Source organism: Sediminibacillus massiliensis (genome assembly GCF_900156915.1).
GTDB lineage: Bacteria > Bacillota > Bacilli > Bacillales > Amphibacillaceae > Sediminibacillus_A > Sediminibacillus_A massiliensis.
This window is the reverse complement of record NZ_LT732535.1, coordinates 1,931,750-2,016,390: the sequence shown is the minus strand read 5'-3', so window position 1 is coordinate 2,016,390 and position 84,641 is coordinate 1,931,750. Positions and strand designations below refer to the sequence as shown.

Here is an 84,641-nt window from a genome sequence, read left to right as displayed (position 1 = left end):
AGCGCCCGTAGCTCAATTGGATAGAGCGTTTGACTACGGATCAAGAGGTTAGGGGTTCGACTCCTCTCGGGCGCGCCATTTACGGGAAGTAGCTCAGCTTGGTAGAGCACTTGGTTTGGGACCAAGGGGTCGCAGGTTCAAATCCTGTCTTCCCGACCATTTCGTACAACAAATTGAATATGCGGGTGTAGTTTAGTGGTAAAACCTCAGCCTTCCAAGCTGATGTCGAGGGTTCAATTCCCTTCACCCGCTCCATTTAGATAATGGGCCTGTAGCTCAGCTGGTTAGAGCGCACGCCTGATAAGCGTGAGGTCGGTGGTTCAAGTCCACTCAGGCCCACCATTATTTGATCTTTGAAAACTGAACAAAACAATCATTATGTCAAGCAAGAAATGCTAGTCAAGTTTTCGAGCAAGCAAGCTCACATTTTATGGAGAGTTTGATCTTGGCTCAGGACGAACGCTGGCGGCGTGCCTAATACATGCAAGTCGAGCGCGGGAAGCAAGCAATCACCCTTCGGGGTGTTGAGCTTGTGGAACGAGCGGCGGACGGGTGAGTAACACGTGGGCAACCTGCCTGTAAGACTGGGATAACCCCGGGAAACCGGGGCTAATACCGGATAACACTTTTCTCTGCATGGAGAAGAGTTGAAAGGCGGCCTTTTGGCTGTCACTTACAGATGGGCCCGCGGCGCATTAGCTAGTTGGTGGGGTAACGGCCTACCAAGGCGACGATGCGTAGCCGACCTGAGAGGGTGATCGGCCACACTGGGACTGAGACACGGCCCAGACTCCTACGGGAGGCAGCAGTAGGGAATCTTCCGCAATGGACGAAAGTCTGACGGAGCAACGCCGCGTGAACGATGAAGGTCTTCGGATCGTAAAGTTCTGTTGTTAGGGAAGAACAAGTACCGTTCGAACNGTCAAGTTTTCGAGCAAGCAAGCTCACATTTTATGGAGAGTTTGATCTTGGCTCAGGACGAACGCTGGCGGCGTGCCTAATACATGCAAGTCGAGCGCGGGAAGCAAGCAATCACCCTTCGGGGTGTGAGCTTGCGGAACGAGCGGCGGACGGGTGAGTAACACGTGGGCAACCTGCCTGTAAGACTGGGATAACCCCGGGAAACCGGGGCTAATACCGGATAACACTTTTCTCTGCATGGAGAAGAGTTGAAAGGCGGCCTTTTGGCTGTCACTTACAGATGGGCCCGCGGCGCATTAGCTAGTTGGTGGGGTAACGGCCTACCAAGGCGACGATGCGTAGCCGACCTGAGAGGGTGATCGGCCACACTGGGACTGAGACACGGCCCAGACTCCTACGGGAGGCAGCAGTAGGGAATCTTCCGCAATGGACGAAAGTCTGACGGAGCAACGCCGCGTGAACGATGAAGGTCTTCGGATCGTAAAGTTCTGTTGTTAGGGAAGAACAAGTACCGTTCAAATAGGGCGGTACCTTGACGGTACCTAACGAGGAAGCCCCGGCTAACTACGTGCCAGCAGCCGCGGTAATACGTAGGGGGCAAGCGTTGTCCGGAATTATTGGGCGTAAAGCGCGCGCAGGCGGTTCCTTAAGTCTGATGTGAAAGCCCACGGCTTAACCGTGGAGGGTCATTGGAAACTGGGGAACTTGAGTACAGAAGAGGAGAGCGGAATTCCACGTGTAGCGGTGAAATGCGTAGATATGTGGAGGAACACCAGTGGCGAAGGCGGCTCTCTGGTCTGTAACTGACGCTGAGGCGCGAAAGCGTGGGGAGCGAACAGGATTAGATACCCTGGTAGTCCACGCCGTAAACGATGAGTGCTAGGTGTTAGGGGGTTTCCGCCCCTTAGTGCTGAAGTTAACGCATTAAGCACTCCGCCTGGGGAGTACGGCCGCAAGGCTGAAACTCAAAAGAATTGACGGGGGCCCGCACAAGCGGTGGAGCATGTGGTTTAATTCGAAGCAACGCGAAGAACCTTACCAGGTCTTGACATCCTCTGCCACTCTTGGAGACAAGAGGTTCCCTTCGGGGACAGAGTGACAGGTGGTGCATGGTTGTCGTCAGCTCGTGTCGTGAGATGTTGGGTTAAGTCCCGCAACGAGCGCAACCCTTGACCTTAGTTGCCAGCATTCAGTTGGGCACTCTAGGGTGACTGCCGGTGACAAACCGGAGGAAGGTGGGGATGACGTCAAATCATCATGCCCCTTATGACCTGGGCTACACACGTGCTACAATGGATGGTACAAAGGGAAGCGAAGCCGCGAGGTGTAGCAAATCCCATAAAACCATTCTCAGTTCGGATTGCAGGCTGCAACTCGCCTGCATGAAGCCGGAATCGCTAGTAATCGCGGATCAGCATGCCGCGGTGAATACGTTCCCGGGCCTTGTACACACCGCCCGTCACACCACGAGAGTTGGCAACACCCGAAGTCGGTGAGGTAACCTTTTGGAGCCAGCCGCCGAAGGTGGGGCCAATGATTGGGGTGAAGTCGTAACAAGGTAGCCGTATCGGAAGGTGCGGCTGGATCACCTCCTTTCTAAGGATAATTGCTCTTCGGAGCAAAAACGAATGGCATAATTGATTGTTTGGTTCAGTTTTGAGGGATTAAATCCTTCATTTTTGTACCTTGAAAACTAGATAAGAGTAAAATTAGGAAGTGAAAGCGACTGATCAATAGCGTACGGATAGATCAGCCAGCATGGCGTGCCTGATCTTGGCACAGAATGATGGATGAACTATACGCTAGCTATTNGGAACTCGGCAAAATGACCCCGTAACTTCGGGAGAAGGGGTGCTTCTTTTGCGAGAAGCCGCAGTGAAAAGGCCCAAGCGACTGTTTAGCAAAAACACAGGTCTCTGCGAAGCCGTAAGGCGAAGTATAGGGGCTGACACCTGCCCGGTGCTGGAAGGTTAAGGGGACGCGTTAGCCGCAAGGCGAAGCGTTGAACCGAAGCCCCAGTAAACGGCGGCCGTAACTATAACGGTCCTAAGGTAGCGAAATTCCTTGTCGGGTAAGTTCCGACCCGCACGAAAGGTGCAACGACTTGGGCACTGTCTCAACGAGAGACCCGGTGAAATTATACTATGCGTGAAGATGCGCATTACCCGCGACAGGACGGAAAGACCCCGTGGAGCTTTACTGTAGCCTGATATTGCATGTTGGTACAGCTTGTACAGGATAGGTGGGAGCCTTAGAAGCCGGAGCGCTAGCTTCGGTGGAGGCGTCGGTGGGATACCACCCTGGCTGTACGGACATTCTAACCCAGGACCGTGATCCGGTCCGGAGACAGTGTCAGGTGGGCAGTTTGACTGGGGCGGTCGCCTCCTAAAGAGTAACGGAGGCGCCCAAAGGTTCCCTCAGAATGGTTGGAAATCATTCGCAGAGTGTAAAGGCAGAAGGGAGCTTGACTGCGAGACCTACAAGTCGAGCAGGGACGAAAGTCGGGCTTAGTGATCCGGCGGTGCCGTATGGAAGGGCCGTCGCTCAACGGATAAAAGCTACCCCGGGGATAACAGGCTTATCTCCCCCAAGAGTCCACATCGACGGGGAGGTTTGGCACCTCGATGTCGGCTCATCGCATCCTGGGGCTGTAGTCGGTCCCAAGGGTTGGGCTGTTCGCCCATTAAAGCGGTACGCGAGCTGGGTTCAGAACGTCGTGAGACAGTTCGGTCCCTATCCGTCGTGGGCGTTGGAAGTTTGAGAGGAGCTGTCCTTAGTACGAGAGGACCGGGATGGACACACCGCTGGTGTACCAGTTGTTCCGCCAGGAGCATAGCTGGGTAGCTACGTGTGGAAGGGATAAGTGCTGAAAGCATCTAAGCATGAAGCCCCCCTCTAGATGAGACTTCCCATCATTTTAAATGAGTAAGATCCCTCAGAGACGATGAGGTTGATAGGTCCGAGGTGGAAGCGTGGTGACACGTGCAGCTGACGGATACTAATCGATCGAGGACTTAACTATAAACGAGAAAGCGCAGCGGGCTTGCCCAGATGCGACACGCATAAGACAATCTCCGTAAAGCCCCGAACTTTGGGCTTGTAGGGGAGTGACTTATGACGCGAGCATCTAGCCCGCGGAGCTGGACTGCACAAACATGAAAATNAAAGAGGTGCCCGTACCGCAAACCGACACAGGTAGGCGAGGAGAGAATCCTAAGGTGAGCGGGAGAACTCTCGTTAAGGAACTCGGCAAAATGACCCCGTAACTTCGGGAGAAGGGGTGCTTCTTTTGCGAGAAGCCGCAGTGAAAAGGCCCAAGCGACTGTTTAGCAAAAACACAGGTCTCTGCGAAGCCGTAAGGCGAAGTATAGGGGCTGACACCTGCCCGGTGCTGGAAGGTTAAGGGGACGCGTTAGCCGCAAGGCGAAGCGTTGAACCGAAGCCCCAGTAAACGGCGGCCGTAACTATAACGGTCCTAAGGTAGCGAAATTCCTTGTCGGGTAAGTTCCGACCCGCACGAAAGGTGCAACGACTTGGGCACTGTCTCAACGAGAGACCCGGTGAAATTATACTATGCGTGAAGATGCGCATTACCCGCGACAGGACGGAAAGACCCCGTGGAGCTTTACTGTAGCCTGATATTGCATGTTGGTACAGCTTGTACAGGATAGGTGGGAGCCTTAGAAGCCGGAGCGCTAGCTTCGGTGGAGGCGTCGGTGGGATACCACCCTGGCTGTACGGACATTCTAACCCAGGACCGTGATCCGGTCCGGAGACAGTGTCAGGTGGGCAGTTTGACTGGGGCGGTCGCCTCCTAAAGAGTAACGGAGGCGCCCAAAGGTTCCCTCAGAATGGTTGGAAATCATTCGCAGAGTGTAAAGGCAGAAGGGAGCTTGACTGCGAGACCTACAAGTCGAGCAGGGACGAAAGTCGGGCTTAGTGATCCGGCGGTGCCGTATGGAAGGGCCGTCGCTCAACGGATAAAAGCTACCCCGGGGATAACAGGCTTATCTCCCCCAAGAGTCCACATCGACGGGGAGGTTTGGCACCTCGATGTCGGCTCATCGCATCCTGGGGCTGTAGTCGGTCCCAAGGGTTGGGCTGTTCGCCCATTAAAGCGGTACGCGAGCTGGGTTCAGAACGTCGTGAGACAGTTCGGTCCCTATCCGTCGTGGGCGTTGGAAGTTTGAGAGGAGCTGTCCTTAGTACGAGAGGACCGGGATGGACACACCGCTGGTGTACCAGTTGTTCCGCCAGGAGCATAGCTGGGTAGCTACGTGTGGAAGGGATAAGTGCTGAAAGCATCTAAGCATGAAGCCCCCCTCTAGATGAGACTTCCCATCATTTTAAATGAGTAAGATCCCTCAGAGACGATGAGGTTGATAGGTCCGAGGTGGAAGCGTGGTGACACGTGCAGCTGACGGATACTAATCGATCGAGGACTTAACTATAAAAAGAAAGTGAAGGCGACTGTCCAACAGCGTATGGATAGATCAGCCAGCACAAAGGACTCTGCTTTTGGAGTCCTGGTGATGGATGAACTATACACTAGCTGTTAGGAGCCGTAACTGGACTGCACAAACATGAAAACACCTTTAGATGTCTCCACCCTCTTATCTAGTTTTGAAGGTACATCCTTTAAAATTAAGGTCTGGTGGCAATAGCGGAAAGGTCACACCTGTTCCCATGCCGAACACAGCAGTTAAGCTTTCCAGCGCCCATGGTAGTTGGGGCATTGCCCCTGCGAGAGTAGGACGCCGCCAGGCAAAGAGAGAACCCCTGAGAAGAAACATTATCTCAGGGGTTTTTTTAAGAGAAAATAGTTGCTTAGAGGATAGATGAAAGAGAAGAAAAAACATGAAGAAGGGCAAGGAAGTTCGACTAAGAACGCTACGTCCTGTGGCAACGCCGAACTGACCTACATCGTGTAGGCCCCAGCGCCCATGGTAGTTGGGGCATTGCCCCTGCGAGAGTAGGACGCCGCCGGGCATAGAGAAAACTCCTGAGAAGAAACATTTTCTCAGGGTTTTTTTTTATGGGGAAATTGGTTTTATCAAGAATGATATGAAAATAAAGCGATAAACCAAGACTCCCACTCTATGTTAGTATTTGTGTTATTTTGAACAGCTTTAGTTAGTTCAAGTGTTAGGCGTAATTCTTTTCATTTGATAGGTTTAAACCTACTTACTTTATGGTGAACTACATAGTAATTAGCTCCTTCCGTAATGTAGCTCTGATTTGATCGTTGTTTCCAACAACATCCTTGCCAAATCAACCAACGAAGTTACGAGTGAAGAGCTAGTTTCGTCTATGATAATTTATGAAAAATTACACTAACTGAGGGCGCATCGAAAGCTGTTCTTACCATTGGACTTTGAAAAGACATTCAATATTACACCGTACGCAAAATAGCAACCTTTATTACACAATAGTTCACAATTTCTCTCAATAAAATTAGTTCTAACAAAGAAACAACACTTAACCAACATACAGAAAAAGTCAATAGTAAATTTATCCTAATATATTCTGAGAAGGTTTAGAACCACTAAAATAATGGTAAAACAACTACAAATACAAAAAAGGAGGTATTTTCATGGAACACGGAAAGGCACTGGGAGTTAAAGCGATAATGGTTTTACCTATAATGTGGATTGTCCTAACGTTAGGCTTTAATGTATCGTTCTGGAGCACGACTGTTCTTGGAATCATCCTGATCGCCGGAGCATATGTTTTAGGAGATATGATGATATTTCCGAAAACAAGCAACATGATGGCCACCATTTCCGATTTCGGTCTATCGCTAATTGTACTGTGGATCGGACTTGCGGTTATCGGTGCAGAAAATACCTTTCTTCCTGCATTGATTACAGCCGTCGTTATTGCAGCTGGAGAATGGTTCTATCATAAGTGGCTGGCTAAAAATAATATGGCTCCCGTACGTGAAAAAAGAAGACTCTCTGAAAATTATTAATAAAGTTCGTTTGAAAAACCTTAGCTTTTACTTGGCTAAGGTTTTTTTTGCTTCTAAACAGCATTATTAATGTATCCCCAAATATTTAGATGAAAATCCCCTTAAAGAGCACAACTGCTTTTCCCGCTTTGTAGAGTCGCCTTTATTTTTGCTTAAATAAATGAAAATTCCTTGTTACTCCTCCGGCACTACTTACCAGACTTAACAACATCCTTTCAAACCAAGATGAGATATTTTGGATCAATTAATAAGTATAAGCTGTTATGAAGATAGCCACCATAGAATTAAGCTATTTGAAGAGGAGGAAAATAATGAAAGCTGTTACTTATCAAGGGAAGTATTCGGTAGCTGTCAAAGAAGTGGCAGATGCCAAGTTAGAGGATAAAGAAGATATTATCATTAAAGTTACTTCGACTGCAATCTGTGGTTCTGATCTCCATTTATACCAAGGGAATTTCCCGTTGCCGATCGGTTATACAATCGGGCATGAGCCGATGGGCATAGTGGAAGAAGTTGGGCCGGATGTCACCAAGGTGAAAAAAGGTGATCGAGTCGTCATCCCATTCACTGTTGCCTGCGGCCATTGTCAATATTGCGATAACCACTTGGAGAGCCAATGTGATAATGCGAATCCACACTATGATTCTGGCGGATACTTTGGTTATACAGAAAAATTTGGGAACCATCCTGGCGGGCAGGCTGAGTATTTAAAGGTTCCATTTGGGAATTATACCCCATTTGTCATTCCAGAGGACTGTGAACTGGAAGATAATTCACTATTATTTTTGTCAGATGTATTGCCCACTGCCTATTGGAGTGTTGAGAACGCCGGGGTGAAAGAAGGGGATACAGTAATTGTGTTGGGATGCGGTCCGATTGGCTTGATGGCCCAGCAGTTTGCATGGCAGAAAGGCGCAAAGCGGGTGATCGCAGTGGACTATATCGCCGAAAGGTTACAACATTCTAAAAAGAACAATCTGACTGAGATATTCGATTTCACCGAACATGAGGATATGGGTGAAGTCCTGAAAGAAGCAACCAGAGGTGGTGCGGATGTGGTCATCGACTGTGTTGGAATGGACGGAAAGAAATCTCCTCTGGAGTTTGTCGAGCAGAAACTCAAATTGCAAGGTGGTACACTTGGTGCAATCCAGATAGCAACCAAGGCTGTGAAAAAATGCGGAACTGTGCAATTAACTGGAGTATATGGAGGATTGTACAACATGTTTCCGCTTGGCCCGTTTTTTCAACGAAATATCAACTTGAAAATGGGGCAGGCGCCTGCCAGAGCGTTCATGGAGCCGCTATATAAACAAATCATCAACAAAGAGATAGATCCTACAAAAATTATCACCCATGAAATGCCTCTGGGAGACGCGGAACATGGATATAAAATTTTTAATGGCAAGGAAGACAATTGTATAAAAGTTGTATTAAAACCATAGTGAAAAAGCAGGCTTTTGTCCTGCTTTTTGGTTTAATCACTTTTCTTTTTTAATAAAAAGCGTAGTGTTACACTATGAGGAAGAGAATAGAAGGAGAGAATACCGACAATGAGCAATTCTGTAACAAATCATAATGCCAGTTATCAGTGGCAACCAGAGGATGGAAGGATGACATTTGAAGGAGAAGATGTCATTATTTTCTGGATTGAGACCGCTATGAAATCATTTGTAAATACAATAGAGGAAGTTTCCGGAAGCGCTGCGGCCAATATTGTAATGGAAACTGCCGGTTTCCGCATGGGACAGTTGGTCAGTGACTTTTTCAGAGGGGATGATATTACACAAGTCATTCATTCTTTAACCGGGATATATGCATCAGCAGGCTGGTTTGCGATGGAGGTAGTCGAGATTAATCCGGAAGAAAAAAAAGTGACCATCCGGATGCGGGACAGCTGGGAGTATAAAATTAACCGGCTGCAAGGAAAAGAGAAAATAGGAAACTTCCTACCCGGTCACCTTGCCGGGACGCTGACAGGCCTGTTTGAACAAAACATCGGCTTCGAAGTGTCCAAGAGCCAGATAGAAGGAAATGAATATGATGAAGTGCATTATTTCCCATCAGAAGGACATCCTGTCCAGGATATTCATCATTACATAAGACAGCAGGAACAAGAGGATCTTCTCAAACTGGAACAAAAAGTAGAAGAAAGAACCAAGGTGTTAACAGATTTGGTCAAAGAAATTTCCTCTCCGATCATCCCTGTTCTGGAAGGAATAGTCGTTATCCCTTTACTGGGAAAATACGACGAAGCCAGAGCGGAAGATATGCTTAGCAACACATTGCAGCACTTGCCGGATTATTCGGCCAATTATCTGATTTTGGATGTGACCGGTTTAAACAAAGAAATCGACGACTATACGATTTCCCTACTGCAGAGTCTTACCAATGCCACCAAGTTGCTTGGCACCAAAAGTCTGATTGTAGGCATTTCGCCGAAGCTGGGGATAAAACTAACGGAAACCAACTTTAATTTGGAAGGGTTGGACTGTTTTTCTACCCTTAAACATGCCATTCACTTTGCCTTAGCACAGGAAGGAAAACAAATCATCGGTTAAAAAGGGGGATATCATGGGGAAAGTAAATCTAGAACTGACAGAGAGCCAATATAAGAAACTGATTGAACTGGTGTATTTAGGAAACTGGATGGTCAATGCGCACCGGAACGTTGAAATTGATTCGTACAGACAAGTGGAAAATGCCGTTTTTTCTAAATATGAGCAGGCCGGTTTGAAAGAAGATATAAACTATTATGAAGTACCTGAAGAAGTATATGAATTTAATGAGAATTACCAAGAGAAGGTTCATAAGTTCATCAAGGAATACGAGGACTTCAATTTTTGGCAGGAACTTACCTATCGGTTGGCGAACCGGGATTTATTGAGAGAATTGGGGCCTGTCAATAAGCTTGATCAAGATGCATTGGAAAAAAGGGGCAAGTTTGCCGAGCAATATGAGGATGAATTCATCAAAAATGGATTGAAAAATATCAAGCTTGATAACTGACGGCAGGACAAGAGCACCAGACTAATGGTGCTCTTTTGACCCTATTCGCTACCCTCAGTGATATTAAAGAACATCTTGTCATCTTTGGAGTGGTCTTTTTTATCCTGCTTTTGTTTCCGTTCTTTTCCCATAACGCCGTCGGATTCATAGCTCAGTTTGTAATCTTTTTTTCCGGCTTTCTTCATGGAAGCACCCCCTTTGCTGTTATACTTGCTCATTCGGCGGGCTCTTATCCATAATCGGCATATGCATAGAACAAGTCCAAGCAACGGAGGATTAGTATGTTAGAACCAATTCCAGATCATTTAGAAAAAGGCTTGAAAATCCTGTTCATAGGTTTTAACCCGAGCGTTAAATCATCGGAAACAGGTCACCATTACGCAAATCCCAATAATCGTTTCTGGAAAATTTTACATCAGTCCGGTTTAACACCGAGAAAATATTCACCAGAAGAGGATTCCAAACTGTTGGAGATGGGGTATGGATTTACCAATATTGTGGCACGGCCAACCAAAGAAGCAGCAGAAATCACAAAAGAAGAGTATGAGCATGGTAGAAGGTTGTTGATCGAACGGATTTCCCATTATCAACCACAAGCTGCCTGTTTTGTCGGAAAAGGAGTCTATCAGGAATACAGCAAAAAAAGGCAGGTTCCCTGGGGACTGCAGGAGTCATCGATTGTACCGGGGGTGAAGGAATTCGTTGCGCCCTCATCAAGCGGTCTTGTCAGAATGAGGATAGAAGAAATTGTTTCTATTTATAAACAGTTATATTTACTTTTGCAAGAATAACAAGGAGGTACTCAATTATGGAAATAGCAGTGGTGACAGGTGCTTCAAGGGGGTTAGGCACGTCGATTGCGAAATTACTTATGGAGAAAGGAATCTCTGTTATCGGCGTATCACGGCAGAATAATGAAGATCTGCAAGCTCTTTCTGATCGAAAATCTGTTACATATCAACATGAAACATGTGATTTAAGTAATCCGGAAGAAGTCGGGGAAGTATTCAAAAGACTTGCCGATCTATCATTCGGCAGGGACTACAAAAAGGTTTACCTCATCAACAATGCTGGCATGGTAGAACCTGTCGATACGGCCGGCGGCTACGATACGGACAGTTTAACACAACATGTAAACGTCAATTTGATTGCCCCGATGGCATCCACAAATATCTTCCTTCAAAAAGCTGCTTCATCTTCAGCCGTACTGACAGCTGTCAATGTCACCTCTGGTGCAGCTGACAGGTCTGTTTACGGATGGAGTGCTTATTGCAGCACAAAAGCGGCTTTGAATAGGTACACGGCTACTGTTGCTTTGGAACAGGAAGAAAACAAAACCGGCAATATGACAATTTTGTATAACCCCGGGATTATGGATACGGACATGCAGGGACAGATAAGGGCTGCATCAGAGCAGGAATTCAAAGATGTAGAGAACTTCCGGCAGTATAAAGAAACAAACAGTCTGCGCAATCCTGATACTGTCGCCGGAGGGCTCATGAAGGTATTGGAATTAGGAGATAGAATGACCAACGGAGAAAATTACAGAGTGACAGATTTTATTTAACAAGCAGAAAGACCGGCTAAACATGGCCGGTCTTTTTCTGTTCTTTTCTTAGACAGGTTTGAAGAGGGGTGAGTAAGGTAAAGGATTACTATAACAGACACCTTAGAGCGTGTGGATTACTTCACCTAAAAGCTAAAAAGGAAAGGAGATTATTTTCTTCATGGCTCTTAATGTGGCGCAAAAATTGATCAAAGAGCACTTGATCGAAGGTGAAATGCGGACAGGGGAAGAAATCGGTCTTAAAATAGACCAGACACTAACGCAGGATGCGACAGGAACTCTGGTCATGTTGGAATTGGAAGCAATGGGGATCGACAGAGTCAAAACAGAGGCATCTGCCCAGTACGTAGACCACAATTTGATTCAGGTGGACCATAAGAATCCCGATGATCATCTTTTTTTGGAAAGCGCTACCAGGAGGTTCGGGGTATATTTCAGTAAACCTGGAAACGGTGTCAGCCATCCTGTGCATATGCAGCGAATCGGCAAACCGGGTAAAACAATGGTAGGTTCTGATAGTCATACATGTGCTGCTGGATCAATAGGCATGTTGGCGATGGGAGCAGGGGGGATGGAAGTTGCTCTTGCAATGGCTGGAAAACCTTTTTATGTCAAAATGCCTGAAATTTGGGGTGTGAAATTGACGGGAGAACTGCCGGAATGGGTTAGTGCCAAGGATGTCATCCTGGAACTGCTCCGCCGGCACGGAGTGAAAGGTGGCGTCGGCAGGATAATTGAGTTTTATGGGCCTGGCTTGAAGTGCTTAGGCGCGATGGACAGGCATGTGATTGCAAACATGGGGGCCGAGTTGGGGGCTACAACTACTGTCTTTCCATCTGATGAAGAAGTCCGCAAATTTTTTGAGCTGGAAGAAAGAGCAGGTGATTGGAAAGAATTGAAAGCAGATAAAGGTGCTACTTACGATATAACCGAAGAAATGGACCTTTCCTCTTTGGAACCGTTAATCGCCAAGCCAACAAGCCCGGGCAATGTCGTGCCAGTAAGGGAAGTGGCTGGTGAACCTATTTATCAAGCGTATATAGGATCTTCGGCGAATCCGGGTTATCGGGACTTTGCCATAGTTGCTGAAATGGTAAAGGGCAGGCAAGTTTCCAGTAATGTTTCCTTGGACATCAATCCGGCATCGAGACAGCTACTCTCAGATTTAACTAAAACAGGCCTTTTGTTTGAATTGATTCAAGCCGGAGGGCGCCTGCATCAAGCTGGGTGTAATGGTTGTATTGGCATGGGACAGGCACCAGCGACCGGGAAAAACAGCCTTCGCACAACGCCGCGTAATTTCCCCGGACGGTCCGGGACGAAAGAAGATTCGGTGTTCTTGTGCAGTCCGGAAACGGCGGCTGCTTCGGCATTGACTGGTAAAATTACTGATCCGCGTGATCTTGGCATGGATTATCCACAAGTGGAACTTCCGGAACATCCTACAATTAACAATGAATTGTTGGAGAAACCACTGCCATTGGAACAATCAAGGAAAACGGAATTGGTCAAGGGACCTAATATCTCCACGATACCGGAGTTTGAGCCATTACCCGATTCCATGGAGCTTCCTGTCATTTTTAAAGTGGGCGACGATATATCCACAGATGAAATCCTGGCAGGCGGTGGACGAGTACTTCCATTTCGTAGCAACCTGGAGGAAATTAGTAAGTTCACCTTTGAGATACTGGATGATACCTACTATAAGCGGGCCATGGGGATCAGGGAACAAGGCGGGCATGTTATAATCGGCGGGAATAATTATGGACAGGGTTCCAGCCGGGAACACGCCGCTTTAGCTCCCCGCTATTTAGGGCTGCGATGTGTGATTGCAAAAGACTTTGCGAGAATTCATTGGCAGAACCTAGTTAATTTTGGAGTCCTTCCAATCGAATTCATCCATGAGGAAGATTATGAAGCGATTGATGATGAAGATACACTCCTAGTAAAAAACTTGCATACAACATTACCGAAAGCAAATGAGATACAAGTAGAAGTTAAAGGAAAGGGTACAATCAACGCGCGCCATTCTCTTTCTAAAAGACAAGTAGAGGTTATGCTTGCAGGTGGTTTGATCAACTGGGTTAAGCAAGGGGAAGCTGCAGTTCAATAGGAATGTTTATATAGTCAAACACCCATTTTTGCAATATGCCCTTCCGTCTGGTGGAAGTCAACATATTCTATAGTACATCGGAAAAAGGAGGGATTGTTTAAATGAGTGCAGGAGCAGGTTATGGTTATGGTTCTGGTTTTGCGTTGATTGTAGTATTGTTCATCTTGTTGATTATTGTTGGATCTTCATGGTTCGGCGGGGGCTATGGCTACTAAGTCGAACAAATAAAATAAAATTCAAAAAGCAGGGGATTTCCCCTGCTTTTTTGCTTTTTAGTGTTTCAGCGTTGTTCATCAGCATTCACAAAATGTACCATATGATGTTCGTCTTGATACTCTCCATTTACTTTTATGGCGTTTTTCTCTACGCCGAAAGCAGTAAAGCCTGTTTTTTTATATAAAGCAATAGCTGGTGTATTCGAAGAAACAACACAAAGGTTAAGCTGTTCAATGCCTAGTGATCCAGCATTGGTTATCGCATGTCTCAATAACCGGAACCCGACCCCTTTTCCCCTGTGGTTATCTGATACATACATTGCCAGGATGTCTGCTTTGTGTGCAGTTTTCCCGTGTGTTTCCCTTAACATCGTTACCACCCCAATTAGCTCACCGTTCTGGAAGGCACCGTACGTATAGTTGTTTTCTGCTTTAAATCTGCTTGCAGTCATCTTTACGGGTTGTTCTTTCTGGAGAGCATCTTCGTATGTAGTTAGGAAGGCATCCGGGCTTTTACGCAATGCCTCCAACCTAAGATCCCAGTATGCTTGTGCATCCGACTCAACTAGTTCCCTGATTTCCAAAGTGATCGACTCCTTAACAAATGGACTGTGAATATGGATGAACTCATTTTAACATGATAAAAAGGAAAAATATGATACAATTTATAAAGAAGTAAGAAATCAAACTTACATTCAACGTAAGATAAAATATATGTTAAGTGAAAGGGAGTTATCGATGATTACAAGAAAGAGCAGTCGGGAGATCAGTATGATGGAAGAAGCCGGAAAGCTGTTGGCTTCTTGTCATAAGGAAATCGCCAAACTGATCCAACCGGGAATCACCACAAAGGAAATCGATGAATTTGTCGAAGGTTATCTGGCAAAACATGGAGCAACAGCCGAACAGAAAGGCTATAATGGATATCCTTATGCGACTTGTGCCTCTGTCAACGATGAAATCTGCCATGGCTTCCCGCGTGAGGAACAGCTTGTTGAAGGTGATATAGTTACAATCGACATGGTTGTCAATTTGAACGGCGGTCTGGCAGATTCCGCCTGGACGTATGCTGTCGGGAACGTTGATGAAAAGACGAAGCGTCTCCTTGAAGTGACTAAAGAATCCTTATATAAAGGAATAGAGCAAGCAAAAGCAGGCAGCCGGATCGGCGATATCGGGCATGCTATTCAAACTTACGCTGAGGGCGAAGGTTTTTCGGTAGTGAAAGATTTTACCGGCCATGGTATCGGGCCGACTATCCATGAAGATCCACATATTCCCCATTTCGGTGAAGCTGGAAAAGGCATCCGGTTAAAAGAAGGTATGGTAGTCACCATCGAGCCGATGATCAACGAGGGTGCATGGCAGAGTAAAATGGATAGCAATAACTGGACCGCACGAACTACCGACGGCGGACGCTCTGCACAATATGAGCACACGATTGTCATCACAAAAGAAGGACCAAAAATCCTGACAGATCAAGAGAACGTATAAGAGGGCTAAGCACCCTCTTTTTTTATTTTCTTTGGCATCAAACGGAGTTTTTTATTTTACAGTAGAGGTGAAATGCGAACTAGTGACAATTCCTTCTAGGGAGACCTCCTCTGATTAAAATGAGTGGTATGACTTCTCTGCGGCAGAACACTTCGCTTTCCATGGGCACGGCCTCAGCCAGGGGACTACTTGAATTAACATCCTTGCTGCCTTTGGGACTGCGATTACTCGCCCCATCGAAGACCTTTCGCTGTTCCCATAGGACAAGGAAAGCTCCGACAGCATCGCTTCGCACGAAGAAAATTGGTTTGTATTTTCGCGGGGTCTTCGCGTTCTGCCTCCGCTGGTAGGAGTTTTCTGAATCTTTGCTAGGAATATTCCATGGTAGTTCGATTTTCTGCCGTGTGAATTCATAGATGACTTTTTAATTTCTAGGAGAAGGGCAGTCCGGGAGACACGCAGTTAGTGCTGTGAAATGACCAAAAGAGTCTAGGTGATTTGTCTCTCTAGTAAAGGTTTTCTCCATTTTTGGTAAGGAGAACCATGTTAGCCCATTTAAAGATTACTTCTCAACTAATCAGAAAACTATACCAAGCTGCGGAAAAATGCGAGACTCCAGTGGGAAAGGAACAGTCTGAAGACCCCGCAGTGATGCGTCTGCGTCTTCTAGTATCGCTTCGTAGTAAGCTTCCTCGACGCAAAGGTTTTCGGTGGGACGAGTAACCGCAGTCCCAAAAGGTCTTCGGTGGGACGAGTAATCGCAGTCCCAAAAGGTCTTCGGTGGGACGAGTAACCGCAGTCCCAAAAGGTCTTCGGTGGGACGAGTAATCGCAGTCCCAAGGGAGCAAAGGAGCCCACCCAAGTAGTACCCTGGCTGAAGCGTTCCCCACGGCAAGCGAGTATTTTTCCGCAGCGCTGGATTACCACTCAATACGAAAAAGGATGGGAGGAAGTCCCGTTAAGTGAAGTTAGTTATGTCGTAGTTTATATATTTTGTACACAAAAAAATTATAAAAAAAAGAGCGGGCATTATTTGCTCGCTCCTTTAATAAATATGGTCAGTATCGGGCTTAAGAGGCAGAAGAAGGCAAAAGGCAAGTAAGAAAGGACTGCTACTCCTAAAACATCAGCCAGAAAGACACCGCAGACACTCCATGGTACCAGAGGATTGATTACCGTACCGGCATCTTCCAAGGTTCTCGCTAATTTCTTCCGCGGGATTCCAGCCCGATCATATACATTCTTATAAGCTTCACCTGTCAACAGGATGGATAGGTATTGTTCTCCTATCGCGATATTTGCACCGATTGCAGTGGTAACTGTCGCAACTGTAATGGAAGCCATGTTTCTCAATTTATGCTCTATCGCATATAAAAGAGAAGGAATAATCCCCGTTACAAATAAAAGACCGCCCAACCCAAGGGCAAGGATTACAAGAGATATAGTGAACAGCATACTATTCATCCCGCCTCTGGTTAGAAGTTCATCGACATTTCCGAAACCAGTATTTGACTGATATCCTTCAAACCAGACAGCCGTAATATCAGCCCAGGCTATATTTCCTATAATCCCTGCAATAACCGAGGCAGTTAAACTGCTTACCGCCAGGGTGATGAGGGCAGGAACTTTTAATATCGTGAACAGGGCAAGGATAATTAATGGTAGCCAGGCACTCCAGTGGAGTAAGCCCGACTCGGCCAGGCCGTTCTGGTAATCACCAAGCCTGTCTGTATTGATCTGCTCGTTCGGCGACAAGACCACGAAAAGTACAAAAGATAAAATAAATGCGGGAATGGTGGTCCAAGCCATATTCTTGATATGAGCGAACAAATCCACATCAACTACAGTCGAAGCCAGATTTGTCGTATCGGATAAGGGTGACATTTTATCACCGAAAAAAGCTCCTGAAACAATTGCGCCAGCCGTTATTGCGAGCGATAAATCCATCGCTTCGGCCATGCCGATAAAAGCGACACCGATTGTCGCGCTAGTTGTCAGGGAACTTCCTAGTGAGGTTCCAGCGATTGCTGTCACCGCGAAAATGATGGCGAAAAACCAGGTTCCGCCTATAAGGCTAATTCCAGTATCCATTAAGACTGGAATAGTCCCGCTTATTATCCAGCTGCCGATAAGGACACCGATCAGAAGAAAGAGAAAAACGGCTCCTATCCCGGACTTAGCACCTTGAACAAGCCCGGATTCCAATTCTTTGAATGGTAACTTCTTCAGACTTCCGTAAGCAATCAACACCAAAATCCCTAACAGTATCGGTACATGCGGTACTGTCTCTAGAAAAATGATAAAATAGCTGATGATAAAAATAAGTAATAGTAAAATGGCTGCTGATTCTTTCCATGAAGGGTTCAGCTTTGGAGGTATTTGAAACATATTATTGTGCTCCTTTCTTGTTGTAGAGGATGAAGGAAATGCCAAATTTGCCAATTAAACACAAAAAACCTTCATCCCCTGGTAAGGGACGAAGGTTTCTCCGCGGTACCACCCTTGTTGATGAATAAACATCCGGCTCTAGTTTTGGCTGTCGCTGATTTGGAACTTGTAATTCACATTGGCTCTGCCTGGATTTCCAGCTGACATCCAGTCTCTGATTGCTGCCCGAACCAATCCTACTTTGTGCTCCACGACTTCCTAATTATGATGCTGACTATCTTACTTTTCGTTTTTGTGTGATAAAGTGTTTACGTGAATATACAACATGACAATCATTCTGTCAAATTGGTTGAAGAATAAGGTATTCTCTATCTTTTTATTTGAATGAATATTCGGTATAATGAATGAACAATTCTGGAAAATGAGGTAGAGATCATGACATCAAAAGTATTAGATAAAACACAGGATTCCAGTAGTATCTATATGATTCAAAGAGGTGTGGCAAAAGGTTTTCCCATTATGCTGGGATACTTGCCGATAGCACTTACATATGGGGTATTGGCCAAGCAGGCCGGCATGTCGGTTACGGAAATAACCCTGATGAGCATCCTGGTTTATGCTGGTGCAAGCCAATTCATGGGTGCCAACATGATAGCGATAGGGACAGGGGCTGTTGAAATCATCATTGCCACTTTCGTTTTGAATTTCCGCCATTTTGTGATGAGTTTTTCTTTTATGAACAGGTTAAGAGGAGTAGGACTTCGGTGGAAAGCCCCCCTTTCTTTAGGGTTAACAGACGAATCCTTTTCTGTAGCTTCTCTCCATCCGGAGGAAGTCCGGCAAGACAAGGGGATGCTGTTTTATGCAGCATTGATGATCACCGCTTACGTTTCGTGGGTCGGAGGTTCTTTTTTAGGTGGAATGCTTGGGGATGTCATCCCTGAATCATTGAGTCAAAGTATGGGAATCGCTTTGTATGCGATGTTTATCGGACTGCTGATTCCCAGTGTGAAAAAGCAATGGCGGATCGGTATGATTGCAGTTCTTGCCATGTTGATCAATGCTGCCTGCTCTCAGTTCATGAGTGACGGGTGGGCGATTGTTATAGGGACGATTGTCGGCGGGCTGAGCGGTGTACATCTTTTGAAGGAGGAGAAGCTATGATTTTGTGGATTATCATCGGTATGTCGTTGGTTACGATGATTCCAAGGTTAATACCCGCGTATATAGTAGACAAGATTAGCTTTCCTGATTGGATGAACCGCTGGCTGAATGCTATACCGTATGCAGCCTTGGGTGCATTGATTTTTCCAGGTATTCTTACTGTTCAGCCGGAAAGGCCTCATGTCGGACTTTTGGGCGGAGTAGCTGCAATTGTTCTGGCATCTATCGGCCTCAATGTCATCCTTGTTGTAATCGGCGCAATTGCCACTGTATTCTTATTGACGATTTAACAGGTAACCAGGAGGGAAAAGGATGTTCAAAATAAGAAAAGCCATGCCAGAGGACGCAGAACAAATTGCAAATGTACATGTACAAAGCTGGAAATCCACTTATTCTGATTTGATAAATGAAAGGGATATGTCGAATATCACGCTTGAAAACAGAAAAGCCCTATGGGAAACCATCTTGAAAATGCCGCAAAAAGGCCAGGTAGCTATTGTTCTCGAAACAGAAACCGGGGAAATTGCCGGCTTTGTTTCAGGTGGCAAAGAAAGGACGCAGCGATTTGGATATGATGGAGAAATTTATGCGATCTATCTATTGGAATCCTATCAAAAACAAGGCCTCGGGGCACGTCTTCTTGAAGCTTTTTCAGAGGAAATGGAGAAAGAGGGATATGTCTCCTTGCTCGTCTGGGTACTTACACAAAACCCATCCAGTAACTTTTATTTAAAATATGGAGCCAAACAAGTGGAAGAGGAACAGGTTCTCATAGGAGAGGGGACTTACCAAGAATCTGCATTTGGCTGGAGGGATATCAAAGATCTTCGCAGTCGTTTTTCTAAATAAGTTAAATAAATGAAAAGAACCCGCATCTTTTAGTTGGATGCGGGTTCTATATGGATATGGGCATGGTTGATATCATGCTTTTCCAATAATAAGCCTTCGATACGCTCGGTGATTTCATGGCTTTCCGTAACATCAAGGGATGGATCGACACATATGGTAGCCTCTATCAAGGTTTGGTTGCCATGCAACCGCCCCTTTACATCCTTTACAACTTCTACATCCGGGTCATCGGCTATGCTTGTCTTAATATCGGCTAACTGTTGTGTGTCAAAACCGTCAGTAAGTGTATGGGTCGCATCCCTAAAGATTTCCCATGCTGTTTTGCAGATGATGATACCTACCAACAGGCCGGCGACAGGATCAAGCCAGAACAAACCGAACTGTGCACCGACAATCCCGATGAAGGCACCGATACTTACCAATGCATCCGATTTGTTATCCTGGGAAGCGGCATATAAGGAAGAACTCTTGATTTTCCTGGAAAGTTTGAGGTTATATCTGTAAACACCAAGCATGATAAGCGCTCCCCCGAGAGCAGTCCATGCCGTCAACATGCTTGGTTGGGTATAGTTGTTTTCCCAAATCTTCTGGAATGTGTTGATAATCACCTGGAATCCTACTGTTACCATAATGAAGGCGGCAATCAAAGAAGCGATTGTTTCTGCCCGGAAGTGTCCATAATGATGGTCTTCATCAGGCGGTTTTCTCGATATTTTCAAACCGATTAATACGGCGACAGAAGCGACAACGTCTGTTGTATTGTTCAGGCCGTCAGCACGAAGGGCATCGGAGTTTCCGATGAAAGCGATTATTAACTTGATAAGTGCTAGAACCAGGTATGCAAAGATACTGATCCATGCCCCCCGTTCCCCTCTTTTTAGATTGTCATATTGACTCATGAAAAAACTGCCTCCACTTCCTAGCCTAACTAGCATACATAGCTTACCAAAGCAAGCTGTATTGAGTCTAGAGAAAAAGAAATTGACCCAGCCATCATCCTTGTCTGCTGACAATAATGTTTCATAAGGTAAAAAATGCTCCGCTGTTCAAACATCTTCATAAGATTAATTTTGCTCATTTAGGGGTAAAGAAATACTAAGCTTTTATATGTATATTATCCGTTAATACTATTGGAAGGGAGTGAGAGCATGTACCGCGAGACGATTATTATCGAGGGACAAGTTGAGGGGATGCGTTTCTCCAAACCGATACCGCTCTCTTATAATCCGGCCCGGGAAACGTTGGAGGAAGCAATAATCAAATTTTATAACAGCCAAGCTCAGACTTTTGAGGAACTGGCGGTTCAAAAGGGCTGGAAAGATTGCTATTGGACTTTTCCTTCTTATAGTAAAGTAGTTTAAAGAGTCAGGCGTATGCCTGGCTTTTTTTAAATACTTTAAGCAAACAAGCGGTGGTAGTATAATGAGTGTTAACGATTTTAGATTGGGGAATCAAAACGTGAGAAAAATCTTGCTTGCTTTGTTCGTTTTAATTATTGTTACAGGCTGCCAGGAGAAAAATCAGCTTTCAGCGAGCCAGACAGAAGAAATACATATTTCGGCTGCATCCAGTCTCACAAGTGTACTGGACGAATGGAAAAATACTTATGAAGAAAACCATCCCGATATCAAAATAATCATCAATTATGGCAGCTCAGGGACCTTAGTAAACCAATTGGAACAAGGTTCACCAGGCGATGTGTTGATTTCAGCCAGTGAAAGTTGGACGTCTGCCGCCGTGGATAAAGGCATTCTTAAAGAAGAAACGGTTTTTCCATTATTGAAAAACCGGCTGGTGGTGGCCTCCTTGGAAAGTGATAAGGAAGTAAACAGTATGGAGGATCTTTTGGGTGAAGACTTTGAACAGATTGCAATCGGCGATCCAGAGAGTGTTCCAGTAGGAAGTTATGCAAAACAAGCGATGGAGACTGAAGGGGTTTATGAGCAACTCGCGCCTAAAATGGTAATGTCTAAGAGCGCGAGGCAGACAGCTGTATATGTGGAATCAGGAAATGTTGATGCAGGTTTTGTGTTCCAAAGCGATTTATATGCCTTTCCGGCTTTACACTCCCTAATGGTTGTGCCTGAAAAGATGCATACTCCGATTACCTATTCAGCTGCTGTTACTGCCGAGGCGGAAGGTTCTGAGCAGTTAGATGAATTAATTGCTGCTTTGCAATCAGAGGAAGCAGACAAAGTTTTTGAAAAATACGGTTTTGAACCGAATTAGAGAGGTATTCCTGCCATGTCTCCACTGCTCTTATCTTTAAAGACTTCTATCATCGCAACATTTATTGTCATGATTTTCGGGACGTTAACAGCAAGGTTGATTACCAGAAGGCAATTCAAGGGCAAAATTTTGCTTGAATCGCTGATTTTGCTTCCCATGGTTCTACCGCCGACGGTTGTTGGCTTTGGGTTGCTTTATTTATTTGGAAAAAACGGATTGATAGGACAGGTCCTCATGGAACTTTTTGATGTCCAGATTATTTTTACCTGGTATGCGGCTGTTCTTGCTGCGACTGTAGTGGCATTTCCATTGATGTACCAGAGCGCTTCGGCTTCTTTTCGAAGATATGATGCCAACTTGGAAAATGCCGCCTACACCCTTGGAGCTGGGAGATTCAAGGTGTTTTGGACTATATCGATTCCATTGGCATGGCCCGGCTTGTTATCAGGTATTGTATTATCTTTTGCAAGGGCTCTGGGTGAGTTCGGTGCTACATTGATGATTGCAGGGTATATACCGGGTAAGACGGATACGCTTCCTCTGGCTATTTACTTTTCAGTAGAAGCCGGTAATACGGAACAAGCACTTGTATGGGTGATCATCATAGCTAGTTTTGGATTTATCGCCATCTATTGGTTGAACTTGTGGAACAGAAAGAACGCCATGGACTTTCCTAAGAACAGGTAGTGATTATGATGCTCGAAGTGAACATAAGGAAAAAACTGAACCATTTTGATCTGAAGATGGACTTTGAGGTATGCGATGAATTAGTTGTGTTGTTCGGCCCGTCAGGTTCGGGTAAAACGACGGTGCTGCGCACTATCGCAGGGATCGAGAAGCCTGAACATGGAAGAATCACTTTACATAACAAGTATCTTTTTAAAGAAGGAGGAATCCACCTTCCTCCCCAGAAGCGGAAAGTTGGTTATGTATTTCAGGAGTATGCTTTGTTTCCACATATGAGTATAGAAAACAATGTCATGTACGGCATCCCAAAGAAACAACGTCCGATTTATAAAGAGCATGTCAGCCATTTAATGAATGTATTGGGTATCGGGCACTTAGCCCACCATTCTCCTCTGCATATTTCAGGTGGTGAAAAACAACGGGTTGCAGTTGCCAGGGCATTGGCCAATAAGCCGGATATTTTATTATTGGATGAACCTTTTTCCGCTTTGGATGAGGAAACTAGACTTCAAGGACATGCAGAAATCTTGCGACTGAAAAAAGAATGGCGGATTCCGGCAATTCTCGTGACACATGATCGAGAGGAAGCGGAAAAACTTGGTGACCGGATTATTTTCATGAAAGAAGGGCAAGAAGTCCTGTAGAACTTCGGTAACCCCTTCAGCTGATTTTACCGCATACTCTTTTGCCAGAGGTAAATACTACCTTTGAAATGGAAAGGAGAATGTCAAATGGAAGTGAAATTGGCGATTTTTTATTACAGCTCCACCGGAACAAATTATCAGCTTGCACAATGGGCGGAAGCTGCTGCAAAAGAGGCCGGTGCAGAGGTGAGAGTTCGTAAGGTAAAGGAACTGGCTCCAGAAGAAGCGATTGCCCAAAATCCAGCCTGGCATCAGCACTATCAAGCGACGAAGGACGTTCCGGAAGCAGAACTCGAAGATTTGGAATGGGCCGACGGATACATTTTCAGTGTGCCGACAAGATTTGGGAACGTGCCGGCGCAAGTCAAGCAGTTTATCGATACAGCCGGTGGTTTGTGGGCGGAAGGGAAGCTTGTCGACAAAGTAGTCAGTGCAATGACTTCTGCCCAAAACCCTCATGGAGGCCAGGAAGCTACCATTCTGAACTTATACACGACCATGTTTCACTGGGGTTCCATTATTGTCGGGCCGGGCTATACAGACCCTGTAACATTTGCTGCCGGCGGGAATCCATATGGAATCAGTGTAAGTGTCGACCAGGATGGCAACATGGTGGAGGATGTCGAAGCAGCTGTAAAACATCAGGCCAAACGGACGGTCGAGGTTACAAAGAAAATAGTTACTGGTTAACGAAAGAGCCTGTCCCTTGGGACGGGCTTTTTTCTATATTGCATAGCAATGGACAAGGCTGAATGAAAATGTACTGAATGGGAGAACATGAAAAGGAATTGAATTAGAAAGGAAAAATGCAATGAAACATGCAAACGATCGGCACCACCAGGAAAGTGAAGTACACGAGAAAAGATGGGCGATTGTTTCCCTTGCATCAATCCCTTTGATCATGACATTGGGGAACTCCATGTTAATACCTGTTTTGCCATTGATGGAGAAAGAAATGGATATTTCAAAATTGCAATCAAGTTATATTATTACTGTTTATTCTATCGTTGCCATCTTCTGTATTCCTGTTGCAGGCTTCTTGTCTGACCGCTTCGGCAGAAAGATCATTATCATTCCATCTCTTCTAATTGTAGGTGTGGGTGGATTCATTGCGGGATATGCATCATGGAAGATGGATAATCCATTTTCCATGATTTTGTTAGGAAGGATTCTTCAAGGAATTGGCACCTCTGGTACAGCACCGATTGTTTTACCCTTGGTAGGCGATATGTTCAGAAAGGAAAAGGACGTCAGCACCACACTCGGTCTAATTGAGACTTCGAATACTTTCGGTAAAGTTTTGAGCCCTATCTTAGGCTCGTTGCTTGCGGGGCTTATTTGGTTCTTACCTTTTTTTGCGATACCGGTGTTTTGCGCTGTTTCTGCCATTCTTATCATGATGCTTGTAAAGAAACCCAAAAATGATAAAAAAGGCCCCGACTTCAAGACGTTTTGGAAAGATGCCAAAAAAGCTTTTCATAAGCATGGTGGCTGGCTCAGCGCAGTCTTTGCGATTGGTGCTATTTTAATGTTCATCTTGTTCGGCATTTTGTTTTATTTATCCAGTATCCTGGAAGATCATTATCACTTCAATGGGTTGAAAAAAGGATTTTATCTTGCCGGGCCGTTGGCTGCATTATGCCTGTCATCATACCTGACCGGAAGAATCATTAAAGATAACCTGGTAAGAATGAAGTGGATCACTTTCTCGGGTATTATGCTGTCTGCAGTGGCTGTCATTGCTGTGCGATTTTCCGAGCAGTTTATTTATTTGTTGATAGTATTTCTGATTTGCGGGGTCGGAATCGGCGCAGGGTTGCCGTGTTTGGATGCGCTTATTACCGAAAGTATCGACAAAGAGGTGCGCGGGACGATTACTTGCATATACAGTTCAGCCCGCTACTTGGGAGTTGCTGCGGGTCCGCCGGCGATAGCCCTTCTGATGAAGGGTAACTTAACATGGATGATCGCGGTACTTGCCTTTTTCGCGATTGTTGCCGCCTTTTTGTCTTTCCGGATCATCAGACCAGAAGCAGATTCCGCCAACTCATAAAATGCTCAAGCCCTCCGTATAAGAAAAGCGGAGGGCCTTTTATGTCTTTTTAGACGTCGAGCCTGAGAGGTATTACAAATCCTCTTCCCGCATATCTGCAAGCCTTAACTCTAGAGATCTCCTTCAGCCCAATAATCCTGTATTTAATCTTCGTATTTGAGAGAAACTGCGACATACTGAAAATTTTATTTCTTGTTATTCTGATGATCGCAGTGGGAAATAGCTTATATTTTTCCGGAATAAAAGTTCGATTTTCTGCTGTGTGAATTCATGGATGACTTTTTAAATTCTAGGAGAAGGGCAGTCCGGAAGACACGCATTAGTGCTGTGAAATGACCAAAAGAGTCTAGGTGATTTGTCTCTCTAGTAAATATTTTACTTTTTTGGTAAGTAGAACCATGTTAGACACAATTCAAGATTACTTCTAAACTAATCAGNGTTAGGAAGGATTCTTCAAGGAATTGGCACCTCTGGTACAGCACCGATTGTTTTACCCTTGGTAGGCGATATGTTCAGAAAGGAAAAGGACGTCAGCACCACACTCGGTCTAATTGAGACTTCGAATACTTTCGGTAAAGTTTTGAGCCCTATCTTAGGCTCGTTGCTTGCGGGGCTTATTTGGTTCTTACCTTTTTTTGCGATACCGGTGTTTTGCGCTGTTTCTGCCATTCTTATCATGATGCTTGTAAAGAAACCCAAAAATGATAAAAAAGGCCCCGACTTCAAGACGTTTTGGAAAGATGCCAAAAAAGCTTTTCATAAGCATGGTGGCTGGCTCAGCGCAGTCTTTGCGATTGGTGCTATTTTAATGTTCATCTTGTTCGGCATTTTGTTTTATTTATCCAGTATCCTGGAAGATCATTATCACTTCAATGGGTTGAAAAAAGGATTTTATCTTGCCGGGCCGTTGGCTGCATTATGCCTGTCATCATACCTGACCGGAAGAATCATTAAAGATAACCTGGTAAGAATGAAGTGGATCACTTTCTCGGGTATTATGCTGTCTGCAGTGGCTGTCATTGCTGTGCGATTTTCCGAGCAGTTTATTTATTTGTTGATAGTATTTCTGATTTGCGGGGTCGGAATCGGCGCAGGGTTGCCGTGTTTGGATGCGCTTATTACCGAAAGTATCGACAAAGAGGTGCGCGGGACGATTACTTGCATATACAGTTCAGCCCGCTACTTGGGAGTTGCTGCGGGTCCGCCGGCGATAGCCCTTCTGATGAAGGGTAACTTAACATGGATGATCGCGGTACTTGCCTTTTTCGCGATTGTTGCCGCCTTTTTGTCTTTCCGGATCATCAGACCAGAAGCAGATTCCGCCAACTCATAAAATGCTCAAGCCCTCCGTATAAGAAAAGCGGAGGGCCTTTTATGTCTTTTTAGACGTCGAGCCTGAGAGGTATTACAAATCCTCTTCCCGCATATCTGCAAGCCTTAACTCTAGAGATCTCCTTCAGCCCAATAATCCTGTATTTAATCTTCGTATTTGAGAGAAACTGCGACATACTGAAAATTTTATTTCTTGTTATTCTGATGATCGCAGTGGGAAATAGCTTATATTTTTCCGGAATAAAAGTTCGATTTTCTGCTGTGTGAATTCATGGATGACTTTTTAAATTCTAGGAGAAGGGCAGTCCGGAAGACACGCATTAGTGCTGTGAAATGACCAAAAGAGTCTAGGTGATTTGTCTCTCTAGTAAATATTTTACTTTTTTGGTAAGTAGAACCATGTTAGACACAATTCAAGATTACTTCTAAACTAATCAGAAAACTATACCAAGCTGCGGAAAAATGCGAGACTCCAGTGGGAAAGGAACAGTCTGAAGACCCCGCAGGGCGCTTTTCCCGAGGAGGCTGAAGCGTTCCCCACGGAAAGCGAGTATTTTTCCGCAGCGCTGGATTACCACTCAATACGAAAAGGATGGGAGGAAGTCCCGTTAAGTGAAGTTAGTTATGTCGTAGTTTATAGGTTTTGCGCCAGTTGATGGACAGTTTTTTAGACAACAGCTTGGTTGGACGACTTTTTTTCAAAAATAGGCGTATGGTTAGTTTTAATAATTATGTTGTAGGGAAGACTAAAAATAAATATTCAGAAAATTGTTGCATTATCGGCTGATTTTTAGGATAATGAAAAAAAGGAACAAGGGGGCATGTTCCATGAAAAAGCATAAGATCAATTACCGATTGAAAGCTTTTGGAACTGATAGGAAAAGTAAAGTTGTAGCCAAGCGGGAAATATCCTATGAAATTAAACTTGCCACTCAATTACTTCTTGATGAATTATGTTTTAATTGGAATAAGTCACACTTGGAAACACAAATTAACGAGTCGATCGATTCCAATGATAGAGAAGCTTTTGTTTCTTTAAGTAAGCAATACCAGCCTTATATAAAAGAATGAACTTATAACATACATCCTTGCCGGAGCTCGCCGGCAGGGATTTTTTTGGTTTTGATGGTTCCTGCAATTAAGAATGTTCAATCCCTTGCATCCAAAGTGCCGATTGTATGTTACACTGTAAAATGTGCATTTTGCTATATTGAAATGAAGGGATAATACGATGAAATTTAAATTTTTACTGTCAATAAGTGTATTAGCGGTCGCATTGATAGGATGCCAGGAAGAACCTGCCGGGACGGATAATGCTTCACAAGAGAATGCTCAGGAACAAGAAAGTGACGAGCAAACTTCTGGACAGGAAAGTTCTGGAGAAGAAAGAAAAACAGATGGAAACGAAGAAACAGAATCTGAGGCAGGCCAACCCTCTGAAGAAGAACCTGCATTGGAAACCGGTACAGTCAGCGATCCCGTTACTGTCGACAATCCGAAAAGTCTGGACGTTCTAGTCAATAAACAGAGAAAACTGCCTGATGGGTATGAGCCTCCTGATTTAGTTGAGCCTGATGTACCTTTCTATTTTGATGAAGAACATGAAAAAAGACACCTGCGCAAGGAAGCTGCAACTGCTCTGGAAGAATTATTCGATGCCGCAGAAGGTGCAGGGTTGGATATAGTTGCAGCTTCAGGGTATAGGTCCTATGAAAGGCAAAAAGTAATATATCAATCGAATGTAGATAAAATGGGCCAGGAAAAAGCAGATAAACTTTCCGCAAGACCGGGAACAAGTGAACATCAGACAGGACTTGCCATGGATGTGACCTCAGCAGAAATGGCTTTCTCCCTTCAGCAGACTTTCAAGCAAACGGATGAAGGCTCCTGGCTGGCAGAAAATGCTCACAAGTTCGGATTCATCATCCGTTATCCGGAAGGAAAAACAGATATTACTGGATACAGCTATGAGCCGTGGCATATTCGGTACGTAGGTGAAGAAATCGCCACAGAAATATATCAAAAGAATATAACACTTGAAGAGTACTTTAATGTATAAAGACAGGGCCGGATCCTTTTATGGAATCCGGCTTTTTCGATGCGTAAAATTTTTCAATATTTACAAAATAAAAGTTATGATTTAATAATTCTCTGCTATGCTTATCTAAAAGGGGAGGAGTGGGAATGTGAATAAGAAGGCTGTGAAAAGTTGGATTTTATATGATTGGGGGAATTCCGCTTTTGCCACAACCATGATGGCAGCAATACTGCCGGTTTTTTATTACGATGTAGCTGCAAAAGGACTTGGAGAATCATTGGCATCAAGCTATTGGGCCTATTCCCAGGCGATCGCGGTATTGCTGGTGGCTGTTCTCTCACCTGTTTTGGGTGCTATCAGCGATTACTCGGCTGCTAAAAAGAAATTTCTTCGCTTTTTTGCTTATATGGGAATGATTGCTTCTGTCCTGATGGCCTTCGTCGGGGAGGGAGAATATCTATTTGCCTCGATCCTTCTAATCGTGGGAACAATAGGTTTCTCAAGTGGTAATGTCTTTTACGACGCTTTCCTCCCAGAAGTAGCGAGGGGCTCCGACATAGATAAGGTTTCGGCTAAAGGCTTTGCCTTTGGATATCTTGGCGGCGGCCTGCTTTTGGCTGTAAATGTTCTAATGCTGTTGAAGTATGAATGGTTCGGAATGCCAGACCAAGTCGTTGCAAGCCAGGTTTCTTTTGTTACAGTCGGTGTATGGTGGTTCATTTTTTCTATTCCACTCTTTAAAAACATTCGGGAAGAAAAAAAGGAAGCGGTACCTCGAACAGAACCTTATATTATGATTGGATTTAAAAGGGTTGGGAGGACTTTCAAAGAAATACGCAGGTACAAACAGCTTTTAGTGTTTTTGCTGGCATTCTGGCTTTATAATGACGGTATTTCTACTATCATCAAAATGGCGACGATTTATGGGAAGGATATTGGCATAGATACGAATTCGTTGATCACTGCTTTGTTGATTACCCAGTTTATCGGCATACCATCTACTTTTTTCTTTGGTTGGCTTTCTGGCAAGATGCATGCAAAAAGAGCATTGTTCCTCACTTTATATGGTTATGTAGGTATCGTCATACTTGGTTATTTCATGGAATCTGCATTGCACTTTTATCTTTTGGCTGTTTGTGTAGGACTGGTCCAGGGTGGCGCACAATCTCTTAGTCGTTCTATTTTTGGAAGAATGGTGCCGGAAGACAGACATGCTGAGTTTTTCGGCTTTTATGGGATTTCTTCTAAATTTGCTGCCATTTTCGGTCCGCTTATTTTCGGCCTTGTCGGCCAGCTGACAGGCTCCAGCCGATTCGGCATCATTTCTCTCGTATTTTTCTTTATTGCAGGAATTATTTTGCTCAAATTCGTCAATATCGAAAAAGGCATACAAGAAGCAAACCTCCAGACCAATCCGAATAATAAAGTGGAAGTATATTAATAAAAGCAGTTTTTAAAAGTTCTGCCACAAAACCGATAAACTGCGACATGACTTTTTCTGGCTTTCTTCCATTCTTTTCGGATTGAGTTGGTAGTCCAGCGCTGCGGAAAAATACTCCCTTTCCGGGGGCAGCACCTCAGCCTCCTCGTAAGCAAAATGCACTCACTGCGGGGTCTTCGGAAGCTGCTCTTCCCCCAGGAGTGTCGCATTTTTCCGCAGCTTAAGATAGATATCTGATTAAGTGAGACGTGATCCTTCAATATATCTAACATGGGTTATTTCCAGCCAAAATCCAGGCTCATGGTTTGGTATGTTCTGCATTTTGGAAAAAAAATCTCTATAACTCCTCAACTGTTATTTTTTCTTACTATTACAGAATGCCATTACAAGCTGCGGTAAAATGCGAGACTCTTACGGGAAAGGAACAGTCTGAAGACCCCGCAGTTGGCGCTTTTTGCCAGCGAGGAGGCTGAAGCGTTCCCCGTGGAAAGCGAGTATTTTACCGCAGCGTTGGGTTAGCACTCAACTAACATCAGAAAGAGTGAAAACTTCAAAAAATAGAATTGTCACTATGTCGCAGTTTGTCTCAACTGTAAACTTTAACAGCGGTTGGCTGTTTGGAAATGAAAAATGAGGCTGTATGCCTCCTTAGACGATTGGTTCACAATATCTGTTTGTCAAACCAAGCGTGAGTTCTTTTCCTGTATCATAAGATACGTTACGTACCAGAGTCCGTAACTTTGATTCTTTGGAAGGAGAAGGAGATTGCCAGTAGTCGATTACTACCTTCATGATTTCCTCGCCCTCATGTTTCGCTTTATCGAATAATTGAATGAAACTTTCCTTGGAAGGTTCTTTTGTCGCCGGATGGAACCAGGGGTCTTTATTATCATTAAGGTAATCCTTGTTCTGCCGTATCGGCTGATGGGAAAAAGAAGAAATGAATGATGATAAAACAGCATTTTTCCATCCATACGGATCGTAAAGGACCCTTAGTGCCCGTTTCATGTCCCGATACGATTCCTGTATATATTGTGTACTTTCTTCTTGAATTATATAATGCCGACTGATCGACTCATGCATCAATTCACATATTTCACTATCAAGTTTTTTTCCAACATCAATTTCTTTGTAGACAGGAGCTTTCCATGTTTTAAAACTCCTGAACCTTTCCATTAACAGCGTATCAATGATCACTTCAAACAACTGGTGTTTATTGCCTTCAAATCCTGCTTTATAATGAATATAAGGATGCGTATTTCTGTCCAATATATGATGGGTGACAAATCCAAAGACATAAGCTTTTGTTTGATTCGTATAATTGTTGGCAGAGATGATCAAATCCATCATAAAATCTCCGCATTTCTCGGTGTGAAGCAGGGAGCCAACCTCGTTGACCTTCTGCTCCTTTTTCCAGGGCCAGAAATTATGGTAAAAAAATGGATCAGGTCCTTGGGCGCCTAAATTCAAATGTTTTTCCTGACGTGCAATGGGACTAGATTGCCCAATATTATCTATCAATTCTTCGCAAAAAAGCATGTGTGTCCAAATATTTGGCATGATTGCACCTCCGCAGCGGCACTTATTTGTATTCCATTATAAGCGAGCAGCGCAGGAATTTGTATGTATAGGGGAAGAAACTTTTGTGTCTGTTTTGTGGGCAATACAAAAAAGAGTCCCGGATGACGGAACTCTTTACCCACATTTACAAGACCATTATGGAAGTTAAGCGAGAAAACTTCTGAGACCCCTCTCAAAATTTCCCCCTCTCTCTCCGTATGGTATAGTCAGTGTAACATTTCCCGGAAATAAAGTATATAGTCAGAAAAATTATCCAGCTATTTCTATATGTTCACTTTTCTGTATTTACTAAAAATTTGTTACAATGGATATGGAAGCATATACAAAGGGAGGATACATAAATGGATTATCGTGTGGAGAAAGATACAATTGGGGAAATTAATGTTGCAGCAGATAAATTCTGGGGTGCTCAGACACAGCGAAGCAAGCAGAATTTTCCGATAGGTACAGAAAAGATGCCTGTTGAAGTGATCAATGGTTTTGCCATTTTAAAGAAAAGTGCTGCGATGGTCAATAGAGATCTGGGTTTACTGGAAGAAGAAAAAGCCCATGCAATTGAATATGCGGCGGATCAAATACTTTCGGGTTCATTGAATGAACATTTTCCACTTGTTGTCTGGCAGACTGGCAGCGGAACGCAATCCAATATGAATGTAAATGAAGTGATTGCATTTGTGGGCAATCAGTGGCTTGAAGAAAAGGGAAGCCAACTAAGGCTTCATCCAAACGATGATGTCAATAAATCGCAAAGTTCCAATGATACTTATCCGACCGCTATGCATGTTGCGGCAGTTATCAAGATTGAAGATACAGTATTGCCGGCTTTGTCTACTTTGAAAAAAACATTAAAAGAGAAAATGGAAGCGTTTCATGATGTGGTGAAGATTGGACGTACCCATTTACAGGATGCAACACCGCTGACATTAGGCCAGGAAATAAGCGGATGGCATAGAATGTTGGAAAAAACCGAGAAGATGCTTATCGATAGTCTGCAATATGTAAAAGAACTTGCCATCGGTGGTACAGCTGTAGGGACTGGTCTTAATGCACATCCAGAGTTTTCAGAGAAAGTCTGCAGGAAAATCAACGAATTTACTGACAAGGATTTTGAATCAGCACCAAATAAATTTCATGCATTGACGAGCCATGATGAACTTGTGTACACACATGGAGCTTTAAAGGCATTGGCGGCAGATTTAATGAAAATAGCCAATGATGTAAGGTGGCTTGCCAGCGGTCCTCGTTGTGGCATAGGGGAAATCAATATCCCCGCAAACGAACCGGGCAGCTCGATCATGCCCGGCAAAGTAAATCCTACTCAAAGTGAAGCAGTCACAATGGTTGCAGCACAAGTTATGGGAAATGATGCTACCATCGGTTTTGCTGCAAGCCAGGGCAACTTTGAATTAAATGTCTTCAAACCGGTGATTGCTTATAATTTCATTCAGTCTGCGCAGTTGCTTGCAGACGGAATGTTATCTTTCGATGAACGGTGTGTCCGTGGATTGGAACCAAATCAGGAGAATATTGACAAGAACCTCAATGAGTCTCTTATGCTGGTAACTGCGCTGAATCCACATATCGGTTATGAAAATGCGGCTAAAATCGCCAAAAAAGCATTCTCAGACAATACAACATTGAAAGAGGCGGCAGTTGCATCTGGATTGCTGACAGAAGAACAGTTCGATTCGTATATCAATCCAAAGGAAATGACTTATCCTAAATAAAGTTTCATCCCCATGAATGTGCGCATTCATGGGGATCTTTTTTTATTTCGTGAAGATTCCGTGTCAACTCAGTCTACCAAGAAGAGGATTGAACAGCACGAAAAAAGGGGATAAAAAAAGGACAAATCAATTCCAAAAAAGGAGGGGAAATAAATGAGTAAGATTCTGACATATGGAAAAGAATTAGGAAAAGAGTTCAAAAAAGATGATGCAACAACATTGGCGGCAGCACAGGCTTATTACTATTTGCTTGCCATTGTCCCTATGTTGATTTTACTATTATCCATTCTTCCTTATTTATCAATAGACCCACAACGTGCTGTAAACTTTATTGGAAATATTCTGCCACAGCAAGTTGCCAGCACATTCGAAGATACGATCATCAGTGTTGTGACCACACCAAGGGGCGGTTTATTGACAATAGGGATCCTTGGAACGCTTTGGTCCGCTTCCAATGCTGTCAATGCATTTATCGATGCTTCTAACCATGCATATAACGTGGAAGAAACCCGTTCCTTTATAAAAGTAAGATTACTATCTATTGCCCTGACAATCGGGATGATCCTTGCACTGGTTGTAGCATTAGTATTGCCGATTTTCGGCGGCGTCATCATTGACTTTTTAAACAGCAATCTGAACCTGCCAAGCCAGACTGCTATCGTTTTTCAAGTTCTTCGCTGGGCGATCAGTGTAGTGGTAATGATTGCAATCCTGGCGGCGTTATATCATTTCGCTCCTAACAAGCAGTTTCCTTTCAGTCAAGTACTGCCGGGAGCTGTTGCTGCAGCCTTGTTATGGCAGGTTATCTCGCTTGGCTTCTCGTTTTATTTGAGTAATTTCGCCAATTATTCGGCCACATATGGAAGCTTGGGCGGGGTCATTATTTTGATGCTTTGGTTCTTTTTGACCGGGTTGACCCTTGTAATCGGAGCTGAACTTAATGCTATTTATCACCGCAGGAAGACCGGTTAATAACTGTCTCCATAGAATGGCTGGATTACTGGAACCATTATCATAATTTACCAGCAATATCTCCTGATAATAATACTCCTTTCGGTAACAATAGGAGTACAGGAGGTGATAAACATGGCTAACAACAACAGCAACAACTCAAACCAACTTCTAGTTCCTGGCGTAGCTCAAGCTCTTGATCAAATGAAAGTGGAAATCGCTCAAGAATTTGGCGTAAACCTTGGAGCTGACACAACTTCTCGTGCTAACGGTTCTGTTGGTGGAGAAATCACTAAACGTCTAGTAAGAACTGCTCAACAACAAATGGGCGGAACTTTCGGACAACAATCATAATTAAACCAAACAATTTTATAACAATGATGGCATCGGAGGCACGGTTTCGTGCCTCCTTTTATATGGGATTCTGATAGGATAGAATATCCATATAGTCATATACTTACCAGCCGATTACATAAATAGAATGAACGCTTTTGCTCATAATAGAAGTACAGGAGGTGATAGACATGGCTAACAACAACAACTCAAACCAACTGTTAGTTCCTGGTGTAGAGCAAGCTTTAAACCAAATGAAGGCAGAGATTGCTCAAGAATTTGGGGTGAATCTTGGTGCTGATACAACTTCTCGTGCCAATGGTTCTGTTGGTGGAGAAATCACTAAACGTCTAGTAAGAACTGCACAGCAACAGTTTAACGGCAGTCAACAATCTTAATCAATTTAAATAAACAATGGCATGGAGACACCATTTCCGGTGTCTCCTTCATTTTGCCTTATCGGAACATCCATTTACCGATAGAATTTACCATAAAAGGAATTTTTATGCACTTACTGAACGGGTATATACCACATAGCATTTTAACAGGAGGTTTGCACCGTGCACGCTTGCCCTTTATGTAATGGGATGAGGACCATTACCCGTAATTGCTCGAATTGCGACGAAACCATGGAAGATCAGGGAAAGGTCGTGGATTATATGGGTGATTACAGTCCATATTTACCGGACGACATTGCAAAAACTGTAGATGGAGTTCAGAATTCAACCGAAGACCATGTATGTGTTCATTTGTTTCATTGTAATAATTGTAAACAAGACATGAGGGTTGAAATCCAAGAGGTTCCAAAATAAAAAGAGGAGACAGTTTGTCTCCTCTTGGTTTCTCTATCGGATCCGAAGTTCGGAGTCGATATCAAAGAAGTGTGCTTTGTTCATGTCTAATGCCAAGTCGATTTTTTCGCCGCCCTGGATATCTGTGCGGGAATCTACGCGTGCGATGAAGTCTTGATCATTGACTTTGGAATAAAGGTAAGACTCAGAACCCATAAGTTCCGCAACATCGATTGTTGCAGTCAATTTGGTTCCAGGTGTTGATTCAATAAATAATGGTTCATCATGCATGTCCTCTGGACGGATTCCAAGTAGAATTTCTTTGTCTACATATCCTTGGTTACGCAATGTTTTCATCTTTCCTTCAGGTACTTCCAGTTTAACGTCACCGATCTCAAAAGATCCGTCTCTAAGTGTACCTGTTAGGAAGTTCATGGAAGGAGAACCAATGAAGCCGCCTACGAATACATTTTCCGGCTTGTCATAAACTTCTTTAGGAGCACCTACTTGCTGGATGATACCGTCTTTCAAAACAACCAGGCGTGTAGCCATTGTCATTGCCTCTGTTTGGTCATGCGTTACGTAAATAGTAGTCGTTTGCAGACGTTTGTGAAGTTTTTGGATTTCTGCACGCATCTGAACACGAAGTTTAGCATCAAGGTTAGATAAAGGCTCGTCCATCAAGAATACTTTAGCATCACGGACAATCGCACGGCCCAAGGCAACACGTTGACGCTGACCACCTGATAGCGCTTTCGGTTTACGGTCTAAATAACCATCAAGGCCGAGGATTTTCGCAGCGTTCTGGACACGGCGGTCAATTTCATCCTTCTTAAATTTACGCAGTTTCAGACCGAACGCCATATTGTCATATACATTCATATGCGGATAAAGGGCATAGTTCTGGAATACCATTGCGATGTCGCGGTCTTTTGGAGCAACATCGTTCATTCTCTTTCCATCAATACTGAAGTCCCCGTCAGAGATTTCCTCCAAACCAGCAATCATTCGAAGGGTTGTCGATTTACCGCACCCGGAAGGTCCTACGAAAACGACAAATTCTTTATCCTCGATCTCCAAATTAAAATCTTCGACAGCGGTTACATCTTTATCATAAACTTTGTAAATGTTTTTCAGGCTAAGTTCTGCCATTGTTTCTCCTCCTTTTTATGTAAGCGTTTTATTTATAACTAAAGTTTACAGAAAAATAGGACAGCGGTAAATGGCATCCGTGCACAAAGATAAAGACCTGTTTTGTGCAATGTGACAAGTTTCAAATATTTTGTCTAAGCAACATTGCCAGATAGACGGTTAAAGCTCCTTTGAATTCTTTTACATCTATCCCGGTTTTTTCGATGAATTTGTCCACCCGGTACTGAAGGCTGTTACGGTGCATATACAATGTTTTGGCTGCGAGTGTCGTATTTGAATTGCATTCCAGAAATGTTTGGATGGTAGAAAGCAGTTCTTTGTCATCCTCTGTATCTTTGAAGACTGACGTGATGATGGGCGATGCTTCTTTTTTGTCGAGTTGGTCAAGCAGCAGGTAAGGGATTGCTTCCACATATGTCAGGATAGGATCTTTGCGGTATGCCCGGACCGTTTGGAAACAATTTTCGACCCATTGATAATGCCCCCGTGCCCGGGAAACATCCGAAAAAAAGGGACTGATAAACAGATTAACCTTCATATAGAAGTCACTCATTAAGACATCTGTTATTTGTTGAAAAGATTCGATTGATTCTTGCGTGTCATCCGGATCAATTTCAATAAGCAGCCCTTCATTGCTGTTCTGCCAAAGGATGGGAAGTTCTCTTGGAAAGAAGCCGCCGATTGCTTCACGGAACTCCTTATGGTCGACATTCTCATCTGAGACATGAAATGATATGAACCTATATCCGTTTGAAGGTGCATTGGTCAATAATGTGGAATCCTGCCCGTGAAAAAGAATATCCATCCATTCCTTTTCGACTTTGGAAGCTGGAGTCTGGCTTGCCTGATAGGGAGTCAGGAATGTTTCGAGCAAGCGGTATTCTTTTTCAGTTATATCTTGCTTACCTATACCGAAAATTTCGCGGGAATCTGTAGTAAACCAGTAAAAGTTGTCCGAATCCAAGCCGGCTTGAGAGCGATATATGATTAAATCAGGAAATATCTTTTGCAATTTTTCAATCATTTTAGAGCCTCTTTCATGTGTGGATTGTATCCATTATATCAAATAGCTGGCGATTCGCATGACAGAAATAAGTTGGCTCTACAGTCAACTTATATTGATATATATATAATTAAAAATCCGACCTGTTCGGATTCTTGAGAGACTCCCGAAGTACAGGTCGGACTAATTTATGGGATGCTTCTGTTTTTAGCTTTCTTCCGGAAATGGTTCGTTTTCTTCAGGAAGTCTTCTGGCTTGTTCAATTTGGATTCGATCATGGATGGAATGGGTTGTGCCTCCTGCCATACCTTCATTGATCATCCGATCTACATCAAGTTCGTAATTCTTTTGATCTTTCAGGTAGTCTGTTTTATTTGTTTCCTGTTTTGCCATGAGATACCCTCCTTCGTCTTTAGTGTTTGACGGGAGGGGAATTGCATGCAGATGAATCATTTATTTTGCCGGGTATTGAATAAATAGAAAGCATACTTATATGGAAAGGAGAGAATCTCCTCCATTTGTTTTGCGATTAACGGGTGTTCAAAGACACTGTAGCCTGGCTTGGAATTCGCTTCGAAGAGCCATATTCTTCCTTCTAAATCAATTCCGAAATCCAATCCGATTTCGCCCACCGATGGTTTGGTGATTTCCAAACACGATGCAACTAAAAGAGCCATTTTTGTCAATCTGTCTGATACCTTTTTTTCCTCCTCTTTCGAAAAGAGTTCGGACAGTACCAGCAGTTTTCCTCCCCGCTTTACATGGGTGGTCAGGCTGCCCTTTCCGGCGAATTTCGCACAAATCAATGTAACTTCCCAGCTGTTTTTATGGTTTTTATTGACATGGACGCGGAAATCGATCGGGCTTTTCCCCTTTTTAAAAAGAGAAATTCCCTGTTGAGCTACATAGCCCTTTAAACCGTTGGGAAAGTGCTGGCTGAAAAACGATTCCACATAACGGTAACGATTGACCTGCGGCTTGTCGTTAAGGTAATAATGGCATTCTAGTTCCCCTGATTTCAATAAGAGACACTTGATAATGCCGTCTCCTTTACTTCCGTGGATCGGCTTGATATAAACAGGATGTTTATTCAATAAGGAGAGAATCCTTTGTTTAGATGGATGTAAGACTGTCTCTGGGAGCAGGAATGAGCAATCAGGATTTTTTATCAAACTTTCATGGACTTCCCATTTATTAAAAAAGCCCTGGTTGAAGAGGAATGCATGGTGCTGGATGAGCTTTTTGGCCTTTATTATATCTGGGTGGTGTTCTGTTTGGCGATTGGGAATTCGGTTATAAATAATAGAAGGCAACTTGGTTGGTGTTTGGATCCATTTTTCGTCGATGAACTGGTAACCATTCAAATTTGTACCATTTTGATTCAGGTGCTGGTGGCCGAAAAAGATGGTATGGAAACCCATCTGCTCTCCGGATTTGCTCATTTTTTCAAATATTGGTGTCCGCTCTCCTAACGTATGTGGCTCTTGTTCGAATCCGGCTATAAATACACCCAGGGACAGCAGGAATTTGCAGTTATCGCCGTTGATTTCGACGTGGACAGGGACATTCCTGTTCAAACAGAGATCATATTTCAATTTAGCTGATACATAAATGGTGGAGGGCTCCTTGTCATGCACAAGGATTTCGACAGGAGAATAGCAAGGACCATATTGGACATTCCGGACTTTTTGATAAATATTCAAGAAACGATAGGGGACGATCATGCAGGGTTTCTTCCCCTGATAAAACTTTATATTAAAAGTATGAGTGCTCAACTGTCCCACTCTCCTTGTCCTGAAACGGTACATTCTCTCTCCATGTATATGTAAAACTTTTCAACACATGCTTGGGAACTTATACTAGTAAGGTGACTGAATAGAAACAGAGTGTTTTTATATAAAGTGAGGTAGGTTATTCAATGGAAATACTAATTGTGGTAATGATGATTGTGATCGGGGCGGTTATCGGCGGATTGACCAATTCCCTGGCGATCAAAATGCTGTTCAGGCCGTATCAGCCCAAATTCATTGGTAAGTGGAAAGTTCCCTTTACCCCTGGACTAATCCCGAAACGCCGGGATGAATTAGCCAGGCAGCTTGGTAAGATGGTGGTCGACCATCTTCTAACACCAAAAGGAATCAGGAAAAAACTTCAACAGCCTGCTTTTCAATCTCAATTGACTGGCTGGGCACAGAAGGAAATGGAAGAAGTTCTAAAGAACGAATCGGAATTAAGGCATTTATTGGACTCATTCGGCATTGAAGTGGAAGAGCAGAAAATAAGGGCCAAAATTGCCGACTGGACCGAATTACAGTACAAGCAATTTATGGAAGTAAATGGGGGTAGGCATGTACGGGAATTTCTACCTTCAGATTGGCTCAATCGGGCTGAATCAGGTATGGACAAGCTGAGCGGACATGTACAAGATCAAATCGTAGAGTATCTGTGGAGTGAAGCCGCCAGAAGAAAAATCGGTGAAATTGTGGAAAAATACTTGGATGGCAAGGGATTTTTTGGGAACATGATCTCCTCTTTCCTGGGAAATGAAGGACTTTCAGAAAAAATCCAACCGCTGATGGTTCAATATGTCCAGTCCGCAGAAGCAAAAGATGTCATCCGCCAGCTGCTTGTTAACGAATGGAATAAATTTGCCGATAAGCCATTGAACGAGCTTGAGGCCAAAATCGGACGGAACGAAATCTCGACTGCTCTTGGAAAAATAACATCTAATACCATCCCGGTAGATAAATGGTTGAAGAAAACCGTCCGGGAAATTACACATCCTTTCCAAAAGGAAATATTGGAATCACTGGTACCGAATGCCGTCGGAAAGTTGACTTCAACTTTGGCAGACAAGATGGAAACATTGATGGATAGTCTTCATCTTGCAGAGATAGTAGAAAAGGAAGTAGAAGGCTTCCCGGTTGAGAGAATCGAGCAGCTTGTCCTCGATATTTCCAGGCGGGAATTTAAGATGATCACTTATCTTGGTGCTTTGCTGGGCGGAGTGATTGGCTTTGTTCAGGGATTGATTGTTCTCATTATAGGATAAGTCATCTTACTGCACGGCAGAAGACCGAGCCGTTCCATAAGCTGTCTTATGCTTGTCGCACCTGTTCAAGCCGCCTCCACTTCCTATTTAGTCCAGTTGCGGCGGCTAGGTGCTCGAGGTCATAAGTCATCTTACTGCACGGCAGAAGACCGAGCCGTTCCATAAGCTGTCTTATGCTTGTCGCACCTGTTCAAGCCGCCTCCACTTCCTATTTAGTCCAGTTGCGGCGGCTAGGTGCTCGAGGTCATAAGTCATCTTACTGCACGGCAGAAGACCGAGCCGTTCCATAAGCTGTCTTATGCTTGTCGCACCTGTTCAAGCCGCCTCCACTTCCTATTTAGTCCAGTTGCGGCGGCTAGGTGCTCGAGGTCATAAGTCATCTTACTGCACGGCAGAAGACCGAGCCGTTCCATAAGCTGTCTTATGCTTGTCGCACCTGTTCAAGCCGCCTCCACTTCCTATTTAGTCCAGTTGCGGCGGCTAGGTGCTCGAGGTCATAAGTCATCTTACTGCACGGCAGAAGACCGAGCCGTTCCATAAGCTGTCTTATGCTTGTCGCACCTGTTCAAGCCGCCTCCACTTCCTATTTAGTCCAGTTGCGGCGGCTAGGTGCTCGAGGTCATAAGTCATCTTACTGCACGGCAGAAGACCGAGCCGTTCCATAAGCTGTCTTATGCTTGTCGCACCTGTTCAAGCCGCCTCCACTTCCTATTTAGTCCAGTTGCGGCGGCTAGGTGCTCGAGGTCATAAGTCATCTTACTGCACGGCAGAAGACCGAGCCGTTCCATAAGCTGTCTTATGCTTGTCGCACCTGTTCAAGCCGCCTCCACTTCCTATTTAGTCCAGTTGCGGCGGCTAGGTGCTCGAGGTCATAAGTCATCTTACTGCACGGCAGAAGACCGAGCCGTTCCATAAGCTGTCTTATGCTTGTCGCACCTGTTCAAGCCGCCTCCACTTCCTATTTAGTCCAGTTGCGGCGGCTAGGTGCTCGAGGTCATAAGTCATTTTACTGCACGGCTGAGGACCGAACCGTTCCATAAGCTGTCTTATGCTTGTCGCACCTGTTCAAGCCGCCTCCACTACCTATNGTTGGTGTTTGGATCCATTTTTCGTCGATGAACTGGTAACCATTCAAATTTGTACCATTTTGATTCAGGTGCTGGTGGCCGAAAAAGATGGTATGGAAACCCATCTGCTCTCCGGATTTGCTCATTTTTTCAAATATTGGTGTCCGCTCTCCTAACGTATGTGGCTCTTGTTCGAATCCGGCTATAAATACACCCAGGGACAGCAGGAATTTGCAGTTATCGCCGTTGATTTCGACGTGGACAGGGACATTCCTGTTCAAACAGAGATCATATTTCAATTTAGCTGATACATAAATGGTGGAGGGCTCCTTGTCATGCACAAGGATTTCGACAGGAGAATAGCAAGGACCATATTGGACATTCCGGACTTTTTGATAAATATTCAAGAAACGATAGGGGACGATCATGCAGGGTTTCTTCCCCTGATAAAACTTTATATTAAAAGTATGAGTGCTCAACTGTCCCACTCTCCTTGTCCTGAAACGGTACATTCTCTCTCCATGTATATGTAAAACTTTTCAACACATGCTTGGGAACTTATACTAGTAAGGTGACTGAATAGAAACAGAGTGTTTTTATATAAAGTGAGGTAGGTTATTCAATGGAAATACTAATTGTGGTAATGATGATTGTGATCGGGGCGGTTATCGGCGGATTGACCAATTCCCTGGCGATCAAAATGCTGTTCAGGCCGTATCAGCCCAAATTCATTGGTAAGTGGAAAGTTCCCTTTACCCCTGGACTAATCCCGAAACGCCGGGATGAATTAGCCAGGCAGCTTGGTAAGATGGTGGTCGACCATCTTCTAACACCAAAAGGAATCAGGAAAAAACTTCAACAGCCTGCTTTTCAATCTCAATTGACTGGCTGGGCACAGAAGGAAATGGAAGAAGTTCTAAAGAACGAATCGGAATTAAGGCATTTATTGGACTCATTCGGCATTGAAGTGGAAGAGCAGAAAATAAGGGCCAAAATTGCCGACTGGACCGAATTACAGTACAAGCAATTTATGGAAGTAAATGGGGGTAGGCATGTACGGGAATTTCTACCTTCAGATTGGCTCAATCGGGCTGAATCAGGTATGGACAAGCTGAGCGGACATGTACAAGATCAAATCGTAGAGTATCTGTGGAGTGAAGCCGCCAGAAGAAAAATCGGTGAAATTGTGGAAAAATACTTGGATGGCAAGGGATTTTTTGGGAACATGATCTCCTCTTTCCTGGGAAATGAAGGACTTTCAGAAAAAATCCAACCGCTGATGGTTCAATATGTCCAGTCCGCAGAAGCAAAAGATGTCATCCGCCAGCTGCTTGTTAACGAATGGAATAAATTTGCCGATAAGCCATTGAACGAGCTTGAGGCCAAAATCGGACGGAACGAAATCTCGACTGCTCTTGGAAAAATAACATCTAATACCATCCCGGTAGATAAATGGTTGAAGAAAACCGTCCGGGAAATTACACATCCTTTCCAAAAGGAAATATTGGAATCACTGGTACCGAATGCCGTCGGAAAGTTGACTTCAACTTTGGCAGACAAGATGGAAACATTGATGGATAGTCTTCATCTTGCAGAGATAGTAGAAAAGGAAGTAGAAGGCTTCCCGGTTGAGAGAATCGAGCAGCTTGTCCTCGATATTTCCAGGCGGGAATTTAAGATGATCACTTATCTTGGTGCTTTGCTGGGCGGAGTGATTGGCTTTGTTCAGGGATTGATTGTTCTCATTATAGGATAAGTCATCTTACTGCACGGCAGAAGACCGAGCCGTTCCATAAGCTGTCTTATGCTTGTCGCACCTGTTCAAGCCGCCTCCACTTCCTATATAGTCCAGTTGCGGCGGCTAGGTGCTCGAGGTCATAAGTCATCTTACTGCACGGCAGAAGACCGAGCCGTTCCATAAGCTGTCTTATGCTTGTCGCACCTGTTCAAGCCGCCTCCACTTCCTATTTAGTCCAGTTGCGGCGGCTAGGTGCTCGAGGTCATAAGTCATCTTACTGCACGGCAGAAGACCGAGCCGTTCCATAAACTGTCTTATGCTTGTCGCACCTGAACAAGCCGCCTTCACTTCCTATTTAGTCCAGTTGCAGCGGCTAGGTGCTCGAGGTCATAAGTCATCTTACTGCACGGCAGAAGACCGAGCCGTTCCATAAGCTGTCTTATGCTTGTCGCACCTGTTCAAGCCGCCTCCACTTCCTATCACTATACATTGTTTTTTTGGTTTGTTATAGTTGGGGAGGAGTTTAATGTTTAGAATAATTAGGAGGATTTAATTACATGCCAAATATTTACGATAGCGCCTATGAATTGGAAAAGGCAATCCGTGATAGTGAGGAGTTCAAAGGATTGAAAGATGCCTACGATAAAGTCATGGCTGATGAGTCTGCAAAGAAGATGTTCGAAGATTTTCGTACGACTCAAATGAGCCTGCAAGAAAAACAAATGCAGGGTCAAGAAATCACGGAAGAAGAAGTTGAAAGTGCCAAACGTGTAGTGGAATTGGTCCAGCAGCATGAAGAAATTTCCAAACTTATGGAACAAGAGCAGCGTTTGAATGTAGTAATCAACGACGTTAGCCGTATTATCACAAAGCCGCTTGAAGAATTGTACGGCACTCCTGATCAAGATCAACAGTAATACAAATACGGATGAAAAAGAGCTGTCGAATTCTCGGCAGCTCTTTTTCTTGATAGTATGGTTTTTTTATCGGTGAAACATCACTAATTTACCATCAGGGGAAACGCATCTATGGGTATGCTCCGTATAATTTGTATCTTCGAGTTTGTTATTGCCAATCTTTACCGCATCATTATCGTTTTCTGCTTCAAAGGTTTCCTCAAGAAGTTTTTTCCCTTGTTCATCAAATACCGTTAATACATATGGCTTCATTCTGTTCCCTCCTAATTATAGCTTTCCTATCCTTTTATTCTTTTGAAAATAATTTTTTCCTGCCATTGAAATATGTTCTCTTAAGTTATATACCCTAATGAAAAGTAGATATATAATATTTTGGGGAACTTTTTTAATAAAAGTCCGTATATACTTCTAGAGGGGAAAGGAGAGTGGAATATGACGCTAAAAATTAATAACGTCACAAAGCAGTTTGGCAAGTTCACTGCCGTCGACAATTTGTCGCTGGAAATACCAGAAGGCCAGATATTTGGGTTTTTAGGTGCGAATGGTGCAGGAAAAACCACAACATTCCGAATGATTTTGGGGTTGCTGGACGTAACAAAAGGGAGCATCACTTGGAATGGAGATACCATCGGCTACAAAGATAGTGATGCAATTGGCTATCTACCGGAAGAAAGAGGATTATACCCGAAACTCAAGGTGAAGGACCAGATCATATATTTGGGGAAATTACGGGGAATGGATAAAAAACAGGTACTCACCGAATTGCAGGGATGGCTGGAAAAATTCAAGGTGCCTGATTACCTGGATAAGAAAGTAGAAGAACTTTCTAAAGGTAATCAGCAAAAAATCCAGTTTATTTCAGCGGTGATCCACCGGCCGAAATTATTAATCCTTGATGAGCCGTTTTCAGGGTTGGACCCTGTGAATGTGGAGATGTTGAAAAAGGCAGTTGTAGACTTGAAAAATCAGGGGACTTCTATCGTGTTCTCATCCCACCGCATGGAGCATGTAGAAGAACTTTGCGAATATCTTTGCATCATGCAGAAGGGCAGCCCGGTTGTCCACGGTTCTTTAAAAGAAATCAAGCGATCTTTCGGCAAGAAGAATTTATTCATACATACAGATTTCAATACAGAATTTTTAAAGAGACAGTCAGGCGTAGTCCAGTATAAAGAAACATTCGAAGGCTGCCAGCTTCAGATTGAGAGTGAAGCGATTTCCCAGGCAATTTTTCAGGAACTCCAAGGGAAGGGCTTTGTGCGGAAGTTTGCGTTGGAAGAGCCTTCATTGAATGACATATTTATAGAGAAAGCAGGTGCTTCCTATGAGTAAGTTTTGGGTGGTGTTGTCCCATACATATGTGACACGTTTTAAAACCAAGTCATTTCTGATCACCAATATTATCGCCCTGTTGATTATTTTCGCTATAGCCAACATGGATTCGATTATTGATGCTTTCAGCGGTGATGAGGAAGCGAAAGAAGTTGCTGTCATTGATGGAAGTGATACTGTTTATGAAGCCTTGGATCAGAGTATGGAAAACAATTCGGACATATCGTTAAGTGCGTTTGAAGGCTCTGAAGAAGAAGCAAAGGAAGCGGTAAGGGATGGTGAATATGAGGGACTCCTATCCATCACCTTGAATGAAGAGGGCTTGCCTGCAGCAGAGTTCTATGCAAACCAAATCGCTTCTTCCGACATCAGTACTAATTTAGAACAGCAACTGCAGCAAATCAAAGTGGCAATGGCTACCAGCAGTGCCGGCATTGATCCGGCAGAAGTACAGCAAATCTATGAGCCGGTTTCATTCGAATCGATTGCGTTGGAGGAGACGGCCAAAACACAACAGGAGCTTAATGAAGCAAGAGGACTTGTTTATATTATCCTGTTCGCGTTGTATTTTGCGGTTATTACTTATGGGAATATGATAGCAATGGACATTGCTAATGAAAAAACGTCGAGGGTAATGGAAATATTGATTTCCAGCACTTCTCCTGTCGCCCAAATGTTTGCTAAGATTCTTGGCATTGCATTGCTTGGGTTAACCCAAGTCGGGATCTTCCTGTTAGCTGGTTACTTGCTTATCATCCGGAAACAAGGAGAATTGACCGATGGGGTGTTTCAGTATTTCGGATTGTCGGATGTCAGTGTTTCTACATTTATCTATGCAATCGTCTTCTTCCTGCTTGGCTATTTCCTTTATGCGACATTGGCCGCAATGCTGGGCTCGTTAGTCAGCAGGATTGAAGATGTTCAACAATTGATGATGCCGGTAATCTTTTTGATCATGATAGCGTTCTTTATCGCTATGTTTGGATTGAATCTTCCGGAATCCACTTTTGTTACTGTCACATCTTATATCCCGTTTTTCACTCCGATGTTAATGTTTTTGCGAGTTGGAATGCTCGATATCCCTGTATGGGAGGTAGGTCTCTCTATAGTGATCATGATTGCCTCTATCCTTTTGCTGGCGGTCATAGGTGCTCGTGTCTACAGGGGCGGTGTGCTGATGTACGGGCGTTCTACCTCTCTGAAAGATTTCAAAAAGGCGCTTCAGCTATCCAAAAAGTAAACAAGGAAAGCCATTCGACAATGCGGATGGCTTTTTCTGTTATAACAGAACGAACGTGCATTCGGTTTTTTATTTTGCTAAAATAAAAGGAGAAATGACAGGAGGAATCTTTGTATGGAGAAGAAAATATCATTTATCCATTGTGCAGATCTCCATTTGGATAGTCCATTTAAAGGAATGACCCAAGTACCGGCCCCTCTTTTTAAACAGATTCGGGATTGTACTTTTCAATCTTTGACAGCCTTAGTGGAAACGGCGATTGACAAAAAAGTCGATTTCATTCTCATTGCCGGAGACTTGTTCGATGATAACAAACAGAGCTTAAAAGCCCATATCCGATTGAAAAAGGCGTTCACTCTTTTGAAAAAGTATGGAATCACGGTATACTTGTCATTTGGCAACCACGACTATGCCAAAGCAGGCAAAGCTGCTGCAGAATACCCGGATAACGTTATTGTTTTCAAAGACGATAAAGTGTCGACAGCCACCTTTACAAAATCAGACAGGACTCTGGCGACAATCTATGGATTCAGCTATGGGGAAAGAGCCGTGAAAGAAAACAAAACAGTCGAATACCAACGGACGGACGATAAAGGATACCATATCGCCATGCTGCATGGTAGTCTAAGTACCAATACAGAACACGATGTCTATGCCCCTTTTCAACTGGGAGACTTGATCAGTAAAAATTTCGATTACTGGGCACTGGGGCACATCCATAAGCGTCAAATACTGAGTGAAGACCCGCCTGTGGTGTATCCAGGTAACTTACAAGGCCGTTCCAAAAAAGAAACAGGAGAAAAAGGGTGTTATTATGTGGAGTTGAGCGAAGCAGGTACACACATGGAATTTTTTCCGTTGCAGGAGATCAGATTTGAAACAGTTGCTGTAGATATTTCTTCTGTACATGCTCCGGAAGAAGTAGAGGCGATGCTCGAGCATATGCTCTCAGAGAAGAAAAAGGAGTTGGGAAAGTGTATCCTGCAAATACGTTTCACAAGCGACCAGCAGCATGTGGAGGATTGGTATCAGACAGGGTACTTCGAAGAAATCATCGAATTGCTGAATGATTCGATAGATTCAGAAGACACATGGGGGTATATTCAGGATTACAGCTTTGTGCGAAAACAATCACTGCCGGGGGAATGGGAGAAAAGCCATCACTTTGCCGGGGAATTGAAACGGCGGTTTACAGAGACGGATAGAATTACGCCTTATTTAAAACCGATCACACATCATAAACATGCCAGGAAGTACTTAGAACCTTTTTCACCAGAAGAGGAGGAGCAGATTAAACTAGAAGCGCAAAATCTCCTTATCCACGAATTAACAAAGGAGTATGAGGGATAAATGAAAATATTGGGATTACATATTTACGGTTTTGGAAAATGGAAAGACTATCAAGTCATGTTTCCAGAAGACAACTTGCTGTTGATTGAAGGAGACAATGAATCAGGCAAGTCGACAATCAGGTCGTTTCTAATGTTCATGTTGTTCGGTCTCCCGCCGAAGAAAAGGGAATTTTACCGCCCGAAAACCGGGGGCAGCATTGGCGGTCGAATCAACATTTTCACTGAACAAGATGGGACATTCGCTGTCGAACGGATTCACGAAAAGAATAATGGGGAAGCTGTTTGTTATTTGCCTGATGGCAAAACTGCCGGTGAAGATTGGCTGCAGATGCGTTTGAACCATATTGACCTGAGTATATTTCAGTCTATTTACTCTTTTGATGCAGATGACCTGACGAAGCTTCATTCTCTAAAAGAGGAAGATTTAGGGGAAGTATTGTTGGGAGTTGGGATGACCGGAACAGATAAGATTTTTTCCATCCAAAGGAAACTGGAAAGCGAGCTTAGCGAAAGGTTCAAACCACAAGGGAAAAATCCAGAGATCAACAGGCAATTGCGTTCAATCGGTGAATTGCAATCCGATTTAAACAAGCTTCAGGAAGAAGAAGAATCGTACCTGGAAAAGAAGGATTTAGAGACGGAATTGAAAAAGGAATTGGAAGAGACGCGCAAAGCGCTCGGTGACTGGAAAGCCAAAAAGGAACAATTAGAAAAAATAACCCAGTCCCTTTCCATGATCCAGCAGCTTTCCTACGAAAAAGATAAGATGGACAAACTACCTCTACATGAACATTTTCCCGAAAATGGCCTGGAAAGATATTACGCATTAAAAGAACAACTCATGCCACTACAAAGTGATCAATCCCTCTTACAGGACAACGCAAAGAAATTCAAATCAGAGCTGGAAGCTGCCGAAAAGGAACTATTGGATGAATCGACGAAGAAAAAAGTCGATGAGCTACTCGCTGATGCGGATGAGTACCATCGAATAATTGCTGAGTTGAATTACAACCAAAAAGAACAACAAGAATTAGTAAGACAACTGACTGCAGATTTGAACAACCTGCGACTGGGCTTGTCAATCGAAGCTTTAGAGTCGGTCGTGCTGCCGTTTCATCTGGAAGAGACATGGCACCATCTGAAAGATGAAAAGACACAAATGGAAACAGAATTAGAGCGAATCAAGAGAGAAGAGCAGTCTGTTTCCGAGCGCTTAAGACAGTACAAAAAAGAGTCGGAAGCGGTAGAAAACGATCTTTTGGACGAAACCGACCTGTCAGCCTTAAGAAGACAGGCTGACTTGTTGAATAAACCAGCTGCTGATGAACAACAATGGAAACAGGATAAAACGTGGAAGCAAGTTCAAAAGAAAAAGAACACAGCAAAGTCCATCTTCATCGGTAGCCTTCTCATCGGTGGAATCATGATTGTTTCTGCATTTTTATTAAGCATCACACTCCTGTATTTTATCGGGCTGCTAGCATTCGGAGCAGGGGCAGTACAATTATGGCTCTCCAATCAATCATTAGTTTTGCTTGAACAATACTTACTCCGTCCGGGTATCGACACAGAGGAAAAAGTTGATCGGGAAGCCGCCCTCGAAGCGTCCAGGGTGTTGGAAGAACAAGCGGTCCTCAGATCTGAGTATGAACAGTTAAAGAAAGAGCATAAACAGCTATCGCTTCAACAGTTGAAACTATCTGAGCAAAAGTCGTTTTTTCTGGATAAACAACAGTTGCTTTCCAGCAAAATAGAAAAGCATAGAGAGGAATTTCCTTTTTTGCAACATATTGGGGTGGAATTCTGGCCCAAGGTCTATTTAAGGTTGACAGCCTGTCTGGATAAATTCGCCCAGCTTCAACGTTATGAGGAAGCCATTGGTAATTTACAAAACGGGAAAAAACGTATGGAGCGGAATATTGCCTTGTTTTTTGACGGGGAAGACGGGGAAAAGGATATCTACCATAACATCAGCCGACTGAAAAAGATAGCAGCAGACCAAAAGTCGTTGAAGGAAAAAGTGGAACAATACAAGCAATGGATGGAGGAAAACGAAGAAAAAGAGCGGCGGTTGCATACCAGGATGGCGCCGTATCTGGAAGAAAAGAAAGAACTATTGGCAATAGCCGGAGCTGAAAAAGAAGATGAATACATCCGAATTGGAAATGAAAGGGAAGAGTTGGGCAATATAAAGGAGAAAGTGGAAGAATTACATCAACGATTGCTGGGAATTCTGCCACAGTCGGACATTGACAGGCTCTTGAAAGAGATGCCACAGCCGGCGGAAGTCGAACAAAGCGTTCAAACTGCAATTGGACAAATAGACGCGCTTGAATCCTCGCTGGAAGAAAAACGTCAACACCTTTCAGACATAAAATCTGTCTTAGCAAACATGGAAGAAACGGAACAATACTCCACGATAAGGCACCAATTTCGTCTGGAGAAAGACCGTCTTAAAGAACAGGTGAAGAAATGGGCCGTATATCAAACAGCCAGGGAAATGTTGATGGAAGCGAAAAAAAGTTATCAAGAGACATATCTTCCCAAGACACTAACGAGAGCGGCAGACTATTTTCATTCCCTTACAGAAGGCAGGTATGTAACAATCCATCCGCCGCGGGCAGGCGAGTCATTCGAAGTGGAAGATAATGACGGGTTTCGCTATTCTGTGAATGAGCTGTCCAAAGGGACTGCCGATCAATTGTATGTATCGCTTCGACTTGCGCTTAATCAGTTGTTTGGGAAAGAGCAGACACTGCCATTTCTGGTGGATGATGCATTTGTCCATTTCGATTCGAAACGGAACCAAATTATGTGGAATCTTATCAGGGAATTCGCCGAACGGCAACAGGTTATTATATTTACTTGTAACCCTCTGTTGGCTGCCGGAATGCAGAATGCCAACATTCCAACAATAAATTTAAATTTCGAGAAGATTGAATTAGCAAATTCCCGGCATGAATGATAAAATAACGAAAGATAAATGGCGAAACATGAGTTGGAGGGTCTTCATTGCCAAATAAAGATAGGACAGAAGATTGGTCTGAATATGAGGAAACGATCGAGAAGTTTATCCAAGTCATAGCAAAAAATATGAATCTCTATGGGATTACCTCTTCGGTAGGAAGATTGTATGGGACTCTGTATTTTGCTGATGAACCGATGACCCTTGATGGCATGAGGGATGCTCTGGAGATGAGCAAGACAAGCATGTCGACAGGAGTACGGTCACTGTCAGAAATGAAAATGGTGCAGCCTGCATATAAAAAAGGAATCAGGAAGGATTTATACAAATCGGAAGAGGATTGGTATAAATCATTTACCTCCTTATTCGGAAATAAATGGAGACACCATACGGAGACCAATATCGAAGAGGCAGAGGAAGCAATTTTGGAGCTTAGTGAATTAAAGGAAAACACGGATGATGAGCAACTTGCTGCCAGAATAGAGACAGATTTGGAAAGACTGAGATACGCACAGAATTACTACAGGTGGTTGATGAAATTCATCCAAGTAGTGGAGTCTGGGAAGATCTTTGATTATATTCCTAAAAACAAATAATACGGCCATCTGGAAGTACACAGGACCCTTGCCTTGATTACGCGGCAAGGGCTTCTTGTGTTATGATAGGAAAAAGTCTGGAACGATTTGTACATAGAAGAGGAGGTAGTACATTGAAGAAAGGGATCGCTTATTATAATGTCGGAGATCCATTTGACTATTATATGCTTGTAAAGTCTGCCAGCAAAGGGGTTGCAAGTAACGGCAAACCATTTTTGACGCTGGTATTGAAGGATGTCACCGGGGAAATCGAGGCCAAGCTATGGGAATCCACTCCGGAAGATGAGGAACTTTTTCAACAAGAACAACTGGTGAAAATATTCGGTGAAGTAAATCAGTTTCGTGGCAAGCCCCAGTTGAGAATACAGTCGATCAGGCCGGCAACTCCTGCCGATGGTGTTCACCCGACTGATTTCATCGAGAAAGCTCCTGTACCGAAAGAAGACTTGATGGATGATATTACGAAATTCATTTTTGAACTGGAAAACGCTAATATTCAACGTATCGTCCGCTACTTTATAAAAAAATACCAAGATGCGCTCCTGACATATCCGGCTGCTGTCAAAAACCATCATGAGTATGTGTCAGGGCTTGCATACCATATTGTTTCCATGTTGAAACTGGCCAAGCAAATAAAGTCGCTTTATCCGGATATAAATAAAGATTTGCTATATGCTGGTATCATTCTTCATGATCTCGGCAAAATGAAAGAGTTATCTGGGGCGGCCACCCCTTCTTATACGTTGGAAGGGAAGTTGATCGGCCACATTCCGATGATGGTGGAAGAAATAGGCCTGGCTGCCAGGGAGCTGCAGATTGAAGGAGAAGAAGTGACCATTCTGCAGCATATGATTCTGAGCCATCACGGGAAAGCGGAATGGGGCAGTCCGAAGCCGCCATTGATAAGAGAGGCGGAAATGCTTCATTTGATCGATTTGATGGATGCCAAAATGAATATGTTGAACAGGGCACTGGAAAAAGTGAGTCCGGGCGAATTCACTGACCGGCTGTTTGCCATGGATAACCGATCATTTTATAAGCCGTTGTTTGAGGATAAATAAAAATAGAATAATAGAATAAGAGGGAAAGCATCATGAAGTGGAAAGACTGGGATAGAAATTTGCGCATCAGATTGTTTGGGGAAGGTACGACCAATTTTCTTTTTTGGTCTTATTTTCCTTTTATGACCATTTTGTTTGAAAAATCGTTTGGAAAGGATAAGGCGGGCCTATTATTAGTATTATCACAGGCATTTTCGGTGCTTGCCAGTTTAATAGGCGGTTATTGCGCTGATAGATTCGGTCGGAAAAAAATGATGGTCATCTCCTCATTCGGGCAATGTCTGACTTTTCTCCTGTTTGCTTACGCAAACTCTCCATGGTATGAATCCCCGATGCTCACATTTATTTCATTCAGTCTTTTGGGTGTGTGGGGGGCCTTGTATTGGCCTGCTTCCCATGCAATGGTAGCGGATGTGGTAAAAGAAAAGCATCGCGCGTCCGTGTTTGCGGTGTTTTATACTTCCATCAATATTGCCGTCGTGGTCGGCCCGATTATCGGTAGCTTTGTGTTTTACAGCTACCGTTTTGAAATGCTCTTGTTTGGAGCTGTTTTGACAGCGGTATTGACCTTCGTCCTCCAAACATATCTGGAGGAAACGGTGGTTTATGAGAGAACAGAAGTCGGAACGGGGAAGCATTGGTATCAAGCCGTTTGGGATGAACTGAGTGCATACCGGGTGATTGCAAGAGACCGGACGTTTTTGTTGTTTATCATCGCAGGTGTTTTAGTTGCCCAAACCTTCATGCAGCTGGATATTTTAATTGCTGTATATACTAGTGAAGTAATCGATAATCAATCATTATTCAGTTTTGGACAATTTCAGCTGAATCTTACAGGAGAGCAGGCCTTCGCGCTCATACTGGCTGAAAATGGTCTGCTTGTTGCCTTGTTCACCGTGTTTGTAACAAGAGTGATGAGCCGTTTTAAAGAATGGAAGGTATTTGTCTTATCAAGCTGTATTTATGCTGTAGGTATTAGTCTGTATGGCATGACCCAAAGTATCTGGATGTTCATCATTGCCATGGGATTATTCACCTTCGCCGAGCTGATGGTCGTCGGCATTCAAGAAAGCTTTGTCTCCAAACTTTCTCCTGCCAATATGAGGGGGCAGTATTTTTCGGCTGCCAGCCTCCGTTTTACAGTAGGAAAATTGATTGCTCCACTCAGTCTGGTATTGACTAATTATCTATCGTATCAAGTTGTATTTATGCTGCTTGGATTGTTGGCGATTTTAAGCGCAGGCACCTATTACTATATGTTTTTGAAACTGGACAGGATGCAGGCTGCCGGGCGTTGAGTGGCTTTTCTTAGTCATATTTGCTATGAAAATGCATATACATTTAGCAAATATGGACAAGGGAGGCACTCCAATGATATTAGGGATTCCATGGTGGGTATATATGTTTATCATATTTATATTTTTCAGTGGTTATATGGCTTTTCGGGCTATGAGAACAGAGAGAAGACTTGAACAACAGTTTATCGAACGTGAAGGGAAAATCTATATGGATAGAATCGCTGATGAAAGAAGTCATAAAAAAGATGAAACAGAAGAAAAGAAACAAGTGACGACTGGATGAAAAAAAACCCGATCCCGTAAAAAGGACCGGGTTTCGTTTTGGAGTACAAAATGTACAAAAAGCAAACTATTTAGCAGAACAGGCAACATATAATTTGGACTGCCTGTTTTTATTTATTTGATAAAGATTACGAATAAATCATTGGCGGGACAAGGGTTCTGTTCCCTTGTCCCTTACCAATTATATGCTCATGACGCCGCCTTTTGATGCGTTTGTTACTAGTTTAGAATATCTTCCTAACCAGCCGTTTTTAATTTTTGGCTCAAAGTCCTTTAATGTCTTTCGACGCTTTTCTAACACTTCAGCTGTTACGTTTACATTTAGTGTTCGATTTGGTAAGTCGATCACAATGGTATCGCCATTTTCAATTAATGCAATTGGTCCACCTTCTGCAGCTTCTGGTGAAATATGTCCAATCGAAATACCGCGAGATGCTCCTGAGAAACGCCCATCTGTTAGAAGTGCTACGGTGCTGCCTAAACCACGGCCCATGATAGCAGAAGTAGGGGCTAACATCTCAGGCATTCCAGGTCCGCCTTTAGGTCCCTCATATCGAATGATAACGACATGTCCTTCTCTTACAGCTCCTTGATCAATCGCTTCTTGTGCTTCCTCTTGAGAATCAAAAACAATGGCATCTCCTTCAAATTCTTTAATAGAAGGATCTACGGCCCCAACTTTAATAACTGCCCCTTCTGGAGCAATATTTCCGTATAAAATGGATAACCCTCCGACCGGACTGTATGGATTATCTATGGTACGGATTACTTGTTCATTGGTAATTTCATAACCGCTAACAAGTTCGCCAATTGTTTTGCCTGTTATCGTTATCCGATCTGGATGGATAGCATCAGGGATCTTCATTAACTCATGAATGATTGCACTGACACCACCAGCTTTATTGATATCATCCATAGAGAAATCAGATGCAGGCATAATCTTCGCAAGGTATGGAACACGAGCAGCAACTCTATTAATCTCTTCAATGTTATACTCAATACCAGCTTCCTTGGCAATTGCTAGCGTATGTAGAACAGTATTTGTCGAACCTCCCATCGCCATATCAAGTGCGAAGGCATCATCAATGGCTTCTTTTGTGATGATATCACGGGGCTTGACGTCTTCTTCAACCATGCGGACTAAATGTTTTGCTGCTTCAAAAATCAATTCTTTACGTTTTTCACTCGTTGCAACAATGGACCCGTTGCCAGGAAGTGCTAAACCAAGCATCTCCATTAAACAGTTCATTGAGTTTGCTGTAAACATTCCTGAACAAGATCCACAAGTTGGACAAGCATTGTTTTCTATATCAGTAAATTCTTCTTCCGTCATCTTACCTGATTTATACGCACCGACACCTTCAAAAACAGATGATAAGGAAAGTTGTTTTCCGCTAGAGCTTGAGCCGGCTTCCATTGGACCACCGGAAACAAAAACAGATGGTACGTTCGTACGAGCAGCAGCCATTAACATACCAGGTGTGATTTTATCGCAGTTTGGAATGTAAAATACTCCATCAAACCAGTGTGCATTTATGACCGTTTCCGCACTGTCTGCAATTAATTCACGGCTTGGCAAAGAATAGCGCATTCCGATATGCCCCATCGCAATCCCATCATCAACACCGATAGTATTGAATTCAAATGGAATACCACCAGCTTCAATGATTGCTTCTTTTACAACTTCTGCAAATTCACGTAAATGCACATGACCAGGAATAATATCAATATATGAATTACAAATACCGATAAATGGTTTACCTAAATCCTTCGCTTTTACTTTGCCTGTAGCATACAAAAGGCTACGGTGAGGAGCACGATCCACTCCAATTTTAATCGTATCACTTCTTCGCAATCTGCACACACCCTTGAATTTTTTTAATATTATAAAATATTTTATATCGAGAGTTGTCTACTGTCAATGACGTTGTATGATAACAGGGGAGGTGGCTTAAAAATTCATTTTCCGAGTAAGTTATATCTTTCCTTTAGTCAGCTGCTTGCGCTGGATGTGGCATTTAAATGAACGGACATTTTAAAGTTGAAAAAAAGACATCTTGGCTGAGACCAAGATGTCTTATCATACCCTCTTATTCAATTCCTAACTCGTTCATCGCATGCAGGATATGAATTTTCATCGCACTTTTTGCACCTTCAGGGTTGCGGTTCTTCATAAATTCAATAATCATGTTATGATCATTGATCGTATCTTTAATGGCTAGTTCTTTTTTCTCTGACAAAATGACGCCCTTATCAATTGCTTGGTAAATAACGGGCATAAGCTTTTCCATAAACTCATTATGGGTTGCTTTTACAATGGATTTATGGAATTTTTGTTCGACTGCTGTCCGGTCCTCATTGCGCTTAATTTTTTGTTCAATTTGCATTCCATAATCCAATATCCGTTTCAATTCGGCTTCACTCGCTCGAATGGTTGCATAATAAGCTGCTTCCGGTTCGAAGATTAAACGCATTTCATATAAGTCCTTGGCATTAACCTTGACATCCGTAAGCGTATCAAAAGATTCCATAATGCTTAAATCGATATCTTCTTTTACATAGGTACCTTTTCCGCGCCTAATCTCTAAGACACTATTTGTCACTAAGATCCGAATTGCTTCACGCAGGGTTGTCCTGCTGATATTTAGTTCTTCCGATAATTCATTTTCGTTTGGGAGCTTGTCACCTGGAAGAAATCTTTTCTCTATAGCAATCATGGACATGATATCATCTGCTACACTATCAGATAGTCGTTTTTCCATCATATACCCCTATCACTTTATTTTCTTGTTAGTATAGCATAGGTTATCTACCCATATATTAAGTGATCTTTGGAAGGGATTTTCAGCTTACGTCTATCCATTTACATATGAAAGCTTCGAGGCAATTGGACCCTTCCATCATGGAAGATTTCTAGAAATGCCACTGTAGGAAAGAAGTGGTTGGAAGTCATTGAAAAGCCAATTAAGGCCTCTTGATAAAATAAGGTTGTGAAGAATGTACGTAAATGACGAACACAAAAGAAACGCTCAGAAACTTAAAATTTCTGAGCGTTTTACAATGTCAATTATATCGTAATTTTACTTGTTGTTTTGTATTGCAAAACAGAACGGTTAACGTATTAACCTTCTGCACCAGATTCTTCTGAACCGGACTCTTCGGAATCAGACTGCTCTGTATTGGACTCTTCCGGTAATTCAGCCGGTTTGAAAAGATCTTCATACTCGTCGATTTTAACGTCAATATTGGCATCTTCCTGCAATTGGTTCATCTTTTCTTGTGCTGTCTGGTCATCGACTTTGCTCATCGCAATTTCGCGGCGGAGCTGGTCTTTGATATCTTCCAATGGTTCGACATCTTCTACTTCATTTTTTTCTGTAACTTGGATGATATGCCAGCCATGCTGGGACTGGACTGGTTCACTGATCTCGTCGACTTCCAAGTTATATGCAGCGTCTTCAAATTCCGGAACCATGTCGCCGGCAGCGAAAGTCCCTAAGTCACCGCCATTGGCTGCAGAAGTACTATCCGTTGAGTATTCCTCCGCCAAGTCGGCAAAGTCTTCGCCATCTTCAAGCTTCTGTTTTACTTCCTTAGCTGTTTCTTCATCTTCTACAAGAATATGTCTGGCTGTCAATTCGGTTTGCATTCTTTCGTATCTTTGTTGGATCTCTTCATCTGTTACTTCTACATCTTCTGTAATCGCCTTTTCCTGAAGCATATTTAAACGAAGAACTTCTTTGAATTCTTCCTCATCGGCAAATTGGTTTTGTTGAAGCACCATTTCGAATTGGTCGCCGTATTGCTCTTTAAGCGATTCCAATTCGGCGTCTACAGCTTCTTCCTCTACATCGTAATTCCCTTCAAGGATAGTTTTCATAACTAATTGCTGTAATACTGTTTCACCACTTTGGCTTTTGAGTTCCTGATAGAACTCTTCTTTTGTAACATCACCTTGTTCGGTTTCTACAACTGTTTCTGGGTCTTCAGAGGAACAAGCGGATAAAGTCAGAACACCTGCTGCCAAGGAAGCCGCCATAACTAGTTTTTTCATTTAAAAAACACTCCTAATCAAGAAACTTTTCTTCGTCCAAGCATTGACGAGCTCTTGAAATAATATAACACATTTCTTACTTAAAATAATAGTCCATTATCAAATTCCACACTTTTTACATAAATAACTAGACGAGTGCCTACTCGAAAAGCATATCTTTTGCATACCATGTATTAGCAACGGAGCAAAGGAGGTGTTTTCATGAGCGGAGGATATGGCGGAGGATACGGCAGCGGATTCGCGTTGATTGTTGTGTTGTTCATTCTGTTGATTATTGTCGGAGCTGCTTGGCTCTAAGTAGACGATAAACAACCATTTTTCCGGTAGTAAAAAGGGATGACGATGTGCTTAGAGCACTCGTCATCCCTTTTTGTTTATTGATTAAGCTGTGAATTAAACGCTACGTAAACAATACCTCTATATAGGAAGAGATTAACAGGATGGTAATTAATATATTTATAGTCCTGAATACATTAGGCTGGCGTTCTTGAGACATTTCTGTCTGGACACATAATCTGTGCGTAAGGGAGTTGAAAATGAATAGAACGAAAAAAGCAAAAAAAGCAAAAACAATTGCCATAACGAATGACCTCCTTTTACACCTATACAATACTTTATCAAAATTTTGCCTGGTTGAACAGCTAAAACAAACAAATAAAGCACCCAAGATTATCTGGGTGCCATTCATTAATTAATCAAAATGTCGTATCCATCTTTGGCATTTTCGATCAAACACTTTCTGGGTGCCCGGACTACCTGATTTGCATAAAGAAAGTCAGTAAAGGAAAGTCCGAGATTTACAGATGAAAATATTAAAAAATAGACATAATAGTCAATGAACAAATAGCTGGAAATGATTCCAGGCACCGTGATGAGTACTGCAGGTGCAAGTAAAATGAACAAGGACGTCTGTTTCGACATCCTGGATTTGGTACGAAATGAGAAAGTCGGAAAAATTCTATTATTTATCTTCCATTTAATTTTCACGCGTTTATTTGTCAAGATTAATGGTAAAATATGCATGAGCTTGTGTACTGTCGGCAAAACAAGCAAGCCGATCAGTAAAGGGAGCAGACCGTGGTCCTGGACGTTTCCGGTCTGATGAACCATGGAAAAAACTAAAAATAGGAATATAAATGATAGCATACCTACAAGTAATGATAATAAATAAATGCGATTTAAGCCAAATTGTCTGTTGAGATTAATAGTCTTCCAGCAATTCATGTTGAATCCCCCTCTGCACGAATGGAATGATTGGGCCGAAGTTTGCGGCTGCGGGGCTTTACCCTCAACGAATGATAGTATGTTTCTTAGGAAAAATCAATAGCTTTTTCTAAAAAAAATATGTAAAATTCTTCTTTATATGAGACTGTTTTTTTAATAGGCTTATAGTAGCAGGAGGGGAATGAAAATGGGGTCAAAAGAACATGATGATGTTTCGCTGTTTCACATCCATTTGTTGTTGAAACTCAAAGAAATAGAAGAATATCCATTTACCAAACTGGTTATCGAGAAAGAACTCACCAAAGAAGAGTATCAGGAAATCATTAAATTGGTGAATGCTATAAATGAAGAATATTTAATGCAGAAAGAAGAGGGGCTTCTGGATGTTACGCCACTGTTGCTTCACTTTGTTGGAATGCTGAATCACAAACTGGAACCAGAACAAACGATTTATGCACTAAAAAAGGAAGGATATTATCCTTCCCTGATGAGTGAGTTTCTAAATCTTCCAGTATTTAAAGGATAAATCAGTTCAAATTTTCTTTAAACAATGCAGATTCCGGTTTTATCTTTTGAAAGGCCTCGACAAGCCTGGTATGAAACGCTATCATTTCTTTTACCCTTAAATGAAGTTCTTCGATTGAAACTTGATTACCATCAGTCACGCTTTTATCGGTCTCCTCGTAGAGAAATTGATTGATATGTTCCAATGACTGTTTTTGCCGGCTGGTGGCGTCAATCCACTTTTGGATATATGCCGTCATGAATTTTTTGTACAAACTCTCATCCGCACTATACAAATCCTTTCTTTCTCCTTTTTTCCAAACCCTTTCGACAAGGCCCAGATCCAGTAAGTTCCTGATTGCTGTACTGACAGATGTCTTGCTCTTTCCCAAAGCGGAACTCATTTCATCTAGAGTCATCGGTGTACCTTCCAAATATAGTATGGCGAATAAACGTGCTTCTGAAGGGATTAGACCGAACAGTTCTATCGTTCTGGCGAACTCGTTGACAATCAACTCATTAATATCCTCTAAAGTATGTTCTGACATAAAATCCTCCTAAAGCAATACTAAATACTCTCACTACGGAAAATAGCAAAAAGTAAATAGTATAAATTCGTTAATCCCTATTTTTATCTTACAAAAAAATAAATTAACTCCAAAACAAAGCCTACATGAAAAGGAAAGAAATTGAAAATCAGCAATCAGGAGAAAATTAAAGGAAATAGAAGAAAAGAAGAGTTAAAGTTCGTACAGAATAAACTGTACGAAAAATTCATACGAAATTGGTGGTTTATATCGTTTGAATTTTACAATGGATTAGGGATATAGTATTAAAGGTGAGTGATTCGCTGTACGGTTTTTCGAACAATTTAGGATAAAAGTCACGATGGAAAAACTATTAGTGAAATTGATAAGCAAGACAAGAGAGGTGGAAAATTGTGCCAGTTATCGAAGTGCAAGGTTTATCCAAAGTCTTTGGTAAAAATACAAAACAGGCATTAAAGCTTTTAGATGAAGGAAATTCAAAAGAAGAAGTACTTAAAAAAACAGGTAGTACTGTCGGTGTAAACCGCGCATCGTTTGAAGTGGAAGCTGGAGAGATTTTTGTGATAATGGGTCTTTCCGGAAGTGGTAAGTCCACGTTAGTACGATTGATTAACCGTTTGATAGAGCCTACAGAAGGAAGCGTCTATATCGACGGAGAAGATTTAGCAAAAATGGACAAAGCCAATCTCCGACGGGTCAGACGGGAAAAACTCAGTATGGTTTTCCAAAAGTTTGCCCTATTCCCGTTCCGGACCATTCTGGAAAATGCAGAATATGGATTGGAAATTCAAGGGATCAGTAAAGAAGAGAGAAGTAAGAAGGCGAAAGAGTCCCTGGAATTAGTAGGTTTGGGCGGTTATATCAACCAGTATCCATCCCAGTTATCCGGAGGGATGCAGCAACGTGTCGGTTTAGCTCGTGCCCTTGCCAATGATCCGGAAGTTCTATTGATGGATGAAGCTTTCTCTGCATTGGATCCGCTTATCCGTAAAGAAATGCAAGATGAATTGCTTGATTTACAGGAATCCATGCAAAAAACAATTCTGTTCATTACACATGATTTAGATGAAGCTCTCCGGATCGGTGATCGGATTGCCTTGATGAAAGATGGTTCCATTGTTCAAATCGGAACTCCTGAAGAGATTCTTGTCAATCCTGCCAATGACTATGTAGAGAAGTTCGTAGAAGATGTCGATCGTTCTAAGGTACTTACAGCTCAACACATTATGAAACGTCCTGAAACAATAAACATAGAAAAACACGGACCAAGAGTAGCATTGGAAAGAATGCGTGAAGAAGGCTTGTCAAGTATCTACGTTACCGATAGAAAACGTAACTTGAAAGGATATGTGACTGCAGACGATGCTTCGGAAGCAAGGAAAAATGAAATCAAAGATATCAATGAGATATTAAAAACGAATGTTCCTACAGTCGAGAAAGAAACATCAATGCATGATATCTTTGAAATCATCCATGATTCTCCTGTTCCGATTGCGGTCGTGGAAGAAGGAAGATTGTTGGGGATCATAGTAAGAGGTGCAGTGATTTCTGCACTTGCCGGGGAAAGTGAGGTGATCCGTGAAGATGCTTAACTTCATGGAGAATGTCGAACAATTACCAATAGCACAGTGGGTTTCTGATTTCACGGAATGGCTCACAGATACTTTTTCATTTTTATTCAACCCGATTAAAAATGGTTTCGGGGACTTTATGGAAAGCTTTGCGGAGTTGTTAGCAAATATTCCTCCGCTGATTGTCATCATCATTGTTGTATTATTGGCTTTCTTTGCCAGTGGGAAAAGGTTCGGATTGGCTGCCTTTTCGTTGATCGGTTTGTTATTAGTCTGGAACCAAGGTTTATGGGAGCAATTGATGTTTACATTTGCCCTTGTCTTAATCGCCAGTCTTCTTTCCGTGATTATAGGTGTACCGATCGGAATATTGATGTCGAAAAGTAAAACGGCCGAGTCCATTATCACACCGGTATTGGATTTCATGCAGACTATGCCAGCCTTCGTTTATTTGATTCCGGCTGTTGCCTTTTTCAGCATCGGAATGGTACCAGGTATTTTTGCATCTTTGATTTTCGCAACACCGCCAACTGTACGGTTTACCAATCTCGGTATCAGACAGGTGTCCAGTGAATTGGTAGAAGCATCGGAAGCATTCGGAAGTACAGGTTCACAGAAATTGTTCAAACTGGAATTGCCAATGGCAAAGAAAACAATTATGGCGGGAATCAACCAGACCGTGATGCTTGCTTTGTCCATGGTTGTTATAGCGTCGATGATCGGGGCGCCGGGTCTTGGAAGAGAAGTATTGTCTTCCTTGCAGCGTGCTCAAGTAGGAACAGGCTTCGTAGCAGGTTTGGGAATTGTAATCCTTGCTATTATCATCGATCGCTTCACACAGAATCTTAATACACAAAAAGGTGATAATGCCTGATAAAATTAGCTGGCAACTTTTCAATCGAGAAGTTAACCATAAAAATTCTAGTTAGAAGGGGAGATTATTAGTTATGTTTGGATTGAATTTAAAACGTCTTGGATTGGCAGCAGGTCTATCTTTCACATTGGTGGCTGCAGGATGCGGTAGTGACGAAGGTTCTGATTCTGAAAACACCGGCGGGGACAATGGTGGAGAAGATACGGAACAGGCTGCAAATCCTAGTGAAGAGCTGGATTACACAATTACTGGTATTGAACCAGGAGCAGGGGTAGTCAAGTCTGCGGAAAATGCAACAGAAACCTACGACAGTCTTGCCGGATGGGAAGTGGAAACTTCATCAAGTGGTGCGATGGCTACTGCTCTAGGAGAAGCTTACGATAATGAAGAGCCAATCATTGTAACTGGTTGGACTCCACACTGGAAATTCGCGAAATATGACCTTAAGTATCTTGAAGATCCAGAAGGAGTATTTGGTGAAGAGGAAGAAATCAAAACGATGGTAAGACAAGGTTTGGAAGAAGATATGCCGGAAGCATATCAAATCCTTGATAACTTCCATTGGGAAACAGCAGATATGGAATCTGTGATGCTCGAAGTAAGTGATGGAACACCTGCAGAAGAAGCAGCCGCGACATGGGTAGAAGAGAACTCTGATAAAGTTGCTGAATGGACTGATGGTGTTGGCGAAGTTGACGGACAAGAAATCGAATTGGTATATGTGGAATGGGATTCTGAGGTTGCCTCTACGAATGTAATTGCAGAAGTACTTCGCAACCAAGGTTTTGATGTAACAATCACTCCAATCGATAATGCAGTTATGTGGCAGTCTGTTGCAAACGGCGATGCTGACGGTATGGTAGCGGCTTGGCTTCCAGCCACCCATGGTGACCTTTATGAAGAATACAAGGATCAAGTTGTTGATCTTGGCGCTAACCTAGAAGGAGCCAAAATCGGTCTTGTAGTACCAGAATACATGGATGTAGACTCCATCGAAGACCTTGAACCAGCTGAATAATATATAAAAGGAAATAGCTGTCCGTTAAATAGTGGACAGCTATTTTTGTCAGTGCGCTTATATTTCAAAACCTGAGAAAACAAAAAAGGCTGGACCTCCAATAGGTCCAGCCTTTTTTGTTAACTTTCTGATTGCTGCGTGGTGTTATTTTGTTTTTGTGTTTTTTCTTCAAGCTCTCGAAGGCTTTCTTCGATCTGTGTCAAGTAATTTTGGATGTTTTTCTGATGAGGTTCAATTGTATTTTTCCAGGATTCAATCGAGGTTTTCACATCTTCAGACAAATCTTTGATAAGAGTAGCGCCTTCTTTCGATGTTTGGGTGATTTGTTCTTTCAGCTGCATTCCTTCCTCTTTCAGGTTGTTGAATGTATCGAGCAGGTCTTCTCCCCGTGATTTTGCCTGGCTGCGAAGTTCTTTTCCTGAAGCAGGAGTGCTCAGCAAGGTGGCAGCCGCGCTGACAGATCCCCCGATGATAAAGCCTAGTAAGATCGATTTCATATTTGCCATACTAAAAACCCCTTTCAGTTCTTATTGTATTTATTTTCTCTAAATATGCATAGATGAAACTACATATTTATTCCCGTTCTTTTGCATGTTTCACCTTTATTATAATAAAAAACCCTTCAACTTATAAAGTCGAAGGGTCGGAGCAATTATATAGCTACAGGCTGGGCCCTGTTCATGATTCTTTTTATTACCGGATAAAGAACGATAATAAAAATCACATTAAACAAGGTAGCAGGCAGTACAACTGTAGCGAATAGTGCGACAAAACCTGCTTCCAAAAGCCCAATCACATATAATGCCATGGACAGGAAGACGGTGCCACTCACAACCGTGCCTATTGCCGCTAAAACAGGTGCCGTGAACTTTGTATCGAGTTTGCGAACCAATAAGAATAGACCGAAAAAAATAAGTGCTGTTACTGGCTTATCAATAATATTGGAGATCTGGCCGCCCGGTACCGTTGTGGTCAAGGCAGAAATAATGCCTGTCGCAATCGATAAAAGAAAGACATAAGGCAGCTTAGGGAACAACAAAATCCCCAAAAACATCATCGGCAGCATAATATCCGGTCTCATTCCGAACAAAATCGGCGGGACTACTGCATGCAATACTGCTCCAATTCCAACTAATAAAGAAAGAATTGCCAAAACCCGTGTATTCATTTTCATGTTAACTCTCCTCTTCTCAACTAATCTGACTATTTTCCCTCCAACTGTGCACTGATTGCCAGCTGCGAAGGATTGGTACTATTATACCAAAATTCCCCTCGGTATAAAAGATAAACTTCGAATCAAAGACAATAAACCGGAGACCTGGTAACAGATCTCCGGCTTGTTTTATCAACCCTGCACTTTCTTACTAATATCGGAAGCAATTTGCTGTAATTCCTCTTGGGAATACTGGCTGTTATTGGTCTTCCAGACGGCACCAAAACCATCGCCCTCGCCATAACGGGGGATGAGATGAATATGTAAATGGAAAACAGACTGGCCGGCAGGTTCTTCGTTATTGCTTAGTACATTCAAACCAGCCGGTTGAAAGGCATCTTTAATTGCTTTGGCTACTTTAGGGACCCGGCCGAATACATCCTGTGCTACTTGTTCTGAAGTTTCGTAGATATTTTTCGCATGGGTTTTCGGTATTACCAACGTATGTCCTTTTGTTACCTGGCTGATGTCCAAGAATGCATAAACTTTTTCATCTTCATAAACTTTAGCAGACGGAATCTCTCCTGCAGCAATTTTACAGAAAATGCAATCTCCGCTTTGAGTCATTTGATCGCTCCTTTTCCTAAACATTCTTATTATAGACATTGTATAAATTTGGTTGATACCTGTAAAGAAAAAAAGGAACGGGCAGACCCAAAACATCCAAGTCGCTGGACTCTTCTGTTCTGGGACCACCCGTGTGTTGAAGAAGAAGGATATTTGTTTCATCTGCAGAATAACTTGATTGTAATCACTGTGAACCAGGGGAATGATTCAGTTTGTATTACCAAGTTAGAAACCTTTCGTCAACACCCCATTTGACTGAAGTAGTTGTTAATAGGTTTGTCTACTCTTTAGATGATCCAACACCAACACCTCATTTCGTGGTTTGCCACAAAACCGGCTTGTGTATCAGGTTATCCTTGCTTCTTCCCTACTATTATGGTTTAAATGGAGCGAAACTATACCATTTATTTTTGGTAAATATATTCTGTAAGTGATAAAATTTGAATACAACTGGAGAAAATGATGAAGGACATATATGTTGATATTACAAGGAGGGAATCATCTTTTGGAACCTTTGTTACATATAGATCAATTAACTGGTGGTTATACACATAAAAATGTGCTGCACGGCATTTCTTTTGACGTTTTTCCAAATGAAATCGTGGGATTGATTGGTTTGAACGGTGCGGGAAAAAGTACCACCATCAAGCATATTATCGGGCTGATGCAGCCTAAAAAAGGGCAAGTTGCCATTGAAGGCAAGACATTTCCGGAAAGTCCGGAAACATACCGGAGCAAGTTCACCTATATACCGGAAACACCTATGCTCTATGACGAATTAACATTGGAGGAACATTTGCAATTGACTGCAATGGCCTATGATATACCTGAAGAAACCTTTGAAAAACGCCTGCCGCCTTTGTTGAAAGAATTCAGGCTCGAAAGTAAATTGAAATGGTTTCCGGTCCATTTTTCCAAGGGTATGAAGCAGAAAGTGATGATTATGTGTGCTTTCCTTGTCGAGCCTTCTTTATATGTAGTGGATGAACCGTTTGTTGGATTAGATCCGCTTGGCATCCAGTCATTTTTGCAATCGATCAATGAAGCAAAAGACAAAGGTGCGGGCATATTGATGTCGACTCATATCTTGTCAACGGCCGAACGATATTGTGACAGGTTTGTCATCCTCCATGACGGCCAGATCAGAGCACAGGGAACCCTAGCAGAGCTGCGCAATGAATTCAAAATGGAAGATGCCACGTTAGACGATTTATATGTGGAACTGACAAAGGAAGATAGCAATGTTTAATGCCAACAACTTTTTCAGGGAACGATTCGCCTCCCATATGAAGGAAACCAGCAGGTATCTGAAGTACATCTTCAATGGGCATATTGCCGTCGCCATGCTGTTTTTTATATCTGCGCTTGCATATTACTATCAGCAATGGCTGGAAGAATTACCGGAAGATTTCCCTGCTGCCTTGATCATCGGAATGGTATTTGGGGTTTTGGCGGCTTACAGTCCGGTCCGGACGCTTTTAAAAGAGCCTGACCTGGTTTTCCTCCTGCCGGCTGAACAGAAACTTGGAGCATACTTTCGGAATACGCTGTTCTACAGTTTCGTTATTCAACTATATTTGCTGTTTCTGGCCATGGCCGCGTTGGCGCCGTTATATTTCGCTGCATTTCCGGCCAGAAGCGGATCATCTTATTTTTGGACAGCCCTTATATTGCTGCTGATGAAGATTTGGAATTTGTATGCGTCATGGTGGATGCTGAAAGTCCGCAATCATCAGTCAAGGCTGGCCGACTCGATTGCGAGACTGCTGCTAAATATCGCTGTCTTCTATCTGTTTATCAGTCAGGAACTGGTACTTGCAGCCATTGCAACCATCCTTTTATTTGGTGTATTCCTTTACGACTATTCGTTATCAAAGAAAAATCCCGGTATTGTCTGGGATGTTTTGATTGAGAAAGACATCACGAGGATGCGCACTTTCTACCGGATCGCCAATATGTTCACAGATGTTCCGCATTTGAGAAATCAAATAAAGAAACGGCATTGGCTGGTTGGATTGCTGACAAAAAGGGTTCCTTTTCGGAAAGAAAATACCTTTGATTATTTATACCGGATCACCACTGTAAGGAGCGGTGATTACTTAGGCATGTATATCCGCTTGATCGTTATCGGGGGTCTGGCTGTTTATTTTGTTCCCAATCTTTGGGTGAAAGTTGCTTTCAGTATATTGTTCCTTTATTTAAGTGGTTTTCAAATGATGACCCTGTGGCAGCACCATCGGACTACCGTGTGGATTGATTTGTATCCTGTCAAAAAGGAATGGAGACAGAATGCAGTTATTGGCTGGCTGTTAAGGCTGCTCCTTTTCCAGACACTGTTGTTTTGCTTGTTGTTTATCATTCTTGGAAACCTGACTGGCATGATCATTGTACTGGCTGGTGGCCTATTGTTCAGTTATCTGTTTGTCCATGGCTATGTAAAAAAACGATTGACTTAGAGGGGAAGCGTGTTACATGACTGATTATGAACAGCAGGCATGGCAGGAAGCACGACGATTTGAAAGATCGATGTACAAGAAGTCTTCGATATTGCAGAGAACTTCTAAAAAAGTGCAGACCCAAATTAACAACAAAATACCGGATCGGATTCATGCGATTGTAACAGAAAGTATCAAAACGATGATCAACTTGTCCTTAACCACTTCTGAATATATCCGGCCAGTGGAAGTCGAAGAGGATTGGACATTGGAAGAGCGGGAGAAAAGAATCCGCGAAAGATTGAAACAATATAAGCATACGGCCATGGTGGAAGGTGCCGGGACAGGTGCTGGCGGTATAATCCTTGGGTTGGCCGATTTTCCTCTGCTATTGAGCATCAAGATGAAATTTTTGTTCGATGTTGGTCAGTTATATGGCTGGAATGTGAAAAAGAGAGAAGAGCGAATCTTTCTGCTGCGGGTGTTTCTACTTGCCTTTTCCAGTGATACAAAAAGACGGGAAATGATCCCCTCCATAAGAAACTGGGAAGAGGAGAGCGACAGGTGGAAGGAGATTGATTGGAAGACACTTCAGCAGGAGTATCGGGATACCATTGATTTTGTGAAGATGCTTCAGCTGGTCCCTGGCTTCGGGGCGGTTGTTGGAGCCTGGGCGAATGGAAAGTTTCTCGAGCAGTTGGGGGAAACGGCAATTAATGCATACAGGCTTCGTATGCTTGAAGGGGATAGAGAATGAATAAGGAGAGAGGTGGAAATGGGTCCGCCTCTTTCCTTGCTTTTGTTAGAAGTGGAAATAGAAGGAGGCGAACACCCTCCTTCTATTTTTTTTATTTTTCCTGATAGGATTTATACGTCTGGGCCAGTGTTTTAGCTGCTATTGGCAGGGCACGTTCGTCGATATCGAACATTGGATGATGATGTGGATAATAATGGTCTTCTTTTTTGGCTCCGGTAAAGAAAAACGCCCCGGGTTTCTCCAGGATATAGTAGGAAAAGTCTTCTCCGACCATGCCGGGTTCTACTTCCCGTGCTGATTCAACTCCTGGCACCTGTTTGGCTGCTTCCAATACAAGTCTGGCTTCTTCCGGATGGTTGACTACTGGCGGATAACCTTTATCATATTGGAATTCATAGGAGGCGTCTGCGCCAATACACGTGCCTTTGATGACTTTTTCCATTTCTTCGATCACAAGGTCTTGAACACTTTCATCAAATGTTCTTACCGTGCCGGTGATCTTTGCTGTGTCGGCAATAATATTAAAAGTACTACCAGACTGGAAAGAACCAATGGTCAGAACGGCTGTGCCGAGTGGATCGATTCTTCTGCTGACAATTTGCTGTAAGTTTGTGACCAGTTGTGAACCGATTACGATAGCGTCTTTTGTCTGATGTGGTTGGGCACCGTGGCCGCCTTTACCTTTGATGAGGATTTCGAACCGATCGGCGCCGGCCATGAATTCCTGCAAGGAAGTCTCCACTACACCGAGTGGGGTGTTCGACCATAAATGAGTGCCAAATACGGCATCGACATTCTCTAAAATACCGGAATCCACCATTGGTTTCGCTCCGCCCGGTGCCAGTTCCTCGGCATGCTGGTGAATAAACACGACCGTTCCCGGCAATTCTTCCTGGAATTCGTTCATGGCTTTTGCCAGCGTCAACAAGGTAGCAGTATGACCGTCATGACCACAGGCGTGCATGACTCCGTCCACTTTGGATTTATAAGGGACGTCTTTTTCATCTTGGATCGGCAAGGCATCAAAATCTGCTCTGAGCCCGACCGTTTTTCCTGGTTTTCCGCCTTTTAATGTGGCGACTACCCCATTCCCTCCGACACCAGTTTGATATGGAATTCCGAGTTTCTCATATGTATCCGCGATAAAAGCGGCGGTCTTATGTTCTTGAAAAGAAAGCTCTGGATTTTGGTGAAGATGTCTTCTGATTTCGACCATCTCATCATAATAATCGTCTAAGCGATCAAGTAGTTCCTTCCACAAATGAATCTCCCCCTAAAAACGTTTTAATCATTATAACACAGCAGAATAAGTTATCAGGAGCATGCAATTCGGAACTACTGTGCAGTAAGAATTCCGAATAGCTCCTGACTGGAATTAGTACAAACATAAAGAAAAACCTTCTGTTCGGAGAAGGTTTTTCTTTTACGCTTTAAAGTCTTGAATCTGTCAACAAACGATCTATTTCTTCTTTATGCCCAGTTTCATCGGCGATCATGTCATCCAGTTTTACGACTAGTTCTGTAAACCCTAATTCTTCTGCTTGTTTTTTTCGTTTTTCGTAACGTTCGATCGTTTCCTGCTCAGCTTGTCTTGCTTCTTCCAACATTTCTCTCACATCGGATAACTGTTTTACTTCAGCCGGTTTTGTTGTTGGAGTACCGCCTAGTATGGTGATTTTATCTGACAAGTATAGTGCGTGGCCGATTTCGTCATTGATTTCTTCTTCGAAAAAAGGTTTCAGCACCGAGCGATATAAACCGGAAACTACCGACGCGTTATAGGTGTACATGATTGTTGCTGCATATTCGTTAGCGAGATCTTCATTTAAACCTTCGATTAATTCTTGTACTTGTTGATTTTCTGCCACTTTTATTCATCCTTTCAAATAAATTTAAGTAACTTCAGCCATAAATACAATTCCCTTACCGTTTTTTTCTAAACATTTCGGGAAACTAATTGGAGAGTGAGAAATATGAATGATTTAGGAGACTTTTAGAGACAAGGAGTGAACCGATGAATAAACAGAACTATTTTTACATTTCTTTTTTCCTGCTGGCATTGATAATAGTCTTGTTCCTGACAGTAAATGTAATGACCAGCAAGATGCCGGTGATCGATGCATGGTCCAGACCTGCTGCAGAAAGTCTTGATGACACCCGGGCTTTCATAGTGTTTCGCTGGATTACCGAACTCGGGTCGGGCACGTTTATCACTCCTTTTATCATTGTTGCTTCCATATTATTGTGGATTTATTCAAAGGACTGGCTTGCATCCATCATGCTTGCAGGCGGCACACTGCTTGGTTACAGGGCGAATTATTGGATCAAACTTTTAGTAGAGCGGGAGAGACCCAGAATTTTTGCAGCTGCTGAGGGAGAAGGATACAGTTTTCCCTCTGGACATGCAATGGGGTCAATGATTGCATACGGATTACTGGTCTTCTTTTTCGCCCGGTATATGAAAAAACAGAAAGCTGTTTTTATTCTTAATCTTGTCGGCATAATGCTGATCTTGTTAATAGGTTTGAGCAGGTACGTCATTCAGGTGCATTATTTAACGGATGTGTTGGCAGGATATGCCTTTGGTTTTCTCTTTTTAATGATTTGGACATTGCTGTACAAGGTACTTAAAGGTCGATTTCTTCCCTCGCCATAAACAAAGTCTCCGTCTCTGGACGGAGGCAAAACCATTCTGCCGGTCGTTAAGGACCGGTTTTTTTTGTTTTAAAATAGGTGGAAAATAGCCGTTTTAGTGACTTCTTCATAAATTTAAGCAGGAATCGATGCCCTTTTAAGCGAATATTAGACTAGTTGAAGGGAGAATCATCATGAAACAGAATCGCTTCTTTCGCAGTGTTATTGCCATCACCATCATTTTATTGGGCGCTGCGTTGTTTTTAGCAAACATTGGCTTATTGTCATGGCAATTAAATGAAGCATGGGCTTTTATCTATCCTGCATTTTTTGTTCTGCTTGGCCTGAAGTGGTGCTTGGGAGGGATTAAGGGCGAGGGAGGGCTCGCAGTGGGGTCCTTTTTGGTTATCTTTGGAGCACTCCTGCTGATGGATCGTTTTGACCTTCTTTCCTTCTGGTTCTGGGACTTCTATAAACTGTGGCCGTTGTTGATTGTATATTTAGGCTTCAGTATATTCGGCACTTCTACGAAACGGAAAAAGAATTATTCGTTTATTTTTGATTCAGATAAAGGAGATAAAACGAAAACAGCTGGTAAAAAGCAGAGATTTCCGATTGGCGACCACAACTTTCAAGCCTCCAACTGGGAAGTAGAGCCGATGGATTTATGGAATGCAGTGGGTGACTATCATTTAGACTTTACGAAGGCATTTATTCCCGACAAAGAGATTCCCATCAATATCAGAGGATGGGCAGGCGATATCCGGATTTTGATGCCTGAAAACGTAGAATGCAAAATTGATGCGCATGTGAAAGCTGGGGACATTCATGTATTCGGACAGAATGCGGAAGGTGTAAACAAAGAGGTTTTCCATCAAACACCTAATTATAAAGATGCCACCCGAAAACTTAATATTCAACTGAGTCTAAAGGCCGGTAATATCAGAGTGGATCGCGTATGAAGGAGGACACAGCATGTTGAAGCGTCTGAATACAATTCGTTATACGTATATTCGCTCGCTTTTGTATGGGCTTTTGTTGACGAACATTACTTTGCTTGCGATATTATTGTCGGTATTTGTCCTGTTTCAGCCCGGTTGGCTGAATCCGACAAGCATTTTTATCAGTGTAGTTTTATATATTTTCCTTGGAATTATCATTTCTATTTATGTAGGCTTCAAATCCAGCGGCGATTTAAAAGACAGGATGGATTATCTATCCGTACTGATCACCCAGCTGTCGAGGGGTAATTATACATCACGAGTTTATTTCAGTGAAGATGATGAAATTGCCAGGATTGGTAACGAACTGAATGAGTTGGGAGAAAAGTTGCAAAGCCAGGTGAAATCCTTGCAAAGGATGGCTGATGAGAAAGCGGAATATGCCAAGAGCGCTCGCAAGGCCGCTACGATAGAGGAGCGCCAGCGTCTTGCCAGGGATTTGCATGATGCGGTCAGTCAGCAGCTATTCGCGTTGACCATGATGTCCCAAGCGTCCTTGCGTATATTTGACAGGGATTCAGAACAGGCCAGGGAGCAGTTGGAAGAAATAGTGAAAACGGCCTTAAAAGCCCAGACCGAGATGAGGGCATTGTTACTCCATCTCCGTCCGATTGATTTATCCGGGCAGCCTCTGAGAAAAGGGGTCCAGGAATTGGTGGCTGAACTCAAGCAGAAATGCCAGATAAATTTTCAGCTGGACATGGAAGAAATACCGGAATTATCGACATCTGCGGAAGAACATTTATTTCGGGTTGTGCAGGAGTCACTGTCGAACACCCTGATTCACGCCAATGCTTCGGAAGTTACGCTTGAATTAATTCAAAAAGGTAATGAATTATTTTTACATATAGGAGATAATGGCAGTGGATTTGATGTAAATAAGGATCAGCGCAAGAAAACGTCTTATGGGTTGAAAACGATGAAAGAACGTTGTGAGGAAATCGGCGGAACTTTTGCTATCCGTTCTAAACTGGGAGAGGGAACACATATAGATATTCGAATACCTTTATAAAGAAGACTGTAGATCGGGGAGTGGGGAAAGTGATTAGAGTTGTGGTAGTCGACGACCATGAAGTTGTCCGCAAAGGAGTCATCGCATATTTAAAAACAGAACCGGATTTGGAAATCGTCGGTGAAGCCTCAAGCGGATCAACAGGAGCGCAAATTGTCAAAGAGCTCAAACCTGACATCGTCCTGATGGACCTTATTATGGAAAACGGGACAGGGATAGAGGCGACAAAGGAGATTATGGCTTCCTGCCCGGAATGCAAAGTGATCATTTTGACAAGTTATTATGACAATGAACAGGTTTTCCCTGCTTTGGAAGCTGGGGCGTATAGTTATATGTTGAAAACTTCCAGCGCTGACGAGATTGCTATTGCTATAAAGAAGGCTTATGCCGGAGAAACGGTCATCGAGCCGAAAGTAGCGAGTAAAATGATGACGAGTTTCCGACCGACGGAAACCAAGCCGCATGAACAATTGACCGATAGGGAATTGGAAGTTCTGCTTTGCATCGGAGAAGGGCTGACGAACCAGGAAATTGGCGAAAAACTTTACATCGGCATCAAGACAGTAAAAACACATGTGAGCAATATACTGGGCAAACTCGGCGTGAATGACCGCACCCAGGCTGCCGTTTATGCCCACAAAAACGGCCTGTTCCGCAATTAAGCAGACAAATACAAACGAAAAACCCTGCTTACCTAAGAGCAGGGTTTTTCACGTTGAAGCTTTGCAATTGAGGCAAACTGCGACATAGTGACAATTTTATTTCTTGTTGTTCTGATGATTGTTGAGCGCATGCACTCGCTGCGGCAGAACACTTCGCTTTCCGCGGGCACGGCCTCAGCCACCTCATCAGCAAAAAGCGCTTCTTGCGGGGTCTTCGGACTCGTGGGACTGCGGTTACTCGCCCCATCGAAGACCTTTCGCTGTTCCCACAGGAGTCTGCGTGTTCTGCCTTCGCTGGTAGGAGTTTTCTGAATCTTTGCTAGGAATATTCCATGGTAGACAACTTTTAGGTCCACCTCTCATTTGAACAGAAAATCTATCCTATAGCTTGTATTTTTCCGCAGCACTGGACCACCATTCAACTCGAAAAGAATGGAAGGAAGCCAGAAAAAGTTATGTCGCAGTTTATGGTTTTTATGAATTTACAAAATATCTATTAAATAAGCAACTTTTTAGATTCGATTTATCCTATTGGTTGTTGACTTGAAATTTCCCATTAAAACGGATACATCATCGCTGACAGATAAATTATTCTTTGTTTTTTATTTCACTACTAGTATAATACTTCTTGAATGGAGAGAGAGGGATATTATATGGCAGCTAACCGGGAATCGAACGAAACAATACTCCTGATCATATGGGGACAGGCTTTGATCGCGATGATGGGCAGCCTGTACTTTTCCGAATTTTTACATTATATTCCTTGTGAATTATGCTGGTATCAACGAATATTAATGTATCCATTAGTCATTATATATGGATATGCAGCTGTAAAGAAAGATATCAGACTGGGATGGCCCGGGCTGATCATGAGTGGGATCGGAATTTTGGTATCCACTTATCATTACTTGATCCAAAAGCTTCCGAGCCTGAGTGAAGCAGGAGAAGCGTGCGGACTGGTTCCTTGTAATGGACAGTATATAAACTACTTCGGATTTGTTACAATTCCGTTCTTGGCATTAACGGCCTTTTTAGTCATTTTTATTTTCCATATGATATTGTTACTACAGGGGAGAGAAGCAAAATGAAAAAGAAAATGTTTATATTCCTCGGGGTCCTGGTCGTCCTGTTTGCTGCATTGATTTTCATTGTGAATTATCAAAACAACCAGAAGACAGAAGGGAACCCGTATGGTAAAGATAACTTAAATCAAGCGACTATTGATCAATTGGATGATGATTTTTATCAAAATCAAATACTTCCGGAAGAACTGGATGAGAAATTGGAAAACGGGGAAGATGTGACAGTATATTTCTACAGTCCTACCTGTGTACACTGTCAAAACACCACACCAGTAATCGTGCCGATGACACAGGAATATGATATCGATTTGAAAAAATTGAATCTACTTGAATTCGAAGAAGAATGGGAAGATTATAAGATCGAAGGCACGCCTACTGTCATCCACTTCGAAAATGGGGAAGAGGTAGCCCGTATCAGTGGAGAACAGCCTGTCACGAATTGGGACAGTTTCTTCCAGGAGAATGTGCTGGACAATCAGGAATCATAAAAAAACTTGGCCAATGTGCCAAGTTTTTTTATGCATCAGGGTCGACCATATGGTATTCATTCGTGTAAGAGGGGCCAGCATGGTATGGAGGTCTTTCCTTTGCTTTACCTGAAGAATGGGCTTTCTGGAATGATTGAGAGTTCTTCCATTTTTTATAACTCTCTTCTTTATCCCACTGGACAAATACTATATATTTATTTCCGTGTAATGGTCGTAACACACGTAAAGCCTGGAATCCTTCTACCTCCGCCATCGATCCTGCTCTTGACTTGAATTGCGTCTCAAATATCGGACGACCCTCATCTGTGACTGGTATATTGTTCATCACCACAAACCCTTTCTCCTGTATGCTCCCGTCTGAAACGAAACTTTCATACTTCCTGGGTTCTTCGAAAACAGACTTTCCTTCAGATTCTTGATAGGCCAAAGTGGAATCATTAGCTTGCATGAGAAAAATTTTCTCTTGGGTATGCTTTTGTTTCTGTTTCAACAGAAAATCAAAAGTGCCGTGAGTCATATAGACGTTCATTGTGATCCCTTCCTTTTTATGAATATGGTAGAGCAGGTCGTTCATCTTGTTTATAAGTGTAGCAGGGGACGGATAAAGATAGCAAGATTATATACATAGCTATTTTTTTACCCGGATAGTAGGGGGCCTATTCAAAAAAAACTATTAGTTTATGTGCAATATTATCTATCGTATAATAAGATAATTGGTTTGAAAGCTTGTTAAAAGGTGGAAAAGATGGAAAAAATAAAATCATATTATCAAAAATTCAAATGGCCGCTGGTTGCTTTGGGTCTTAGTTTGTTGTTGGGATTGATTGGCTACGCAACGATTGTTTTTGGTGGCAGGTTTGTGGTCGATGATAAAGACCTCATACTTCCTGCTGCAACCGTTCTGGAAACAAAGGACGGGAAAGAAGTGGGGGAAATATATACAGAAAACAGAGATCTGGTAGCTATCGATGATATACCAGATCATGTAGAGGATGCCTTTCTCGCTATAGAAGATAACCGTTTTTATCAGCATGCGGGTGTCGATTTCAAGTCGGTGATGCGGGCAGTCTATCGTGACATAGTGACGATGCAGAAAGCGGAAGGCGGAAGTACGATTACCCAGCAGTTGGCGAAGAACTTATTTTTGCATAATGAAAAGACGTGGATGAGAAAGACAAAAGAAGTGATGGCCGCCATCCACCTTGAAAGGAATTACAGTAAGCAGAAAATACTGGAATTCTACCTGAATGAAATATATTTTGCCCATGGAGTATATGGGATAGGGGCGGCTTCGGAATATTATTTCAATAAACATGTCAGTGATTTGACGGTTTCTGAAGGGGCGATGCTTGCGGCACTTTCTAAAGCGCCTAATACGTATTCGCCGATCAACAATCCGGAAAAAGCGAAAGAAAGACGAGACTTGGTACTGCAACAAATGGAACGGCTGGGAATGATTGAAACAGAAGAGATGCTTCAATTACAAGGGAAAACACTGGGAGTCAACCACGAGGAACCAGAAGATACTCCCTGGCTCGACTCTTATATCGATCTAGTAATAAAAGAGGCTGGAGATGAGCATCAGCTATCGCTCGATGAGCTGAAACGGGGAGGTTACCGGATCATCGTTAATGTCGATGAACAAGCCCAGAAAATCGCTTATGATGCTTTTCAGGAAGACACTTACTTTCCCGGTTCTGCTTCAGGAACAGAGGGATCTTATGTATTGATGGAGCAAAAATCCGGAAAGATTGTCACAGCTCTCGGAGGTCGTCACTATGAAATTGGAAGTATGAGCCGTTTGTTTGTCAACAAGCAGCCTGGTTCCGTTATGAAGCCGATAGCGGTTTATGGACCGGCCCTAATGCTTGAAAAGTATCAGCCATACACAATGCTCACTGATGAAAAACAGAGCTATGGCGACTATACAGCAACAAACCTTGACGGGAATTATTCTGGCAAGGCTTCTATGTATCAGGCGCTAAAAGAATCCAAGAACGCTCCGGCAGTCTGGCTGTTGAATGAAATCGGCATTCCATATTCGAAAGAGTATTTAAGCAAAATGGGAATCAACCTTCCTGATGACGGCCTGGCGATAGCACTAGGCGGTTTGAAAGAAGGATTGACTCCTATTCAGCTTGCTGAAGCCTATAGTGCCTTTGTACACGAAGGAGATATGGTTAATGGATATGCGATTGAAAGGATTGTTGACAGGGATGGAAAAACTGTCTTTCAAGCTGAACCAGAGTCCGCCAACATTTATTCACCACAAGTCGCCTGGAACATCTTGAGGATGTTGGAGGGAGTAGTGGACGAAGGGACAGGAAGTGCCGGTGATTATGACAAAGCATTGGCAGGAAAAACCGGATCGACACAGCATCCTTTTGCTGAAGGAAAAGTAAAGGACGCTTGGTTTGTCGGCTTTACACCAGAATATGTCAGCTCCATGTGGATGGGATATGACCAGGTCGATGAGCAGCATTACCTGACGGCTGGCAGTAAGGCCCCCACCATATTAACCAAGGCTATTTTGTCTGAGTTAGATAAATATCAAGACTTATCGGCTCAATTTGACAAACCCGTTAATGTTGAGGAGTTGCCTGAGCCCGTACAGATGCCGGTAATTACGGATTTAAGCTCACAGTTTAAGTTCGGTGGATTTTCTCTTGTCAAAGGTCAGTTGGACTGGACTCCAGCAGGAGATGAACGGGTCATCTATCATGTGTACCGGGTGCAATCCGGGAAAGATGAGAAAATCGGCGAAACAGAAGGAGAAGGGACTTTCCAAATCAACCGGGTCAACCCATTTAAAGAAACAGAATTTTATGTTGTGCCTTACAATCCGTTAACAGGACAAGAAGGAGCTCCATCGAACAGGACGACGTTATCTTTTTGACAATTTGATAGTTCGTCAACCTTCGATAAATAACGTACAAATTGGTGACAAATAAGGTCAATTGCTATACAGAAGAAAGTTAAATCGTTATAGTAATGATGGAATGGATTAGAAATGAAGGGTGAAAATAATGGCGAGAAAAACGAACGACACAATTCTAAAAGCTTTTAGAGGAGAAGAAACGGACTATACTCCAGTGTGGTACATGAGACAAGCGGGCAGATCTCAGAAAGAATACCGCGAATTAAAAGAAAAATATTCTTTGTTTGAAATAACCCATCAACCGGAGCTGTGTGCTTATGTAACCAGACTGCCGGTTGAACACTATGGTGTCGATGCAGCGATCCTGTATAAAGATATCATGTCTCCTCTACCAGCCATCGGAGTGGATGTGGAGATCAAATCGGGTATCGGACCTGTGATTGACGATCCGATTCGTTCAATCCGCGATGTCGAAAAACTTGGTTCAATCGATCCGATCTCCGATGTTCCATATGTGTTGGAAACGATTCGTCTTCTCTCGGAAGAACAATTGGATGTACCTTTAATCGGATTCAGCGGTGCTCCATTTACATTGGCTAGTTATATGATCGAGGGCGGCCCTTCGAAAAATTATCATAAAACAAAAGCCATGATGTACAGTGAACCGGAGACATGGTTTGCTTTGATGGACAAATTAGCCGATATGACGATTACGTATGCGAAGGCGCAAATAAATGCCGGAGCAAAAGCATTTCAGATTTTTGATTCTTGGGTCGGATCTTTAAATGCAGCGGATTATCGTTATTTCATCAAACCAGTAATGGAACGGATTTTCAATGAATTACAGACAGAGAATGTACCATTGATTTTGTTCGGTGTCGGAGCTCGTCACCTGATAATGGAATGGAATGACCTCCCAGTCGATGTAATTGGGCTTGATTGGAGAATTTCCGTGACAGAGGCACGGGAAATGGGGATTACGAAGACATTGCAAGGGAATCTCGACCCTGCGATCCTTCTCTCTGACTGGAATGTAATCGAAGAACGGACAAAAGCAATACTAGATGAGGGAAGCAGTCAGCCGGGTTTTGTTTTCAACCTTGGACACGGTGTCACACCCGAAATACAACCTGCTACGTTGAAAGAATTGACTAGCTTGATTCATCGATATTCACAAAAATAATGTTTTGATCGAAAGATAGAGGTGTTGAAAGTGGCAAAGAAAAAAGTCGGCTTACTTGTCATGGCCTACGGTACTCCATATCAAGAAGAGGATATTGAAAGATATTATACAGATATAAGGCATGGCAGAAAGCCAACCCCGGAAATGTTGGAAGATTTGACGGAAAGGTATAGAGCAATTGGCGGTATTTCCCCTTTGGCGAAAATCACCAAACAGCAAGCAGAGGCATTGGAAGTACGTTTGAATACTGTCCAGGATGACGTGGAATTTGTCCATTACTTAGGATTGAAACATATCGAACCATTCATCGAAGATGCAGTCGCCCAAATGGCTGAAGACGGCATTGAAGAAGCGGTGTCGATCGTTCTTGCGCCGCACTACTCTACTTTCAGTGTTAAATCTTATAATGGCAGAGCCCAGAAGGAAGCAGATAAACATGGAAAACCTGCCATTTACTCTGTTGAAAGCTGGTATGATGAGCCAGGTTTCATCAATTACTGGGTCGAAGCCATCTCAAAAGTCTACGGACAGATGGATGAACAGGAAAAAGACAAAGCGGTACTTGTAGTTTCTGCCCACAGTCTTCCTGAAAAAATTATCCAAAACGGTGACCCATACCCCGATCAGTTGAAGAAAACAGCTGAATTGATTTCCGAATCAACCGGCATAACTCAATATGAGATTGGCTGGCAGAGTGAAGGAAATACACCAGATCCATGGCTTGGTCCTGATGTACAGGATCTTACCCGGGACCTGTATGAACAAAAAGGGTATCGCTCATTTGTCTATGCACCTGTCGGATTTGTGGCCGACCACCTGGAAGTTCTGTATGACAACGATTATGAGTGTAAAGTAGTCTGTGAGGAGCTTGGAGCTAATTACTACCGTCCGGATATGCCGAATGCTGCTCCGAAATTCATCAATACACTGGCAGATGTTGTGCTCAGCAAGTGGAAAAGCCCTGATCGGAATGACTGATAACAAGCAGATTGCCATTATCGGCGGAGGAATAGCAGGATTGACGGCTGCTTATTATTTGAACAAGCAGATCGAGGAACAGCAGCTTCCGTATGAGGTGAAGTTAATCGAAGCCAGTAACAGACTTGGCGGCAAGATAATGTCGGTTCAAAAAGACGGGTTTACCATAGAGCGGGGCCCAGACTCCTTTTTGATCCGAAAGCAGTCTGCGGCCAGGCTGGCTGAAGAAGTCGGTCTGAAGGACAGTTTGATCAAAAACGGGACAGGCCAGTCTTACATCCTTGCAGGCAATAAATTGCACAAGATGCCAAGTGGTTCATTTATGGGAATTCCCACACAGGTGAGGCCATTCCTGTTTTCAGGAATCTTCACCCCGAAAGGAAAGCTCCGTGCCGGGTTGGACTTCATCAAGCCTAAAGGGAAACAGGCGGAAGACCAATCGCTCGGACTGTTCTTCCGGCGTCGTTTTGGCGATGAATTGGTGGAAAATCTCGTAGAACCGTTGTTATCAGGTATTTATGCCGGGGACATTGATGATTTAAGTTTAATGGCTACTTTCCCTAACTTTTACGAGTTGGAACAAAAACACGGCAGCCTGATAAAAGGCTTGAATAAGACAATGCCAAAGAAGCGAAACACAAAAGGGAAAAAACCAAGTATGTTCTACTCCATCCGAGGTGGATTGGAGACACTGGTCCATGCAGTGGAAGAACATCTGCCGGAAGGAACAGTCATCAAAGGAGAACAAGTTGACCACATTGAACGTAAGGACGGTCATTATCATTTATTGCTTGGCAGCGGCGAAGTACAAAAAGCCGACAGTGTGATTTTGGCAGCGCCTCATTTTGCTGTAAGGCGCATGTTCAGCCAATTTGAATTCATGGATTCTTTCAAACAGATGCCGGCCACGTCCGTTGCCAATGTGGCTTTGGCTTTCGATGCTTCCTCGATTAAAAACAATATCGATGGTACCGGTTTTGTCGTATCCAGAAACAGTGACTACCGCATTACGGCTTGTACATGGACTGATAAAAAATGGCCGGAATCTGCTCCTGAAGGAAAAGTCCTGCTACGTTGTTATGTGGGCAGGCCTGGTGATGAAGGTGTAGTGGACTTATCGGATCAGGAAATTGTCGATATCGTTCTTCATGATTTAAAGAAAATCATGACAATCAATGGAGATCCGGAGTTTTTCATTGTGAGCAGGTGGAAAGATGCCATGCCGCAATATTCAGTTGGTCATAAACAGAGATTGAACTATATAAGGGAGAAGATGAGCCAGGAACTGCCGGGTGTATTTCTTGCAGGGAGTTCTTATGAAGGCATCGGCATCCCGGACTGCATCGATCAAGGAGAAGCAGCGGTAGAAAAAACCTTGAATTTCCTCAGAGAAAAAGCATGAGTCATGGACTAAAGAGTCCCGTTGTAAGGTGTATTTCTAAAAAAAAGTGGTTAGAAATACAATCGAAATGACAAGTGAAAAGACATATAAACGTAGTATATAAAACCAATTATTGTTCAAAGCCTTGCCATATTAAATGGTAAGGCTTTTTTGTAGTGTTGGTATATGATAAGAAGGGGTTTAAAGTGAGATGACAACTTTTGACTGTCAGAAAGAGTCTTTATTGGATGTAACAGGATTCAGAAAAGATGAGTGGAAAAATTAACCTCTTATGGTAAAATTAATTACTAGATTCTAAATAAGAAGCATCTAGGACTTGCTAATTGATAACATTATTTTGGAGGGATATAGTTGAAGAAAAGAATTTTATTAGTATCAACTTTATTTATCAGTATTCTGTTCATCAGTGCTTGCGGTAACTCAGCGGAAGATGAAGAGGTAAGCGATACTTCTGATGCAGCAGAAACCACGACTACATCTGAAGGAAATGAAGATAAAGAGGAAAACGATAGTAATGACAGTTTGTTCGGGGACCTTGATTTACCTGAAGATCAGCTCGGCTTATCTATTGGCGACACGGCTCATTACAAGTATGGTTATCAAGACATTATACGCGAATTCGAAATTACACTTAATTCTGTTGAAATTACGGATACTGCGGGAGATGAACCAAGCCAGGAAGGTAACTATGTCATCGCTGACGTAACAGTAAAAAACCTAAGCGAAGAGCCAGTCATCGCTGATGATGGATTAGGCATTAGTTTAAAAAATGAACATGTCGGTAGTACTCCTTGGTTCTACATAGAAGGTGTTGCAGAAGAGTGGCCAGGTGAAATACAACCTGATAAATCACAAACCGGCGTATTATTATATGATGTACCTGTTGGCAATTCTTATTCATTAATTAGTGGCGAGTCCCATGCTAATGCAAATACCATCTCATTTGAATTTACAAAGGAAGAGGCTGAATAAATACGGGGACGGAGGGACATGGATTAAGAAGGTAAAGCAACATAAAGTATGTGTCTATTTTAACTAAACCAACTAATAGTTTCCTACTGGAAATTAGCATACCAAAAAAACCTTCCTAAGCGTCTTACTGGGAAGGTTTTACTTTTCAGCTAGATATTGTTCTTACGCTATATCCTGCAAAGTAGAATCGGTTTTCAAAAGTGCATAAATCCAATGTGAGAGCTTATTGACACAGGCTATTACCTACTTCAAAAGGCTTTTTTGAAGCACGTTTTTAAATAGGTTTAATTCCTGTATTATAACAACAAAAAAAGCAGCTTAAGAAAAGCTGCTTTGGGAATAATTGCTAGTAGGATATTTTATCTGGCTGGATGATCACAATTGTCGCACAAGTTACCGTAACAATCAGCTTGTTCCACCATGTCATTACCACATTTTTGACACTTTTTTCGAGGCAGATTTCTGAAAAACTCAACAATGCTCATCATAGCTAGATCCCTCCATCTGTTAGTGTATTTTTATTGTACTATTACAGGTGTCATAAATCAATGGACTGTTGTAACACAATTATCTTTTTATTGAGGTGATTTGATGAAATGGACGATTATCGGATATTGGGGAGCATATCCAGAACAAGGCGGCGCAACGTCTGCTTATTTATTGGAAAAAGGCGGGTTTACCTGCCTGATCGATTGTGGCAGTGGAGCCGTCTCCAAGATTCCGGCTTATAAAAATATTATGGATTTAAATGCTGTAATATTATCTCATTATCATAACGATCATATTGCGGATGTGGGTGTCCTTCAGTATAGCTGGCTGGTTCAGAATTCCATTCAACAGACAGACCATGTGCTGCCAATCTATGGTCACTTGCGGGACAGGGAAGCTTTCGAAAAGCTCAGCCATCAATATACAAAAGGGATAGCATATGAACCAGATCAGCCCCTCGAGATAGGTCCGTTCCAATTCCGTTTCTTGGAAACAGTGCATCCCGCACCTTGTTATGGGATGAGAATATCCGAGGGTGAGAA

80 protein-coding genes, 4 tRNA genes, 2 rRNA genes and 4 other annotated features (1 of these 90 cut by a window edge) are annotated in these 84,641 nt (G+C 43.0%); of the genes, 63 read left to right on the top strand and 23 right to left on the bottom strand.

Translation table 11 applies throughout. From position 1 onward, the window contains the following. Position 1 precedes the first annotated feature (1 nt). The 10 genes from CZ434_RS11005 (at position 2) to CZ434_RS10960 (ending at position 9,901) form a co-directional block, all read left to right on the top strand. Positions 2 to 78: transfer RNA gene (locus CZ434_RS11005), tRNA-Arg, on the top strand. Positions 79 to 82: 4 nt separating this feature from the next. Beyond that, positions 83 to 159 (top strand) — tRNA-Pro (locus CZ434_RS11000). A 22-nt stretch (positions 160 to 181) separates the two neighbouring features. Then, positions 182 to 255, top strand: a tRNA-Gly gene (locus CZ434_RS10995). 10 nt (positions 256 to 265) lie between these two features. Continuing rightward, positions 266 to 342, top strand: a tRNA-Ile gene (locus CZ434_RS10990). A 608-nt stretch (positions 343 to 950) separates the two neighbouring features. Beyond that, positions 951 to 2,517: ribosomal RNA gene (locus CZ434_RS10985) — 16S ribosomal RNA — on the top strand. 213 nt (positions 2,518 to 2,730) lie between these two features. Then, positions 2,731 to 3,040, top strand: a sequence feature (23S ribosomal RNA rRNA prediction is too short). Positions 3,041 to 3,061: 21 nt separating this feature from the next. Then, positions 3,062 to 3,931 (top strand) — a sequence feature (23S ribosomal RNA rRNA prediction is too short). Positions 3,932 to 4,144: 213 nt separating this feature from the next. Then, positions 4,145 to 4,481, top strand: a sequence feature (23S ribosomal RNA rRNA prediction is too short). A gap of 9 nt (positions 4,482 to 4,490) precedes the next feature. Then, positions 4,491 to 5,360: a sequence feature (23S ribosomal RNA rRNA prediction is too short), on the top strand. Positions 5,361 to 5,571: 211 nt separating this feature from the next. Next, positions 5,572 to 5,687 (top strand): 5S ribosomal RNA (gene rrf, locus CZ434_RS10980). Positions 5,688 to 6,514: 827 nt separating this feature from the next. Next, positions 6,515 to 6,892 (top strand): DUF2512 family protein, encoded by a 378-nt coding sequence (locus CZ434_RS10975; RefSeq protein ID WP_077623190.1) that lies wholly within the window; start codon positions 6,515 to 6,517, stop codon positions 6,890 to 6,892. 311 nt (positions 6,893 to 7,203) lie between these two features. Beyond that, on the top strand, positions 7,204 to 8,337 hold the full coding sequence (locus tag CZ434_RS10970) for a zinc-dependent alcohol dehydrogenase (protein WP_077623189.1): 1,134 nt from the start codon (positions 7,204 to 7,206) through the stop codon (positions 8,335 to 8,337). A gap of 108 nt (positions 8,338 to 8,445) precedes the next feature. Beyond that, positions 8,446 to 9,453 (top strand): STAS domain-containing protein, encoded by a 1,008-nt coding sequence (locus CZ434_RS10965; RefSeq protein WP_077623188.1) that lies wholly within the window; start codon positions 8,446 to 8,448, stop codon positions 9,451 to 9,453. A 13-nt stretch (positions 9,454 to 9,466) separates the two neighbouring features. Beyond that, positions 9,467 to 9,901: a hypothetical protein gene (locus CZ434_RS10960; protein ID WP_077623187.1), complete on the top strand. Its 435-nt coding sequence runs from the start codon at positions 9,467 to 9,469 to the stop codon at positions 9,899 to 9,901. Between the two features lie 41 nt (positions 9,902 to 9,942). Here the strand turns inward: CZ434_RS10960 and CZ434_RS22155 are convergent, their stop codons facing one another. Beyond that, entirely contained in the window at positions 9,943 to 10,086 is a 144-nt protein-coding gene (locus CZ434_RS22155) for a hypothetical protein (protein ID WP_179107243.1), read from the bottom strand. 96 nt (positions 10,087 to 10,182) lie between these two features. On the opposite strand from CZ434_RS22155, the gene mug reads away from it, so the two are divergent. The 4 genes from mug (at position 10,183) to CZ434_RS10940 (ending at position 13,796) form a co-directional block, all read left to right on the top strand. After that, positions 10,183 to 10,692 carry a G/U mismatch-specific DNA glycosylase gene (gene mug, locus CZ434_RS10955; protein ID WP_077623186.1) on the top strand — a complete coding sequence of 170 codons (510 nt, stop codon included), beginning with the start codon at positions 10,183 to 10,185 and terminating at the stop codon, positions 10,690 to 10,692. Between the two features lie 17 nt (positions 10,693 to 10,709). Then, complete coding sequence (locus tag CZ434_RS10950; RefSeq protein WP_077623185.1) at positions 10,710 to 11,468, top strand: (S)-benzoin forming benzil reductase; 759 nt, start codon at positions 10,710 to 10,712, stop codon at positions 11,466 to 11,468. Positions 11,469 to 11,628: 160 nt separating this feature from the next. Beyond that, positions 11,629 to 13,581, top strand: coding sequence for an aconitate hydratase (locus tag CZ434_RS10945; RefSeq protein ID WP_077623184.1), 1,953 nt, complete (start codon positions 11,629 to 11,631; stop codon positions 13,579 to 13,581). 101 nt (positions 13,582 to 13,682) lie between these two features. Continuing rightward, positions 13,683 to 13,796: a YjcZ family sporulation protein gene (locus CZ434_RS10940; protein WP_077623183.1), complete on the top strand. Its 114-nt coding sequence runs from the start codon at positions 13,683 to 13,685 to the stop codon at positions 13,794 to 13,796. Positions 13,797 to 13,861: 65 nt separating this feature from the next. On the opposite strand, the gene CZ434_RS10935 is transcribed toward CZ434_RS10940, so the two are convergent. Beyond that, on the bottom strand, positions 13,862 to 14,380 hold the full coding sequence (locus CZ434_RS10935; protein WP_077623182.1) for a GNAT family N-acetyltransferase: 519 nt from the start codon (positions 14,378 to 14,380) through the stop codon (positions 13,862 to 13,864). A gap of 154 nt (positions 14,381 to 14,534) precedes the next feature. Between CZ434_RS10935 and map the strand changes: the two genes are divergently transcribed. Further along, the gene (gene map / locus CZ434_RS10930; protein ID WP_077623181.1) at positions 14,535 to 15,290 is read left to right on the top strand and encodes a type I methionyl aminopeptidase; all 756 of its coding nucleotides are present in this window, start codon (positions 14,535 to 14,537) and stop codon (positions 15,288 to 15,290) included. Between the two features lie 1,029 nt (positions 15,291 to 16,319). Here map and nhaC read toward each other — a convergent pair. Continuing rightward, on the bottom strand, positions 16,320 to 17,678 hold the full coding sequence (gene nhaC, locus CZ434_RS10920; protein WP_077623179.1) for a Na+/H+ antiporter NhaC: 1,359 nt from the start codon (positions 17,676 to 17,678) through the stop codon (positions 16,320 to 16,322). Positions 17,679 to 18,113: 435 nt separating this feature from the next. Between nhaC and CZ434_RS10915 the strand changes: the two genes are divergently transcribed. The 3 genes from CZ434_RS10915 to CZ434_RS10905 are packed head-to-tail and all read left to right on the top strand — an operon-like array spanning position 18,114 to position 19,691. Next, positions 18,114 to 18,842 (top strand): AzlC family ABC transporter permease, encoded by a 729-nt coding sequence (locus tag CZ434_RS10915; protein ID WP_077623178.1) that lies wholly within the window; start codon positions 18,114 to 18,116, stop codon positions 18,840 to 18,842. Beyond that, positions 18,839 to 19,132, top strand: coding sequence for an AzlD domain-containing protein (locus CZ434_RS10910; protein WP_077623177.1), 294 nt, complete (start codon positions 18,839 to 18,841; stop codon positions 19,130 to 19,132). The genes CZ434_RS10915 and CZ434_RS10910 overlap by 4 nt, the downstream gene beginning before the upstream one ends. Before the next feature lie 22 nt (positions 19,133 to 19,154). Next, the gene (locus tag CZ434_RS10905) at positions 19,155 to 19,691 is read left to right on the top strand and encodes a GNAT family N-acetyltransferase (protein WP_077623176.1); all 537 of its coding nucleotides are present in this window, start codon (positions 19,155 to 19,157) and stop codon (positions 19,689 to 19,691) included. 29 nt (positions 19,692 to 19,720) lie between these two features. Here the strand turns inward: CZ434_RS10905 and CZ434_RS10900 are convergent, their stop codons facing one another. Further along, positions 19,721 to 20,590 (bottom strand): cation diffusion facilitator family transporter, encoded by an 870-nt coding sequence (locus CZ434_RS10900; RefSeq protein WP_077623175.1) that lies wholly within the window; start codon positions 20,588 to 20,590, stop codon positions 19,721 to 19,723. 249 nt (positions 20,591 to 20,839) lie between these two features. Between CZ434_RS10900 and CZ434_RS10895 the strand changes: the two genes are divergently transcribed. The 10 genes from CZ434_RS10895 to CZ434_RS10850 all read left to right on the top strand — a co-directional run bounded on the left by CZ434_RS10895 (position 20,840) and on the right by CZ434_RS10850 (position 30,115). Beyond that, positions 20,840 to 21,052, top strand: a complete 213-nt coding sequence (locus CZ434_RS10895; protein WP_077623174.1) for a hypothetical protein — start codon at positions 20,840 to 20,842, stop codon at positions 21,050 to 21,052. 61 nt (positions 21,053 to 21,113) lie between these two features. After that, entirely contained in the window at positions 21,114 to 21,920 is an 807-nt protein-coding gene (gene modA / locus CZ434_RS10890; RefSeq protein ID WP_077623173.1) for a molybdate ABC transporter substrate-binding protein, read from the top strand. A gap of 15 nt (positions 21,921 to 21,935) precedes the next feature. Beyond that, on the top strand, positions 21,936 to 22,607 hold the full coding sequence (modB, locus tag CZ434_RS10885) for a molybdate ABC transporter permease subunit (protein WP_077623172.1): 672 nt from the start codon (positions 21,936 to 21,938) through the stop codon (positions 22,605 to 22,607). A gap of 8 nt (positions 22,608 to 22,615) precedes the next feature. Then, positions 22,616 to 23,251: an ATP-binding cassette domain-containing protein gene (locus CZ434_RS10880; protein ID WP_077623171.1), complete on the top strand. Its 636-nt coding sequence runs from the start codon at positions 22,616 to 22,618 to the stop codon at positions 23,249 to 23,251. A gap of 87 nt (positions 23,252 to 23,338) precedes the next feature. Further along, positions 23,339 to 23,941, top strand: coding sequence for an NAD(P)H:quinone oxidoreductase (gene wrbA / locus CZ434_RS10875; RefSeq protein ID WP_077623170.1), 603 nt, complete (start codon positions 23,339 to 23,341; stop codon positions 23,939 to 23,941). A 121-nt stretch (positions 23,942 to 24,062) separates the two neighbouring features. Further along, on the top strand, positions 24,063 to 25,304 hold the full coding sequence (locus tag CZ434_RS10870) for an MFS transporter (RefSeq protein ID WP_077623169.1): 1,242 nt from the start codon (positions 24,063 to 24,065) through the stop codon (positions 25,302 to 25,304). A gap of 448 nt (positions 25,305 to 25,752) precedes the next feature. After that, positions 25,753 to 26,637: an MFS transporter gene (locus CZ434_RS10865; protein WP_077623168.1), complete on the top strand. Its 885-nt coding sequence runs from the start codon at positions 25,753 to 25,755 to the stop codon at positions 26,635 to 26,637. Between the two features lie 827 nt (positions 26,638 to 27,464). Beyond that, positions 27,465 to 27,707 (top strand): IDEAL domain-containing protein, encoded by a 243-nt coding sequence (locus tag CZ434_RS10860; protein WP_077623167.1) that lies wholly within the window; start codon positions 27,465 to 27,467, stop codon positions 27,705 to 27,707. A 160-nt stretch (positions 27,708 to 27,867) separates the two neighbouring features. Next, complete coding sequence (locus CZ434_RS10855) at positions 27,868 to 28,695, top strand: M15 family metallopeptidase (RefSeq protein WP_077623166.1); 828 nt, start codon at positions 27,868 to 27,870, stop codon at positions 28,693 to 28,695. 127 nt (positions 28,696 to 28,822) lie between these two features. Then, entirely contained in the window at positions 28,823 to 30,115 is a 1,293-nt protein-coding gene (locus CZ434_RS10850) for an MFS transporter (RefSeq protein WP_077623165.1), read from the top strand. Positions 30,116 to 30,763: 648 nt separating this feature from the next. On the opposite strand, the gene CZ434_RS10845 is transcribed toward CZ434_RS10850, so the two are convergent. Continuing rightward, complete coding sequence (locus CZ434_RS10845; RefSeq protein ID WP_077623164.1) at positions 30,764 to 31,675, bottom strand: zinc dependent phospholipase C family protein; 912 nt, start codon at positions 31,673 to 31,675, stop codon at positions 30,764 to 30,766. A gap of 362 nt (positions 31,676 to 32,037) precedes the next feature. On the opposite strand from CZ434_RS10845, the gene fumC reads away from it, so the two are divergent. The 4 genes from fumC (at position 32,038) to CZ434_RS10820 (ending at position 35,105) form a co-directional block, all read left to right on the top strand. Next, positions 32,038 to 33,423 (top strand): class II fumarate hydratase, encoded by a 1,386-nt coding sequence (gene fumC / locus CZ434_RS10835; RefSeq protein WP_077623162.1) that lies wholly within the window; start codon positions 32,038 to 32,040, stop codon positions 33,421 to 33,423. Between the two features lie 153 nt (positions 33,424 to 33,576). Next, positions 33,577 to 34,395 carry a YihY/virulence factor BrkB family protein gene (locus CZ434_RS10830; RefSeq protein ID WP_077623161.1) on the top strand — a complete coding sequence of 273 codons (819 nt, stop codon included), beginning with the start codon at positions 33,577 to 33,579 and terminating at the stop codon, positions 34,393 to 34,395. 114 nt (positions 34,396 to 34,509) lie between these two features. After that, positions 34,510 to 34,728: an alpha/beta-type small acid-soluble spore protein gene (locus CZ434_RS10825; protein WP_077623160.1), complete on the top strand. Its 219-nt coding sequence runs from the start codon at positions 34,510 to 34,512 to the stop codon at positions 34,726 to 34,728. Between the two features lie 170 nt (positions 34,729 to 34,898). Further along, on the top strand, positions 34,899 to 35,105 hold the full coding sequence (locus tag CZ434_RS10820) for an alpha/beta-type small acid-soluble spore protein (protein WP_077623159.1): 207 nt from the start codon (positions 34,899 to 34,901) through the stop codon (positions 35,103 to 35,105). Positions 35,106 to 35,552: 447 nt separating this feature from the next. On the opposite strand, the gene CZ434_RS10810 is transcribed toward CZ434_RS10820, so the two are convergent. From CZ434_RS10810 to CZ434_RS10795, 4 genes are all read right to left on the bottom strand, one after another. Continuing rightward, a complete protein-coding gene (locus CZ434_RS10810; protein ID WP_077623157.1) occupies positions 35,553 to 36,650 on the bottom strand; it encodes an ABC transporter ATP-binding protein in 1,098 nt (365 codons plus the stop codon). A gap of 121 nt (positions 36,651 to 36,771) precedes the next feature. Next, complete coding sequence (locus CZ434_RS10805) at positions 36,772 to 37,674, bottom strand: PucR family transcriptional regulator (RefSeq protein ID WP_077623156.1); 903 nt, start codon at positions 37,672 to 37,674, stop codon at positions 36,772 to 36,774. 186 nt (positions 37,675 to 37,860) lie between these two features. Further along, complete coding sequence (locus tag CZ434_RS10800; protein ID WP_077623155.1) at positions 37,861 to 38,046, bottom strand: hypothetical protein; 186 nt, start codon at positions 38,044 to 38,046, stop codon at positions 37,861 to 37,863. A 56-nt stretch (positions 38,047 to 38,102) separates the two neighbouring features. Further along, positions 38,103 to 39,377: a YheC/YheD family endospore coat-associated protein gene (locus tag CZ434_RS10795; protein ID WP_179107242.1), complete on the bottom strand. Its 1,275-nt coding sequence runs from the start codon at positions 39,375 to 39,377 to the stop codon at positions 38,103 to 38,105. 194 nt (positions 39,378 to 39,571) lie between these two features. On the opposite strand from CZ434_RS10795, the gene CZ434_RS10790 reads away from it, so the two are divergent. The 3 genes from CZ434_RS10790 to CZ434_RS10775 all read left to right on the top strand — a co-directional run bounded on the left by CZ434_RS10790 (position 39,572) and on the right by CZ434_RS10775 (position 44,427). Then, positions 39,572 to 40,705, top strand: coding sequence for a DUF445 domain-containing protein (locus CZ434_RS10790; protein WP_077623152.1), 1,134 nt, complete (start codon positions 39,572 to 39,574; stop codon positions 40,703 to 40,705). Positions 40,706 to 42,394: 1,689 nt separating this feature from the next. After that, entirely contained in the window at positions 42,395 to 43,528 is a 1,134-nt protein-coding gene (locus CZ434_RS10780; RefSeq protein ID WP_077623152.1) for a DUF445 domain-containing protein, read from the top strand. Positions 43,529 to 44,067: 539 nt separating this feature from the next. Next, positions 44,068 to 44,427, top strand: a complete 360-nt coding sequence (locus CZ434_RS10775) for a YlbF/YmcA family competence regulator (RefSeq protein ID WP_077623151.1) — start codon at positions 44,068 to 44,070, stop codon at positions 44,425 to 44,427. Between the two features lie 66 nt (positions 44,428 to 44,493). On the opposite strand, the gene CZ434_RS10770 is transcribed toward CZ434_RS10775, so the two are convergent. Next, positions 44,494 to 44,679: a YhzD family protein gene (locus tag CZ434_RS10770; protein ID WP_077623150.1), complete on the bottom strand. Its 186-nt coding sequence runs from the start codon at positions 44,677 to 44,679 to the stop codon at positions 44,494 to 44,496. A gap of 180 nt (positions 44,680 to 44,859) precedes the next feature. Between CZ434_RS10770 and CZ434_RS10765 the strand changes: the two genes are divergently transcribed. From CZ434_RS10765 to CZ434_RS10730, 8 genes are all read left to right on the top strand, one after another. Beyond that, complete coding sequence (locus CZ434_RS10765) at positions 44,860 to 45,759, top strand: ABC transporter ATP-binding protein (protein WP_077623149.1); 900 nt, start codon at positions 44,860 to 44,862, stop codon at positions 45,757 to 45,759. Continuing rightward, positions 45,752 to 46,999: an ABC transporter permease gene (locus tag CZ434_RS10760; protein ID WP_077623148.1), complete on the top strand. Its 1,248-nt coding sequence runs from the start codon at positions 45,752 to 45,754 to the stop codon at positions 46,997 to 46,999. The genes CZ434_RS10765 and CZ434_RS10760 overlap by 8 nt, the downstream gene beginning before the upstream one ends. Before the next feature lie 114 nt (positions 47,000 to 47,113). Then, the gene (locus CZ434_RS10755) at positions 47,114 to 48,349 is read left to right on the top strand and encodes a metallophosphoesterase family protein (RefSeq protein ID WP_077623147.1); all 1,236 of its coding nucleotides are present in this window, start codon (positions 47,114 to 47,116) and stop codon (positions 48,347 to 48,349) included. After that, the gene (locus CZ434_RS10750; RefSeq protein ID WP_077623146.1) at positions 48,350 to 51,316 is read left to right on the top strand and encodes an ATP-binding protein; all 2,967 of its coding nucleotides are present in this window, start codon (positions 48,350 to 48,352) and stop codon (positions 51,314 to 51,316) included. A gap of 47 nt (positions 51,317 to 51,363) precedes the next feature. After that, positions 51,364 to 51,912 (top strand): GbsR/MarR family transcriptional regulator, encoded by a 549-nt coding sequence (locus CZ434_RS10745; RefSeq protein WP_077623145.1) that lies wholly within the window; start codon positions 51,364 to 51,366, stop codon positions 51,910 to 51,912. 113 nt (positions 51,913 to 52,025) lie between these two features. Then, positions 52,026 to 52,973, top strand: coding sequence for a 3'-5' exoribonuclease YhaM (yhaM, locus tag CZ434_RS10740; RefSeq protein ID WP_077623144.1), 948 nt, complete (start codon positions 52,026 to 52,028; stop codon positions 52,971 to 52,973). A gap of 32 nt (positions 52,974 to 53,005) precedes the next feature. Next, positions 53,006 to 54,271, top strand: coding sequence for an MDR family MFS transporter (locus tag CZ434_RS10735; protein WP_077623143.1), 1,266 nt, complete (start codon positions 53,006 to 53,008; stop codon positions 54,269 to 54,271). Positions 54,272 to 54,344: 73 nt separating this feature from the next. Continuing rightward, complete coding sequence (locus tag CZ434_RS10730) at positions 54,345 to 54,554, top strand: sporulation YhaL family protein (RefSeq protein ID WP_077623142.1); 210 nt, start codon at positions 54,345 to 54,347, stop codon at positions 54,552 to 54,554. Positions 54,555 to 54,734: 180 nt separating this feature from the next. On the opposite strand, the gene ilvD is transcribed toward CZ434_RS10730, so the two are convergent. The 3 genes from ilvD to CZ434_RS10715 form a co-directional block, all read right to left on the bottom strand. Next, positions 54,735 to 56,408, bottom strand: a complete 1,674-nt coding sequence (gene ilvD, locus CZ434_RS10725; protein WP_077623141.1) for a dihydroxy-acid dehydratase — start codon at positions 56,406 to 56,408, stop codon at positions 54,735 to 54,737. A 235-nt stretch (positions 56,409 to 56,643) separates the two neighbouring features. Beyond that, a complete protein-coding gene (locus CZ434_RS10720; protein WP_245830966.1) occupies positions 56,644 to 57,315 on the bottom strand; it encodes a FadR/GntR family transcriptional regulator in 672 nt (223 codons plus the stop codon). Between the two features lie 359 nt (positions 57,316 to 57,674). Beyond that, positions 57,675 to 58,607 carry a peptidylprolyl isomerase gene (locus CZ434_RS10715; RefSeq protein WP_077623139.1) on the bottom strand — a complete coding sequence of 311 codons (933 nt, stop codon included), beginning with the start codon at positions 58,605 to 58,607 and terminating at the stop codon, positions 57,675 to 57,677. 201 nt (positions 58,608 to 58,808) lie between these two features. Here CZ434_RS10715 and CZ434_RS10710 point away from each other — a divergent pair, with 201 nt between their 5' ends. Next, entirely contained in the window at positions 58,809 to 58,904 is a 96-nt protein-coding gene (locus CZ434_RS10710; protein WP_077623138.1) for a YjcZ family sporulation protein, read from the top strand. 103 nt (positions 58,905 to 59,007) lie between these two features. Here the strand turns inward: CZ434_RS10710 and CZ434_RS10705 are convergent, their stop codons facing one another. Both CZ434_RS10705 and CZ434_RS10700 read right to left on the bottom strand, forming a co-directional pair. Then, positions 59,008 to 59,187: a hypothetical protein gene (locus tag CZ434_RS10705; RefSeq protein ID WP_077623137.1), complete on the bottom strand. Its 180-nt coding sequence runs from the start codon at positions 59,185 to 59,187 to the stop codon at positions 59,008 to 59,010. A 107-nt stretch (positions 59,188 to 59,294) separates the two neighbouring features. Further along, a complete protein-coding gene (locus CZ434_RS10700) occupies positions 59,295 to 59,831 on the bottom strand; it encodes a DUF3267 domain-containing protein (RefSeq protein ID WP_077623136.1) in 537 nt (178 codons plus the stop codon). 187 nt (positions 59,832 to 60,018) lie between these two features. On the opposite strand from CZ434_RS10700, the gene CZ434_RS10695 reads away from it, so the two are divergent. Beyond that, positions 60,019 to 60,357 (top strand): DUF1878 family protein, encoded by a 339-nt coding sequence (locus tag CZ434_RS10695; protein ID WP_077623135.1) that lies wholly within the window; start codon positions 60,019 to 60,021, stop codon positions 60,355 to 60,357. A gap of 1 nt (position 60,358) precedes the next feature. On the opposite strand, the gene CZ434_RS10690 is transcribed toward CZ434_RS10695, so the two are convergent. Further along, entirely contained in the window at positions 60,359 to 60,883 is a 525-nt protein-coding gene (locus tag CZ434_RS10690) for a GbsR/MarR family transcriptional regulator (protein ID WP_077623134.1), read from the bottom strand. 392 nt (positions 60,884 to 61,275) lie between these two features. On the opposite strand from CZ434_RS10690, the gene CZ434_RS10685 reads away from it, so the two are divergent. The 3 genes from CZ434_RS10685 (at position 61,276) to CZ434_RS10675 (ending at position 64,346) form a co-directional block, all read left to right on the top strand. Then, on the top strand, positions 61,276 to 62,475 hold the full coding sequence (locus CZ434_RS10685; RefSeq protein WP_077623133.1) for a quaternary amine ABC transporter ATP-binding protein: 1,200 nt from the start codon (positions 61,276 to 61,278) through the stop codon (positions 62,473 to 62,475). Beyond that, the gene (locus CZ434_RS10680; RefSeq protein ID WP_077623132.1) at positions 62,468 to 63,328 is read left to right on the top strand and encodes an ABC transporter permease; all 861 of its coding nucleotides are present in this window, start codon (positions 62,468 to 62,470) and stop codon (positions 63,326 to 63,328) included. The genes CZ434_RS10685 and CZ434_RS10680 overlap by 8 nt, the downstream gene beginning before the upstream one ends. 73 nt (positions 63,329 to 63,401) lie before the next feature. After that, a complete protein-coding gene (locus CZ434_RS10675) occupies positions 63,402 to 64,346 on the top strand; it encodes a glycine betaine ABC transporter substrate-binding protein (protein WP_077623131.1) in 945 nt (314 codons plus the stop codon). A gap of 119 nt (positions 64,347 to 64,465) precedes the next feature. Here the strand turns inward: CZ434_RS10675 and CZ434_RS10670 are convergent, their stop codons facing one another. The 3 genes from CZ434_RS10670 to CZ434_RS10660 form a co-directional block, all read right to left on the bottom strand. Beyond that, positions 64,466 to 64,852 (bottom strand): YtxH domain-containing protein, encoded by a 387-nt coding sequence (locus CZ434_RS10670; RefSeq protein WP_077623130.1) that lies wholly within the window; start codon positions 64,850 to 64,852, stop codon positions 64,466 to 64,468. Between the two features lie 146 nt (positions 64,853 to 64,998). After that, positions 64,999 to 65,514 (bottom strand): tryptophan transporter, encoded by a 516-nt coding sequence (locus CZ434_RS10665; protein ID WP_077625153.1) that lies wholly within the window; start codon positions 65,512 to 65,514, stop codon positions 64,999 to 65,001. A 177-nt stretch (positions 65,515 to 65,691) separates the two neighbouring features. Beyond that, positions 65,692 to 66,126 (bottom strand): HIT family protein, encoded by a 435-nt coding sequence (locus tag CZ434_RS10660; protein WP_077623129.1) that lies wholly within the window; start codon positions 66,124 to 66,126, stop codon positions 65,692 to 65,694. A gap of 505 nt (positions 66,127 to 66,631) precedes the next feature. Here CZ434_RS10660 and CZ434_RS10655 point away from each other — a divergent pair. From CZ434_RS10655 to CZ434_RS10645, 3 genes are read left to right on the top strand one after another with little or no spacing between them, the layout of a single operon-like run. Then, complete coding sequence (locus CZ434_RS10655; protein ID WP_095742915.1) at positions 66,632 to 67,375, top strand: ABC transporter ATP-binding protein; 744 nt, start codon at positions 66,632 to 66,634, stop codon at positions 67,373 to 67,375. Continuing rightward, positions 67,368 to 68,582 carry an ABC transporter permease gene (locus CZ434_RS10650; protein ID WP_077623127.1) on the top strand — a complete coding sequence of 405 codons (1,215 nt, stop codon included), beginning with the start codon at positions 67,368 to 67,370 and terminating at the stop codon, positions 68,580 to 68,582. The genes CZ434_RS10655 and CZ434_RS10650 overlap by 8 nt, the downstream gene beginning before the upstream one ends. A gap of 16 nt (positions 68,583 to 68,598) precedes the next feature. Next, the gene (locus tag CZ434_RS10645; protein ID WP_077623126.1) at positions 68,599 to 69,318 is read left to right on the top strand and encodes an EcsC family protein; all 720 of its coding nucleotides are present in this window, start codon (positions 68,599 to 68,601) and stop codon (positions 69,316 to 69,318) included. Between the two features lie 91 nt (positions 69,319 to 69,409). On the opposite strand, the gene CZ434_RS10640 is transcribed toward CZ434_RS10645, so the two are convergent. Together CZ434_RS10640 and CZ434_RS10635 are read right to left on the bottom strand one after the other, a co-directional pair. Continuing rightward, a complete protein-coding gene (locus CZ434_RS10640) occupies positions 69,410 to 70,579 on the bottom strand; it encodes a M20 metallopeptidase family protein (RefSeq protein ID WP_095742914.1) in 1,170 nt (389 codons plus the stop codon). A 169-nt stretch (positions 70,580 to 70,748) separates the two neighbouring features. Next, entirely contained in the window at positions 70,749 to 71,186 is a 438-nt protein-coding gene (locus tag CZ434_RS10635) for a ferritin-like domain-containing protein (protein WP_077623125.1), read from the bottom strand. A gap of 146 nt (positions 71,187 to 71,332) precedes the next feature. On the opposite strand from CZ434_RS10635, the gene CZ434_RS10630 reads away from it, so the two are divergent. From CZ434_RS10630 to CZ434_RS10600, 6 genes are all read left to right on the top strand, one after another. Continuing rightward, entirely contained in the window at positions 71,333 to 71,974 is a 642-nt protein-coding gene (locus CZ434_RS10630; protein ID WP_077623124.1) for a phosphatase PAP2 family protein, read from the top strand. 172 nt (positions 71,975 to 72,146) lie between these two features. Further along, positions 72,147 to 72,914, top strand: coding sequence for a cell wall-active antibiotics response protein LiaF (gene liaF, locus CZ434_RS10625; RefSeq protein ID WP_077623123.1), 768 nt, complete (start codon positions 72,147 to 72,149; stop codon positions 72,912 to 72,914). Positions 72,915 to 72,927: 13 nt separating this feature from the next. After that, complete coding sequence (locus CZ434_RS10620) at positions 72,928 to 73,965, top strand: sensor histidine kinase (protein ID WP_077623122.1); 1,038 nt, start codon at positions 72,928 to 72,930, stop codon at positions 73,963 to 73,965. A 29-nt stretch (positions 73,966 to 73,994) separates the two neighbouring features. Continuing rightward, entirely contained in the window at positions 73,995 to 74,627 is a 633-nt protein-coding gene (locus CZ434_RS10615) for a response regulator (protein ID WP_077623121.1), read from the top strand. A 653-nt stretch (positions 74,628 to 75,280) separates the two neighbouring features. After that, positions 75,281 to 75,715 carry a disulfide oxidoreductase gene (locus CZ434_RS10605; protein ID WP_077623119.1) on the top strand — a complete coding sequence of 145 codons (435 nt, stop codon included), beginning with the start codon at positions 75,281 to 75,283 and terminating at the stop codon, positions 75,713 to 75,715. Continuing rightward, positions 75,712 to 76,197, top strand: a complete 486-nt coding sequence (locus CZ434_RS10600) for a thioredoxin family protein (protein ID WP_077623118.1) — start codon at positions 75,712 to 75,714, stop codon at positions 76,195 to 76,197. Before CZ434_RS10605 ends, CZ434_RS10600 begins: the two co-directional genes overlap by 4 nt. Positions 76,198 to 76,225: 28 nt before the next feature. On the opposite strand, the gene CZ434_RS10595 is transcribed toward CZ434_RS10600, so the two are convergent. Further along, on the bottom strand, positions 76,226 to 76,726 hold the full coding sequence (locus CZ434_RS10595; RefSeq protein WP_077623117.1) for an antibiotic biosynthesis monooxygenase family protein: 501 nt from the start codon (positions 76,724 to 76,726) through the stop codon (positions 76,226 to 76,228). A 216-nt stretch (positions 76,727 to 76,942) separates the two neighbouring features. Here CZ434_RS10595 and CZ434_RS10590 point away from each other — a divergent pair, with 216 nt between their 5' ends. The 5 genes from CZ434_RS10590 to CZ434_RS10570 all read left to right on the top strand — a co-directional run bounded on the left by CZ434_RS10590 (position 76,943) and on the right by CZ434_RS10570 (position 83,610). After that, positions 76,943 to 79,093 (top strand): transglycosylase domain-containing protein, encoded by a 2,151-nt coding sequence (locus CZ434_RS10590; protein WP_077623116.1) that lies wholly within the window; start codon positions 76,943 to 76,945, stop codon positions 79,091 to 79,093. Positions 79,094 to 79,223: 130 nt separating this feature from the next. Then, positions 79,224 to 80,258, top strand: a complete 1,035-nt coding sequence (gene hemE, locus CZ434_RS10585; RefSeq protein WP_077623115.1) for a uroporphyrinogen decarboxylase — start codon at positions 79,224 to 79,226, stop codon at positions 80,256 to 80,258. Positions 80,259 to 80,288: 30 nt separating this feature from the next. Further along, entirely contained in the window at positions 80,289 to 81,236 is a 948-nt protein-coding gene (gene hemH, locus CZ434_RS10580) for a ferrochelatase (protein ID WP_077623114.1), read from the top strand. Then, positions 81,229 to 82,638, top strand: coding sequence for a protoporphyrinogen oxidase (gene hemY / locus CZ434_RS10575; RefSeq protein ID WP_077623113.1), 1,410 nt, complete (start codon positions 81,229 to 81,231; stop codon positions 82,636 to 82,638). Before hemH ends, hemY begins: the two co-directional genes overlap by 8 nt. Before the next feature lie 351 nt (positions 82,639 to 82,989). Next, positions 82,990 to 83,610 carry a DUF4352 domain-containing protein gene (locus tag CZ434_RS10570; protein ID WP_077623112.1) on the top strand — a complete coding sequence of 207 codons (621 nt, stop codon included), beginning with the start codon at positions 82,990 to 82,992 and terminating at the stop codon, positions 83,608 to 83,610. A gap of 359 nt (positions 83,611 to 83,969) precedes the next feature. Here CZ434_RS10570 and yhfH read toward each other — a convergent pair whose 3' ends face one another. Then, positions 83,970 to 84,098, bottom strand: a complete 129-nt coding sequence (gene yhfH, locus CZ434_RS10565) for a protein YhfH (protein WP_077623111.1) — start codon at positions 84,096 to 84,098, stop codon at positions 83,970 to 83,972. Between the two features lie 103 nt (positions 84,099 to 84,201). On the opposite strand from yhfH, the gene CZ434_RS10560 reads away from it, so the two are divergent. Beyond that, on the top strand, positions 84,202 to 84,641 hold the 5' portion of the coding sequence (locus tag CZ434_RS10560) for an MBL fold metallo-hydrolase (RefSeq protein WP_077623110.1). The gene runs 292 nt beyond the window's last position; 440 of the gene's 732 nt are visible here — the first part of the coding sequence; its start codon is at positions 84,202 to 84,204; the stop codon falls past the right edge of the window.

Bases quoted from the DNA above. Each gene is read 5' to 3' on its own strand.
- nhaC (WP_077623179.1), bottom strand. From the start codon at position 17,678: ATGTTTCAAATACCTCCAAAGCTGAACCCTTCATGGAAAGAATCAGCA.
- CZ434_RS10805 (WP_077623156.1), bottom strand. From the start codon at position 37,674: ATGATTGAAAAATTGCAAAAGATATTTCCTGATTTAATCATATATCGC.
- CZ434_RS10735 (WP_077623143.1), top strand. From the start codon at position 53,006: ATGAAGTGGAAAGACTGGGATAGAAATTTGCGCATCAGATTGTTTGGG.
- CZ434_RS10720 (WP_245830966.1), bottom strand. From the start codon at position 57,315: ATGGAAAAACGACTATCTGATAGTGTAGCAGATGATATCATGTCCATG.
- CZ434_RS10590 (WP_077623116.1), top strand. From the start codon at position 76,943: ATGGAAAAAATAAAATCATATTATCAAAAATTCAAATGGCCGCTGGTT.
- CZ434_RS10705 (WP_077623137.1), bottom strand. From the start codon at position 59,187: ATGGCAATTGTTTTTGCTTTTTTTGCTTTTTTCGTTCTATTCATTTTC.
- CZ434_RS10665 (WP_077625153.1), bottom strand. From the start codon at position 65,514: ATGAATACACGGGTTTTGGCAATTCTTTCTTTATTAGTTGGAATTGGA.
- CZ434_RS10975 (WP_077623190.1), top strand. From the start codon at position 6,515: ATGGAACACGGAAAGGCACTGGGAGTTAAAGCGATAATGGTTTTACCT.
- CZ434_RS10970 (WP_077623189.1), top strand. From the start codon at position 7,204: ATGAAAGCTGTTACTTATCAAGGGAAGTATTCGGTAGCTGTCAAAGAA.
- CZ434_RS10855 (WP_077623166.1), top strand. From the start codon at position 27,868: ATGAAATTTAAATTTTTACTGTCAATAAGTGTATTAGCGGTCGCATTG.
- CZ434_RS10760 (WP_077623148.1), top strand. From the start codon at position 45,752: ATGAGTAAGTTTTGGGTGGTGTTGTCCCATACATATGTGACACGTTTT.
- CZ434_RS10695 (WP_077623135.1), top strand. From the start codon at position 60,019: ATGGGGTCAAAAGAACATGATGATGTTTCGCTGTTTCACATCCATTTG.
- CZ434_RS10945 (WP_077623184.1), top strand. From the start codon at position 11,629: ATGGCTCTTAATGTGGCGCAAAAATTGATCAAAGAGCACTTGATCGAA.
- CZ434_RS10715 (WP_077623139.1), bottom strand. From the start codon at position 58,607: ATGAAAAAACTAGTTATGGCGGCTTCCTTGGCAGCAGGTGTTCTGACT.
- modA (WP_077623173.1), top strand. From the start codon at position 21,114: ATGAGTGTTAACGATTTTAGATTGGGGAATCAAAACGTGAGAAAAATC.
- CZ434_RS10900 (WP_077623175.1), bottom strand. From the start codon at position 20,590: ATGAGTCAATATGACAATCTAAAAAGAGGGGAACGGGGGGCATGGATC.
- CZ434_RS10645 (WP_077623126.1), top strand. From the start codon at position 68,599: ATGACTGATTATGAACAGCAGGCATGGCAGGAAGCACGACGATTTGAA.
- CZ434_RS10895 (WP_077623174.1), top strand. From the start codon at position 20,840: ATGTACCGCGAGACGATTATTATCGAGGGACAAGTTGAGGGGATGCGT.
- CZ434_RS10810 (WP_077623157.1), bottom strand. From the start codon at position 36,650: ATGGCAGAACTTAGCCTGAAAAACATTTACAAAGTTTATGATAAAGAT.
- CZ434_RS10750 (WP_077623146.1), top strand. From the start codon at position 48,350: ATGAAAATATTGGGATTACATATTTACGGTTTTGGAAAATGGAAAGAC.
- CZ434_RS10795 (WP_179107242.1), bottom strand. From the start codon at position 39,377: ATGATCGTCCCCTATCGTTTCTTGAATATTTATCAAAAAGTCCGGAAT.
- hemE (WP_077623115.1), top strand. From the start codon at position 79,224: ATGGCGAGAAAAACGAACGACACAATTCTAAAAGCTTTTAGAGGAGAA.
- CZ434_RS10595 (WP_077623117.1), bottom strand. From the start codon at position 76,726: ATGAACGTCTATATGACTCACGGCACTTTTGATTTTCTGTTGAAACAG.
- liaF (WP_077623123.1), top strand. From the start codon at position 72,147: ATGAAACAGAATCGCTTCTTTCGCAGTGTTATTGCCATCACCATCATT.
- CZ434_RS10680 (WP_077623132.1), top strand. From the start codon at position 62,468: ATGCTTAACTTCATGGAGAATGTCGAACAATTACCAATAGCACAGTGG.
- yhfH (WP_077623111.1), bottom strand. From the start codon at position 84,098: ATGATGAGCATTGTTGAGTTTTTCAGAAATCTGCCTCGAAAAAAGTGT.
- CZ434_RS10675 (WP_077623131.1), top strand. From the start codon at position 63,402: ATGTTTGGATTGAATTTAAAACGTCTTGGATTGGCAGCAGGTCTATCT.
- CZ434_RS10880 (WP_077623171.1), top strand. From the start codon at position 22,616: ATGCTCGAAGTGAACATAAGGAAAAAACTGAACCATTTTGATCTGAAG.
- CZ434_RS10860 (WP_077623167.1), top strand. From the start codon at position 27,465: ATGAAAAAGCATAAGATCAATTACCGATTGAAAGCTTTTGGAACTGAT.
- CZ434_RS10965 (WP_077623188.1), top strand. From the start codon at position 8,446: ATGAGCAATTCTGTAACAAATCATAATGCCAGTTATCAGTGGCAACCA.
- CZ434_RS10600 (WP_077623118.1), top strand. From the start codon at position 75,712: ATGAAAAAGAAAATGTTTATATTCCTCGGGGTCCTGGTCGTCCTGTTT.
- CZ434_RS22155 (WP_179107243.1), bottom strand. From the start codon at position 10,086: ATGAAGAAAGCCGGAAAAAAAGATTACAAACTGAGCTATGAATCCGAC.
- CZ434_RS10960 (WP_077623187.1), top strand. From the start codon at position 9,467: ATGGGGAAAGTAAATCTAGAACTGACAGAGAGCCAATATAAGAAACTG.
- CZ434_RS10845 (WP_077623164.1), bottom strand. From the start codon at position 31,675: ATGCCAAATATTTGGACACACATGCTTTTTTGCGAAGAATTGATAGAT.
- modB (WP_077623172.1), top strand. From the start codon at position 21,936: ATGTCTCCACTGCTCTTATCTTTAAAGACTTCTATCATCGCAACATTT.
- CZ434_RS10690 (WP_077623134.1), bottom strand. From the start codon at position 60,883: ATGTCAGAACATACTTTAGAGGATATTAATGAGTTGATTGTCAACGAG.
- CZ434_RS10775 (WP_077623151.1), top strand. From the start codon at position 44,068: ATGCCAAATATTTACGATAGCGCCTATGAATTGGAAAAGGCAATCCGT.
- CZ434_RS10950 (WP_077623185.1), top strand. From the start codon at position 10,710: ATGGAAATAGCAGTGGTGACAGGTGCTTCAAGGGGGTTAGGCACGTCG.
- CZ434_RS10915 (WP_077623178.1), top strand. From the start codon at position 18,114: ATGACATCAAAAGTATTAGATAAAACACAGGATTCCAGTAGTATCTAT.
- CZ434_RS10670 (WP_077623130.1), bottom strand. From the start codon at position 64,852: ATGGCAAATATGAAATCGATCTTACTAGGCTTTATCATCGGGGGATCT.
- CZ434_RS10910 (WP_077623177.1), top strand. From the start codon at position 18,839: ATGATTTTGTGGATTATCATCGGTATGTCGTTGGTTACGATGATTCCA.
- CZ434_RS10730 (WP_077623142.1), top strand. From the start codon at position 54,345: ATGATATTAGGGATTCCATGGTGGGTATATATGTTTATCATATTTATA.
- CZ434_RS10620 (WP_077623122.1), top strand. From the start codon at position 72,928: ATGTTGAAGCGTCTGAATACAATTCGTTATACGTATATTCGCTCGCTT.
- CZ434_RS10765 (WP_077623149.1), top strand. From the start codon at position 44,860: ATGACGCTAAAAATTAATAACGTCACAAAGCAGTTTGGCAAGTTCACT.
- fumC (WP_077623162.1), top strand. From the start codon at position 32,038: ATGGATTATCGTGTGGAGAAAGATACAATTGGGGAAATTAATGTTGCA.
- CZ434_RS10905 (WP_077623176.1), top strand. From the start codon at position 19,155: ATGTTCAAAATAAGAAAAGCCATGCCAGAGGACGCAGAACAAATTGCA.
- CZ434_RS10800 (WP_077623155.1), bottom strand. From the start codon at position 38,046: ATGGCAAAACAGGAAACAAATAAAACAGACTACCTGAAAGATCAAAAG.
- CZ434_RS10770 (WP_077623150.1), bottom strand. From the start codon at position 44,679: ATGAAGCCATATGTATTAACGGTATTTGATGAACAAGGGAAAAAACTT.
- CZ434_RS10710 (WP_077623138.1), top strand. From the start codon at position 58,809: ATGAGCGGAGGATATGGCGGAGGATACGGCAGCGGATTCGCGTTGATT.
- CZ434_RS10700 (WP_077623136.1), bottom strand. From the start codon at position 59,831: ATGAATTGCTGGAAGACTATTAATCTCAACAGACAATTTGGCTTAAAT.
- CZ434_RS10940 (WP_077623183.1), top strand. From the start codon at position 13,683: ATGAGTGCAGGAGCAGGTTATGGTTATGGTTCTGGTTTTGCGTTGATT.
- hemY (WP_077623113.1), top strand. From the start codon at position 81,229: ATGACTGATAACAAGCAGATTGCCATTATCGGCGGAGGAATAGCAGGA.
- CZ434_RS10630 (WP_077623124.1), top strand. From the start codon at position 71,333: ATGAATAAACAGAACTATTTTTACATTTCTTTTTTCCTGCTGGCATTG.
- mug (WP_077623186.1), top strand. From the start codon at position 10,183: ATGTTAGAACCAATTCCAGATCATTTAGAAAAAGGCTTGAAAATCCTG.
- CZ434_RS10825 (WP_077623160.1), top strand. From the start codon at position 34,510: ATGGCTAACAACAACAGCAACAACTCAAACCAACTTCTAGTTCCTGGC.
- CZ434_RS10605 (WP_077623119.1), top strand. From the start codon at position 75,281: ATGGCAGCTAACCGGGAATCGAACGAAACAATACTCCTGATCATATGG.
- CZ434_RS10870 (WP_077623169.1), top strand. From the start codon at position 24,063: ATGAAACATGCAAACGATCGGCACCACCAGGAAAGTGAAGTACACGAG.
- CZ434_RS10755 (WP_077623147.1), top strand. From the start codon at position 47,114: ATGGAGAAGAAAATATCATTTATCCATTGTGCAGATCTCCATTTGGAT.
- CZ434_RS10650 (WP_077623127.1), top strand. From the start codon at position 67,368: ATGTTTAATGCCAACAACTTTTTCAGGGAACGATTCGCCTCCCATATG.
- CZ434_RS10820 (WP_077623159.1), top strand. From the start codon at position 34,899: ATGGCTAACAACAACAACTCAAACCAACTGTTAGTTCCTGGTGTAGAG.
- wrbA (WP_077623170.1), top strand. From the start codon at position 23,339: ATGGAAGTGAAATTGGCGATTTTTTATTACAGCTCCACCGGAACAAAT.
- CZ434_RS10660 (WP_077623129.1), bottom strand. From the start codon at position 66,126: ATGACTCAAAGCGGAGATTGCATTTTCTGTAAAATTGCTGCAGGAGAG.
- map (WP_077623181.1), top strand. From the start codon at position 14,535: ATGATTACAAGAAAGAGCAGTCGGGAGATCAGTATGATGGAAGAAGCC.
- CZ434_RS10790 (WP_077623152.1), top strand. From the start codon at position 39,572: ATGGAAATACTAATTGTGGTAATGATGATTGTGATCGGGGCGGTTATC.
- CZ434_RS10780 (WP_077623152.1), top strand. From the start codon at position 42,395: ATGGAAATACTAATTGTGGTAATGATGATTGTGATCGGGGCGGTTATC.
- CZ434_RS10830 (WP_077623161.1), top strand. From the start codon at position 33,577: ATGAGTAAGATTCTGACATATGGAAAAGAATTAGGAAAAGAGTTCAAA.